This is a genomic window from Streptomyces sp. NPDC055400 (assembly GCF_053644375.1).
On the sequence record NZ_JBSHLM010000018.1, the window covers coordinates 55,649 to 164,341 of the forward strand.

Consider the following 108,693-nt stretch of genomic DNA (forward strand, 5'->3'; position numbering starts at 1 on the left):
CACGAACGCCGCCACCGCCAGCAGGCTGTAGTTGCGGCCCGCCCACGCGAGTCGGCGGGGTCTGAGCGGGGAGGCGGCGGGAGAGTTCACTGAGGGACTATCGCCGCAGCAGGGGCGACTTGCCAAACGAGATTCTTCCGGCGGGAGCCGGTTGATTCTCGAGGAATGGGCTGATGACCGAGAATGCGATCTCCGGCTGGTGGGTCCACCGCAACTGCCGGCGCTGATCGCATCACGCCGCTGACAGCCTCGGGCCTGCCCTTCACCGGGCAGGCCCGACGCGCTGCTTTTGTGCGGCTCAGTCCACGCTGGGGTCGCCCTGGAGGCGGACGGTGCTGAGGATCTTCTGCACCGTGGCGTCCGGGACCTCGTCCTTCACGCCCTTGGCGCCGTAGAACGTCCAGGAGACGAAGTCGCCCTGGGAGTTCTTGAAGGCGAACACGGTGGCCTTGCCGTCCGTGTCGCACTTCCCCTTCTTCGGCACGCCGGACGACGTGGTCGTCGCCACGCTTCCCTTGACGCCGGAGTCGGTCGTGAAGTCCTTCGGCTTACCGATCTTCAGGAGCTTCTTCGAGGAGTCCTTCTGGTCGGTGTAGCCGCCGAACACCCACCACGCCGAGTCGTTGCGCGCGACGTCCTGGGTGTTCTTGGCGCCGTTCTGCCCCTTGGTGCCTGTCGCGGCGAGGGCGCTGTCGTCCTCGGTGCCGTCCTTGTCGTCGTCCGACGTGCACCACTTCTCCTTGAGGAACGCGGGTGCGGACATCGTGATGAGGGGCTTGGCGCCCTCGTCCTTCGCGTCGTCGAAGCCGGTGATGAGGCCGTCCGATTTCACGACCCAGTCGGCCGGTACGTCGAACGCGGTCCCGTACTTGGGGTTCACGACGACCTGCCAGCCCTCAATGGTGGCCTTCGGCGCGTTCGACGGGTCGCGCGGGTTGACGCCGTCACTCGCGTCGGGGCTCGGGTCCTTGGAGGCCGACTTCGTGGGGGACTTGGACGGCTTGGGGTCCGCCTTGTCCTCCTTGTCACCACCGAGGACGAGGAACCCGGTCACACCGGCGGCGACCACCACGGCCGCGGCCGCGACGATCGCGGTGATCTTCGTCTTGTTGCCGCCGCCGTTGCCGCTCGGCGGCTGGGGAGCGCCGAGCGGGACGGTGGGAGCGCCCCACTGTCCGGGAGGCTGCTGCCCCGGCTGCTGCTGGTACGGATTGGGCTGCTGCTGGTAGCCCGGCTGCTGATAGGGGTTGGGCTGCTGCTGGTACCCCGGCTGCTGGTACGGATTCTGGTCCTGCGGGTTCTGCTCGCCCCCGGGCGGCTGCTGTCCTGGCCACATGGCGCACAACAATAGAGGTCCCGTCAGCTGCCGGCACCGTCGCCCTGTACCGGACGTGCAACGGTTCGCCTGCCGCCCCGTCACCGCGCCGCGTGTCAGGAGTCGCTGACGTCCACGAGCCGCACCGTGCTGACGATCTTCCTGACCGTCGCGTCGGGCACCTCGCCCTTGACGCCCGTGGGCCCGAAGAACGACCAGGACGCGAAGTCGCCGTCGGCGTCCTTGAAGGCGAACACGGCGGCCTTGCCGTCGGAGGAGCACTTGCCGTGCTTCTTCTGCTCGACGCCCGTCGAAGAGGCGGTCACCAGGCTGCCGGTGAGGCCGGACGCGGTGGTGTACGACTCCGCCGGCTTCGTGGTGACGCTCTTCTTGTCGGGCTGCGAGTACGCGCCGTAGACCCACATCGTGGCGTCCTTGGTGGCGGCGTCCTCGGTGCTCTTGGCGCCGTTGTTGCCCCGCGACCCGGTCGCGCCGAGGGAGGACTCCTCCTCGTTGCCGTCCTTGTCGTCGTCGGACACGCACCACTTCTCGTCGAGGAACGCCGGGTTGCTCATGGCGATGAGCGGCTTCTCCTGCGGGTCGCCTTCCTTGGAGACCCAGTTGACCCAGCCGTTCGACTTCACCAGCCAGGTGGAGGGAACGTCGAACGCCATGCCGTGGTCGGCGTTCACCACGGTCTTCCAGCCGTCCACGGTGGGCTCGACACCGCCGCCCGCGCGCGGGTTGCCGGTCGCGCTCGGCGCGGCTGCCGAGGACTTCGTGGGACCGGGCCCGGCGTTGTCGTCCTTCTTGTCCTTGTCGCCGCCGAGGACGATGACCCCGGTGACCACGGACGCGACGACGACCGCGGCGGCGGCCACGACGGCGATGAGAGCCGCCCGTCCGCGCTTGGGGGGTTCGGGCGACGGCTGGGGTGAACCGGCGGGAATCGTGGGCGCGTTCCAGACCTGCTGCCCGGACGGCTGGGGATACGGGTTCGGCTGCTGGTACGGATTCGGTTGGCGGCCCTGCGGGTTCTGCTCGCCCCCGGGACCCTGCTCTCCTGGCCACATGGCGAGCAACGATAGAGCCACCGCCGGGCCGAGGATGGCCAAGGTCGCTACTCGTGGGTAACATCACGCCACATGAGCGCTGAACAGATGTCGATCGGCGAGATGCTCGCCGCCACCGTGCCGATGGCCCGGACCCTGAACCTCGAATTCCTCGAGACCACCCCGGAGAAGGCCGTCGTGGCCCTGCCGGACCAGAGCGAGTACCACAACCACGTCGGCGGCCCGCACGCCGGAGCGATGTTCACGCTCGGCGAGTCCGCGAGCGGCGCGATCGTCCTCGCCGCCTTCGGGGACCAGCTGTCGCGGGCGGTGCCGCTCGCGGTGCGCGCCGACATCGCGTACAAGAAGCTCGCCATGGGTCCCGTCACGGCGACGGCCACGCTCGGCCGCCCGGCCGCCGACGTGGTCGCCGAGCTCGACGCGGGGAAGCGCCCCGAGTTCCCGGTGGCGGTCGCGATCCAGCGCGCCGACGGTGCGGTGACGGGGGAGATGAGCGTCGTCTGGACCCTGCGCCCCAACGGCTGAGCCGAACATTTCCGTTACCTCCGAACGGGTAGGCTGCCTGGCGTGCGCACCCGGGGGAGCGCGCGCCGGGCACACGCCCACCGACACGGGAGGAATCGGCGTTGCACGTCCAGGAGTGGCTCGACACGGTACCGGCGGTCGCCATCTATGCCCTGGTGGCCGGGGTCATCGGCCTCGAGAGCCTGGGCATCCCGCTGCCGGGAGAGATCGTCCTGGTCTCGGCGGCGCTGCTGTCCTCCCAGCACGGTGACGTCAACCCGATCGTCCTGGGCGCCTGCGCCAGCGCGGGAGCCGTCATCGGCGACTCCATCGGATACGCCATCGGCCGCAAGGGCGGACGCCCCCTGCTGGCCTGGCTGGGCAAGAAGTTCCCGCGCCACTTCGGCGAGGCCCATGTCGCGACCGCCGAGCGCTCCTTCGAGAAGTGGGGCATGTGGGCGGTCTTCTTCGGCCGCTTCGTCGCCCTGCTGCGCATCTTCGCGGGCCCGCTCGCGGGTGTGCTGCACATGCCGTACTGGAAGTTCCTCATCGCGAACTTCCTCGGCGGTGTCATCTGGGCCGGCGGCACGACCGCCGTCATCTACTACATCGGCGTGGTCGCCGAGGACTGGCTCAAGCGGTTCTCGTACTACGGGCTCGGCGCGGCCGTGCTGATCGGCGTGGCCTCCATGCTGATCGTCAGGCGCAAGGCGAAGAAGGCGGCGGCCGAGGCGGAGCCGGTCCCGGCCGCCGACTGACCGGGCCGGTCAGCTGTCCTCGTGCGCCGCGCGGTGGGCCTTCGCCAGCTCCACGTAGAGCGTGCCGTTCAGGGTGATGCCCGCCCGCTCCTCCTCGGTCAGCGGGCGCTTCACCTTGGCGGGGACGCCGGCTACGAGTGAGCCCGGGGGGACCTGCATTCCCTGCGGGACGAGGGCTTGGGCGGCGACCAGGGAACCGGCGCCGATCACCGCGCCGTTGAGGACCGTGGCGCCCATGCCGACGAGGCAGTCGTCCTCGACGGTGCAGCCGTGCAGGACCGCGTTGTGCCCGACGGAGACCCGCTCGCCGACCGTCACCGGGAAGCCGGGGTCGACATGCACCGTGCAGTTGTCCTGGATGTTGCTGTCGGCGCCGAGCACGATCGGGCCGCAGTCCGCGCGCAGCACCGCGCCGTACCAGACACTCGCCCCGGCGTTCAGGGTGACCTCGCCGATCACGACCGAGGTCGGCGCGGCGAACGCCTCCGCATCAAGCTCCGGATCCTTGCCGCCGATCCCGGTGATGAGTGCCTGCTGGCCCATCGCTCTGTCTCCTCTTCGGTCTTCCGCACAGCCCGTGTCGCGCCAGAGCGAACCGTACGGGACGGCCCCGAGCGGGTGCCGCGTGGGGCGAAGATCACAGGCCAGGGCTCTGCGCGGTGGCACACGGCTGAGTAACGTGAGGCTGTGCCGAAGAACTGGAACGCGTTCTCATCCCGCGACTTCACCGGACGCCTGGCCCATCGCGCGGTGCAGGCGGGCTGGCGCCTGGCGCAGCGCGCGGGCGCGGTGACCGCGGCACATCCCGGCCGCTACCGGTTCGGGTCCCTCGGTCACGGCACCAAGCTGGCCTTCCCGCAGGGCACGGTCTTCGGCGAGCCCTGGATCCACCTCGGCGCGCACTGCATCATCGCTGAACAGGTCACCCTCACCGCGGGCCTGATGCCCGGCCTCGACCTCGGTTCCGAGCCGATCCTGCGCCTGGGCGACGGCGTCGTCCTCGGCCGCGGCAGCCATGTCATCGCCGACACGACGGTGACCATCGGCAGCGACTGCTACTTCGGGCCGTACGTCTACGTGACCTCGACCAACCACTCGTACGACGACCCGCACCAGCCCATCGGCAAGCAGTGGCCGCGCATGGAGCCGGTGGAGATCGGGCCCGGCTGCTGGATCGGCACCGGCGCGGTGATCCTGCCCGGCGCGCGGATCGGCCGGAACGTCGTGGTCGCCGCCGGTGCCGTCGTGCGCGGCGAGGTGCCGGACCACGCCGTGGTGGCCGGCGCGCCCGCCCGGGTCGTCCGGAGCTGGGACGAGGAGAACGGGTGGCAGCCGCCGCTGCGCACACCCGCCCCCGCCCCGATCCCCGAAGGCGTCACCCCCGAACAGCTCCTCGCGCTCGCCGACCTGGAAGAGCTCGAAGAGGGCGTACAACAGCCGGGCGCGAGCGCCTGAGACAGGCCCTGGTGACCTGAGTCGGAGATTCGGTGGCAGTATGCGGCGACGCAGGCACTGGGCCCTTTCGTCCGGATCAGGTCCTAACCTGTCGCCAGCAGCACCGTGCCCACCAGTGCGAGGCCCGCCCCCGCGGCCTGTACTCCGCGCAGCCGCTCGCCGAGGAAACCGCGCGCGGCCAGCGCCGTCACCACGGGGTAGAGCGAGGCGAGTACGGCGGCCACGGTGACCGGGCCCCGCTGTGCGGCCATCGCGTACGTGCCGTTGGCCGCGACGTCGGCGAGGCCCACGAACGCCAGCGCCGGGAGCGCCGACCGGACGACCTTCATTCTGCCGTCCTCGGGAAGCGCCCGGCCGCCGCGCCGCACGGACACGTACAGGGCCGTGCCGCCCGCCGCCACATTCGTCACCCGCTGCACGAAGAGCGCCAGGAAGAGTCCCGTCACGGTGGTCGAGGCCTCCGCGATCAGGGCCATCACCGCGCCGAAGCCGAACGCCGCGAGCAGCGTGAGCAGGACGGCCTGGCGCTGCACGGGCGCGCCCCTGAACTGCGGACCGCCGGCCAGGACGACCCCGGTGACGGCCACGCCGATGCCCGCGAACTGGAGCAGCCCCGGACGCTCCCCGAGCACCAGGCCGACGGCCACGGGGACGGTGACGCCGAGCGAGCCGAGCGGCGAGACGACGCCCATCGGGCCGAGGGCGAGGGCCTTGTAGAAGGCGAGCATGGCGACCGGGCCGACGAGACCGGCCGCGACCGCGAACCACAGCTGCGGACCCGCTTCGCTCCAGGCGCCGGTCGCGGCCACGATCGCGCCGAGTACCGCGACGGCGATGCCCTGCGAGACCACCACGACCGTGAGCGCGGGCGTTCGCCGGGTGAGGAGCCCTCCGCCGAAGTCGGCCAGGCCCCACAGGAGGCTGGTGGCCAGGGCGAAGAGTGCTGTCATGGTCTGCCTCGCAGTACAGTGTGGTGAACATCGGTGAATGCTTTGTTGCACCACAGGTTAGTTCAATGAATTGAACTCTGTCATCCATAATATTGGACGGAATGTGTCGGACCTCGATCTGCTGACCCAGTCCCTCGGCCGCAACGTCAAGCGCTGGCGCACCGAGCGGGGCTTCACCCTGGACGGTCTCGCCACCCGCGCCGGAGTCAGCCGCGGCATGCTCATCCAGATCGAGCAGGCCCGCACCAACCCCAGCATCGGCACCGTCGTCAAGATCGGTGACGCGCTCGGCATCAGCATCACCACCCTGCTCGACTACGAACAGGGCCCGAAGGTCCGCATCGTCCCGCCCGAGCAGGCCGTGCGCCTGTGGAGCACGGAAGGCGGCAGCTACAACCGCCTGCTCGCCGGGACCGAGGCCCCCGGCCCCCTGGAGATGTGGGACTGGCGCCTGGAGCCGGGCGACGGCAGCGGCTCCGACCCCCACCCCGCGGGCACCGTCGAGCTGCTCCATGTGACGGCCGGGGAGCTGACCCTGGTCGTGGACGGCGCCGAGTACCGCGTGCCCGCCGGATCCAGCGTCTCGTTCGAGGCCGACTCCTCGCACACGTACCGCAACGACGGCACCGAGGTGATGGAGATGACCATGGCCGTATCGGTGCCGCCCGTACGCTGAGACGCCCGACTCGCCCGCTCCGGACGGCTGTTAGCGTGCCGACATGCGCGCACCCATCGGAAATTTCGACCACGTCCGCCCCGCTCCCGAAGCGCTCGACCTGCTCACGGACCCGGTGGCCGACGCCGTACGCAACTGGCACGGCACGGTCCCGGCGGAGCAGCTGATCCACGTCGACACCGAGCCCGAGTGGGCGGACACGGCCACGTTCGTCGAGCACTACGGCCCCGAGCTGCTCCAGGACTCCGCGAACTGCGTCGTCGTCGCGGGCAAGCGCGGCGGTGAGACGACGCTCGCCGCCTGCCTGGTCCTCTCCGGAACCCGCGTCGACGTCAATGGCGTCGTGCGGCGTCAACTGGGCGCCCGTAAGGCGTCGTTCGCCCCGATGGAGACGGCCACCGGGGCCACCGGCATGGAGTACGGCGGCATCACCCCGGTCGGGCTTCCCGCCGACTGGCCGCTCCTCGTGGACGCGGCGGTCGTCGACCGGCCGCACGTCCTGGTCGGCAGCGGAACGCGCCGCGGCAAGCTCATCGTGCCCGGCAAGGCGTTCCTCGACCTGCCCGGCGCGGTCGTCCTCGAAGGGCTCGGCGTGAACTGATCCGCCCGCCGGTGAACGAACCCGGAGGCCGCCGCGTCTGAGGAGCGGTTCCGCGCAGAGGCGCGGGGCAGGGGCTCGGAAGCGGATGGGGCGAGGAATGAGAATCCGGACGGCGGTCGTGCTGGTGGCGGCGTTGGTGTCGCTGGTCTCCGTGGCGGCCTGCGATACGGGCACACCGGTCCCCGAGGACCTGGTGGTGACCGGATCCTCGCCGGCCGCCCCCTACCGCGGTCCGCTCAAGGCGAAGGCGCCCGACATCGACGGTGACGACGACAACGTCCAGGGCGGGGGTGCCTCCGTCCGCGCCCTCGAATGCGTGGGCAAGCCGTACCAGGGCGGCGGCGGGGACGACGGCTGGGGCGCGTCGGACGGCGCGGACTCGCCGGACCAGGCCCTGAGCGCCCTCGTGGCCGACGAGTTCTCCCGGTCCCTGCCGCGCCGTGGCTATCGCGTCGAGCGCGAGGCGGGCCGCCGCGTCCTTTACTCGTACGACGTCGGGGGTCGCACCCGCGTCGCCGTGATCGTCGCCAAGGACCTGCCGCGCAGGCCGGGCTGGGGTCTGGAGACGTACGCCCAGTGCGACCCGTCCGAATTCGCCCGACGGGACCGTGCGCACCTCGACATCCGGGTGTGGGCGGACCGTACGGGGCGACCGGCCCCCGCGTCCGAGATCTTCAGCACGGCCGGCCCCGAGCACTGCGACTGGCAGTCGGCGGAGTTCCTCCACCTCGGCGACCGGCAGTACCTGCGGGACCCCGAACACTCGCTGCCCCGCGAACTCCTGCACTCCTCGTACGGGCCGAAGACGCGGCTGCCCGAGGGGGCCACGGACACCGGATACCGCGACGGCCGGCGCCAACTGTGGCTCTCCGCCGACAAGTCGGACGCGTATGTGCGCACCGGGAGCGCTGTGGAGCGGTGGCCGGGAGCGATCGAGCCGATCGCGTGCAAGTGAGTACGGGGACGCTCGGGCTGGAGCGCTTCAGCGCAGGCGCGGGATCTCGATCGCCGGGCACGTGTCCATGACCATGGCGAGGCCCGCCTCGCGCGTGCGGTCGTACGCCGCCTCGTCGATCACGCCGAGCTGGAACCAGACCGCTTCCGCGCCGATCGCGCGGGCCTCGTCGGCCACCTGGCCCGCGAGGTGGGAGTTGACGAAGACGTCGACCACGTCGACCTTGAACGGGATCTCGTCGAGGGACGCGTAGCCCTGTTCGCCGTGGACCGTCTCGGCCTTCGGGTGGACCGGGACGACACGCTTGCCGAAGCGCTGGAGGACCTCGGCGACGCCGTACGCGGCGCGCGCCCTGTTCGAGGAGAGGCCCACGACCGCCCAGGTGTCACCGAGCTCCGTGAGGATCCTGCGGACCGTCTCCTGATCGCCGTACATGCGCTGCCTCCTGAGGTCGACGGGCGTTCTTCGTGCTCAACAGGGCGGTGCCCTGCGGGATTCCCCCGGGACGGGGTCACAGGAACGTGGCCGCGTGCAGGATGCGGATCATGGTCACCGCCGAGTTCGCCGACGACATCGCCGACGCGGCTGTGCCCACGGCCGCCGCCCAGGCCGCGAGACCGATCCCCGTGCCGACCGGTGGCCAGCGGTGCGCCGTAGGGGCCGGGCGCAGGAGGGCCGCGACCCGGCGGGGAACCGGGCCGGGCGCCGCGAGGCCCGCAAGGGTGGGGGCCGGCGCGGCGCGCGGGACGAGGGCGGCCTTGCCGATCGCGCGGGCCACCGCGCGTCGGTCGTGCACGGAGCGCGCCGCGTCCTCGTCGGCCCACCGCTCCGTCGAGTACGCCACCGCCGTGCGCAGCGGCAGCAGGAACGGATTGGCCCGCGCCGCCAACTGCGCCACCAGCAGATGGCGATGGTGCCGGGCGGCCAGATGGGCCCGCTCGTGCGCGAACAGCGCCCTGCGCTCAGGCCCGGTGAGGACGGCGAGCAGCCCGGTCGTGACCACCACCCGGTCGCGGTCGCCACCGGGCAGCGCGTACGCGTACGGCTCCGTGTCCGGCACGACCGCGACGCCCGGCGCGCGAAGGCCGGCGAGCGCCCGCCTGGCCCGGCGCCGCACCAAGTGGTGCCGGACGACGACCCGCGTACAGACCACGAGCACGGCGGCGAGGGCGGGGATCGCGGCCCTGCCCGCCACCTCGTCGTGCGGCACGGCCGCCCGCACTTCGGGGTCCGACCAGCCGTCGGGGAGCGGATTCCCGGGCAGTTGGGCCGTGCCGACGACCATGAGAAGCGCCAGGCACAGCGTGCTGCACGAGGCCATCACTCCCGTGACGGCCGTCAGGAGACGGGTCGCGGTGCGCGGGTGGAGATGCAGCTCGGCCAGGCGCGCCACGGGCCACGCCGTCAGCGGCAGCACCAGCGGCAGGAAGACGAAGACGCCCATCGCCCGGCTCAGCCTTCGCCGGGGCCGGGGGCCGCGTCCGGCCGTTCCGCCTGTTCGAGGAGGTCCCGCAGGAGTTGTTCGTCGCCCGGCGGCAGCGCGGTGACGAAGCGTGCGAGGACCGCCTCGCGGTTCGTCTCGCCGTCGAGCACCTTGCGCATCCGCAGGGCGGCGAGCCCCGCCCCGTCGGCGGCCGGTGTCCACACGAAGGAGCGGCCGTCGCGGGCGCGGGTCACCGCGCTCTTCGCGAGGAGGCGCGTCAGGATCGTCACCACGGTCGTGTAGGCGAGGTCGCCGCCGATCCGCTCCTGGACCCACGCCGCCGGCACGGGGCCCGGAGCTTCGCACAGCGCCGTGAGGACCTGGGCCTCCAGCTCGCCCTGGCCCCGGCGCCGCGGCCGCCGGCCCTCGTGTCCGTCCCGCGTCATGTCCCTCGCCCTCCGTCCCGGCCGTCGCCCGCACGTGGGCGCCACATCCTATTCCGGAGTGCCGCGCGCGCAGGTCAGCCCACGTGGACGCGGGGCCGCAGGGCGGGGTCGGGCTCGGCGCGGCGCAGCACCTCGCGGGTGACCGGCGCGACCTCGCCGTCGCCGAACACCAGGAAGCGCAGCAGATGGCTGACGGGGTGGCCCTCGGTCCAGTTGAAGTACGCGTGCGGCACCTCGCCCGTGCGGGTCCGCAGGCTCATCAGGACGGCCGCGATGGTGTTCGGCACGCCCGCGCCCTGGACGCGCAGGCGGCGTACGCCGTGCTTCTCGTCGCCACGGACCTCCACCGGCGCGGTGAAGTCCGACGAGTCGTGGACGAAGACCTCCAGGAACAGGACGGGCCGCCCGTCCGGGATGTGGGTCTGCTCGCGCTGGCTGTACTCCTTGGCGCGGTACTCGGCCTTCGAGTGTTCGTCGGGCTCGTTCGCGATGATCCGCAGCGGGCCGTGGCCCGCGGCCTCGTCGATGATCCGCGCCGCCGTCGCGTCGAACGTGACGTCGCCCGCCCGCAGTTCGAACGCGCGGTGCACGCGCGACGCGAACGAGGTGAGAAGGATGCCGACGATGAAGAGGAGGGCGATCTTGATGCCGTCGGGCCGCTCGATGACGTTCGTGACGAGCGTGTACCCGAATACGGCGGTGATCGCCCCGAAGCCGATGGTCGCGGCCCGGCGCCCGCGCGAGCGCACCGCGACCGTCGAGGCGAACGACGCCGACAGCATCAGGACCAGGACACCGGTCGCGTACGCGCCGCTCTGGTCGTCGACGTTCGCGTTGAACCAGAGCGTGATGAAGACCGCGATCGCCATGAAGAGGAGCACCAGCGGGCGGACGGCGCGCGTCCACTCCGGGGCCATGCCGTAGCGCGGCAGATAGCGCGGCACGAGGTTGAGGAGCCCCGCGAGTGCGGAGGCGCCGGCGAACCACAGGATGGCGATGGTGGAGACGTCGTACACGGTGCCGAAGCCCTCGCCCAGGTAATGGTGCGCGAGGAACGCGAGGGCGCGGCCGTTGGCCGGGCCGCCGCTCTGATACGCGGACTGGGGGATGAGGATCGTCGTCGCGAGGCTGGAGAGCAGCAGGAAACCGCTCATGATCAGCGCGGCCGTGGTGAGCAGCTTGCGGGTGTCCCGCACCCGTCCCGCGGGCCGCGCGTACGTGTCCGTGGCGTCGCCGCGTACCTGGGGCATCACGGCGACGCCCGTCTCGAAGCCGGACATGCCGAGCGCCAGCTTCGGGAAGACGAGGAGCGCCACGCCGATCATCGCGACCGGCGAGGAGTGCGCGGCGGTCATGGCGTCCCACCAGTTGCCGATCTTCACCGGCTCGGTCAGGACGTGCCAGGCGGCGGTCATGAGGACGACGACGTTCAGTAGGAGATAGAGGGCGACGAGCACGACCGCCACCCGTATCGCCTCACGGAATCCCTTGAGGAACACCGCGCCGAGGCCCGCCACCAGGAACAGCGTGATCCAGGTGTTCGCGCCGTCGAGCGAGGCGGGCGCGAAGGGGTTCTCGACGACGTGTGCCGCGGCGTCGGCCGCCGACAGCGTGATCGTGATCATGAAGTCCGTGGCGGCGAACCCGAGCAGCACGAGGACGAACAGCTTCCCCGCCCACCACGGAAGGAGCCGTTCCAGCATCGCGATGGAACCCTCGCCGTGCGGGGACTCCTTGGCGACGCGGCGGTAGACCGGCAGCGCGCCGCCGAGCGTGAGCGCGATCAGGACCAGGGTGGCCAGCGGGGAGAGCAGACCCGCGGCGAGGGCGGCGATGCCCGGCTGGTAGCCGAGGGTCGAGAAGTAGTCCACGCCCGTGAGGCACATCACCCGCCACCAGGTGTGCCCCTTGTGCTCGGCCGGCGGCGTGCCGTGCGGTCCCGGATGCCGGGCCGTCGTCTCGCTCAGACCTTCGAGGAGCCAGGACCGCCATCGTGGGGACGGCGGCCGGACGGCCGTGCTTTCGGCGCGTTCGGCCTGCGTGCCGGTCATGGGCGGAACTGCTTTCTGTCGTGCCGGTACGGACCATGAGGGTGCATCCGCGCAGGAAGCCGCAGGAAGCGGCAGGACGGAACGCCCCGCGACCGCTGCGACGACGAGCGAGTATTCACCACCGCGTGACCCGGTCGACGGGCGGGGGCGAGCGAACCCCGGCACGCGGCATACGCTGGCCGGATGCAGGACGAGTACCGCACCGTGGCCCGTGAGGGCGTGCACGAGACCGAGATCAACCGCTCCCGGTTCCTGTGCGCGCTCGCGCCCGCGGCCACCGAGCGCGAGGCCCAGGACTTCGTCGCGCGCATCCGCAAGGAGCACCCCACCGCGTCCCACAACTGCTACGCGTACGTCATCGGCGCCGACGCCTCCGTGCAGAAGGCGAGCGACGACGGCGAACCGGGCGGCACGGCGGGCGTCCCCATGCTCCAGATGCTCACGCGCCGCGAGATGCGGTACGTCGTCGCCGTCGTGACCCGCTACTACGGAGGCGTGAAACTCGGCGCGGGCGGCCTCATCCGCGCCTACGGAGGAGCGGTCGGCGAGGCGCTCGACGCGCTGGGCACCCTCACCCGCCGCCGCTTCCGGCTCGCCACCGTCACCGTCGACCACCAGCGCGCCGGCAAGGTGCAGAACGATCTGCGGTCCACGGGACGTGAGGTGCGTGACGTCCATTACGGGGAGGCGGTGACGATCGAGATCGGTCTGCCGGACGCCGACGTGGACGCGTTCCGCGCGTGGCTGGCCGATGTCACCGCCGGCACCGCGGAGTTCGAGCCCGGGGGAGAGGCGTACGGGGACGCGTGACCGGCACCGGCGGGCGGGACGCGTGCGCGGCGGAGCAGGTGCCGATACGCCAGTAGCCGCCCGTGATGTCCGACCCGCCCGTTAGTCTCGGGGATCATGAGGCTGCTGCACACTTCCGACTGGCATCTCGGCCGGGCGTTCCACCGGGTGAACATGCTCGGCGCCCAGGCCGAGTTCATCGGTCACCTGGTCGCGACGGTCCGTGAGCGGGACGTCGACGCGGTGGTCGTGTCGGGCGACGTGTACGACCGCGCGGTGCCGCCTCTCGCCGCGGTCGAGCTGTTCGACGACGCCCTGCACCGCCTCGCCGAGCAAGGCATCCCCACGGTGATGATCTCCGGGAACCACGACTCGGCGCGCCGTCTCGGTGTCGGCGCCGGGCTCATCGGCCGCGCCGGCATCCACCTGCGCACCGACCCCGGCGCCTGCGCGATCCCCGTCCTGATCCCCGACGCCACGGGTGACGTGGCCTTCTACGGACTGCCCTATCTCGAACCGGCGCTGGTGAAGGACGAGTTCGCGGTGTCGAAGCCGGGCCACGAGACCGTCCTGGCCGCCGCCATGGACCGGGTGCGGGCCGATCTCGCCGAGCGCCCGGCAGGCACCCGGTCCGTCGTCCTCGCGCACGCCTTCGTCACCGGCGGCGAGGCCAGCGACAGCGAGCGCGACATCACTGTCGGCGGAGTCGCCGCCGTCCCCGCCGGCGTCTTCGACGGCGTCGACTATGTGGCGCTCGGCCATCTGCACGGCAGCCAGGTCATCTCCGATTGCGTGCGCTACTCCGGCTCGCCGCTCCCGTACTCCTTCTCCGAGGCCGACCACCGCAAGAGCATGTGGCTCGTCGACCTGGACGCGGACGGCTTCGCGGCCGCCGAGCGCGTCGACTGCCCGGTCCCCAGACCGCTCGCCCGGATCCGCGGGGACCTCGCGGACCTGCTCGCGCGCCCGGACCTCGCCCCGCACGAGGAGGCGTGGGTCGAGGCCACGCTCACCGACCCGGTCAGGCCCGACGACCCCATGGCCCGGCTCACCGAGCGCTTCCCGCACACCCTCAGCCTCGCCTTCGACCCGCAGCGCGCCCCCGAGGACCCCGACGTCTCGTACGCGCAGCGGCTCAAGGGGCGCGACGACCAGCAGATCGCGGAGGACTTCGTTTCCCACGTGCGCGGCGCCGGACCCGACGAGCGCGAGCGCGCCGTCCTGCGTGAGGCGCTCGACGCCGTACGCATCGACGACACCCGGCGCGAGGTCGCCCGATGAGGCTCCACCGGCTGCGGATCACCGCCTTCGGACCCTTCGGCGCAAGCCAGGAAGTCGACTTCGACGCTCTGTCGTCGGCGGGCCTCTTCCTGCTCCACGGCCCGACGGGCGCCGGGAAGACCTCCGTCCTCGACGCCGTCTGCTACGCCCTGTACGGCTCGGTGCCCGGCGCCCGGCAGGGCGGCGGCCAGGGCACGTCCCTGCGCAGCGACCACGCCGCGATCGGTACGCGCACCGAGGTCGCCCTCGACCTCACCGTCGCGGGCCGCCGCCTGGAGCTGACCCGGCAGCCCCCGTGGGAGCGCCCCAAGAAGCGTGGCACGGGCACCACCACGGACAAGGCCCAGAGCTGGCTGCGCGAGTACGACGCCACGGCGGGCACCTGGAAGGACCTCAGCCGCTCCCACCAGGAGATCGGCGAGGAGATCAGCCAGCTCCTCGGCATGAGCAAGGAACAGTTCTGCCAGGTCGTCCTGCTGCCGCAGGGGGACTTCGCGCGGTTCCTGCGGGCCGACGCCGAAGCCCGCGGCAAGCTCCTCGGCAGGCTCTTCGACACCCGGCGCTTCGCCGCGGCCGAGCAGCGGCTCGCCGAGCGGCGCCGCGCCGCCGAGAGCGAAGTGCGGGCGGCGGATGCCGAGTTGCTGGCCGACGCCCACCGTATGCAGCAGGCCGCGGGGAACATCGTCGAACTGCCCGCCACCGACGCCGCGCCCGGCGACCCCGGGCTCGCCGACTCCGTCCTCACCTGGGCCGCCGTCGCCCGCTCCACCACCCGCGAGCGGCTCACCGCCCTGCACCTCGCGCTGACCGCCGCCGACGCGGCCCGCACCGAGGCGCAGCGCGACCTGGCCGGCGTACAGGAAGTGCAGCGGCTGCAGCGGCGGTTCGATGAGGCGCGGGAGCGGGCCGCTCGGCTCGACGAGCGTGCCGACGAGCACCGGCGGGTCCAGGAGCGCATGGCGTGGGGTCGCAAGGCCGAGGCCGTCGCCCCCGCACTCGCGCTGCGCGAGGCCGCGGAAACCGAACACCGCAGGGCCACGAGCGAGGACATACGCGCGCGTGCCGCGCTGCCCGAGTCGTACGACGGCGCCGGCGCGGCGGGCCTCGCCGCCGCCGCGCGGAAGGCGGCCGAGGAGCTGGGCGGCCTGGAGTCCGCCCGGCGCGCCGAGCTGCGCCTGACGGAACTCGCCGGGCAGCGCCACGCACTCGACCGCGAGGAGCGCGCCGACGACGAGCTGCTCCAGGACGCGGCGAGCTGGCTCGACGGCTGGGACAGCGCCCGGGCCGCGCTCCAGGAAGCCGTCGAGTCCGCGCAGGACGCCGCGACGCGCGCCGAGCACCTGGCGGGTCAACTGGAGCCCGCGCGGCAGAAGCTGGAGGCCGCCCGGCGCCGCGACCGGCTCACCGGCGAGGCCGCCGACGCCCGGACCCGCACCCTGCGCGCCCGTGAGGACGCCGCGAAAGCCCATGAGCACTGGCTCGGCCTCAAGGAACAGCGGCTGAACGGGATCGCGGCCGAGCTGGCCGCGCAGCTCGTCCCCGGCGAGAGCTGCGCGGTGTGCGGGTCCACCGACCACCCCGACCCCATGCGCAAGACCGCGGAGCACGTGGGCCGCGACGCCGAGGAGTCCGCCCTCGCCGCGTACCGCCGCGCGGACGACGCGCGCACCGCGCAGGAGAGCCGGCTCGCCGCAGTGCGCGAGTCACTCGCCGCCGCGACGGCCGCCGCCGGAGAGGCATCCGCCCTGGAACTCGCCGATGCTGCCGACGAGTTGCGCGCGCGACACGCCGAGGCGCGCGGCCTCGCCTCCGGGCTGCACGCCGCGCGTGAGGCCCTCGGTCAGGCCGAGGGCGAGCACGACCGCAGACTCGCCGCGCAGCAGGAAGCCGCACGTCGCGCCGTCGCCCGCGCCACCTTGCGCGAGAGCGTCGACCGCGAACAGGGCGTCCTGGAGCGCGAGTTGGCGCAGGCGCGTGGGGCGGAGGCCAGTGTCGGCGCGCGCGCCGCGCAGCTGGAGCGCCTGGCGGCGCAGCTCACGGCCGCCGCGGATGCGGCCCGCGCCGCCGACGACTGTGCCAAGCGGCTCAAGGACGCCGACGCGCGACTCGCCGACGCGGCGTTCCGCGCCGGGTTCGACACGCCGGAGGCGGCCGGCGCCGCCCTCCTGGACGACGCCCAGCATCGGGAGCTGCAGCACAGGCTCGACGCCCGCCAGTCCGAGGAGGCCGCGGTGCGCGCCGTGCTCGCCGAGGACGACACCGCGGCAGCGGCCCGGCAGGCGCCCGCCGATGTGACCGCGGCGCGGAATGCCGTCGAGGCGGCCGACCGACGGGTGCGCGAGGCGGCCTCCGCGCGCGACGACGCGGCCCGCCGCTGCACCGAGATCGACCGGCTCTCGGCCCGCTGCGCCACGGCAGTACGACGGCTCGCGCCGCTGCGCGCCGCGTACGACCGCGTGGCGCGCATGGCAGGCCTCGCCGCCGGGACGTCCGCGGACAACGAGCGCAAGATGCGCCTGGAGTCCTATGTGCTCGCGGCCCGGCTCGAACAGGTCGCGGCAGCCGCGACCGCGCGGCTGGCCCGCATGTCGTCGGGCCGCTACACGCTCGTGCACTCCGACGGCCGTTCCGGGCGCGGCCGTTCGGGCCTCGGCCTGCATGTCGTCGACGCGTGGACGGGGCGCGAACGGGACACGGCGACACTCTCCGGCGGCGAGACGTTCTTCGCGTCGCTCGCCTTGGCCCTCGGCCTCGCGGACGTCGTCACGGACGAGGCGGGCGGCGTCCGCCTCGACACCCTCTTCATCGACGAGGGCTTCGGCAGCCTCGACGACCAGACCCTGGACGAGGTGCTCGACGTCCTGGACTCCCTGCGCGAGCGGGACCGCAGCGTCGGCATCGTCAGCCACGTCGCCGACCTGCGGCGCCGGGTGCACGCGCAGCTGGAGATCGTGAAGGGGCGGTCGGGTTCGGTCGTACGGCAGCAGATCTGAGCCCGGCCGTGGCTGGGCCGCCACGGGTCAGTGGCCGAGCGGCCGCCGGGGAAGCGGGGACGAGTAGACCACGCTGGTCGTCACCGAGCCGAGCGCGCCGATCCTGCCGGAGACCTCCTCAAGGTGCTTCATCGAGCGCGCCGCGACCTTGATCACGAAGCAGTCGTCGCCGGTGACGTGGTGCGCCTCAAGGATCTCCGGCGTCACCTCGACGAGATCGTGGAACGGCTTGTAGTGCCCGTTCGGATAGCGCAGCCGTACGAACGCCAGGATGGGCAGGCCGATCCGCTCGGGGACGACCACCGCCGCGTACCCCGCGATCACCCCGGCCTCCTCGAGGCGCTTCACCCGCTCGGTGACGGCGCTCGCGGACATGGAGACGGCCCGCGCGAGCTCGGCGTAGCTCGCCCGGCCCTCGCGCTGGAGGACGTCGAGGATGCGCCAGTCGGTGGCGTCGGGGGTGTACGGGGATTCACCGGTCATGCGGCAGGAATAGCAGGGACATCCCCGGCAGATCAAGGGCGATGCCGGGGATCGCCACTTCAGGAAGATCGTCAGGGACCGTAGATTTCTGGTCGAGGGCGGCACGGTCGTGCGGCCCGCAGAGATCCGCCCGGGAGGCCGACATCATGACCGCGACCACCACCGTCACCCCCAGCTCCGTACTCCGGGTGCCCCCGGCGTCCCCCGCCGCGGCCGCCGCATACTTCGGCGCGAGCCTCGCCTTCCACGCCGACGTGTCCGACGTCGCCTCGGCGCTCGCCGCGGGCGGGGACCCGGGCTTCGTCGTCATCGACACCCGCTCCACCGCCTCGTGGGACCAGGGGCACGTACCCGGCGCCGTCCACCTGCCCACCGCGCTCATCGCCGAGCAGGCCGAACGGCTCCTCGACAAGTCCGTGCCTGTCGTCACGTACTGCTGGGGCCCGGGCTGCAACGGCGCCACGCGCGCCGCTTTCGCCCTCGCCGAACTCGGCTTCAAGGTCAAGGAGATGCTCGGCGGCTTCGAGTACTGGGCGCGGGAGGGCTTCGCGTACGAGACATGGGAGGGGACCGCGCAGCGCGACGCCGACCCGCTGACGGCGCCGGTGGACTCGGACGACTGCGGCTGCTGAGCGAGCGCCGGGAACGTGGAGGTGCGGGCGGCAGCCGCCAAGTGCCGCCGCCCGCAGTCGAGTTACAGCTGGGACAGCTCGTCCACCAGGTCGTCGAGGCCCAGCGACCCCTGCGAGAGAGCCGCCATGTGCCAGGCCTTCGCGTCGAACGCGTCCCCGTGCCTCGCCTGCGCGTTGGCGCGGCCGAGCAGCCACGCGCGCTCGCCCAGCTTGTAGCCGATCGCCTGCCCGGGGATGGACAGATAGCGGGTCAGCTCGCTCTCCACGAAGTCCGCGGGCCGGCTGCTGTGCGCGCCGAAGAACTCCTGCGCGAGGGCGGGCGTCCACCGCTCGCCCGGGTGGAACGGCGAGTCCGCCGGGATCTCCAGCTCCAGATGCATGCCGATGTCGACGATGACGCGGGTCGCGCGCATCATCTGCGCGTCGAGATATCCGAGCCGCCGCTCGGCGTCCGTGAGGAAGCCCAGCTCGTCCATCAGACGCTCCGCGTACAGGGCCCACCCCTCGGCGTTGGCGCTCACCATGCCGACGCTCGCCTGGTAGCGGGAGAGGCTGTCCGCGACGTGCGTCCACTGCGCGATCTGGAGATGGTGACCGGGCACGCCCTCGTGGTACCAGGTGGAGACCAGGTCGTAGACGGGGAACCGGGTCTGGCCCATCGTCGGCAGCCACGTGCGACCCGGCCGCGTGAAGTCCTCCGACGGCGCGGTGTAGTAGGGCGCCGCGGCGCTGCCCGCCGGGGCGATCCTGGACTCCACCTTCCGTACCCGCTCCGCGAGTTCGAAGTGTGTGCCGTCGAGGGCCTCGATCGCCTCGTCCATCACGTCCTGGAGCCAGCGCTGCACCTCCTCCACGCCCTCGATGTGGGTGCCGTGCTCGTCGAGGTGCGCGAGCGCCACCCACGGCGTCGCGGCGCCGGGCAGGATCTTCTCCGCCTCGGTCCTCATCTCGCCGAGCAGGCGGTGGTACTCCGCCCAGCCGTACGCGTACGCCTCGTCGAGGTCGAGGTCCGTGCCGTTGTAGTAGCGCGACCAGCGGGCGTACCGCTCGCGCCCCACCGTGTCGGGCGAGCCCTCGATCGCGGGCGCGTACACGTCGCGCATCCAGTCGCGCAGCTCGACCACCGCGGCCGTCGCGGCGCTGCCGGCCTCGTCGAGCTCGGCGCGCAGCGCGTCGGGCCCGTCCGCGGTGAAGTCCTCGAACCAGCCGCGCTCTTCGCCCGCCCACTCGGTGAGCTGCTCGATGAACGTGGCGGTCGGCCGCGGTCCGCCGTGGAGCTTCTTCTCCAGGCCCAGGGCCAGGGTCTCGCGGTACCCGGCGAGCGCACCGGGCACGGCGCGCAGCCGCTGTGCGACGGCCGCCCAGTCCGCGTCCGTCGCGGTCGGCGTGAGGGTGAACACCTCCCGCATGTTGTGGACGGGCCCGCCCAGATTGGTGACGGCCCGCAGGTTCTCCTCGGCGTCGTGCACGGCGAGTTCGGCCGTGAGCCGCTCCCGCAGGAGCCGGCCGCAGCGGCGCTCGGCCGCGCTGTCGGCCCCGGGCCTGCGCTCGGCCTCGTCGAGCCGCGCGAGGGTCGCCCGCGCGAGACCGGCGAGGGCCTCCTGACCGGCGGGTGAGAGGTCGGGCAGCTTGCTGTGGCTCTCGGGCACGCCGAGGTAGGTGCCGGTGACGGGGTCGAGGGCGATGAGCTCGTCGACGTAGGAGTCGGCGACTTCGCGCGGGAGCGGTCCGGTGACGGCTGCTGCTGTGGCTGACGAATCTGACATGCCGCCATCGTCGTACGGGGCGGGGGGCCGCGTCATCAAGATTCACCGACGGCGTCGGCGGACGGGGGCAGCAGCGGGCCGCACTCCCACTGCTGGAAGATCAGCCGCGTCTCGACGCGCGCCACCTCGCGGTGCGCCGTGAACTCGTCGAGCACCAGCCGCTGGAGGTCGGCGGGGTCGCGCACGGCGACCTGCACCAAGTAGTCGTCGGGGCCCGTCAGATGGAAGACCGACCGGGCTTCCGGCAGTGCCCGGATCCGCTCCACGAACGGGCCGACCAGCTCGCGCCGGTGCGGCCGCACCTGCACCGAGAGCAACGCCTGGAGCCCGCGGCCCAGCTTCGCCGGGTCGAGGCGCAGCTGATGCCCGAGGATCACGCCGGACCGGCGCAGCCGGGTCACGCGGTCGAGGCACGTGGACGGCGCGACGCCGACCTCCGCGGCGAGGTCCCGGTAGGTGATGCGGGCATCGTTCTGGAGGAGGCGCAGTATGTGCAGATCAACCGGATCAAGTACGACAGAATCAGCCATCGGCCGAACGTAGCACGGGGTTTGTCCGCCGAACCCCGGCCGTTGTTCAGGCTTTCGCCCATGGACAACGACCTGTACGCAGGGATGCGCCCGGGCCCCGCCCACCGGCGCGCCCTGGCCACCGAAGCCGTGCACGCCGGCCGCGACGACCTCGCGGGACTCGGTCTGCACGCCCCGCCCATAGACCTGTCCACCACCTACCCGTCGTACGACAGCCGCGGCGAGGCCGCCCGCATCGACGCGTTCGCGGCGGACGGCGTCCTCGACGAGGGCCCGCCGGTGTACGCCCGGCTCGGCAACCCGACCGTCGGCCGCTTCGAGACCGCCCTCGCCCGGCTCGAAGGGACCGAGAGCGCGGTCGCCTTCGCGAGCGGCATGGCGGCCCTGACCGCGGTGCTGCTCGTACGCAACGGCGCCGGGCTGCGCCATGTCGTCGCCGTCCGGCCGCTGTACGGATGCAGCGACCACCTCCTCACCGCGGGGGCGCTCGGCACGGAGGTGACCTGGGTGGACCCGGCGGGCATCGCGGACGCGATCCGGCCCGACACCGGGCTCGTGATGGTGGAGTCACCCGCCAATCCGACGCTCGCCGAGCTCGATCTGCGGGCCGTGGCCCACTCGTGCGGAACGGTGCCGCTCCTCGCCGACAACACCTTCGCCACACCGGTGCTCCAGCGGCCCGTCGAGCACGGCGCGCGGCTGGTGCTGCACAGCGCGACCAAGTTCCTCGGCGGGCACGGGGACGTCATGGGCGGGGTCGTGGCCTGCGACGAGGCGTTCGCCCGGCAGCTGCGCCAGGTGCGGTTCGCGACGGGCGGCGTGCTGCATCCGCTCGCCGGATATCTGCTCCTGCGCGGCCTCGCGACGCTGCCGGTGCGCGTCCGGGCGGCGTCGGCGACGGCGGCCGAACTGGCGGCGCGCCTGTCCGGGGACCCGCGTGTCGCGCGGGTGCACTACCCGCGGATCGGCGGCGCGATGGTCGCCTTCGAGACCGTGGGCGACCCGCACGAGGTGATCCGTTCGGTCCGCCTGGTCACGCCCGCCGTCAGCCTCGGCAGCGTCGACTCGCTCATCCAGCACCCGGCGTCCATCAGTCACCGCATCGTCGACGCGGGCGACCGCAGGTCGGCGGGCGTGAGTGACCGGCTGCTGCGGCTTTCGGTGGGACTCGAGGACGTCGAGGACCTGTGGGCGGACCTGGACCGGGCGTTGGGGGAGCCGGGCGCTGTTACGGGGCGTGCGGCCGAGGTGCGCCTGCGGGTGCCGGAGTGACGTAGAGGAGCTTGCCCGGACCGGAGAGAAGCAGGAGGGGACCGGTCCGGGCCGGAGAGAAGCAGGAGGGGACCGGTCCGGCCGGAGAGAAGCAGGAGGGGACCGGTCCGGGCCGGAGAGAAGCAGGAGGGGACCGGTCCGGGCCGGCTCGCGCGGAGCCGGTCCCGGCCGGAGCGGACCTCAGTGCCGGTCGGCCTGCTCGTACGCCGCGCGGGGCCCCTCGTACGGCAGCCGCGACCTGACCGGCGTCGCCTCCAAGCGCGCTGTGATCACCAGCGTGCCCTCCTCGATCTGGTAGTCGAGGGGCAGTCCGAGGCCGCGCATCGCCGCGACCATCCCGGTGTTGGACGCCTGCGTGACGGCGTACACGCTCTCGCAGCCCGCCTCGATCGCCATCGCGACCAGGCGGCCGAGCAGCTCGGTGCCGATGCCGCGGCGCTGCCAGTCGTCCTCGACGAGCAGCGCGATCTCCGTCTCGTCGCCGTCCCACAACAGATGTCCGAGGGCGACGATGCGGCCCGAGGTGGTCTGCGCGGCGAGCGTGCGGCCGAAGCGGGGGCTGAGCAGGTGGTTGAGGTAGCGGTCCGCGTCGCCGACGGGCCCGTGGTAGCGCTTGCTCAGGGTCGCGCGGGAGCAGCGCTCCTGCATGGCCTTGGCCGCCTCCACGTCGTTCGAGTCGGCCCGGCGCACGGTGATCGCGTTCCCCTCGCGGAGCGTCAGGACGTCCTGGCTGCGGGGGATGCGCGGGCCGAGCCGTGCGTCGAGCTCGACCAGGGCGCGGGCGCGCGCGAACTCGGTGGGCGTGAACGGCAGATACGGCCGCTCCACGGTGATCACGCCGCCTTCCGGGGCCCGGAGCCGTATCACGGTCCCTTCGAGTGCCCCCTCCACGGGCGCGCTCTCGGTCCTCCGGCCGCTCATCGTCGTGGCCGGGAGCGACCTGATGGTGCACCGGCCGAGCAACTGGCGCAGGGCGAGCGGGAGTTCGGCCGCGTCCAGGGCCGTGCGCGTGGCGAGACCGAGGATGCGGGTGGGCGCGTCCACGAGGTCGTGGGCGTCGGCCCGCTCGATCCAGGTGCCGGAGCCGCCGGCCAGGGACACGACCCGGGTGAGTCCGGCGGCGGGCAGGTCCTGCGGCGCGCGCAGCAGGAACTCGTCCACGGTGCCCTCGCCCAGCGGATGCGTCTGGAGGCTCAGGATGTCGACCCGCAGCGGGGTGAGCGCCGTGCACAGTGCCGCGAGCGACCCCGGCTCGTCACGGACCGTCGTCCGCATGCGCCACAGCGCGGTGGCCGTGGCCTCGTTCGTCGCCGGCTGGCCGTCGCCCGCGGGGACCTCTGTGTCGGGCCGTTCCGACCGCCCGGCGCGCTCCGTGGGGAGCCGCCGGGCGTCGGTATCGCCTGTCGGGGGTGCGTGGTTGTGGCGGCGTGCCCACCATGTGTGGAATCCGGCCGTGGCGAGGAGCGCGACCGCCGAGATGGCGAGCAGCGCGGGGCCGTCGGGGCCGTGACCGACGACGTTCGCCACGGCGTCCGCGACGGCCACGGCCGTGAACAGGGCGGCGAGCTCGACGACGTCGCGCCGCCAGTGGTGGACGGGGCGGCCGTTCTTGGCCCGCCTCACATCAGACATGTCTAGACTCATGTAGCCACTGTGAAGGAACGGTGTTGCGTGATCACGAACGCTTTGTGACCGATGGGTAAAGAATGCTTATGTCCCCTTTGGCTGCTTTGGCCCTCTACTGGCCGACCCGCCCCGGCTGAAGCACCTTGGAGAACAGCACGTCGCCGCCCTGCTGCCGCAGCCGTACCGTCAGCTCGCCGCTGCCGCCGTCGATGTCGACCTCGCCGAAGTACTGCGGGGTCTCCATCGGCGACGTGTTGGCCCGGTCCGGCGCCTTGACGAAGCTCTGCTCGGGACCGAAGGTGGCGTCCAGCTTCACCGCCGGGAAACCGCCCGCCGCCAGCGGGCCCGAGACGAACTCCCAGAACGGCTCGAAGTCCTGGAACGCGGCGCGCGAGGGGTCGTAGTGCTGGGCCGACGTGTAGTGCACGTCCGCGGTGAGCCACAGCGTTCCCGTGATCCGGTCGTGCTTGATGTGCCGCAGCAGCTCGGCGATCTGCAGCTCCCGGCCGAGCGGAGCTCCCGGATCGCCCTGCGCGACGGCCTCGAAGTTCACCGCGCCGTCGGCCACGACCAGGCCGAGCGGCATGTCGGAGGCGATCACCTTCCAGACGGCCCGCGACCGGGACAGCTCACGCTTCAGCCACGCCAGCTGCCGCGCGCCGAGGATCCCGGTCGCGTCGTCGGGCTGCCGGCCCGGGGAGTTGGCGTTGCGGTACGAGCGCATGTCGAGCACGAACACGTCGAGCAGGGGGCCGTGCCGCAGGACCCGGTACACACGGCCCTCGTCGTCGCCCGGCGGCAGCGTGGAGACGGGGAAGTACTCGCTGAACGCCCGCAGGGACCGCGCGGCGAGGACGTTCGTGTCCTTCTCCGTGTAGCGGGCGTCGTCAAGGATCTGGCCCGGATACCAGTTGTTGTGCACCTCGTGGTCGTCCCACTGGACGATCGACGGCACCTGCGCGTTGAAGCGGCGCACGTTCTCGTCGAGGAGGTTGTAGCGGAACGCGCCGCGGAACTCGGCCAGCGTCTCGGCGACCTTGGACTTCTCCTCGGTCGTGACGTTCCGCCACACCCGGCCGTCCGGCAGCGTGACGCTGGGCAGGATCGGGCCGTCGGCGTAGATGTTGTCACCGCTGCACAGGAAGAAGTCCGGGTTCAGGGCGCGCATGTCCTCGTACACGCGGTAGCCGCCGATGTCCGGGTTGATGCCCCAGCCCTGGCCCGCGATGTCGCCCGACCACAGGAAGCGCACCCCGTCGCGGCGGCCCACGGGGGTGGTGCGGAAGGTGCCGGTGACGGGTTCGCCCGTGCGGCGGGGGTCGTCGGGGTCGGCGAGCACCACGCGGTAGTGGATCTGCTCGCCCGGCGGCAGGCCGCGCAGGCGCGTGGTGCCCGTGAAGTCCGTGCCCGCGCCGATCAGCGGCCCGTGCCACCTGGTGGACCGGCGGAACGACTCCGTCGCGGAGGTCTCCACGATCATGCGGGCGGGCCGGTCGGAGCGCGTCCAGATCAGCCCCGAGTGCGCGCCGACGTCCCCTGCCTGAACACCCCACGCCGCCTTCGGGCGACCCGACAGCGCGAAGGCCGGGGCTGCGGCCGGGCCCACGACGGGCAGCGCCAGGGCGGCCGAAGCGGCGAGCGAGCCGCGCAGCACCCCGCGGCGGCCGGGCAGAGAACTCGGCGGACGGTGTGACATGAATACGCCTCCAGAAACGGGTTCCGACAGTGCGGTGCCACCACTGCGTGGGCGCCGCGGCGAAGCCACACCTACGGGCTCACCACGGCGCACACGCGAACCCCAAGTGAACAACTGCCCCTGGGGATCCGGGAACCCGGCGCGCTGCGCCGCCTCACCTGCCCCACGCCGCGGCTCACGCGCGCGTGGCCCCCTCGCGAGCCGCGCGCGCCAGGAGACGTACGCCGTCCGCGATCCGGGCCGGCGGCAGATGCGCGTACCCAAGGACCAGCCGCACTCCGCCGTCGCCGCTGTCCGAGGTGCCGTAGTGGCTCAGCGGGCGCACGGTGACCCCGGCCGCCGCGGCCCGTTCGAGGAGCGCCTCCTGTGACCCGTAGCGCCCGGGGAGGCAGGCGATGACATGCAGCCCGGCGGCGATCCCCGTCACCTGAGTGCCCGGCAGATGTTCTTGGAGCGCGGCCACGAGGGTGTCGCGCCGCTCCCGATAGGCGCGCTGGCAGCGCCTCAACTGGCGGTCGTAGTCGCCGCGCTCGATGAAACGGGCCAGGAGCGCCTGGTCGAGGGCGGGGTTGCCGAGGTCCATGTAGCGCTTGCGCTCGACGACCTCGTCGGTCAGACCCGCGGGCACCACCACCCAGCCGAGCCGCAGCCCGGGGGCGAGCGACTTGCTCACCGAGCCCGTGTACGCGACATGCTCCGGGTCGAGCCCCTGGAGCGCCCCTACGGGAGCGCGGTCGTATCGGAAGTCACCGTCGTAGTCGTCCTCGATGACGAGGCCGTCCACCGACCGTGCCCAGTCGAGGAGTTGAGTGCGGCGCGCCGGTGCGTAGGCGATGCCGGAGGGGAACTGGTGGGACGGCGTGGTCACCGCGGAGCGCACCCCCGCGTCCCGCAGCGGCCCGAGTGCCAGCCCCTCGCCGTCCAGGGACAGCGGGGTCGTGCCGACACCGGCCGAGGCGAACAGCGCACCGAGATCGGGGCTCCCCGGGTCCTCGACGCCCACGGACCGCTCCCCGCGCGCGTGCAGCACGAACCCCAGCAATGTCACCGCCTGTGCCACTCCGGAGCAGACGATGATCCGCTCCGGATCGGCGACCACACCCCGCCGCCGCGCGAGGAGTTCCGCCAGCGCGGTACGCAGCCGGGGGATGCCCCGCGGATCCGGGTAGCCCAGCATGTGGTGCGGCAGTTCGGCCAGCACGCCGCGCTGCGCCGCCGCCCACGCCGCCCGCGGGAACAGCGACAGATCGGGGCTGCCCGCCACGAAGTCGGCGCGCGTGCCCGGCGGGCGGGGCGCCAGGTCCCGCACACCGGCCGCCGCCGCGGCGCGCACCGCCCCGCCCACCCAAGTACCCGCCCCGCGCCCGCTGCGCAGATACCCCTCGGCGGTCAGCTGCTCGTACGCCTCGGTGATCAGCCCGCGCGAGACGCCCAGATCCGCCGCGAGATCGCGGCTCGACGGCATCCGCGTCCCGGGCGCGAGCCGCCCCGACCTGACGGCGTCCCGCAGCGCGGCCTGGAGACCGCGTCCACGCGCGCGTGCGGGTGCCGATGCGGCGGTGAGTAGTAACTCCCAGGCGGCGGACGATGGTTGGCCGCCACCGTCCGCCGCACGCGGATTGGTCCCCGATGGCGTCATGAACGTGGACCTTAATCCGGGCCGCCGCTCTGCCTAGCGTCAGGGCCATGAACGCGCACCCGATCCGAGGGGCCCTCCCGGCCGCCCTCGCCTGCGTCCTCGTGGGCGCCTCCTTCACCGCCAACAGCGTCCTGGGCGACTACCCGTACGCCGGCGGCCAGTTCCTCCGCTACGCCCTCGCCTGCGTGCTTCTGCTGCCGCTCCTCCGCCGCGGCGGCACGGCGCCGCTGCGCCGCCTCACCGGCCGCCGATGGGGGCGCCTCGCACTGCTCGCGGCCGTCGGGATGGTCGGTTTCAACCTCGCGGTGCTCGCCGCCGAGCGCAGCGCCGAACCAGCTGTCCCAGGTGTCTTCGTCGGATGCGCCCCGGTCGTCGTGGCCGTGCTCGTACCCCTGCTCGCGGGCCGTCGGCCCCAACGGGTCGTCCTCTACGGGGCGTTGCTGGTCGCCGTCGGCGCGTTCACCGTCCAGGGCTGGGGGCGCACGGACACGGCCGGCCTCCTGTTCTCCGTGGGAGCCCTCGTCGGGGAGGTCGGTTTCGCCGTCCTCGCGGTGCCGGTGCTGCGGGTTCTCGGCCCGAAACTGCTGTCCTGCACGGTCTGCGGGGTCGCGGCCCTGGAATCGGCCGCGGCCGGCGTGGTGCTCGACGGGGCGGACATGCTCCGCGTGCCCGACGCCACCGAGGCGACGGCGCTGCTGTGGCAGGCCGCCGTCGTGACAGTGATCGGCTTCGTGTGCTGGTACATCGGCATGCAGCGCATCGGCGCCGAGCGCGCCACCCTGTTCTCCGGCCTCATCCCCGTGGCGGCGGCGTGCACCGCGCCACTTGTCGGCACCGGGACGTACGGCGCCGCGCAGGCCGTCGGCAGCGCGCTCGTCGGCGCCGGAGTGGCGCTGGGCTCCGGCGTGTTCGGCGCGCGGTCAGCGACTGGTGTCCAGGATGACGCGGGAGACGAGCGCCGGGTCGTCGCTCATGGGGACGTGACCGCAGCCGGGCAGCCGCACGAGGCGGGCTCCCGGAACGGCGTGCTTGGCCCTGATGCCCTGGCGGCGCAGCAGCAGCCGGTCGCGGGTGCCCCAGGCGACGGTCACCGGGATGTCCGGCACGTCGTCCGTGAACTGCACGTCCAGGCCCGCGGCGAGGGTCTGCGCGAACCCGGGGGCGTGGCGCAGGGCCAGGGTCTCCGCGACGACCGCATCGGGTGAACGGCGGCCGGGGCGGGCGTAGATGGTGCTCGTCAGGGCCGTCCGGCCCGCAGCCGACCGGGACAGCCGCTCGATCGCGGGAACGGGCAGCGCCCGCGCCCCCTGCCGCATCGCGCGCAGCGTGCCGAACGCGTAACGGCGCTCGGCCTGCGACCAGAACCCGCCGGGCGACAGTGCGGTGACCGACCGTACGAGCTTCTCGCGGCCGAGCTCCAGGGCAAGCAGACCGCCGAGGGAGTTGCCCGCCACGTGCGGCCGCTCGACGCCGAGGGCCGCGCAGAGCGAGCCGAGCGTCGCCGTCACCGTCGGCAGGTCGTAGGAGACGCCGTCGGGCAGCGCGGGAGAGGCGCCGAAGCCCGGCAGATCGATGGCGATCACGTCGCGTTCGGCGGCCAGGACCGGGATCACGGGGGCCCAGGCCTGCCAGTGGTGGCCGATCCCGTGCAGGAGAAGCAGGGGCTCCCCGGTGCCCACGCGTTCGTACGCGACGGTCACCTCGCGGGGGCCGTCGGGGGTTTCGATACTGAAGGACACCTCTGTGGCCATGTCGCTCCCTGTCCCCGACGCCGGCGCGACGGTTCCTTAGACTGCTTGTCAGCAACAATTACCGCTCAGTAGCGTCCAGTTCAAGGGGGGACGGGGGAGCGAAGCCCGGCGCGGAGCCGTCTGTGGTCACCGACGCACCGATTCCACCTGGACACATGGCGCCGCGTCCGTTGGGATGTATGGGTGGCAACCGACACCGTGATTGAGGTCTTCGAAGAACACCGGCCGGTCCTGATGGGGGTCGCCTATCGCATGCTGGGCCGCGTGGCCGACGCCGAGGACGTCGTCCAGGACGCCTGGCTGCGCTGGGCGCAGGCCGACCGCGACGAGGTGCGCGAACCGCGCGCCTACCTCGTCCGCGTCGCCACCCGCCTGGCCATCGACCGGCTGCGGCAGGCGCAGACCCGGCGCGAGGCGTACGTGGGTCCCTGGCTGCCGGAGCCGCTGGTCACCGACTTCGGGCCGACCGTGCCCGACACCGCGGAGGCGGCCGTACTCGCCGAGTCCGTGTCGCTCGCCGTCCTCGTCGTCCTGGAGTCCCTCTCGCCGCTGGAGCGCGCCGTGTTCGTGCTCCGCGAGGCGTTCGGATTCCCGTTCGCCGAGATCGCCACCACGCTCGAACGCAGCGAGTCCGCCGTGCGCCAGCTCGCGGGACGTGCCCGCAAGCACGTGGACGAGCGCCGGCCGCGCTTCGACGTCGACCCCGTCGAGCAGCGCGACCTCACCGAGCGCTTCCTCGCGGCCGCGACGGGCGGGGACCTGAAGGGCCTGATGACGATCCTCGCGCCCGACGCGCGTCTCGTCGGCGACAGCGGCGGCAAGTCCAAGGCGCCGCTGCGCGTCATCGAGTCCGCCGACAAGGTGGGCCGCTTCCTGCTCGGGGCCGCCAAGAGCGGCGGCGCCGGATTCACCTTCCGGATCGTGGAGCTCAATGGAGGGCCTGCCGTGCTCGCCCTCGTCGACGGCAAGCCGGACAGCGTCTTCCAGGTCGATGTCGCCGACGGCCGCGTGCAGTGCGTATACATCGTGCGTAACCCGGACAAACTGATGTCGCTCGCCTGACACTCTCGCCGCGGCCCTCTCACCGCCTTCTCCGTGGCCGCCCTTGTGGCACCGAAGCCCCCGCCCCGACAGGGCGGGGGCTCTCGTCGTTTCGCGAACGCGGTGTGAACGCTCTGCGGACCGTCATGAACGCTCTGCGGCACAGCCCCCCGCGGGCCCCGGAGCGGACCGACGATTGGTCTTGACCAAGTCGGAGGGCGGGCCTACCCTCGCAGAGATAGTGCAGGAACCTTTAATAAACAAGGGCGCTAAACACAGCCGGGACACGGCGATTGCGGAGGACAGGGTGGGGACCACGCAGTTGGAAACGGCGCCGGAGCCGAAGTACTGGCACCTCAAGACCGTGCTGACCGAGGCACTCGACTCCGAGTTCGCCGTGGGAGAGATCCTGCCGAACGAGCGGGACCTCGCGGCCCGCTTCGGAGTCGCCCGTGCCACGCTCCGCCAGGCGCTCGAACAGCTCGAACTCGAAGGCAGGCTCCAGCGCCGCCGTGGCGTGGGCACCACCGTCGCGCCGCCCCGTGTGGGCGTGGCGGTCGACTCGACCGACGACCAGGAGTGGCCCGAAGCCGCCGACGGTGACGCCTGGCAGGCCGTCGACAGCGAGCTCGCGGTGCCGCCGCCCGCTGTGGCCCGCATCCTCGGCACCGCGCCCGACGAGCGCGTCCACCGGGTGCGCCGCACGCGCGTGTCGCACGGCCAGCCCGTCGCCGCCGAGCTGCTGTACGTACCGTCGTCGTCCGTGCCCGAACTCTCCGCCATAGACGCCCCGTCGGGGCCCTCCCGCGCGCGCTCCGTGCTGCGTGAGCTGCGGCGGCTCGGGCTCGAGGGGCAGGACCGCGCCGTCGAGCTGGGCTCGGCCCGCGCCGACGACGCGAAGGAGCTCGACCGGCTGCCGGGGGCGCCCGTCCTCGTCGTCACGACCCGGTTCTTCAGCGAGGGCGAGACCGCCGCGGTCTCCGTGGCCACCTACCGAGCCGACACGTGCCGCCTCACCTTCGGCGACTCGGGCGGCGTCGAGATCCACCACGGCCCGGACCGCCGCGCCTCCTGACCCGCGCACGCCGCAGCCCGGGAGCGCGCACCGCAATCCGCGCACGCCGAGCGCGCCGCATTCCGCAAAGGCCCACCGTGATCCTTCACGGTGGGCCTTCGGCGTCTGGCGCGTTCCGGTTAGCGGCGCGCCGTGACCGTGCCCTCGACGGCGAACAACTGCTCTTCGACATGATCCAGCGCGAGCCGCAGCGCCCCGGTCGCGACCGCCGCCTCGCCCAGCACCGACAGGGCCACGCGAGGCGGCCGCAGGCAGTAGCGGGCCAACTCCCGGCGCAGCGGCTCCAGTACGCCGTCCAGGCCGGCCGCCCAGCCGCCCACCACGACCAGCTCCGGATCGAGGGCGAGCACCAGCGCCGCCACGTCGTGCACCAGCCGCTGGAGGAACCGGTCGACGGCCGCGCCCGCCCGCTCGTCGCCCTGGCGCGCGAGAGCGAAGACCTCCGCGACGGCCTGCTCGTCGAGCGGGTGCAGCGGCTCGTCCGTCGTCGAGAGCAGCGTCTCGGGACGCACCTCGCGTCCCAGCAGGTGCAGTGCCCCGATCTCCCCGGCCGCGCCGCCGTACCCGCGGTGCAGCCGGCCGCCGATCAACGCGCCGGCGCCCGGGCTGAGTCCCGCCAGTACGAACACGATGTCGTCGGACTCGGTCGCCGCGCCCTTCCAGTGCTCGGCCACCGCCGCGGCGTTCGCGTCGTTCTCCACCAGGACCGGGCACTTGAAGGAGCGCCGCAGCCGCTCGCCCAGCTGAAGCCCCGTCCACTCAGGAAGGGCGGTGCCGAGGCGCACGGTGCCGTCGGCCTCCACGATGCCGGGGCTGCCCACGCCGACCGCCCGCAGCGAGTTACGGGCGACGCCCGCGCGGCGCAGCAGGTCCGCGACGGCGGTCCGCAGCCGCTCGATCCGCTCGTCGGCCGGAGCGGTCTCGTCGACGTCCTTCGCGGCGGTGCCGAGCACCTTGCCGTCCAGGTCCGACAGGACCGCGGCCACGCGGTGCGGGCCGATCTCCAGACCGAGCAGATGCCCCGCCTCGGCCCGGAAGCGGAACCGGCGCGCGGGCCGCCCCTGACGCCGCGCACCGCTGTCGTCGACGGCCGTCTCCACGACGAGCCCCGCCGTGATGAGCCCTTCGACGACGCCTTCGACCGTGGGCCGGGACAGCCCGGTGACCCGGGTGATCTCGGTGAGCGTCGCGAGATCCGTGGCGCGCAGGGCATGCAGCACCACCGCGGAGTTGATCCGCCGTAGCAGAGAGGGGTCCCCGCCGGTCAGCCGCCCCAACGTCCGTCCTCCCAGCTCGCGCGCGTGTTGGGCGGATCGTACTCGCCGCGGCACACCCCTGCGAGCGCGGGTGCGCTTCTGGGACGGGGGACGCTCAGCCGGGCGAGACGAAACCGGATTCGTAGGCGGCGATGACGGCCTGCGTCCGGTCCCGCGCCCCGAGCTTGGCGAGGACGGCGCTCACATGCGACTTGACCGTCTCCGTGCCCACGACGAGGCGGCCGGCGATCTCTGAGTTGGACAGGCCGCGCGTCATGAGGCGCAGCACGTCCGCCTCCCGCTCCGTGAGCGCCGCGCGGTCCATCGCCTCGCGTGCCGACGTGTTGCCGTACTCGGCCGCGAGGCGCCGCACGGCCGCGGGGAACAGCAGCGAATCGCCCTCGGCCACGAGTCGGACCGCGTTCACGATCTCGGCCGGCCGCGACCGCTTCAGCAGGAACCCGTCGGCGCCCGCCCGCAGCGCCCCGTACACGTACTCGTCGTTCTCGAACGTCGTGATCACGAGGATCTTGGGCGGTTCGGACACACTGCGCAGCACCGCGCGCGTGGCCTCGATGCCGTCCAGGAGAGGCATACGCACATCCATGGCGACCACGTCCGGACGCAGCTGCCGGACGAGCGGGATCACGGCGGCGCCGTCGGCCGCCTCGCCCACGACCTCGATGTCCGGCTGCGCCGAAAGCACGGCGCGCAACCCCGCGCGGACCAGCGGTTCATCGTCGACAAGGAGCACGGTGAGCGGCATCCGGACAGCGTAGGCGAGCAGTCGGGGCTCAGGGGGTGACGGGGATCAGCCGAGCGGCAGCGCGACGTGCACCCGCCACTGCCCCTCGTCGGGACCCGTCCGCGCCCGTCCGCCGAGAAGCGCCGCCCTCTCGCGGATGCCCCGCAAACCACTGCCGGTCCCGCTGCCCCGGCCGTTCACCGGCGCGCCCACCGGAAGCGGATTGCGTACGTCGAGCCACAGGCGGGCGTCGTCGACCGTGACCGCGACCCGGATCGGGACGGTCCCCGAGTGGCGCAGCACGTTCGTCAGCGCCTCCTGAAGGATGCGGTAGCCCTCTCTGGAGACGGGACCGGGCACCGTGTCCAGCGCACCGAGCACCTTCGCGTCGACCTCCGCCCCCGAGGCGCGCGCCGAGTCCAGAAGGCGGTCCGCCTCCGTGAGCGTGGGCCGGCGGCTCGCGGGCTGCCCCGACTCGCGCAGCACCAACAGGACCCGCTCCAGGTCCTCCAGGGCTGCCCTGCCGGTCTCCTCGATGGCGCCCAGCGCGCGGTCGGTGAACGCCGGGTCGGCGGCGGCCCGTGCCGCGCCCGCCTGCACGACGGCGACGGTCAGCGCGTGCCCGATGGAGTCGTGGAGTTCGCGGGCGATGCGATTGCGTTCGAGCAGCTGCTCGGTGCGCTCCTCCAGGGCGGCCAGACGCTCCGCCGCGGACGGCCCGAGCAGGCCGAGGGCGGCCGACGCCATCAGGCGCCCGGCGAGCGCGACCACTCCCACAAGTACCAGCGGCGGCACCGGCACGAGGAACGCGTACGCCCAGCCGTACCCCGGCACGGGGATGAGGGACTCGGCCTCGGCGGGGCCGCCCGACGTTGCGTTCACCAGTTCCAGCGCGAGAGCCATGAGCTGGCCTGTCACGAACGCGATCGCGCAGCCGGCCCACAGACGCAGCACCAGCCACACCGCGGTCCTGCCCCGGTCGCGCCACGACACCGACGGTGCCACGGAGACACCCGTCTCCCCTGGAGCCGAACCGTCCTCCACGCGCGCGTGCGCACCGGGAAACAGCATCAGGCGGGCCTGAAGCCCCTCGGCCCTGCGGACCACGGGGATCACGGCGGCCGCCATGAGCAGCGGGACCGGGATCAACAGAATCAGCGCCCAGTCGCCGTACCCCGGCCGGGTGAGCCCCGGGTACACGGACCCGCACACGAGGGCGATGATCGCGCCGACGAGGAGGTGCAGCCAGCGGGTGTACGTGACCGCGCGGGTCAGCGGCGCGAGGAGGCGGGACATGCCGCCATCGTGCCAGCGGTGCGGGTGCGGACGGCTCCCTCTCACGGGGGAGACGCTCTCCGCGCCCGGGGGAGGACCCGGCGGGGGCGCGGCCGGAAGGCTGGAGCCATGACCAGCATCGACGTCCAAGAGCTCACCAAGGAGTACGGCACGACCCGCGCCGTGGACCGCCTGACGTTCAGCATCGGGCCCGGCCGGGTCACCGGATTCCTCGGCCCGAACGGCGCCGGAAAGTCCACCACCATGCGCCTCGTCCTCGGCCTCGACCGGCCCACGTCGGGCACCGCCACACTCGGGGGCCGTCCCTATGCCACGCTCGGAGAACCCCTGCGCGAGGTCGGCGCCCTCCTGGACGCCCAGGCCGCCCACGGCTCCCGTACCGCCCGCGACCACCTCCGCGCGCTCGCCGCCTCCCACCGCATCCCGGTGCGGCGGGTCGACGAGGTCATGGAGCTCGCCGGGATCGCGGCCGTCGCCGGGCGCCGGATCAAGACGTTCTCGCTGGGCATGCGCCAGCGCCTCGGCATCGCCGCCGCACTCCTCGGCGACCCGCGGGTCGTGATGCTCGACGAGCCGTCGAACGGCCTGGACCCCGAAGGCATCATCTGGATCCGCGAACTGATGCGCGGCCTCGCCCGCGAGGGCCGTACGGTCCTCGTCTCCAGCCACCTCATGAACGAGACCGCCACGTTCGCCGACCATCTCGTCGTCCTCGGGCGGGGCAGGCTGCTCGCCGACACCTCGATGCAGGACTTCATCGACGCGCACAGCGAACGGCGCGTCCGCGTCCGCACCAGCGATCCCGCGAGCCTGCACGCCGCGCTTCGCCGCAAGGGACTCGAAGCCCTGGCCACCGGCGACGGCCGCTGGACCGTCGCAGGGGCGCGCGCGGAGGAGATCGGCGCGCTCGCCGCCACGGACGGCATCCCCGTCCTCGAACTCGCCGACGAATCAGCCTCCTTGGAGGAGGCCTACCTCGCCCTCGCCGCGCACGCCACCGAGTTCGCGTCCGCCGCAATGCCCCTCCAGGAGGCCTGACGATGTCGACCACCGCCGTGCTGCGTTCCGAATGGACCAAGGTGAGATCGGTGCGCGCCAGCGCCGGCTCACTCGTCGCGGTCTTCGCCACGACCGTCGCCATCACCATCCTGGCCTCTGCCACGGTCGGACAGGCCGAGGCGGACAACGAAGGAGCCGACCTTCTCTTCGGAGCCTTCTACGCACTCAACTTCGGCCAGATCGCGGCCATCGCCTTCGGCACGACCGCCGTGTCGTCGGAGTACCTCAACGGCGCCCTGCGCGTGTCCCTCGCCGCAGTCCCCAACAGGAATCTCCTCTACGCCGCGAAGATGACGGTCGTCGGCGTCCTGGCCCTCGTCGCGGGCCAGCTCACCTCGTTCGTCACGTTCCTCTCGGGGCAGGCGTTCATGGGGTCGTACGCCCTCGGGCTCGGCGATCCGGGCGCGCTGCGCGCCTGCGTCGGAGGCGGCCTCTATCTCGCGCTGATGGCCCTGTTCGCGGCCGGTCTCACCGTCGTCCTGCGCAGCGCGGTCGCCGTACTGAGCCTGCTCATCCCGTTCATCCTGATCGTGTCCTTCGTCGTGGGCGACATGGCCGCCTCCGTCGCCGACTTCCTGCCCGACCACGCCGGGCAGCAGGTCCTGCGCCAGGACCCGGCCGGCACGCTCGGGCCGTGGACCGGGCTCGCCGTGACCGCCGCCTGGGCGGCGGCCGCGCTCCTCGCCGGATGGTGGGCGCTGCGCCGCAGGGACGCGTGACGGCAGGGACTCGTAACCGCCGTACGCCCCGCCAAATGTCAGTGGTGGCCGCTTTACTGGACGTCATGAGCACCGCACGGCATCTCGCGACGATCGACCTGCTGCGCTCCCGTGAGTTCCCCGCGGAGCACGGCAGATCGGACGCGGGCTCCGGCGGACCGGGTTACCACATCGCGGAGTTGGCGACGTGCGACGAGCTCCGGGAGCCGGCCCCCGGGGGCGCCGCTCAGGACCAGTGGGTCGCCGACCGGGACGGGCTCTCCTCGGTGCTCACCGAGCGCTGGGGGGAGCCGCAGTGGTTCAGCCTGTGGAGCGTCAGCCTGCGCGCCGTCGAGGGCGGGGAGGACATACCGGAGCCCTGGGCCGCGCTCAGCGCGTATGTTCCGGACGTCCAGTTGTGGCAGGCCGACGGGCGGTGGATCGTGCTGGGCATCCCGCTCGGCGCGGAGGACCTGCCCTTCCGGCTCGTCGCCGCCGTCACGGACGTGGACCCGCCCTGACCCCGCGCCTGGACCCCGTATGCGGGAACTCCCGTGCCACCATGGGATCTTGGCAGCGGATCATGGCACGACCGAGGCGAGGGAGAGCACGTGAGCGAGCAGAGCGGGCAGGAGCCGGGGGAGCGGATCGCGAGCCACATCGCGCACAACGCCCGCGTGTGGAACTACTGGCTCGGCGGCAAGGACCACTACGAGGTGGACGAACGGGTCGGCGCCCAGGTCACGTCCATGTACCCCAGCATCGGCGAAGTGGCGCGCGCCGACCGGGCCTTCCTCGGCCGCGCCGTGACCTACCTCGCCGGCCGGGCAGGCATCCGCCAGTACCTCGACATCGGCACGGGCCTGCCCACCGCGGAGAACACCCACGAGGTCGCCCAGCGCATCGCCCCCGACTCGCGCGTCGTCTACGTCGACAACGACCCGATCGTGCTCACGCACGCCCGCGCGCTCCTCACCAGCACGGACGAGGGCGCCACCAGCTATGTGGACGCGGACGCGCACGACCCGGCGGCCATCCTCCGCGCCGCGTCCGGCACCCTCGACCTGGGCCGGCCGGTCGCGGTCATGATGCTCGGCATCCTGAACTTCATCCTCGACACCGCCGAGGCCACGTCCATCGTGCGCCGCCTCTTGGACGCGGTCCCCTCCGGCAGTTACCTCGTGGTCACGCACCCCACGCTGGAACTGGGCGGGGAGGGAAACGAGGCGGCGATGCGCTTCTGGAACGAGAACGCGACGCCGCCGATCACGGCACGCGGCCGGGCCGACATCGAGGGCTTCCTCGACGGACTCGACGTCCTGGAGCCGGGCCTCGTCTCCTGCGCGCGCTGGCGGACGGACGGCGCCGACGAGGGGCCGCTCGTCGCCCAGTTCGGCGCCGTGGCCCGCAAGCCCTGACGCATGCCCTGACGCAAGCCACCGCGCAACCCGTCACGCGCCGCGTCAGCCGGGAAGCCCCGCGCCGTCGTCCCCCGAGGCGGCGGCGCGCAGCCGCCCGTACTCCTCGGCCATCGTCGCAGCCGTCCAATGCGCGTTCAGACCACTGGGGTTGGGCAACGCCCACACCCGGGTCCCGCCGATCATCCGCTCCTGCGGGCCGATCCTCGCCTTCGGCTCCCCGAAGGCCGACCTGTACGCCGTCACGCCCACGACCGCGAGCCAGCGCGGCCGCAGCCGTTCCACCTTGGCGGTGAGCAGACGGCCGCCGTCGCGGTACTCCCGCGCGCTCAGCTCGTCGGCCCGCGCCGTGGCCCGCGCGACGACGTTCGTGATCCCGAGCCCGTACGACAGGAGTTCCTCCTGCTCTGCGGGGGCGAGCCGGCGGGGCGTGAACCCGGACAGGTGGAGCACCGGCCAGAAACGGTTGCCGGGGCGCGCGAAGTGGTGGCCGGTCGCGGCCGTCATCAGGCCCGGGTTGATCCCGCAGAAAAGCACGGAGAGGCCGCTCGCGACCACATCGGGAACGATGCGGTCACGGGCGGCCTCCAGGTCCGCGGGGGTAAGGGGGGCCCTCCCTGCTCGAGCGGAGCCGAGAGCTTGGGGGCGGGTCAGAGGATCGCTCCGGGCGCGTAACCGGCGGCCTCCGGGTGCTGCTTGACGATCTCCTCGACGCGCGCGACGACGGTGGCGACCTGGTCGCTCGCGGCGCCCGTGAACGACAGCTTGTCGGCCATCAGTTCGTCGAGCCCGGCGCGGTCCAGTGGGATCCGGGAGTCCGCGGCGAGCTTGTCGAGCAGCTCGTTGCGCTCGGCGCCCTGCTCGCGCATGGCCAGCGCCGACGCGACGGCGTTCTCCTTGATGGCCTCGTGGGCCTCCTCGCGGCCGACGCCCGCCCGCACCGACGCCATCAGGACCTTCGTCGTGGCGAGGAAGGGCAGGTAGCGGTCCAGCTCGCGGGCGACGACGGCGGGGAACGCGCCGAACTCGTCGAGCACCGTCAGGAACGTCTCCAGGAGACCGTCGAGCGCGAAGAACGCGTCCGGCAGGGCGACGCGGCGCACCACGGAGCAGGACACGTCGCCCTCGTTCCACTGGTCGCCCGCCAGCTCACCGGTCATCGACGCGTAGCCGCGCAGGATGACCATGAGGCCGTTGACGCGCTCGCAGGAGCGGGTGTTCATCTTGTGCGGCATCGCGGACGAGCCGACCTGGCCCGGCTTGAAGCCCTCGGTGACGAGCTCGTGCCCGGCCATCAGACGGATCGTCTTGGCGGTCGAGGACGGCGCGGCCGCGAGCTGCACGAGCGCCGTGACGACCTCGTAGTCGAGGGAGCGCGGGTAGACCTGCCCCACCGAGGTGAACGCCTGCGAGAAGCCCAGGTGGCCCGCGATGCGCTGCTCGAGCTCGTCGAGCTTCGCCGCGTCGCCGCCGAGCAGGTCCAGCATGTCCTGCGCGGTGCCGACGGGGCCCTTGATGCCGCGCAGCGGGTAGCGGGAGAGCAGCTCCTCGACACGGGCGTACGCGACGAGCAGCTCGTCGGCGGCCGTCGCGAAGCGCTTGCCGAGGGTCGTGGCCTGCGCCGCGACGTTGTGCGAGCGGCCCGCGATCACCAGCTCGCCGTACTCGCCGGCCAGCTTGCCGAGGCGCGCGAGGACGGCGACGGCGCGGTCGCGGACCAGCTCGAGGGAGAGCCGGATCTGGAGCTGCTCGACGTTCTCCGTCAGGTCGCGGGACGTCATGCCCTTGTGGACCTGCTCGTGGCCGGCGAGGGCGTTGAACTCCTCGATGCGGGCCTTCACGTCGTGGCGCGTGACCTTCTCGCGCTCGGCGATGGAGGCCAGGTCGACCTGGTCGAGGACGCGCTCGTAGTCGGCGAGAGCGGCGTCCGGCACCTCGATCCCGAGGTCCTTCTGCGCGCGCAGCACGGCGAGCCAGAGCTGACGCTCCAGCTTCACCTTCTGTTCGGGGGACCAGAGAGTGGCGAGCTCGGCGGAGGCGTAGCGTCCGGCGAGAACATTCGGGATACGGGGCTTTGCAGGCGCAGCAGTCACGTGTACGGATTCTACTGGCGATTCGTGCAGGCCAGCGCCAGGGCCCCGTTCGTCGGAAGCTACGAGGGCGGGGCGCCCGGCGCGCGCCGCCCCCGTCTCGGCAGGTCAGCCCCGCGGAGCCTGGTACGGGAGCAGTTCGGGGCGCTTCGCCGGGCGGCCGTCGCCGGAGGAGCGGCCCGTCAGGCGGCGGCCGATCCAGGGCACCAGGTGCTGCTTGGCGAAGCGGGCGTCGGCGAGGCGGCGCGCGCCCCAGCCAGGCGGCACGGCCGGCGGGAGCACGGCCTGCCAGTCGTCCTCGGGCTCGTGGCCGAGCGACTGCCAGACGGCCTCGGCGACCCGGCGGTGCCCTTCCGGTGTCAGGTGCAGCCGGTCCACGTCCCACATGCGGGGGTCACCGAGGACGGGCGGCCCGTACAGGTCGACGACCACCGCGCCGTGCCGCGCCGCGAGGTCGTCGATGCAGGCGAACAGCTCCTCCATGCGGGGCCGGAAGCGCTCCATCACCGGGCCGTTGCGGCCGGGGCTGCGCATCAGGACGAGCTGCTCACAGGCCGGCGCCAGCTTCTCGACGGCCTCTTCGAGGAGCCCGCGCACCCGGCCCATGTCGACCTTGGGGCGCAGGGTGTCGTTGAGCCCGCCCACCAGCGTGATGACGTCGGCGCCCATCGCGGCCGCGACGTCCACCTGCTCGTCGACGATCTGGCCGATGAGCTTGCCGCGCACGGCGAGGTTCGCGTAGCGGAAGCCGGGAGCGCGGGCCGCCATCCGGCCGGCCAGTACGTCGGCCCAGCCTCGGTAGGAGCCGTCGGGCAGCAGGTCGGACATGCCCTCGGTGAACGAGTCACCGACCGTGACGAGGCTGCTGTAACTGGTGTGGTTGGCATTTTTCTGCATGGCGGAAGCGATGGTAACCCGGGCCCCGCGACACCCGGCGGGGCGCCGTGTGCCCGACGTCGGGCACACGGCGCTCAGATCACGCGGGCTGGCCGAACAGCTCCCGCAGGACGTCCTCCATCGTCACCAGACCCGCGAGCCGCCCGTCCGAGCCGAGGACCGCCGCTACGTGGGTACGGCTGCCGCGCATCGCCGAGAGGACGTCGTCGAGCGGCGTCGTCTCGCGGACGCGCGCGATCGGCCGCATGTCCGGAATCCGGAACGGCAGATCCCGCGGCGACGCGTCCAGGGCGTCCTTCACATGCAGATAGCCCACGATGCGGCGGTTGTCGTCGACCACGGGGAAGCGCGAGAACCCTGTCCGGGCCGACAGCTGCTCGAGCTGCTCCGGCGTGACGCCCACATGCGCGTAGACCACCCCCTCCAGCGGCAGGACGACGTCCCTGACCGGGCGGCGGCCCAGTTCGAGTGCGTCGCGCAGACGCTCCTGGGCGCGGTCGTCGATGAGTCCCGCGTCGCCCGAGTCCTTGACGAGACGGGCCAGCTCGTCGTCCGAGAACGTCGCGGACACCTCGTCCTTGACGTCGACGCGCAATAGCCTGAGCAGCCCGTTCGCGAAGGCGTTGACCGTGAAGATCACCGGGCGGAACGCCCTCGCGAAGGTCACCAGGGGCGGCCCGAGGAGCAGCGCGCTGCGCACCGGCTCGGCGAGCGCGACGTTCTTCGGGATCATCTCGCCGAGCAGCATGTGCAGATACGTGGCCACCGTCAGCGCGATCACGAACGAGATCGGGTGGACCAGGCCGTGCGGCACGCCGACCGCGTCGAACACCGGCTCGAGGAGATGGGCGATGGCGGGTTCGGCGACGATGCCGAGCACCAGGGTGCACAGCGTGATGCCGAGCTGCGCCGCGGCCAGCAGGGCCGACACATGCTGAAGGCCCCACAGGACGCTCTTCGCCCGCCGGTCGCCCTCGTCCGCGTGCGGTTCGATCTGGCTGCGGCGTACGGAGATCATGGCGAACTCGCCGCCCACGAAGAAGGCGTTGACGACCAGTGTCGCCAGACCGATCAGGAGCTGGATCGTGGTCATCGGTCCCCCTCCGGGGCATCGTCGGACGGCCCGGCCAGAGGCGCGTGCAGCAGGACGCGGGCCGCGCGGTGGCCCGCGGCGTCCACGACGTCGAGCCGCCAGCCGGCCACCTCGACGCTGTCGCCGACGGCCGGGATCCGGCCGAGCTCGGTCGCGACCAGGCCGGCGAGCGTCTCGTAGGGGCCGTGGGGGACGCGCAGGCCGACCCGCTGGAGCTGGTCGGTGCGGGCGGCGCCGTCGGCCGAGTAGAGGCCGCGGCCCTCGTCGTCGATGCCGGCCGGCGCGAGGTCCGGCGTTTCGTGCGGATCGTGCTCGTCCCGCACCTCGCCGACGACCTCCTCGACGATGTCCTCGACGGTCGCGACGCCCGCGGTGCCGCCGTACTCGTCGATGACGACGGCCATCGTGCGCTTCCCGGAGAGCCGGTCGAGGAGCCGGTCGACGGTCAGGGTCTCGGGTACGAGGAGCGGCTCGCGCATGAGATCGGACACGGAACGGCGGCCGCGGAGTTCGGCGGGCACGGCCAGGACGTCCTTGATGTGTGCGACGCCGACGACCGAGTCGAGATTGCCGCGGTAGACGGGGAACCGGGACAGTCCCGTGGCCCGCGTCGCGTTCGCCACGTCCTCGCAGGTGGCCTGCGCGTCGAGCGCCACGACCTGGACGCGCGGCGTCATCACGTTCTCGGCGGTCAGGTCCGCGAGGTTCAGGGTCCGCATGAACAGCTCGGCGGTGTCCGCCTCGAGGGCGCCCGCCTTGGCGGAGTGGCGGGCCAGGGCCACCAGTTCCTGCGGTCCGCGCGCGGAGGCCAGCTCCTCGGCGGGCTCGATGCCGAAGCGGCGCACGGCCCGGTTCGCGGTGTTGTTCAGGTGCGTGATGAAGGGGCGGAACGCGGCGCTGAACCAGCGCTGCGGATTCGCGACGTTCTTGGCGACGGCCAGCGGCGACGAGATCGCCCAGTTCTTGGGGACGAGCTCACCTACGACCATCAGGAAGACCGTCGACAGGGCCGTGCCGATGACAAGCGCGACCGAGGTGGCGGCGGAGCGGGAGAGCCCGAGGCTCTCCAGGGGGCCCGCGATCAGCTTGGCGACCGACGGCTGGGCGAGCATGCCGACGACCAGATTGGTCACGGTGATGCCGAGCTGGGCGCCGGAGAGCTGGAAGGTGAGGTTCCGTACGGCCTTGAGGGCACCGGCGGCACCGCGCTCGCCGCGCTCGACCGCACGCTCGAGGCCGGAACGCTCGACCGTGGTGAGGGAGAACTCGGCCGCGACGAACGCACCGCAGGCCAGCGAGAGCAGCACCGCCACGGCGAGCAGGAGCACTTCGGTCATCGGGTCACCTCCGTCCCATGATCGGGCAGGGCGGTGGGTATCGCGCGATGTCGCAGGCGCCGGGTACTGGGAGGCTCGCCCATGGGCGGACGCTCACACCTTTCTTCAGGAGAAGAAGCAGGACAACAAAAGGACAAGTGGAGCAACCATGGTAAAGGATCGGCAAAGCCGGTGCGGCCGGGGCGCCGCCGTCCCAGCTCCGGAGGGTGTCAGTCCGGACCGCGCCTGTCCGGACCGTGCCTGTCCGGAGGTGCCCGTTCGGAAGGTGTCCGTCCGGAGTGTGAGCCCGGTATGGATCAGTCCGTGAGGTGCTTGACCCAGCGGGTCCACTGCGGCTCCGGCGCGTAACCCCCGGCACGCCAGGCCTGCTGCGCGCGCTCGTTGCGGTCCAGGACCATCGCGTCGCCCCGCCGCCCACCGAGCCGTACGAACCGCTCCTCCGCCGCCGCCAGCAGCGCCGACCCCACGCCCTGCCGCCGCGCGTCCGGACGCACCGCGAGGCGGTACAGATGGCAGCGCCACCCGTCGAAGCCGGCGATGACGGTCCCCACCAGCTCCCCGTCGCGCTCGGCGAGCAGCAGCGACTCGGGGTCGCGGGCGACGAGCCGCTCCACGCCCGCGCGGTCGTCACTGATGCTCGTGCCCTCGGCGGCCACCTTCCAGAAGGCGAGGGCGGCATCGAGGTCGTCGGGCGTCGCGGCCCGTATCCGAAGATCACTCATGGGTCCGATCTCATCACCGGGCGGCCGGGCCCGTGCGCCATTTCAGGATGCGGACCGCCTCATCCCTCGCGCAGCTCCTCGATGACCGGACCGAACGCCTCCATGTACGGCTCCAGGACCGTGAGGTACGTGAATCCGTAGCGGTCGCGCTGCGCGCGCACCCGGTCGGCGATCTCGCGGACCGTGCCGACGAGCAGCAGCGGAAGCTCCAGCGCCTCGTCCTCCGTGAACTGCGGGATGTGTTCGAGGACCGGCCGGATCGCGGCCCGCCGGTCGTCGGTCACCGTGACCATCTGGATCAGCAGATTGAGCTCGGCGGGCTCCGTACGGCCCGCGGCGAAACGGTGGTAGGCGGCGACGCGCTCGTCCAGTTCCCCGGGGGAAAGGTGCTCGAGCTTCCCGCTCGGGTCGCCGGGGACGGAGCGCGCCCCGGTGAACGCCGCGATCTGTGCGTGCTCGGCCGTCAGCTTCAGCATCCGGTCGCCGTTGCCGCCGATCAGGAGCGGCGGGCGGGGGCGCTGCACGGGCCGAGGCTGATGCTCGTCCGACCCGAGCAGCCGGTCCAGCTCCTCGACGACGCGCCGCAGCCGGTCCACGCGCTCCCCGGGCGAACCCCACGGCAGCCCGGCCGCTTCGTGCTCCGCCTGTACGTACCCCGCGCCCAGGCCGAGTTCCAGCCTGCCGCCGGTGAGCGCGTCCGTGGTCGCCACCTCTCGGGCGAGGAGCACCGGATTCCAGAAGCCGGCGTTGAGGACGAACGTGCCCACACGCGGGCGCTCGGTCGCCTCTGCGGCGGCGACGAGGGAGGGGAACGGCGAGGGCACGCCCAGGTGGTCGGCGACGAGGATCACGTCGTAGCCGAGTTCCTCGGCCCTGCGGCAGCGCTTGCGCCACGCGTCGCCGGTCGCGGGGGTGACCATGTTGACGCCGAACCGGAACGCGCGACTCATGAACTCTCCTCACTCTCGGGCGAGTTGACCCAGCGGGAGTCGAACTCGGGCGAGATCACGTCGGACGAGTTGAACGGCCGGGAGACCGCATGGCGAGTACATCATTCGTGCGCGACGGCCGCCAGCACGTTCATGCGCGAGGCGCGCAGCGCGGGAAGGAGTGCCGCCGCGAGTCCCACGACGACCGAGCCGACCACGACCGCGACGATCGTCCCCCACGGGATGGCGAGCGCCTCCATGCCCTGGAGGGCCAGGACCTTGTGGATCGCGAGGCCCCACACGACGCCGAGCGCGAGCCCGAGCACCGCGCCGAACACGGCGATCACCACGGACTCCAGGCGGATCATCCTCCGCAGCTGGCGCCGGGAGAGCCCGATGGCGCGGAGCAGACCGATCTCCCGTGTCCGCTCCACGACCGACAGGGCAAGGGTGTTGACGACGCCCAGGACGGCGATCACGATCGCGAGCCCGACCAGCGCGTACACCAGGTACAGCAGCACCGCGATCTGGTCGTGCACGAGCTTCTTGTAGTCGGCCAGGTCGCGCACCTGTACCTGTGGGTACGGATCGAGGGCCTTCTCCAGACGGGCGCGCAGCACGTCCGCGCCGGTGCCGGGGGAGGCGTTCACGTACACCGCCGAGTCCTGGCCGTCGGGCAGGAACTTCTCCAGCGTCCCCATCCCCATGAACAGGCCGCCGGACATGCCGAACCCGTCCCCGCTGCCCTGGTCCGTGAGGGCCGCGACGGCGAGCCGGTCCGTGCGCCCGCCGGGCAGGTCCACCGGCACCACCGTGCCCACGCGCGCGTGGTGCTCCTTGGCGAACTCCGCGTCCATCGCGACCTTCCCGGGCGCGAGCGCGGCCGCCGAGTCGCCCTGGGAGTACGTGACGTGCGCGACGTCGTCGAGCTGTGCCTCATAGCCGGCGGCGGTCGTCTTCACGCGCTTGCCGTCCGGCAGGCGCACCGCGAGCGGCACGAACCGCTGGCGCACCACGAGCCCCGCACCTTCCGTGGCGCGGATCCTGTCGGTCACTTCTTTGGGGAAGGGCATGAAGTTGGCATTCTGGACTGTGAAGTCGGCGCCGAGGGTCTTGTCGATCTGCTCGTCGAACGACTTGCTCATCGACGCGCTCGCCACGGACATGCTCGCCACCAGGGCGAGCCCCACCATCAGTGCGGCAGCCGTGGCCCCGGTGCGCCGCGGGTTGCGCAGCGCGTTGCGCTGGCTCAGCCGTCCCGCCGAGCCGAACACGGCGGGGAAGGCGCCGCCCAGGACGCGGATCACGGGACGTACGAGCAAAGGGCCCGCGATCACGGTGGCCAGCAGCGTCAGGACGATGCCGACGATGAGGAGCAGCGAGGCGCTCGCCGTCTTCGTGGCCGCGGCGCACCCCACGAGTGCGGCCGCCCCCGCCAGGCCGACCACGGTCCCCGCCGCGGCGCGCACCCGCAGCGGCCGCCCCGCACCCGCGATCTCGGCGTCCGCGAGCGCCGCCATGGGGGAGACCCGGGACGCCCGCCGCGACGGCAGATACGCGGCCACGAACGTGACCCCGACCCCGACCGCGAAGGCCGCGACGGGTGTCCCCCAGCCGATCACCATCTCGGTCGACTTCAGGTTCATCCCGAACGCGCTCATGAGCTTGATGAGGCCGAGCGCCAGACCGATGCCCGCCGCCAGGCCGAGCACCGAGCCCACCAGGCCGAGCAGTACCGCCTCCGTCAGGACGGAGCGGCGCACCTGCCGCCGGTCGGCGCCGAGCGCACGGAGCAGTCCCAGCTCGCGGGTGCGCTGCGCGATCAGCATCGAGAACGTGTTCACGATCAGGAAGATCCCGACCAGGACCGCGATCCCGGCGAAGCCGAGCATCACGTACTTGATCACGTCGAGGAAGGAGCCGAGGTCCGCCGCGTCCGATGTCGCCTGTTCGCCGGCGGTCTTCAAGTCGTAGCCGGAGCCCAGCTGTCGGGCGATCCGTTGCTTCAGGGCGGCGTCGCTCACCCCGGGGGCCGCGTCGACGGAGATGCTCGTCGCGCGGTCCGTACTGCCGAGCAGCTTCGCCTGCGCCGTCGCCGTGTCGAGGAAGACGAGCGCGGCGCCGGGGTTGGTGGTGCGGAAGGTCGCGATGCCGACGATCCGCACGGTGAAGGAGCCCGGCCGCGCGAGGACGGTGAGCGAGTCGCCGATGCGGATGTGCTTCTTGTCGGCGGTGTCGGCGTCGAGCAGCGCCTCGCCACTGCCGCGCGGGGCGTGCCCCGAGGTCAGGCGGACCGGACTGCGGTCCGTCACGTACCAGTTGGTGGCGATGGTGGGGGCGCCGCTGGTCGGGCCGACCGATTTGTTCTTGCCGTCCACGACGGTGATGCTCTCGGTGGCGGCGTCGATCCTCGCCGCGGCGACGCCGTCGATGGACCTGATCTGCCGGGCGAGGCGGGCCGGGACGGTCTCGACCGCCCCGGTCGGCACCGACTCGCTGAGGGAGTCCTGCTTCGGATTCACCTGGACGTCGGCAGATGTGGACGCGAACAGCCGGTCGAAGGTGCGGGTCACCGTGTCCGAGAAGACCAGACTGCCCGCCACGAACGCCACCGAGAGGACGATGGCAAGCCCCGACAGGACCAGTCGGCCCTTGTGCGCGAGGAAACTCCTGAGCGTCGCCTTCAGCACAACGGCCTCTCTACGGCTGGGAGTTGTGGGGGTTTCCCCCGGTGAACAGGCGCATGCGCTCCAGGACCGCCTCCGCCGTGGGCTGCGGCATCTCGTCCACGAGGCGGCCGTCACCGAGGAAGAGCACGAGGTCGGAGTGGCCCGCCGCGCCGGGGTCGTGCGTCACCATCACGACGGTCTGCCCGAGGTCGTCCACCGCCTCGCGCAGGAACCCGAGGACCTCCAGGCCCGCGCGCGAGTCCAGGTTCCCAGTCGGCTCGTCCGCGAAGATCAGTTCCGGTCGCGAGGCGAGCGCCCTGGCGCAGGCCACCCGCTGCTGCTGGCCTCCGGAGAGCTGCGCGGGACGGTGCTTGAGCCGGTCGCCGAGGCCCAGCGTGTCGATGACCTGCTTCAGCCACTCCGGGTCCGGGGTGCGGCCCGCGATGTCCATCGGCAGCGTGATGTTCTCCGCCGCGTTCAGCGTCGGAATGAGGTTGAACGACTGGAACATGAAGCCGATCCGGTCGCGCCGCAGCCGCGTCAGCTCCCTGTCGCGCAGGCCCGTGATCTCGGTGTCCCCGAGCCAGACCTGACCCGCGGAGACCGAGTCGAGCCCGGCCAGGCAGTGCATCAGCGTGGACTTGCCCGACCCCGAGGGGCCCATGACCGCGGTGAACCGGCCGCGCGCGATGTCCACGTCGACCGAGTCGAGCGCAAGAACGGCGGTCTCGCCGGACCCGTACGCCTTGGTCAGGCCCCGGGCGCGCGCGGCGACGTCGCCCGCCTCCGCCAGGCCGTAGGGCTGTTCTGCTGCCGCTGTGGACAAGGCCGCCTCCTGGATCCCGCCGTCGTCCTGGCCGTCACGACTCCCGTGTCGCGTACGAGAGTAGTGGGGTGCGTCACACCCGCGGTATCCCTCCGAGGTCGGGCTCCCGATACGCGTGTAAGGGGCACCTTCGCCGTCTCCTTGCCGGTGCTAGCACGTCGGCGCTAGCGTGAAGTCATGGCGAAGACTCAGCTGAACGTACGGGTGGACGAGGACACCGCTCGAGCCGCGCGTGAGCGTGCGCTCGCACGCGGCGTGAGTGTGAACCGGTACATCGAGGAGCTGGTCAGACAGGACGCGGGCGAGCTCGGCCGGACGTTCGTCGAGGCAGCCGCCGACTTCATGAAGCAGTACGAATCCGTGTTCGCCGAGGAATTCGGCGCGGAGCGCGAAGGCCGACGCTGAGCCCTTGAGCGAATCGAAGAACGTGCGTATCGACCTGGCCTGGCTTCTCATGATCGCCGAACAGAAGACCCCCGGAGACCCTCAGGTGACCGACTGGGGCGCGCTCGTCGCCGCCGTCAGCCGGCACGAGGCGGAGATATTCGGGACCGCCGTCTACGACAGCCCGCACGCGCGGGCCGCGGCACTGCTCCAGCTGCTCCTCCACGTCCCGGCCCTCGAACGCTCGAACGCCATGTTCGCGTCGGCCGTCGCGTACGCCTATCTCGTCGCCAGCGGCCTGAAGGTCGCCACGTCGCCCGACCAGGTCAGGGAGCTGGCCCGCCTGGTCAAGGACGGCGGGGCGACCGTGCACGACATCGCGGAGGACCTCCGCAGATGGACCCTGTGAGCCGCCAGGGCCTGTCTTCACCTTCCCGCCTGCCCCGCGGCGCCGTCCAGGGCTACCCGGCGACGCTAGCGGCGAAGGCCCTCGCGTCCCACGTTCCGTCCAGCTCCGGTGCCAGCCAACTCGGCGCGGATGTACGGAAGTCGGGGTGTGCACCTGCCCCTTCGGGAATCGCGCCGAGGAGCTTCGTCCCCGAGACCACAGGGAAGTCGGCGAGATTGCAGCGGGCCGCGAGGCCGGGGCGCACCGGCCAGCTGCCGACGACGACGCCGAGCGGCGTCAGGTCACGGGCGCGCAGTGCCTCCGTCGTCAGGGCCGTCGAGTTGAGCGTGCCGAGCCCCGCCGCCGCGACGACGAGAACCGGCGCTCCGAGCCGCCTGGCGGCGTCCGCGAGGGTGCCCCCGTCCGCGTCGAAGCGCACGAGCAGCCCACCCGCGCCCTCGACCAGGACGAGGTCGTGCTCCGTGGCCAGCTTCGCCGCCGCGTCGGCCACCTCGTGCGGGCGGACCGGGGGGAGGCCGGCGCGCAGCGCGGCCGTCGCCGGCGCCAACGGCTCGGGGTACCGCGCCAGTTCGACGGCCGTCACCCCGCCGCCCACCAGGCGCTTCACCTCGTCCGCGTCCCCGCACTCACCGGGACCGACCCCGGTCTGAGCCGGCTTCAGGACGGCCACCGACCGCCCCGCGGCCAGCGCGGCGGCCGCCACGGCCGCCGTCGTGACCGTCTTGCCGATCTCGGTTCCGGTCCCCGTGACCACCAGTACCGTCATGCTGTTCAGCCCTCCCGCGCCGCCGCGCACACCGCGCGGCCGATCCGTGCCAGATCCTCGTCCCCCGTGATGTACGGGGGCATCGTGTACACGAGGTCGCGGAACGGCCGCAGCCACACGCCCTCGCGCACCGCCGCCCGAGTGGCGGCCGCCATGTCGATCTCGTGGTCCAGCTGTACGACGCCGATCGCGCCGAGCACGCGCACGTCGCGCACCCCGGGCAGCTCCGAGGCCGCGGCGAGCGACTCCCGCAGACCCGACTCGATCCGCTTGACCTCCGTGGCCCAGTCCTGCCCGAGCAGGAGGTCGATCGAGGCACAGGCCACCGCGGCGGCGAGCGGGTTCCCCATGAACGTGGGCCCGTGCGCGAGCACCGGCACCTCGCCGCGCGAGATCCCGTCCGCGACGCGCGCCGTGCACAGCGTCGCCGCCAGCGTCATATAGCCGCCGGTCAGCGCCTTGCCGACACACATCACATCGGGCGTCACCGACGCGTGCTCCGCGGCGAACAGCGCACCGGTCCGCCCGAACCCGGTGGCGATCTCGTCGAACACGAGGAGCACGTCGTGCGCGTCGCAGGCCTCGCGCAGGACCCGCAGATACGCGGGGGAGTGGAACCGCATCCCGCCCGCGCCCTGCACCACGGGTTCCACGATCACGGCCGCCAGCTCATGGGCGTGACGCCCGATCAGCTCGTGCAGATGATCCGCGTAGGCCTCCTCGTACGCGGCCGGCGGGGCGTCGGCGAACACGTGCTGTGGCAGCGCGCCCGACCACAGCTCGTGCATGCCGCCCTCGGGGTCGCAGACCGCCATCGGCTGCCAGGTGTCGCCGTGGTAGCCGCCGCGCCACGTCAGCAGGCGGCGCTTCTCCGGCCGCCCGAGGGAACGCCAGTGCTGGAGGCACATCTTGATCGCGACCTCGACGGACACGGAGCCCGAGTCGGCGAGGAACACATGCTCCAGACCTTCGGGCGACATGTCGACAAGGCGCTTCGCGAGCCCGACGGCGGGCTCGTGCGTGAGCCCGCCGAACATGACATGGCTCATCCGGCCGAGCTGGTCGCGCACCGCCTCGTTGAGCACGGGGTGGTTGTAGCCGTGGATCGCCGACCACCACGACGACATCCCGTCGACCAGCTCGGCACCCTCACCGCTCGCACCGCCCTCGCCGGCGAGCCGGAGCCGTACCCCGGCCGCCGACTCGACGACGAGCGGCTCCTGCCGCCCCGGCATCGGACCGTACGGATGCCAGACGTGCCGCCGGTCGAGGTCGAGCAGCTCCGCCACGGGCAGCCCCGACACCGGCAGTCCCGGCCCCTCAGGCATTGGGCGCGAGATCCGTACCGGCACCCCGGCGGCGTACGGCGACGAGGTCCGTGCGCGCCTCGGGGACCTCGGCGACCGGGGACTGCGCAGCGTCTTCGTGCGAGCCGCAGCCCTCTTCCTCATGGGAGCCGCAGCCCCCGCCGGAACCGCAGGCCGAACCCGCGCCGGAACCGCAGGCCGCCTCGGCCCCGGAACCGCAGGGCCCGCCCCGGTGCTCGGGCAGCGTCACCTGGTCGGTGCCCTCGACCTCGAACCCGGCGTCCGTGATCATGTCCAGGTCCGCCTTGCCCGCCTGGCCCTCACTCGTCAGGTAGTCGCCGAGGAAGATGGAGTTGGCGAGGTGGAGCGCCAGCGGCTGCATCGAGCGCAGGTGCACCTCGCGCCCGCCCGCGATCCGCACCTCCACGTCGGGGCAGACGAAGCGGACCATCGCGAGGATCCGCAGGCAGCGCTGCGGCGTCAGGTTCCACTCCTTGGCGAGGGGCGTGCCCTCGAAGGGGATGAGGAAGTTGACCGGCACCGAGTCCGGGTCGAGTTCGCGCAGGGAGTAGACGACGTCGACCAGGTCCTCGTCGCTCTCGCCCATGCCCGCGATGAGGCCGGAGCAGGCGGACAGACCGGCCGCGTGGGCCTTCTGCACCGTGTCGACGCGGTCCGCATAGGTGTGCGTCGTCGTGATGTCGCCGTACGTGCCCTCGGAGGTGTTGAGGTTGTGGTTGTACGCGTCGGCGCCCGCGCCGCGCAGCCGCTCGGCCTGGCCCTCGGACAGCAGACCGAGGCAGGCGCACACCTCGACGCCCTCGTTCTGCTCCTTGATCGCGCCGATGGTCTCCGACACGCGGTCGACGTCCCGGTCCGTCGGGCCGCGCCCGGACGCCACCAGACAGACCCGCTTCGCGCCGCCCGCGACACCGGCGGCCGCGGCCTTCGACGCCTCGTCGGGCTTCAGCCACGTGTACTTGAGGATCTCCGCCTTGGACCCGAGCCGCTGCGAGCAGTACGAGCAGTCCTCGGGGCACAGGCCCGACTTGAGGTTGACCAGATAGTTGAGTTTCACCCGCCGGCCGAACCACTGCCGCCGCACCTTGCCGGCCGCGGCCACCACATCGAGCAGTTCGTCGTCGGAAGTCGCCAGAACGGCGAGCGCTTCTTCACGGCTCGGCAGCTCGCGCCGCAGCCCCTTGTCCACCAGCGTGTTCAGCAGGTCCATGGCCCGATCCTGACCTACGTCCCCTGCTCAGGCCAAGGAGGCTTCGGACAACTCTGCCGGTTCGGCGTGTGGGTATTGCCACATCCTGGGTGGCTGGCTGTCCCGCTAGTGTCTGTGCACTGCCTACAAAACTGTCTACAAAGCAGCGGCGGGCACGGGACAGCACACCCCACTCGAGAACCGGCCGCGACGCGGCCGTCGGAGGGACTCACATGGCGGGATCGCCGTTCGGCTGGATCGACGAGCAGGAGCGCGTGCGCCGCGGCGCCGGACTCGTCCGCACGCTGCGTCCCCGCCCCGCCGAGACCCCGCTCCTCGATCTCGCGAGCAACGACTACCTCGGTCTCACCCGCCACCCCGAGATCACCAAGGGAGCGGCGGACGCGGCGCTGCGCTGGGGCGGCGGGGCCACCGGCTCGCGGCTCGTCACGGGCACCACGGAGCTGCACACCGAACTCGAGCGCGAACTGGCAGAGTTCTGCGGTTTCGAGGCGGCACTCGTCCTGTCGTCCGGCTACGCGGCCAATCTCGCCGCCGTGACCGCGCTCGCCCCGCACGGCTCCCTGATCGTCTCGGACGCGAGCAATCACGCCTCCCTCATCGACGGCTGCCGGCTCGCCCGCGGTGCCACGCAGGTCGTCCCGCACGCCGACCCGGACGCCGTCCGTAAGGCCCTCGACGCGCATCAGGGGCAGGCGGTCGTCGTCTCCGACTCCGTCTTCTCGGTGGACGGCGACGCCGCTCCACTGGCCGAACTGGCAGGAGCAGCAAGGGAGTCCGGGGCCGGCCTGATCGTCGACGACGCGCACGGGCTCGGGGTGCTCGGCGACGGTGGCAGGGGGGCGCCGCAGGCGGCGGGGCTCTCGGGCGCCGACGACACCGTCGTCACCGTCACGCTGTCCAAGTCGTTCGGCAGCCAGGGCGGCGCCGTCCTCGGTCCCGCCCGGGTGATCGACCATCTCGTCAACACCGCAAGGACGTTCATCTTCGACACGGGCCTCGCGCCCGCGGCGGCCGGCGCCGCACTCGCGGCCCTGCGCCTGCTGCGCCGTGAGCCCGAGCGCGCCGAACGGGCGCGCGCCGTCGCCTCCTCGCTGCACGAACTCCTCACGGCCGAGGGGCTCCAGGCCGTACGGCCGGACGCCGCCGTCGTCTCCGTGCGCGCGCCGTCCCCCGAAGAGGCCGTGCGCTGGGCGGCCGACTGCCGCGAAGCCGGCCTCGCCGTCGGCTGCTTCCGGCCGCCCTCCGTGCCGGACGGCATCTCACGGCTGCGGCTGACCGCCCGCGCCGACCTGACCGACGATCACATCGCCCAGGCCGTACGGGTGATCAGCCGCAACGCTCCCGACTCGGCGTTCACCGCAAGGAGTTGAGGAACCCCTCCCAGGCGGAGGGCGAGAACAGCAGGGCGGGTCCGGCCGTGCGCTTGGAATCGCGCACGGCGAGCAGTCCGGCCGAAGGGCCGCGGTGCAGCGGAGCCGTCTCGACGCAGTTGTTCATTCCGGTGCTTCGGCTGCTTCGCCGCCATGGCGCGTCGTGCAGAGAGGTGCTGGGAACCGCGGCGGATGGTACGTACCGAGGCAGAGCTGACATGGTGCCTCCTTACGTGCGTTCACTGTGCGGAGGGGGGTGTGCTCCGGCGATCCCGGCGATGAAATCCAGCGAATCCCCGGGCGAAAGGGCGTGGATCCGAAGGGTGTCAAAGGCGTCCGTGTACGCCTTGAGGTCTTCTTTCCGCTCGAGGTAGAGGCTACTCGTCAAATGGTCGAGAACTACTACGTCCAGATCAGAAGTGTTCGGAAATGAGAACACAACGAAAGGGCCGGTTAGTCCGACATGCTCCCCTGCCGCGAACGGCAATACCTGTAGCCGCACATGGGGAAGCTTCGCCACGTCGGCGAGATGACGCAGCTGCTCCGCCATCACCCGGGGACCGCCCACCGGCCGCCGCAGCACCGCCTCGTCGAGCACCGCGCTGAGCCGCAGCGGCGACGCCGAACGCAGCACCTCCTGCCGGGCGATCCGCACCTCGACCAGGGCGTCGACCTGCCCGTCCGGCAGCCCGTCGAGCGCGGCCCTGGTCACCGCCCGCGCGTAGTCGGGCGTCTGGAGGAGGCCCGGCACGACGGACGTCTCGACTGTCCTGACCCGGCACGCCTGCGACTCCAGGCTGATGAAGTCCCGGTAGGCGGGCGGCAGAAGACCCCGGTAGGCGTGCCACCAGTGCTGGCCGCCGTCGTCCCCCGACCCGGCCAGCGCGACCAGCAGGTCCCGTATGCCGGGGTCCGTGACCTCGAACGCGTCGAGCAGGAGGCGTACGTCCGACGCCTTCACGCCACTGCGGCCGGTCTCGATACGGCTCACTTTCGACTGGTGCCAGCCGACGAGCCGCGCCGTCTCGCCACTGGTGAGCCCCGCGCGGGCGCGCAGCGCGCGCAGCTCGGCGCCGAGCCTGCGGCGGCGCACCGCCGGACCGTGTTTCATTCTGTCTCCTCGGACCTGCGGCCCGGCTCCTTCCGGCCCGGCGGATCGTGTTCCGAGCCGACGGTAGAGGAAGCCGGCGGTGTACGCCCAAATGCGGTCCACCGGCGCAGAGTTCACCGCTTCGAGCGACAGATATATGCATATCTCGGGGGATCGGCTCCACGGGCGGAGCGGGAGTGGCACTCTGGCGCAAAGCACCAGTCCGGGGGTCGCCTCGAGTCATCCGCCATGTGTCGGATTCAGGCCCCGGCGAAAAAAGGGACGACGTCGCCATGGCAGATCACCAGGAAGCATCCGTCACTCTGCCGAGCGATCCTGCCTCGGTCTCCTCGGCCCGGACATATGTCGGCGACGTACTCGCCGAATGGGGCATGCCGCGCGACGCGGAAACAGCCGACACGGTCCGGCTCATCGTCTCCGAACTCGCCACGAACGCCGTGATGCACACCCGCGGGCAGTCACCGGTCTTCACCGTCGACGTGCAGCTGGAGCGCGACGAACACCTGCGCATCGGCGTCACGGACAGCCACCCGCGCTACCCGAAGCGGCTCCCGGCCGCCGTCCAGCAGGACAACGGGCGCGGCATGGTGATCATCCGCTGTCTGACCGCCGAGTGCGGCGGGAGTCTGTCGGTCAGGCCCACCCCCGAGGGCGGTAAGACCGTGTGGATCGCCCTGCCGTGGACGGTCCCTGTCCAGTCGGTGTGAAGGCCGGCGGTGGTGGCGCGGCTACGGGGACGGGGTGTCCGTCCCCTCCTGCGACCGCGTGAGTGAGCGCCGCACCAGACGCGGCAGCACGCCCCACAGGCCAACACAGACCGCGAACGTGCCCGCGCCGGCCGCGATGCCCGCCGCCCGCCCCGCGGTGACGTCCACGACGAGCAGCACGGACCCGGCCAGGGCGAGCATCAGAACGCCCAGGCCGGCCGCGGCGAGCCGCGAGGACATCTGCACGATCTGCGGCTTGGCGCCCCGCCCGAACAGCGCACGGTGCAGCGCCGCGGGCGCCGTGAACAGCGCGGCGGCGAGCGCGGCGAGCAGCAGCGTCGCGATGTAGGTCGCGCGCTGCACGCCGTCCAGCGCCGGGAACCTCGGAGTGAACGCCAGCGTCAGCAGGAACGCGAAGAGGATCTGCACGCCCGTCTGGGTGACTCTCAGCTCCTGGAGCAGCTCGCCGAAGTTCCGGTCCGCGCGCTCCAGCGGCGTCTCGTGCCGGTCCTGCCCCGAGCTCCTGGGGCCTGAGTTGTGTGGAGCGTCCTCGTCGCCGGCCGGTCGGTCCTCGTCCATACGACCACGAGTACCCCATCGCGCGGTTCCGAGTCGGCCGGAGCGGGAGTGCAGCCGGTGACGCCTGACGGGCCCCCAGGGCCCCCGGGGACCCGTCAGGTGGCGCTACCGCACGCGCCCGTACCAGACGCTCTTCGTCCAGATCCGCTCGAGCCGCACCACGGCACCGGTCTTCGGCGAGTGCCAGATCCTTCCCTTCCCGGCGTAGATGCCGACGTGGTAGACGCCGCGGCCCGAATGGAAGAAGACCAGGTCACCGCGTTTGCGATGGGACGCGGAGACATGGCGGGTCTTGTTGTACTGCTGGGCGGCGGTACGGGGCAGCTTCTTGCCCACCCGCTTGAACGAATAGACCGTCAGTCCCGAGCAGTCGAACCTGTGCGGTCCTGAGGCGCCCCACTGGTAGGGGCTTCCCTTCCTCGAGGCCGCGATCTGGAGGGCCTTCGTCGCGGCCGGCGAGGCCTCCGCTTCGGGCGTGGCTCCTGGGACCAGCAGGCTGCCGCCCGCTACGGCGAGCGTGAGGGCGGAGGCGGTGCCGGCCCGGGTCAGCAGCGACGGGACACGATTGAGCGCAGTCATGCGCAACCCTTCGTCAGCCGCCTGTGAAGGATGACCTGTCGGATTCGGGCTGGCGAAGTTGCCCGGCCGCGAAGTGCGGCTTCACCCCAAGGGCCGGCCCGGAAAACAGCTCCGGCGGCCCGTCGTGCTCGGGTCCTCCACTCCTGCCGATCCACTTCTGTCGACCTGGCATCCGTACGGCGGCAGGACTCGGCGTCCGCACGGACCGCCCCGCCGCGGCGGCGGGGGCTTGTCGTCGGAAGGGATCTTCACGCACAAACGGCGTGAACGCAGAGCCGAATCGGCGTGGTGTGAGTGTCCTCACGAGTGATCCATTCGGGTGGACAGCACACTTTTCGACCTCGGCGCGGAGGTCCCAACGAGCCCCGTACCAGCAGCGGAAGGCGGAATTCTCGATTCCGCGTAGGCGTTCCGCGCAACTTTTCCGGTTCGCATGTGCGAGTACCGGCTACGCCGTATGTGGGTACCTCTTCTGGTCCGTTTCGAACCCGGCCCGGACGGTTCGGGTCGATCGCTTCGGTCTTGAACGGGCCGTCAATCGACCGACTCCGGTGGCACTGTGACCCGTTGTGTCCTCCTTTCTCCGTCCAGGACCCGCAAAGCCCGAGCGAGCGTCGTCGCGTGGAGCTCGGTCTCGCCCCGCTGATGCATGAGCGTCAGGGCGTCCCTGAGCGCCGTCGCCCCGCCGACGAGCGCTTGCGCAGCCCGTAGTCCGCCATATGTGTGGTCGCTCCTGGCCGGGTTGATCCTTCCGAGCAGGTCGACGACTTCCAGATAGCGGTCGAGGAGTTCGCACTCGGCGCGCGTCAGCGCGGGCAGCGGGGGCAGCTCGGGTGGCAGCATCGCCGGGTCACCTGGCGCCGTGGGCCGAACCGGACAGCTTGCGGTTGTCGATGACCCGGTCCACGAGCCCGTACTCCACGGCGTCCCGGGCCTGAAGGATCTTGTCCCGCTCGATGTCGGCGCCGATGCGCTCCCTGCTCTGCCCGGTGTGCCGGGCGAGCAGCTCCTCCAGCTGGGCGCGCATGCGTACCAGTTCGCGGGCCTGGATCTCCAGGTCGGTCGGCTGGCCCTGGGCGGGCTCGGGCAGCCCCGGCTGATGGATCACCACGCGCGCACCGGGCAGCATGGCCCGCTTCCCCGGCGTCCCGGCGGCCAGGAGTACGGCGGCGGCGGAGGCGGCCTGCCCGAGGCACACGGTCTCGACCTCGCAGCTGACGAACTGGATCGTGTCGTAGATCGCCGTCATCGCGCTGAACGAGCCACCCGGGGAGTTGATGTACAGCGAGATGTCCCGGTCCGGCGCGGCGTACTCGAGGTGCATGAACTGCGCCATCACATCGTTCGCGGAGGTGTCGTCGATCGGTGTCCCCAGGAAGACGATCCGCTCCTCCAGAAGCTTGGAGTACGGATCGAGCGTGCGGTGCCCGGCCGAGGTGCGCTCGGTGAACTCGGGCAGGACGTAGCGGGCGGAAGGTCGGTTCATGGCACATGCCTCCGTGAGCGCGGAACTCTGTCGCTGCTTCCGTAAAAAATGTACAGGACGTACGGATGGTGGAGTAGGGCTGAGGCTCCGGGAAACGCGAAGAAGGGGGCCGGCCCGCGCCCGATGCGCGTGACCGACCCCCTTCTCCGTGCTGCTGAGGCGTGGCTACCGGTCGTCGTCGTCCGTCCTGGACAGGCGCAGCGCGAGGTGTTGCAGGAGGTCAGCGCTCTTGATGTCGGTCCTGCCTGAGTCGTGCACCTCGGCGAGCTCGGAGAAGAGGAACGCGAACGCGCCCACCAGGGAGATCGTCACCGGCATCAGCGCCGCGATGGTCGCCTCCGCCGCCTCCTCCACGCTCGATTCCGCCGGGATCTCGATGGAGGGGAACGCCTCTGTCACCAGGCGTCCGAGCTGGGCGTCCTCGGTCGCGACGTCGGGCTCGGCATCCTTGCTGAGCCTGCGCACCATTTCCTGGGTCTCGGTCAGGACGCCGATTGCGCGCAGAATGATCTCGCTCTGTTCCATGCGCGGAGCCTAGGCCGACGGTGCCCCGCCGCGGGCGCTGTTCCGGGCGGGGCTTCGTCGGATCCGCGCAAGCAGCCATGCAGCACGAACAGTTGACACGTCGACGTTACGCGCAGCCACTGACAACGGCGGCGGCCCGAACCGTCCCGCTCGGGCCGCCGTCCCACCTGCGGGTTGCCGTGCGGTCACGGACCGTGTCCGCGTCGGGGGGCCGGTCTAAGCTGGAGGACATGGCCTACGAGATTCCGGTGACGCAAGCCCGCGCTGAGCTGGCCGATCTGATCAACCGCGTCGTGTACGGCGGCGAACGCGTCGTCGTGACCCGGCACGGCAAGCCGCTCGTCGCGCTGGTCTCCGCCGCCGATCTCGAGCGACTCGAGGCCCTGGGGGAGCCGGGGGACGAGCAGGTGATCAGCTCCGTCTCGGGCATCGGCTCGACCTCACCCACCGGCGGCGACCGCCACCGCTTCGGCATCGCCGCGGAGCACCGGGGGCCGGAGGTCAGGTAAGGCGGAGATCCGGCAGATCCCGCAGAGCCCGTAGGGCAGGAAAAGGCCGTGCGCCCCCGTCCGCTACAGCGGGGACGCACGGCTGTCATGAGGGCGCGCGGCGTCAGCCGACCGGCACCGCGTCCCGCGCCGCGGGCGCCCCGGCCCCTTCGCCGGCGCCCCGCTTCTTGCGGAGCCCGCCGAGCAGTATGCAGACGAGCCCGAGCCCTGCCCAGGCCGCCAGCGTGATCGCGGGCGTCATGGCCCGCGCCCCGTCGAAGTACGAGACCGAGCGCAGCAGCGTTCCACCCGCGCCCGGCGGCAGGAACTGGCCGATGCGGCCGACCGGTTCGGGCAGCAGCTGCGGCGCCGATGACACCCCCGAGAACGGGTTGCCGAGCAGCACCATCAGGAGTGAGCCCACCCCGATCCCCGCCGGGCCGAACAGCGCGGAAAGCCCGGCCACGGTGCCGCCCACGGCCAGCGCCGACAGGCCCAACACCCCCGCTTCGGCCCACCAGTTGCCCGTAAGCACCCCGAGCCAGCTGTGCGTGAGCGCCGCCGCCACGACGCCGACGAGCGCGGACGCCATCACGAGCGCACCCGCCGCCCGCCACCCGCGCAGCCCGAGCAGCGTCACCATGGCGCCGCCGGCCACGCCCGCGATCGCCAGCGGCAGCACGCTCGAACTCAGCACCGCCCCGCGCGGATCCGCGGCCGGCGCGGCGACCACGTCGACCGTCGGCACCCGCGTGCCCTTCGGTGCCCCGGCGGTCACGGCCTGCTGGAGCAGCTGCGCCACGACGGGGCTCGCCGCCGTCGCGGTGAGGAGCCGCGGGCCCTGGGCCGTCGCCACCACCGCTCCGTAGACGGTCCGGTCCGCGATCGCAGCGCGCGCAGCCGCCTCATCGGCGTACCGATGAATCTCGAACGCGCCTTTGTGGGACCGCAGTTGCTGCTCGACGGGTGCGGCGGCGGCTGCCGGTCCCGCGACGCCGAGCGGGAGGTCCCGGGGAGCGGTTCTGGCCCCGGGCCAGGCGAACGCCCACAGCGCGAGGGCGACGAGCACCGGCACGAGCAGGGCGACCGCGGCCATCCTGCGCGCCGGAGACGGCGGGGCCGGGGTGGCGGTCGGGCTGGACATGGCTTCCTCCGGGAGGAGCGGGATCTTATAGCGAAGGATCGTTCGTTTTACTGGCGGCCACTGTTCCGGCGTGGCCGTCTCTTGTCAAGAATGAATGTTCGTTTTACTTTGTGACCATGGCTCGTGTATCCCAGGAACACCTGGACGCCCGTCGTCGGCAGATCCTCGACGGTGCGACCGTCTGCTTCGCGCTCAACGGCTTCCATGCCACGTCCATGCAGGACGTGCTGAAGGCGGTCAACCTCTCCGCGGGCGCGGTGTACCGCTACTTCAGCGGCAAGGAGGAGCTGATCGGGGCCATCGTCACCGAGGTGCTCGACGAGATACGGGGTGTCTTCGAGTCGGCCGGCGCCGAGAGTCCGCCCGCGCCGCCGGACGTGCTGGTGGGGAGGGTTCTGAGCAGGATCCTCGGGATGCGGCCGGGGCTCACGCACGAGGGCGTGTCCGTCTTCCCGCGGCTGATGGTCCAGGTGTGGACGGAGACCCTGCGCAACGACGAGCTCTCCCGGGTGATGCGCGAGGGGTACGCCGGCGTACGCACGGCCTGGGTGAAGATCGTCGAGGGGTATCAGGCCGCGGGGATGATGCGCGCCGACATCCCCGCCGACGACGTCGCCCGGGTCATGATCGCCACGGCGCAGGGATTCGCCGCGCAGCAGGCCCTGTTCGGGGAAGTTCACGTCCCTGTCGAAACTTTGCAGAACGGCCTGCGGGCCCTGATGAGTATGAGCGAGGCCAGCTGACAGTCATGGGCAGGTCAAAGGGTGGTTAACCTCGTTGAAACTCCCCCCAATTAGCCTGCACCCCACGTCACCAGGGGCTTTTGTAGCCGGGATGCACAAGATCATATGCATTTCTTGTGTGTTACATCTATACCCGTCGCGGTGGCCGCGGCAGCCGGACCCCGCACGGTCCGGAGTGAAGGACTGTGAGGTGGGAGCCGTGCAACTGACCCCGCACGAGCAGGAGAGACTGCTCATTCATGTGGCCGCCGACGTGGCCGAGAAGCGCCGGGCCCGGGGTCTGAAGCTCAATCATCCCGAGGCGATCGCTCTCGTCACGTCGCACATCCTCGAAGGTGCACGTGACGGCCGGTCCGTGGCCGAACTCATGTCGTCCGGTCGCAAGGTGCTCACGCGCGACGACGTGATGGAGGGCATCCCCGAGATGATCCACGACGTGCAGGTCGAGGCGACCTTCCCCGACGGCACCAAGCTCGTCACCGTCCACGATCCGATCGTCTGACGGGGGGAGTGCGTCCATGATTCCCGGAGAGATCCTCTTCGCGGACGAGCCCGTCGTGTTCAACGAGGGCCGCGAGGTCACCCGTCTGACCGTGCTCAACGCCGCCGACCGGCCCGTCCAGGTCGGCTCCCACTACCACTTCGCCGAGGCCAATCCCGGTCTGGAGTTCGACCGTGCCGCAGCGCACGGTCTGCGACTCAACATCGCCGCGGGGACCGCCGTGCGCTTCGAGCCCGGAATCCCTGTCGACATCGAACTCGTGCCCCTGGCCGGCCGGCGCATCGTGCCCGGTCTGCGGGGCCGGACCGGAGGTGCCCTCGATGGCTGAACTCTCCCGCGCCGCCTACGCCGACCTGTTCGGCCCCACCACCGGCGACCGCATCCGCCTCGCGGACACCGACCTGCTGATCGAGATCGAGGAGGACCGCTCCGGCGGCCCCGGACTCTCCGGTGACGAGTCCGTGTTCGGCGGCGGCAAGGTGATCCGCGAGTCCATGGGCCAGTCACGCGCTACGCGCGCAGACGGCGCCCCCGACACCGTCATCACCGGCGCCGTGATCGTCGACCACTGGGGCATCGTCAAGGCCGACATCGGCATCCGGGACGGCCGGATCACCGCGATCGGCAAGTCCGGCAACCCCGACACGATGGACGGCGTCCACCCCGGCCTCGTCATCGGCCCCGAGACCGAGATCCTCGCCGGCAACGGCAAGATCGTCACCGCGGGCGCCATCGACACCCACATCCACTTCATCTCGCCGACCATCGTCGACGAGGCGCTCGCCTCCGGTGTCACCACGCTGATCGGCGGCGGCACCGGCCCGGCGGAGGGCTCCAAGGCGACCACGATCACCCCTGGTTCGTGGCACCTTGCCCGCATGTTCGAGGCGATGGAGTCGAGCCCCGTCAACATCGGCTTCCTCGGCAAGGGCAACACCACCTCCGCCGAGTCCATGTACGCCCAACTGCGCGGCGGCGCCGTCAGCTTCAAGATCCACGAGGACTGGGGAGCGACCCCCGCCGTCATCGACGCCTGCCTCAACGTCTGTGAGGACACCGGCGCGCAGCTCGCCGTCCACACGGACACCCTGAACGAGGCGGGCTTCGTCGACGCCACCTTCGATGCCGTGGCCGGCCGCACCCTGCACGCCTTCCACGTCGAGGGCGCGGGCGGCGGACACGCTCCTGACATGATCACGGCCGTCTCGCTGCCCAACATGCTGCCGAGCTCGACCAACCCGACGCGGCCGCACACCGTCAACACCGTCGAGGAACACCTCGACATGCTGATGGTCTGCCACCACCTCAACCCGGCCGTCCCCGAGGACCTGGCCTTCGCCGAGTCCCGGATCCGGCCCACCACCATCGCGGCCGAGGACATCCTCCACGACATCGGCGCCATCTCGATCATGTCCTCGGACTCCCAGGCGATGGGCCGCGTCGGCGAGGTCGTCCTGCGGACCTGGCAGACCGCGCACGTCATGAAGCGCCGCCGCGGCCAGCTCCCCGGCGACACGCGCGCCGACAACCTGCGCGCCCGTCGCTATGTCGCCAAGTACACGATCAACGCGGCCGTCGCACAGGGCATCGACCACGAGATCGGCTCCGTCGAGACCGGCAAGCTCGCCGACCTCGTGCTCTGGGACCCCCGGTTCTTCGGCGTCAAGCCACAGCTCGTCATCAAGGGCGGCCAGATCGCGTACGCCCAAATGGGTGACGCCAACGCGTCCATCCCCACGCCGCAGCCCGTCCTGCCCCGCCCCATGTTCGGCGCCCACGGCAGGGCCCCCGCCTCGAACTCGTTCTTCTACGTGACGCAGACCGCCCTCGACGACGGGCTGCCCGAACGCCTCGGCCTCGACAGGAAGTTCGTGCCGATCCGCTCGACGCGGGGACGCACGAAGGCGGACATGCGGGAGAACGACGCGCTGCCGCGGGTCGAGGTCGCCCCCGACAGCTTCGCCGTCACCATCGACGGCGAACTCGTCGAACCCGCGCCCGCCGCCGAACTGCCGCTCGCCCAGCGGTACTTCCTGTTCTGACGGGCCGAGAAGAAGAGATATGACACGAGCCGCACTCCTCGTCCTGGCCGACGGCCGCTTCCCCGCCGGAGGGCACGCCCACTCCGGCGGGGCGGAGGCCGCCGTCAAGGCGGGACGCATCACGGGCGCGGCGAGCCTGGAGGAATTCTGCCGGGGCCGTCTGCACACCACGGGACTGGTGTCGGCGTCCCTGGCGGCCGCCGCCGCGCTCGGCCTCGACCCGGTCGCCCTGGACGAGGCCGCCGACGCCCGTACACCGTCACCCGCCCTGCGCACCGCTGCGCGCAGGCTCGGCAGACAGCTCATGCGCGCGGCGCGCGCGGCCTGGCCGCATCCCGAACTCGACGCGCTCGCCCGGCGGTTCCCCAAAGGGGCCCACCAGCCGGTGGTCCTCGGCCTCACCGCGCGGGCCGCGGGCCTCGGCCCCGTCGACGCCGCCTACTGCTCCGCGTACGAGAGCGTCAGCGGGCCCGCCACCGCGACGGTCAGGTTGCTCAGCCTCGATCCGTTCGACGCGACGGCGGGGCTCGCACGCCTCGCGGACGACATCGACCGCGTCGCGACGGCGGCCGCCGAGGCAGCGGCACGAGCCGTCACCGAAGGGGCGGATGCACTGCCCGCGGCGTCCGCGCCGCTGCTGGAGGTGGGGGCCGAGGCCCACGCGGCCTGGGCTGTGCGCCTGTTCGCGTCCTAGGGCGCGACGCGGCGGACACGCCTTTGGGCGCCCTGCCTCTCCACTGAACGATTGGAGCAACACCATGCACCTCGACCACTCGCACGACGGCCCCGCCGCGGTCAGCGCCGACGCCCGCCGCCGCGACGGCACCCGCCGCGCCCTCCGTATCGGCCTCGGCGGCCCCGTCGGCTCCGGGAAGACGGCCACCGTCGCCGCGCTCTGCCGCGCGCTGCGCGACGAGTTGTCCCTCGCCGTCGTGACGAACGACATCTACACACGTGAGGACGCCGAGTTCCTGCTCCGCGAGGCCGTGCTGCCGCCCGAGCGCATCACCGCCGTGGAGACCGGCGCCTGCCCGCACACCGCCATCCGCGACGACATCTCCGCCAACCTGGAGGCCGTGGAGGACCTGGAGGACGAGGTCGGACCGCTCGACCTGATCCTCGTCGAGTCCGGCGGCGACAACCTCACCGCCACGTTCTCGCGCGGCCTCGTCGACGCGCAGGTCTTCGTCATCGACGTCGCCGGCGGCGACGACATCCCGCGCAAGGGCGGCCCCGGCGTCACCACCGCCGACCTGCTCGTCATCAACAAGACGGACCTCGCCCCGTACGTCGGCTCCGACCTCGCCCGGATGTCCGCCGACGCCAAGGCCCAGCGCGCCGAACTCCCCGTCGTCCTCCAGTCCCTGCGCTCCGCCGACGGTGTGCGCGAGGTCGCCGACTGGGTGCGCGCACAGCTCACCGCGTGGACGGCATGACCGCAGGCGTACGCTCCACGGCCCGCATCACGGCGAGCGACGACGGCCGTGGCGGCACCTGTCTGCCGGTCCTCGACGGAGAGGGCTCCCTGGCCCTGCGCCGCATCCGCTCGACCGGTCCCGACGCGCGCGTCATGCTCGTCGGCGCGATGAGCGGGCCGCTCGGCGGCGACCGCATGAGTGTCGAGGCGCATGCGACGGCCGGTGCCCGCCTGCGCATCGGGTCCGTCGCCGCGACGATCGCCCTGCCCGGCCAGGCCAAGGGCGAGGCGCGCTACGACGTCCGCCTCACGGTCGACGACGGGGCCGAACTGCACTGGATGCCCGAGCAGTTGATCTCCGCGTGCGAGAGCGACCTGAGGGTCACCACGCGGGCCGAACTCACTCCGGGTGCCCGGCTCGTACTGCGTGAGGAACAGGTGCTCGGGCGTACGGGGGAGGACCCGGGCCGACTGACCAGCAGGCTCACGGTCCATCGCGCGGGCCGGCCCCTGTTCGACCAGGAACTGGCCTGCGGCCCGGGCGCGCCCGCCGGCTGGGACGGCCCCGCCGTGCTCGCGGGACACCGGGCGTTCGGCCAACTCATCGTTGTACGGCCCGAGTTCGAGACGGACAAACCGCAGTCCGCGCTGCTCGGCGAGAACGCCGCGCTGACGCCGCTCGCCGGGCCCGCCGTCCTGGTCACGGCCCTCGCGTCCGACGCGCTGCGGCTGCGCGGAACGCTCGACGAGGCCCTGCGCCGCCTGTCCTGAGCGACGGCCCAAGGGGCCCGGCCGGTCCGAACCAAACGACCGTACGGGCCCATTCCGCTCACCGGGACGAGTTATACCGTTTATCGGATTGGTAAAGAACGTCAACTGTCCCTGTTGCCGGGGGCGGTGCAGGCGCAAGGATCCCCGTACTGATCGAGAACCCGATCGAAGTAACGATCGAATCGACGTACGGAGGCCTCAGTTGAGACGGACTCGACTTACCAGTCGAAGCAGCCGGACGGCGGTGATCGGCTCCGCCGGAACCCTGGTGGCGGCGACCCTGATTGCCGGAGCGATGGCGGCGCCGGTGGCGAGCGCGGACTCCCGGACCGGCCAGGACCGTGAGGCCCGCGGTGCGGCCGTCGCGGCGGCCCGTGCCGCCAAGGCCGGCATCGACTGGAAGGACTGCCCCGCCGACTGGGGCATAGCCAAGCCCATCCAGTGCGGCTGGGTGACGGTGCCGCTCGACTACGCGAAGCCGTACGGCAAGCAGATCAAGCTCGCCGTCGACCGCATAGGCTCCACCGGCACCAAGGACGAGCGCCAGGGCGCCCTCGTCTACAACCCGGGCGGCCCCGGCGGCTCCGGCATGCGCTTCCCGACGCGCGTCACCAACAAGAACCCGCTGTGGACCAAGACGTCGAAGGCGTACGACTTCGTGGGCTTCGACCCGCGCGGCGTCGGCCACTCCGCGCCGATCTCCTGCATCGACCCGCAGGAGTTCGTGAAGGCCCCCAAGGCCGACCCGGTCCCCGACTCCGAGGCCGACAAGCTCGGCCAGCGCAAGCTCGCCAAGGAGTACGCGGACGGCTGCGCCCAGCGCAGCGGCGACATGCTGCCGCAGATGACCACGCCGAACACCGCGCGCGACCTCGACGTCATCCGTGCCGCCCTCGGCGAGAAGAAGCTCAACTACCTGGGCGTCTCCTACGGCACGTACCTGGGCGCCGTCTACGGCACGCTCTTCCCGGGCCACGTCCGCCGCATGGTCGTCGACAGCGTCGTCGACCCGTCGCGCGACAACATCTGGTACGAGGCCAACCTCGGCCAGGACGTCGCCTTCCAGGGCCGCTGGAACGACTGGACCTCGTGGGTGGCCAAGAACGACGCCTCCTTCCACCTCGGTGACACGCAGGCCAAGGTCGAGGACCAGTGGCTGAAGCTGCGCGCCGCCGCCAAGAACAACCCCATCGGCGGCGTCGTCGGCCCCGCCGAGCTGATCGCCTTCTTCCAGAGCGCCCCGTACTACGACTCGTCGTGGGTGCCGGTCGCGCAGGTGTGGAGCAAGTACGTCGCCGGCGACACCCAGGCGCTCGTCGACGCCGCGGCCCCCGACATGTCGGACACCGCGGGCAACGCCGCGTCGGAGAACGGCAACGCGGTCTACACCGCCGTCGAGTGCGCCGACGCCAAGTGGCCCACCAGCTGGAACAAGTGGGACCGCGACAACACGCGTCTGCACAAGGACTATCCGTTCATGACGTGGGCGAACGCGTGGATGAACCTGCCGTGCGCCACCTGGCCCACCAAGCAGCAGACCCCCGTGAACGTGAAGACCGGCAAGGGCCTGCCCGCCGTCCTGATCGTCCAGTCCACCCGCGACGCGGCCACCCCCTACAAGGGCGCCGTCGAGCTGCACCAGCGCTTCAAGGGCTCGCGCCTGATCACCGAGAAGGACGCGGGCTCCCACGGTGTCACCGGCCTGACCAACCCGTGCATCAACGACCGGGTCGACACCTACCTGCTCACCGGCAAGACGGACAGCAAGGACGTGACGTGCGCCCCGCACGCCACGCCCAAGCCGTAACCACCGTCCCGCGGTGAACACGTGATGGCCCGGCCTCCCCAAGAGGCCGGGCCGTCATCATGCCGTCGCTGCCGGGCGCTCGATCCGGCCCGGGCTCAGCTCAGCGGCATCCGCGGGAACTTGCGGGCCTTGTCCTTCGCCGCTTCGGCCTCGGCCTTGACGTCGGCCGCGTACTTGTCGACGTACTCCTGGCCGGACAGGCCGAGGATCGCGTAGATGATCTCGTCCGTGACCGCGCGGAGGATCGCCTTCTCGCCGTCCATGCCCGCGTAGCGCGAGAAGTCCAGGGGCTCGCCGAAGCGGATCGTCACGCGGTGGAGGTTCGGGATGACCTGGCCGGGCGGCTGCGCCTCGAACGTGCCGATCATCGCGCAGGGGATCACCGGGACCTGCCCCTTGAGCGCCATCGCGGCCACGCCGACCTTGCCCTTGTAGAGCCGCCCGTCGTGCGAGCGCGTGCCCTCGGGGTAGATGCCGAGCAGCTCGCCCTTGCTGAGCACGCCGAGGCCCTCGCGGATCGCGGCCTGGCCCGCCGCTCTGCCGGAGCGGTCCACGGGGATCTGTCCGGCGCTGCGGAAGAACGCGGCGGTCAGCCGGCCCCTGATGCCGGGCCCCGTGAAGTACTCCGCCTTCGCCAGGAACGTGATGCGCCGCTTCAGGATGGCCGGCATCAGGAAGTGGTCCGAGAACGACAGGTGATTGCCCGCGACGATCGCCGCGCCCGACTCCGGCACATGGTCGAGCCCCTCGATCCGGGGCCGGAACACCAGCCGCAGCAGTGGGCCCAGAATCACGTACTTGAGCAGTCGGTAGAACATGCTGGGCCGCCTTCCCCGTAGATCGAGATGCGTGCGCACAGTAACCAATCGTCGGCCCGCGCGCGAGAGCCCGTTCGGACCTCGCCGGGCCTCCCACCGGGGGACCGCACGGCGCGTCCGCTTTGCGGCCGCCCGGGACGGGGAGTCCCCTGGCCTCCCTTCGTCCCGCACCCTCACCGGAGGTCCCGTGATGCGTCCGCTCGTTCTCGCCGCCGCAGCCCTCACCGCCCTCGCCGCGGCCGGCCCCGCCCGAGCCACCGCCACCGACCCGCCCGCGCCCCAGGGGCTCTTCCTCACCGTCTCCGGGGATCAGGGCTCATGGATGCGCGGTGAGCTGCTGCGCTGCGAGCCGGGGGCGTCCGGGCACCATCCCCACGCGGCAGAGGCGTGCGTCGCACTCGACGGGGCGCAGGGGGATCTGGACGCGCTGAACCCGGACCCGGAAATGTGCACCCAGGTCTACGCCCCGGTCACCGTGACCGCGAACGGGACGTACCGCGGCAAGAAGATCACCTGGCAGAAGACGTTCGCCAACGCCTGCACGATGAACGCGTCGACCGGGTCGGTCTTCCGCTTCTGACGCGCGGGACCCGCTCTCGCGCGGCACCGGGCCACGCGTCAGGTGCTGCGCGACGCGGCCATCCCGAGGGTGAGCAGACCGAGCACGACCCAGCCGAACCACAGCCAGCCGTTGCTCCCGAGCGCCACCGTGTAGGCCGTCACCGCGACGAGGGCGCCGACGGTGAGCACCCCCATCGTCTTCATCGATCCGGGCATGGCCCGCCTCCTCCCGGCAACCCGGACGGCGCAGCGCCCGGACCACGGCTGAACACCATGGTCACCCCTCAGGGGCGCCGGGCGCTACCGGCCGCGCGTGTTCAGTGAGGCGAGATACGCGTTGTACGCGACAAGCTCCTGGTCACCGTCACGGTCAGCGGCCCGGTCCTTGCGGCGCGCCTGCCGGTCCTCGGACTTCTTCCACTGGAAGAGCAGCGCGAGCAGCACGAGCACCGAGGGCACCTCGCTGAACGCCCAGGCGATGCCGCCCGCCGCCGTCTGGTCCGCCAGCGCGTCGATCCCGAGCGAGGCCGGCGGGTGCTCGTACGTGCCGATCATCGGCCCGGACGCCATCATCAGCGCGATGCCGAAGAAGGCGTGGAAGGGCATGCCCGCGAAGAGCTCCAGCATCCGCATCACATAGCCAGGGCGGTGCGGGCCCGGGTCCACGCCCATGATCGGCCAGAAGAAGACCAGGCCGACGGCGAGGAAGTGCACCATCATGCCGATGTGCCCGACCTTCGAACCCATCAGGGTGTCGAAGATCGGCGTGAAGTAGAGCGCGTACAGGCTCGCGATGAACAGCGGGATCGTGAACGCGGGATGCGTGATGATCCGCAGGTACCGGCTGTGCAGCAGCATCAGGAGCAGCTCGCGCGGCCCCCTCGAGCCGCGCCGCGCCACCGGCATCGCCCGCAGCGCGAGCGTGATCGGCGCGCCCATCAGGAGCAGGATGGGCGACAGCATGCTGATCACCATGTGCTGCACCATGTGCACGGAGAACATGACCATGCCGTAGTCGTTCAGCTTGGTGCACATCACCAGCATCACGGTCAGCACGCCGATGACGAACGACAGCGTGCGGCCCACCTGCCAGCTGTCACCGCGCCGCGCGAGCCGCACGACACCCCAGCCGTACAGGCCGAGCGCCACCAGGCACCCGATCAGGAAGAAGGGGTCCGCCGACCATGCGAGGCCTCGCCCCAGCGTGAACGGCGGCAGATCCATGTTCATGCCGTGCCCGCTGTGATCCATCCGCCGGCTCCTGATTGGTACTGGTTGTGGGCTGTCTGTCCGCACCAGAGTAGAACTGCCCCCGGTCGCGGTCGCGACCGGGGGCAGACTCTTCAAGAGCGAACTACAGAACGCACTCCGCCTCGGCGTACCGCTCCTGCGGAACCGTCTTCAGTGTCTCGACGGCCTCGGCGAGCGACACCATCACGATGTCCGTGCCGCGCAGCGCCGTCATCATGCCGAACTCGCCGCGGTGCACGGCCTCGACGGCGTGCCAGCCGAAGCGCGTGGCGAGCACCCGGTCGTACGCGGTGGGGGTGCCGCCGCGCTGCACGTGACCGAGGATCACCGGGCGGGCCTCCTTGCCGAGGCGCTGCTCCAGCTCGCCGGAGAGCCGCGTGGCGATGCCCGCGAAGCGCTCGTGGCCGTACATGTCCTTGACGCCCTCGTCGAACTCCATGGAGCCGGGGGCGGGCTTGGCGCCCTCGGCGGCCACGACGATGGCGAACTTCTTGCCCGCGGAGAACCGCTCGCCGACCTTCGCGGCCAGCTCCTCGATGTCGAAGGGGCGCTCCGGCACGACGATGGCGTGGGCGCCCGCGGCCATGCCCGAGTGCAGCGCGATCCAGCCGGTGTGACGGCCCATGACCTCGACGATCAGGACGCGCTGGTGGGACTCGGCGGTCGTCTTGAGGCGGTCGAGCGCCTCGGTCGCGACGCCGACGGCCGTGTCGAAGCCGAAGGTGACGTCCGTGACGGCGATGTCGTTGTCGATCGTCTTCGGTACGCCGACGATCGGGAGGCCGCCGTCGGACAGGAGGCGGGCCGCCTTGAGCGTGCCCTCTCCGCCGATCGGGATGATCGCGTCAAGACCCAGATCCGTGACGTGGCCCTTGGCCCGCTCCACGCCGTCGCGCAGATGCGCGGGCTGGACACGGGAGGAGCCGAGGATCGTGCCGCCGCGGGCGAGGATGCCGCCCACCGCGTCCAGGTCGAGCTTGCGGTAGTCGCACTCCAGCAGGCCCTTCCAGCCGTCGTGGAAGCCGATGACCTCGTCGCCGTGGTCGACGACGGCACGGTGCACGACCGAACGAATCACGGCGTTCAGGCCGGGGCAGTCTCCGCCGGAGGTGAGGACACCAATACGCATAGCCCGGGAACCTTTGCAAAGTGGGCCGATGACCGGACCACTTTGTCCGGCTGGATCCCCGCCACCCTACCGGCGGGAGGGGGCGGGGCCGCACCTGACGTCCGCCTGCTGGACTGACCCGCTCACTTGTGCGGGACAGCGATCAGGCGGGCTGCTGGGCCGACGCGATCCGCTCGTTGCGCAGCGCCTCGTACCAGCGGTCGTCGACCGGCGGAAGCGCGTTGACGTCGAGGGCCAGCTTCAGGAGCAGGTCCGCGATCAGCGGGTTGCGGGCGAGGACGGGTCCGTGCATGTACGTGCCGAACACGGTGTCGTTGAACGCGCCCTCCGTGCCGTCACCCGTGCCGTTGCCCTTGCCGATCTGCACGCGCGCGAAGGGCCGCGCCGACGGGCCGAGGTGCGTGATGCCCTGGTGGTTCTCGAAGCCCGTCAGCGGGGGGAGCCCCAACTGCGGGTCGATGTCGCCCAGTACGTCGCCGACGCACCGCTCGCCCTCACCACGCGTGGACACCACGTCGAGCAGGCCGAGGCCCTGCTCGCGCTCGCCCAGGTCGTTGATGAACTCGTGGCCGAGGATCTGGTAACCGGCGCAGACCGAGAAGACGATCGCGCCGTTGGCCACGGCGCGCTGGAGACCGCCGTCACGCCGAAGCCGCTCCGCGGCGAGACGCTGCGGCCGGTCCTCACCGCCGCCGATCAGATAGATGTCGCCGGAGGTGGGCACCGGCTGGTCGCTGCGCACGTCGAGCCGGTGCACGTCGAGGCGGCGCTGGCGGGCGCGGCGCTCCACGACGAGGGCGTTGCCCTGGTCGCCGTACGTGCTCAGGAGGTCGGGGTAGACCCAGACCAGACGAAGGCCGTTGTCGCTCATGCTCATGAATCCTCTGCGGGGTCTCAGTTGCCGACGCGGCGGCGGACGTCCTGGAACGCGGTGTAGTTGGCGATCAGCTCGATCCGCCCGGGCGGGGCGGACTGCACCGCCTCGTCGACGCTCTCGCAGACCCGGAAGTCCAGGCCGGCGACCTCGAGGCGCACGGCGAGGTCGAGCCTGCGGTCGCCGATCACGAAGATCGGGTGACCGGCCAGACGCGTGTAGTCGACGTCCCACAGCCAGGAGGTGTCGGTGCCGTCGGCGCCGCGCGCGTTGACCGAAAGGATCACCGGGGTGGGCGGCGGGTCGATCAGGGAAAACGTTTCGAGCCAGCCCGCCGGGTTCTTCGCGAGCAGCAGACGCAGGTCACGGCCGAGGAACTGCACGACGTCGTAGCGTCCCGCGACCGCCTGCACCTGGTACATGCGCTCGAGGGCCACCTGGGGCGGCACGCCGAAGCACGCGGCGACGGCGGCCGACGAGGTCGCGTTCGCCTTGTTGGCGCGGCCGGGGAGCTGGAGGTGGATCGGCCAGGCCGAGCCGTGCGGGTCGAGGACGTAGTCGCCCTGGAGCGCCCAGCTGGGCGTCGGACGGCGGAAGCCGCACTCGCCGCAGTACCAGTCGTCGCCGGGGCGCTGCATCACGCCGCCGCACGACGGGCAGGACCACGCGTCGTCCTTCCACTCCTGGCCGGCGGCGACCCACACCACGTTCGGCGAGGAGGACGAGGCCCAGACGACCAGCGGGTCGTCCGCGTTCGCGATCACGATCGCCTTCGAACCGGCCAGGCCCTCACGCCACTTCTCGGCGAGCATGCGGGTCTCGGCGGCGCGGTCGAGCTGGTCGCGCGAGAGGTTGAGCAGCGCGATCGCCTTGGGGGCGGTGTCGCGGGCGACGCCCGCGAGGTACTTCTCGTCGACCTCGATCACGCCGAACTTCGCGTCCGAGCCGCCGGCGAGTGCCGAGGTGATGCCCGCGGGCATGTTCGCGCCGAGCGCGTTCGACACGACGGGGCCGGCGGCGCGCAGGGCCTCCGCGATCAGCCGCGTGGTGGTGGTCTTGCCGTTCGTCGCCGAGACGAGCACCACGTCCAGATGCTGCGCAAGCCGCCCGAGCAGCTCGGGGTCGAGCCTGAGCGCGACCTTGCCGCCGATCACCGATCCGCTGCCGCGGCCCGCCGCGCGAGACACCGCCGCGGCCGCCTTGCCCGCCGTGACGGCCAGCTTGGCCCGCGGAGTCAGCGGCTCCGAGTTGCCTGACATCGTTCTGGATCCTCCTTGCGTACGGCGCCGCGCCTGCCCCCGGCATCGCTTGGTGGAGTCAGCCTATCGAGATCCACCTTTGAGCCCGAACCGCGGCACCACCCCGGATCCGGGGCTCGCCATGACCGTACCCTTACGGCCATGCGACACGGCTCGATCCCGGGCGCCTCCGGGCGCGTACGACCCCTGACCCTGCTCGGTGATCCCGTGCTGCACACGCCCTGCGAGGAGGTGACGGATTTCGGGCCCTCGCTCGGCCGCCTGGTGGAGGACCTGTTCGCGACGATGTACGCCGCCCAGGGCGTGGGTCTCGCGGCGAACCAGATCGGGGAGTCCGCCCGGGTGTTCGTGTACGACTGCCCCGACGACGAGGACGTCCGTCACCTCGGGCACATCGTGAACCCGCGCCTCGTCGACGCGGACGGGGTGGTCGTGCGCGGCCCGGAGGGCTGTCTGTCGCTGCCGGGCCTGGAGGCGGGCACGCCCCGCTTCGACCATGCCCGCGTCGAGGGCGTGGACCTGCGGGGCGAACCTCTGGTCGTGCACGGCACGGGCTGGTTCGCCCGCTGCCTCCAGCACGAGTGCGACCACCTGGAGGGGCGGGTCTACACGGACCACGTCACGGGGTGGCGCCGCCGCAGGGTCCTGCGGCAGGCGGCGCGGGCCCCGTGGGCGACCGACGCGGCGTCCTGAGACTGCGTGGGCTAGAAGCCCGGCCCGCCCACCTTGTCGCCCGCCGCGGCGAGCCTGCCCCACAGCAGGTCGGCGAGGCTGCGCACCAACTCGCTGCGCGAGCAGGGCCTTTCGCCGAGCCACCAGTCACCCGCGGCGTGCATCATGCCGACGATCCCGTGGCCCCAGACGCGCGCGAGCTGCTGGCTGCCGGGGCCGAGATCGACGCGCTCCTCGATGACCTCGGCGAGCTCCTCGCCCATGCGGCGCAGCAGGGGAGCGGAGTGCTTGCCGACGTAGAAGCCCTGCTCGCCCGGTGCCGCGCTCTCGGACACGCCCTCCGAGGGGTGCATGAGGAACCGGTACACCTGAGGCCGCGCCTCGATCGCCGCGAGATAGGTGTCGAGCGTCGACTCGACCCGCTCACGGCGCTCGGCCGGGGCGTCGAGCGCGGCCCGCAGCGAGGCGAGGAGCGCGTCGGTGTGGCGCTTGGCGAGCGCGGCGTAGAGGCCGCCCTTGTCGCCGAAGTGCCGGTAGAGGATCGGCTTGGTGATGCCCGCCTCGGCCGCGATGGCGTTCATGGACGCACCGGGCCCGTCGCGGAGCACCACGCGGTCCGCGGCCTCCAGCAGCTCGCGCCGCCGGCGCTCGGCAGACGTCTGCTGTTCCGTCCGCTGTGTGGTCTCCATGAGGTTTCTCCCCGCCCGTGCGATGGCCTGACGCACGCGAAACGTAACACTCGACCCCTGGTCGCCAACGAATGGCATCGAACGGGCGCTCGGGAGTTGACAGGGGCTACTGGCGAGTAACACACTGCCGTTACCGCAAGTAACGTATGCAGTGTACGCAGTGCTGGAGGGGCCATGGCCGAGTTCACGATGGATCTGAACGACGAGCAGAAGGAAGTCAGGGACTGGCTCCACGGGTTCGCCGCCGATGTGATCCGTCCCGCGGCCGCCGAGTGGGACGAGCGCGAAGAGACGCCGTGGCCGGTCATCCAGGAAGCCGCCAAGATCGGAATCTACTCCCTGGACTTCTACGCGCAGCAGTTCTTCGACCCGACGGGTCTCGGCATCCCGATGGCCATGGAGGAGCTGTTCTGGGGCGACGCGGGCATAGCCCTGTCGATCGTCGGCACCGGGCTCGCCGCGGTCGGCGTCCTCGCCAACGGCACCGAGGAGCAGATCGGCACCTGGATCCCCCAGATGTACGGCGACGCCAACGATGTCAAGGTCGCCGCCTTCTGCTCGTCCGAGCCGGACGCCGGATCCGACGTCGCCTCCATGCGCACCCGCGCGGTCTACGACGCGGCCAAGGACGAGTGGGTCCTCAACGGCACCAAGACCTGGGCGACCAACGGCGGCATCGCCAACGTCCACGTCGTCGCCGTCGTCGACCCCGAGCTCGGCTCCAAGGGCCACGCCTCCTTCATCGTCCCGCCGAACACGCCGGGTCTGTCCCAGGGCCAGAAGTTCAAGAAGCACGGCATCCGCGCCTCGCACACCGCCGAGGTCGTCCTCGAGGACGTACGCGTCCCCGGCTCCTGCCTGCTCGGGGGCAAGGACAAGCTGGACGAGCGCATGGCGCGCGCCCGCGAGCGCGCCAAGGCCGGTGGCGGCGAGCGCGTGAAGAACGCCGCCATGGCCACGTTCGAGGCGTCCCGCCCGGCCGTCGGCGCGATGGCGGTGGGCACGGCCCGCGCCGCCTACGAGGAGGCCCTGGAGTACGCCAAGACGCGTACGCAGTTCGGCCGCCCGATCATCGACAACCAGGGCGTCGCCTTCCAGCTCGCCGACATGCGCACGCAGATCGACGCGGCGCGGCTCCTGGTGTGGCGCGCCTCCTGGATGGCGACCACGGGCAAGAAGTTCGAGTCGGCCGAGGGCTCCATGTCGAAGCTCTTCGCGAGCGAGACCGCCAAGAAGGTCACCGGCCAGGCCATCCAGATCCTCGGCGGCAACGGCTTCACCCGCGAGTACCCCGTCGAGCGCATGCACCGCGACGCCGCGATCTACACGATCTTCGAGGGCACCAGCGAGATCCAGCGCCTGGTGATCGCCCGCACGCTCTCGGGCCTGCCGGTCCGCTAGCCAAGTCGGCCGGTGCCCTTCGCGCGGCGGAGGGCACCGGCTTCAGCGGTCGTGCCGCGCGGTCACAGCCGGGCGGCGACCTTGCGGGCGATGCGGACGATGTCGCCGGAGGGCCGTGCGGAGTACGCCGGGTGGTTCCGGACCCAGCCGTCCTCAAGGGCGTACCAGTCGACCGGCCGCGGTGTCGTGCCGTCGGCGAGGGCGGTCGCGAGCCCGTCGAAGTAGGTCCGCCAGCGCAGTGTGTAGAGGCCGCCGATGAGCCCGGCCCACTCGCGGTTCGCGTAGTCGTGCAGCCCGCCGTCGTCGGCACCCGAACGCGGACCCCACACCGTCACCAGGGACACGGCGTCGTACTCGAGACGGTCCCGCTCCTCCTCGTCGGCGCCCCACGCGCGCGCGTCGGCGATCCAGCGCCCGAGCAGATGCCGCGGCTGCGTGGCGACGGTCTCCTCCAGCAGCCCGAGCCACGTGAACCACTCACCCGTCAGCTCCTCGAACGCCGCGCGTTCCTTGGCGTCGTACGCGGTCTTGATCCGCGGCAGCAGGATGCGGCTGCGGTGCGAGACCGTCTGCCGGGTGACGTCCATCAGGTCGTAGGCGTACGCGGAGCTGCGGCGCAAGCCCGGTGCCACCGCGATCAGTTCGGGCAGGGCCCGCGCGAACTCCTCGGGGTCGTACCGCAGTGTGCCCGGCGACCAGGACGCGCCGCTGGACACGTCCAGATCGGGCCGGGCGCCGAACAGGCCGTCGTGGCCCTCGCTCCAGCTGTCCGCGCGCGTGGTGCCGTACGCGGTGCGGCGCAGGACGTCCCAGGCGGCCACCGCGTGCGCGTCGTGGCCGCCGTAGCGCTGCGCCGGCCACCGCTCGAACCAGTTCTTCAGCTCGACGGGTCCGTCCGTCCACGGAAGGTCGCTGAAGAGGGCGAACGCGGCCGGATTGTTGTCGGCGCCCTCGGGCATGAGCGCGATGCCGTCCAGGGCGCTGTTCTCCTTGGTGCGCCAACTCTCGTACAGAGAAGCCCAGTCGGGGGTATTGGCGCCCATCGTCGTGTGGCCGCCGAAGTTCCAGATCGAGCCGAACGCGTAGGGCGTGCCCGCCCAGTCCTTGTCGCGGTCGGTCACCGAGGGGAAGCGGTCGGAGAGGCCGTCGACGATGAACATCTTCGAGCGGTCGACCGCGTCGAGGATGTCGCGGCGCGGGTTGGTCTGCCAGCCGAGGACGTTCCAGATCGCGCCGGGGTGGGCGGTGCGCAGCGTCTTCTCGACCGCCTTCGCGGCCTCGCCGACCGGCACGTCACCCGGCTTGCCGCCCTCGTGCAGCAGGTCGAGCTTGTACATGGTGGTGTCGCCGAGCAGTTCGCTCTGCACGCGGTAGAACCTCTCCGCGATCCTGGCGAAGTGCGGGTCGCGGGGGTCGAGCCAGTCGGGGCGCGTGAAGCCGACCCAGTCGCCCTGGGGGACGATGTGCGCGCCCGGGTTCCGCTCGGCGAAGCCGGGCGGGACGGTGCCGAAGTAGCCGGGGAGCACCGGGGTCATGCCGAGCTCGCGGACCCGGCGGACGATGGTGCGGGCGAGCGCCGCGCGCCGGTCGAGGAGACGCCGCGACACGGGGCCGCCGAAGCCGGACATGTTCTGGAGCAGCCACCACGGCTGATGGGCCGGGCCCGCGATCCACTCGCGCATCTCGGCGTCGTCGTAACCGAATTCCTGGAAGGTGCGGTGGTAGACGGTGTCGGCGCCGAGGTACACGAGGACCTCGTTGAATCCGTGCAGCGCGAGGACGTCGAGCTCGCGCTCCCAGTAGTCCCAGCCGTGATACGGGCCTGTGTAGCCGTCGTTGGTGTCGTTGAAGGCGAACCGGTGGGCGACGTTCGCGGCGCGCGTCAGGGGCGTGGCGAGACCGGGAAGTCGCGCCGGCAGCGACTCGGTCTGCTCGCCGCTCCACGAGAAGTGCGCGTGGGCGTGGTGACGGAGGTAGTGGTGGAAGCCGGTCAACTGCACGGCGGGCGTGGTGCCTTCGACGAGTATGCGGCCGCTGGACCCCGACACTCTGAACGCGTCGCCGGTGCCGGCGGTGTGGGGAGCGGTGCGGAAGGTGACCTGGTCGTGGTGGCGCGGCAGCAGCCGGGCCAGGGCGTCGGCGGCCGGGGTACGGGAGGCCGTACGGCTCTCGGCCCAGGCGCAGGAGGCGGACGCGGTGAGCGCGGCGGCGGAGCCGAGGGCGGTGAGCACGGTACGGCGACCGATGTTCATGAAGCACTCCAAGCGCGTGAGTGGACTGGACCACTTGCGCCGGGGATCTTACGGAGGGCGGGGTGGGTTCGGTAGGGCGCGGGAGTAAGCGCTTGCGGGCGCTGGGCTCGCACCCCGGCCGGAGGTCACTCGTCCCCCGCGGCGGCCGAGAGCGCGGCGGCCGGGTCGTGGGTCGCGGGCCCCACGGGGGCCGGCGGCCGGCAGGTGTTCGCCGGACGGGATGGCCGGCGGGGGTGGGTGCAGGTGAGCGCCCACCCCGGCCTGTCGTCGCTTGTCTCCACGGATGGCCGGCCGGGGCAGGTGCACGTGTGTGTCCGCCCCGGCCGACCGTCACTCGTCCCCGGCGGCAGCCGACAGCGCGGCGGCCGGGTCGTGGGCCGCAGGCCCCGCCGGGAGCCAGCGGTCGTGGTTCTTGCGGTACGGCCACCAGCGGCCGTCACGGCCCAGGCGCGCCTGCGCACCCGTGCCGGCGGCCGTCCACCGGTTGCGGGTCACCCGCAACGGCGGGCGCTCCCCGGCGTCCCAGGCCGCTTCGACGGCGGTACGCGCGCGTGCCGCCGTCTCCGCGTCCGGCGTCCACTCGTCCTCCAGGACGGACAGGGCGGCGGTGCCTCCGTGTTCCCACGCCAGCACCGCCGCCGCGAGGCCCTCGCCGTCCCGACCCGACCCCTCTGCGAGCCGGGCCCCGATCCACGCTTCGGGCGCGTCCGCAGCCAGCCGGACAGCATCCTGATCAATCGTCAATTCATCGTCGGGAGCGCGAAGTTCGTGCCCCGGAGACAGTGCGTCCGTCAGCATCCGGTGCGCCTCGGCCGCCGCTCGCGCCCCGAGGAACTCCAGCGCCGCCACATCCGTCCCGGCGGGCGGCTCCGTCTCCGTGTCCAGGGACGGCACGACCGCCGCCTCGGGCGGCACCGGGGGAGCGGGGGGCAGCGGCGGCAGTATGCTCCCGGCCGCGAACGCCTCAGTGGCGTCGACGCCGTCCGCGTCCACCTGCCCCTCGTCGGTCTCCTCGTCCGCGGACCCGGCCGAGGCGGACGCGACGCTGCGCACCTGGAGTTCGTCGAGCAGCACCCGCTCGCCGCGCCCGCGCATCAGCAGCAGTACGAACGGATCCTGGTCGAGGAGGCGGGCCAGCTGGTAGCAGAGCGCCGCCGTGTGGGCACAGTGGTCCCACGCGTCACACCCGCAGCGTGGCTCCAAGTCGCCGATACCGGGCAGCAGTTCCACGCCGGCCGCCGCCGCGTCCTCGACCAGGTGCGGCGGCATCTCACGGTCGAGCAGCGCCGCGATGTGCCCGGCCCGCTCGACCGCCATCCCGAGGAACCGGTCCCACTCCTCCTCACTCAGCCGCTGCAGCAGCACGTCGGCGCGGTACACGGCGCCACCCCGGTCCTTGACGAGCGCGGTGACCCGCCCCGGCCGCACCGAGACGGCCCCCACAGACCCGCCGCGCGCCAGTGCGCGCCCCGCCTTCAGCTGCTGAAGGTCGAGTGCCGTGTCCTCCAGTGCCTTGAGCCAGGTCTGCCCCCACCACGACTGCGCGAAGCCACGCCCCTGGACGGCCGCCAGCGCCGCGAAGACTCGCTCCTCATCCGGTGCGTCGGCCCTGTCGCTGTCGCCTTCGGTGTCGAACAGGTCGTCCTCGTACTCGTGACGGTCCGTCATCGTGCGCCCCCTCGCAGCTCGACCAGATCGGCCAGTTCGGAATCGGTCAGTTCGGTCAGGGCGGCCTCGCCGGAGCCGAGCACCGCGTCGGCCAACTCCCGCTTGCGTACCAGCATGTCCGCGATCCGGTCCTCGATCGTTCCCTCCGCGATGAGCCGGTGGACCTGCACCGGTCTGTTCTGCCCGATCCGGTACGCGCGGTCCGTCGCCTGCGCCTCGACCGCGGGGTTCCACCAGCGGTCGTAGTGCACGACGTGTTCGGCGCGGGTGAGGTTGAGGCCCGTACCGGCGGCCTTCAGCGAGAGCAGGAAGACCGGCACCTCGCCCTCCTGGAAGCGCCCCACCATCGCCTCGCGCACGGCGATGGGCGTGCCGCCGTGGAGGAACTGCGAGGCCACGCCGCGAGCGGCCAGATGCTGCTCGATCAGGCGACCCATCTGCACGTACTGGGTGAAGACCAGCACGCTCGCGTCCTCGGAGAGGATCGTGTCGAGCAGTTCGTCGAGCAGTTCCAGTTTGCCGGAGCGGCCGGGGATGCGCGGCTCGTCCTCCTTGAGGAACTGGGCCGGGTGGTTGCAGATCTGCTTGAGCCCGGTGAGGAGTTTGACGATCAGCCCGCGCCGGGCGATGCCGTCCGCTCCGGAGATCTCGGCGAGCGTCTCGCGCACCACGGCCTCGTAGAGCCCGGTCTGTTCGGTGGTGAGCGGCACGGCGCGGTCGGTCTCGGTCTTCGGCGGAAGCTCGGGCGCGATGCCGGGGTCCGACTTGCGGCGCCTGAGCAGGAAGGGGCGCACGAGTTGGGAGAGGCGCTGGGCGGCGCCGGGGTCCTTGCCCTCCTCGACCGCGCGGGCGTACCGCGTGCGGAACGTGCCGAGCTTTCCGAGCAGCCCCGGGGTCGTCCAGTCGAGGATCGCCCACAGCTCGGACAGGTTGTTCTCCACGGGGGTGCCGGTGAGCGCCACGCGCGCGCGTGCGCCGATGGTCCGCAGCTCCTTCGCGGTCGCCGAGTGCGGGTTCTTGACGTGCTGCGCCTCGTCGGTGACGACCATGCCCCAGTCGACGCCCGCGAGCTGCGCGGCGTCCAGCCGCATCGTGCCGTACGTGGTGAGCACGAATGCACCGGGGTCGAGGTCCTCCAGGCTGCGGCGCCCGCCGTGGAAGCGGCGTACGGGGGTGCCGGGCGCGAACCTCTCGATCTCGCGCTGCCAGTTGCCCATGAGGGACGTGGGGCAGACGACGAGGGTCGGGGCGGCGGTCTCCGGGGCGGTCTGCCGGTGCAGGTGGAGGGCGATCAGCGTGATCGTCTTGCCCAGGCCCATGTCGTCGGCGAGGCAGGCGCCGAGGCCGAGGGAGGTCATCCGGGCCAGCCAGTTCAGGCCGCGCAGCTGGTAGTCGCGCAGGTCGGCGGCCAGCGCGGCGGGCTGTCCGACGGGCGCCATGCCCTCCGGGTCGGCGAGCCGCTCCCGCAACTCCGCAAGCCACCCCGTCGGGTGGACGTCGACGCGGCGGCCGTCGACCTCCGTGGAGCCCGTCAGGACCGCGCCGAGCGCGTCGATCGGCGTGACCTTGCGGTCCTGGTGCTCGCGGGCGCGCCGGGCCTCCTCGGGGTCGATGAGGACCCATTGGTCGCGCAGCCGCACGACGGGCCGGTTGGCTTCGGCGAGCCGGTCGAGCTCCTCCCGGCTCAGCTCCTGGTCGCCCAGCGCGAAGCGCCAGTTGAACGTGAGGAGGGCGTCCGCGGAGAGGAACGACGGGGTGGTCGTCCGGAATCGGTCAGGGTTCTCCCCTCCGGGTGACCCCTCGCCCGGAGGGCCGATGACCGCGCGTGCGCTCAGCCGGCGCGCCAGCTGCCGGGGCCAGTGCACGTCGACACCCGCCGCCGCGAGGGCCCGCGCGCCGGTGCCCAGTAGGTCGGTGATCTCCTCGTCCGCCAGGTCGAGGGCGTCCGGGACGGCCGCCGAGAGCAGCGGCGCGAGGGGCGTCCAGGCACGGGCGGCGCGCCGTAGCGCGAGCAGGGTGTCCATGCGGGCCCGCGGCCCGAAGGCCTTGGCCGAAGCGCCTGACGCCGCCCAGACCTCGGTGGCGTCGGCGACCAGCGCGGGGTCGCTGACGCTGTGCATCTGGAGCACGGCGCGGAAGGCGACGCGCTTCTCGTCCTCGGCTCCCGGTAGGGCCCGGTCGAGGCCCGGCACCTCGACGCGCAGCGAGATCCGCACGCCCGCGTCGTGTCCCGCGGCGACATCGGCGGCCCACGCGCGGTGTTCTGGGACCTGCTGCGGCTCGGTCGCGGCGAAGGCCGGCGCGCCCGCCGCGAGGCTCGCCGCGGGGGAGCGGGGCAGAGCGTCGGCGACGGCGTCGAGGAAGGCGCGCAGCAGCGCCTCGGGCGCCGGGAGGCGGAGGGGCTCCGGTCCGTCCAGGGGTGTCGCGTGGGCCTCGGGCGGCATCGCGGCGGCCAGTTCCCTGACCCGCTCCAGGTCCTCGGCCCGCAACGGGCCCGCCCGCCAGGCGTCGTGATCGGTCGCGGTGAGCCCGGGCAGCAGCAGGCCGCGCGCCGCGAACTGGAGGGCGAGCACGGAGGCGGCGCCCCAGAAGACGGCGGTCGGGTGCGCCTGCGCGGTGGCACGCGCGCGCGTGAGGACCGGCAGCGCGGCGCGTACGGGGAGCAGGACGGCGGGTACGGACGCGCGCTCGGCACCGGCGTCCGTGGGCAGGGCGAGGCTCAGCTCGTCGGGCGTGCCGGCCTCCGTGTACGGGGGCCGGCCGCCGTCGGGGTGCCAGAAGGCGATTCTTCCTTCGCGTGCCGGGTCGCCGGGCACGAAGACCGCGCAGCAGCGGACCAGTTCGGAGATCTCGGGGAGTGTTGCCACGGGGCGCCTGTGGGCAGCGATGACGTATTCCTCAAACTTGACTACCGGGCGGAATCGCCGAGGGTACCCCAAGACTCAGCCCGGCGTGCCGTGTCGCAAGGTGACGCCGGTCACCCCTGCCCGAAAGGGGTGGAGCTAGCCCCCCTCCGGGGGCGGTGCTAACCCCGTGCGCAGTCGGGTGGTGGCGTCATGGTGTCCAAGGCCGCTGATTTCTAGGTTTGTTGAGGTCAGGCCGTCTCGTGAGCAGGGCGTCCGGACAGTACGTCCATCCCCCGCCCTCTCGCCACACCCACCACGCCCATCGCCACGCCCATAGCCGTGCCCATCACAGGCCTATCGCCATGCCCAGAGACCGGAGACTCGCCATGACCCTGGCCGTCGAACCCGTAGTGGACCATTCCTCAGGTGCGAACGGGGCGCAGCCGCAAGGAAGCGAGTTCACGCCGCTGCTGCGCACCGTCAAGAGCCAGGACCTCCTGGAGCGGCGCACCGGCTGGTACGTGCGCAACATCGCTCTGAACGACCTGTCCCTCGCCGCCGTCGGCACGGGCATGGCCCTCATCGGCGGTTCCTGGTGGGTCCTCGCCCTCGCTCCCGTCCTCGCCGTGCTCTGCGCGCGCACCGCCTTCGTGGGCCACGACGCCGGCCACGCGCAGATCACGGGCAACCGCGCCGTGAGCCGGCTCATCGGGCTCATCCACGGCAATCTCCTGCTCGGCATGAGCTACAGCTGGTGGAACGACAAGCACAACCGGCACCACGCCAATCCCAACCACATCGACAAGGACCCCGACGTCGCCGCCGACGTCCTCGTCTTCACGAGCGAGCAGGCCGCGACCCGCTCCGGCTTCCGCCGCTGGCTCACCCGTAACCAGGCCTGGCTGTTCTTCCCCCTGACCCTCCTGGAGGGCCTCGCCCTGAAGCTGTACGGCTTCCAGGACCTGCGCCGCCAGCCCCCGCGCGAACGCGCCGTGGAAGGACTGTTCCTCGTCGCCCACGCCGTCGGCTACGTGACCCTGCTCCTGAGCACCATGCCCCTCGGTCACGCCCTCGCCTTCGCGGCGATCCACCAGGCCCTCTTCGGCCTGCACCTGGGCATGGCCTTCGCGCCGAACCACAAGGGCATGGAGATGCCCGACCCGGACGGCGAGCGCTGGGGCCACCTGCGCCGGCAGGTGCTCACCTCCCGCAACATCAAGGGCGGCGCACTGACCGACTGGTTCCTCGGCGGCCTCAACTACCAGATCGAGCACCACCTCTTCCCGAGCATGCCCCGCCCCCACCTGCGCCTGGCCCAGCCCCTCGTCAAGGCCCACTGCCGCGACCTGGGCATCCCCTTCACGGAGACCGGTCTCGTCGACTCCTACCGGCAGGCCCTGCGCCACATGTACGAGGTCGGGGAGCCGCTGCGCATGGAGTGACCGCCTTCCCGGCGGGCCGTGTGCAGCCCTGAGCCCCGGGTTCCTTGCCCGGGTCTCAGGGCATGCGTCCTGCCCGGGGCTGCGGCCGGGCCGCGCGGGGCTGCGCCGGGCTCAGGGGTGCGTCAGGGTGGAGGCTCAGGGGTGTCTCAGGGTCGTGAACAGGAACCGCCCGGGCCGCGCGTCCGTTTCAGAGAGTAGAGGCGGGGGCCCGCCTCTCATGGCGAGGGCGGTTTGCAGCCCCCGAAGGAGGCGACGGACATGTCGAGGAACGCGAAGATCGCCGCAGGAGGTGTGGCGGCCGGACTGATCCTGTTGATCTGGCTGCCCTGGTGGGCGTCACTCCTGATCGTGCTCGGGGTGCCCACGGCGGCCTATCTGGCGCTTGACCCCTCCCAGCGGCGCAGGCTCCGCCGCGCCTCACGCAGGGAGATCGGCCGCTGACAGCGGTGCTACGGGCGGGTGGCCGCTGCCGCTGCCGAGCAGCTGTTGACGACGTCGCCGCTCGCCGGCCTGGAGATCGTGTGGTCGGCGGGCGGCCGCGCGCCGTCCTCCACCCACGCGGTGAGCAGGTCGAACGCGGACCGGTAGCAGGGCAGCACGGGCCGCAGCCGGTCGGGATAGGTGTCGTAGAGACCATCGGTGTGCGTGCCGCCCTGCACGGTGTACGAGCGGTGCAGGCGGCCGCGCCCCCGGTCGTCGACCATCCGCCCGTACACATCGGCGTCGGCCGCGATCGGAAGCAGGGTGTCCAGGTCGCCCTGGAGCGTGATCAGCGGCTTGCCGATCCGCCCGCTCAGCGCGACCCGTGCGACGGCCCGGTGTACGGAGTCGGGGCGTGCCGCGTAGTCGTAGGAGGCGTCGGACGCGCACGGCGCGAGCAGCTCGACCGTCGTCGAACCCGCCGACGACCCGGGGCACTTGGAGTCGTACGAGGGGTCGAACTCGGCGCGGTAGATCTTCTGCGTGATCCCCCAGTAGGCCTTCTGGTGGTAGGCCCACAGGAATTCGGACCCGCGCGCGAAGCCCACGCGATACAGATCGTCGTCGTCGGCCTTCCCGAGCCCGTAGGCGACGGCGGTCGGCAGTGAGGTGAGCAGGTTCGGGCCGTCGGTGGTCCAGAGGGTGCCCTCCCAGTCGACGCCTCCGTCGTACAGCTCGGGATGGTTCTCCAGCTGCCAGCGCGTCAGATAACCGGCGTTGGAGATCCCGGTCATGTACGTCCGTTGCGGGGCCCGCCCGTAGCGCTGGGCCACGGCCTTCTTCGCCGCTCTGGTGAGTTGAGTGGTCCGGTTGTTCCACTCGACGATCGCGTCGCCGGGGCGCTTCCCGTCGCGGTAGAAGTCGGGTCCGGTGTTGCCCTTGTCGGTCGCCGCGTAGGCGTAACCCTGGGCCAGGACCCGGTCGGAGATCGCCGCGTCCGTCGAGTACTGCTTACGGTTTCCGGGTGAGCCGGTCACCACGAGGCCGCCGTTCCAGTGGTCGGGCAGCCTGATCACGAACTGGGCGTCGTGTTGCCAGCCGTGCGTCGTATTGGTCTCGGAGTCGTCCGGGAAGTACCCGTCGATCTGCGAACCGGGGACGCCGGACGGGTTGCGGGTCCCCTTCGCGGTGAGGCCCGCCTGGTCGGCGGTGTCGGTGTACGGGGTTCCGGCCAGGGCCGCTGTCGTCAAGTCACCCAGGCAGGCGCTCTGTTGAAGGGCGGCACCCGGGACACGCACCCGCTCCTGGTGTGCGCAGTGGGCCCCGCCCCCGCCGCTCTCCGTGGCGGCTCCTGCGGGCACCGGCCCCGAGGCGGCCAGCGCCAGCAGGGCGGTGGCGAAGAGGGGGACTGTTCCGGGCATGCGCATGGGGAGCCTCCGCGACGACGAGGGACCGGCAGGGGTGACGAGCGGGGCCATCGTGCGGGCGGGACGGGGCATCGGGCCATGGGTCGGTGCCACATGGGGGAGGGGGACGGTATGTGGGGCTGGGGGTCTGGGGGCGGCGTGCGCGCGGCGGGTGTACCGCGGCCCGCCGCGGGAGGAGTCAGGAGGGCCGTACGGCCATCTTGTCGAGCGCTTCCAGGAGGCCGGGCAGCTCGGGGCCGCGCCCCACGGGCAGCACCTCACCGGGCTCGTCGTCCAGGAGCACGAACGCGATGTCGTCCGTCCGGGCCACCATCGACCAGCCGGGACCGTCGGCCCGGAGCGTCCTGGCATCCCCGGACGCGAACGCCGACCGGACACGGCCCAGCGGCGGAGGGCTGTCCACGTAGGCGCGCACCTCGGCGAGGACCCGCCGGATGCCGGCGTGCGGGGCGCGGGTGCTCTGCGCCTCGGGCTCGCTTGCCGCGGGAGCGGTGGCGGTGGCGTCGCCGGGATCGGGGGTGGCCGTGCCGTCGGTGCCCGGGCGGTCAGAGCCCGTGCCGCCTGCCCCCTCCGGGGCCTGTGCGCCAGCCGCGCCCTCGGAGCCCTCTGTGCCGCCCGTTACGTCCGTGCCACGCGTGACGTCCGTGCCGTCCGTCAAGAACGCACTGTCGTCGATCTGGTCCCGCCAGGACGCCCACTGGAGGGCGATCTCGTCGGCGCCGAGGCGCCGTTGGGCGGGGCCCCACGTCTCCGTGTTCGGCGGCGTGAGGGACGGACCGTCCATGATCTCGGGGTCGTGCTCCGGGTCGTGCGGGGCGGGGACGCCGGGCGCGGACACGGACAGGGCGAGCGGCCACCCCGGCAGGGCCGAGACCACCGTGCGCTCCTCGGGCGACAACTCGTACTCCATGCCGCAGTCCCAGGATGCGATGGCGACGGCGACGAGGGACACGTCGTCGATGACGACGGTCCAGCGCGCCCCCGCCCCGTCCTGCCCGAGTACGAGCCCGTACCCGTCGGCGAGGGGTGCGAGCCCGAGTGCGGCGCATGCCTCCGGGTAGTCGTCCCCGAGCACGCTGGGGAACTTCGCAGGGGTCAGCAACACCGCCGTCAGTACGTACAGCGCGTCGTCCCCGGCGGCGACCGCGTCGTCCGTCCCGGCCATGCCAGCCTCCCCTGAGCTTCGTCCGTCGGCGCACCCTAACCAGTCGCGGTGGAGATCGTCGAGGGCGTTGAGCTGGAAATTCTCCCCGGGGACCCGGTGTGGCGGCCCGCGGGCGGACCATGCCAAGATCTCGTGCGGACTTCGTGTGCCTTCCGTGGAGAGCCGGCGGGCGTCGTGGGTCAGGTGGCGGCGGGCAGGCCGAGCAGCGTCCGCGCCACGACCTGGGGTGACTCGTCGCGTTCCCGCGCGAGCGCGACGACCGCGCGGCACGCGAGTTCGTTGATGCCGAACGTCAGGGCCTCCGGAGACACCCACGTCGCGGCCTCGGCGAGCCTGTCCTCGTCGTCCTCGACGGACGCCGCGACATAGGTGGCCGCCGCCTCGAAGAGGTTGTGCGGCCGCTTGCGCGGCCGTTCGGCGACGCTCGTGCCGGCCGGCGTCCGTGTGGCCAAGGCCTTGCGGAGTCTGTCGAACATGTACGCCACCTTCCTTCTGCTTCGTGTACGACGGTGCGTCACATCACCAACGTAGAGCTGGAGTTCGAGCGTCAGAAGGGCTCGGAAGGGTTTCGTCTACGGTGCTTGCAAGTCCGCGAGCGTGGAGCGCAGCCAGGCGAGTTCTGCCCGGCTGGTCGCTCGGGCGATGGTGAGGATGCCGCGGCGGAACGGGTCGTCCAACTCCTCGGCGCGCAGCGGACGTTCACCGTCGTAGAAGAAGCTGGCCGGTTCCTCGAGGAACGCCAGCCTGCGCCCGAGCACCGTCGCCTGTGCGGACGGGTCGTCGAGATGTCTCAGGAACGCGAGGACCGTGAACCAGCGGTTCTCGTCGGTGATGTCGGCCCGCCCGGGCTCCGCCAGCCTGCCGCGGAGTTCCTCCCGGCCCGCGGCGGTCAGGCTGAGGACGTGGCGCTGGGCCGCGACCGACCCCGGCTGTGTCTCGCGGGTGAGCAGGCCCGCCTTCTCCAGCCGCTTGATCGCCGGATAGAGCGTGCTCTCGGCGACGGGTCGCACGTGGCCGGTCAGTGCCGTGATCCGTTTGCGCAGCTCGTAACCGTGCAGAGGGGTGTCGTAGAGGAAGCCGAGGATGGCGAGTTCCAGCATGCCCTCATTGTGCCGCACCTCCTCCGAATTCGGTGTACATCGAAATGGCAATACATCGGTCACGATGTATTCTCTACGGAGTGCTCCGTAAGGGCGGGGCTGTGCGGTTGCTGGGGAGAGGGAGTGGGGACGCATGATGAAGCAGGCCCGGTTCGACTCGCGGGAGAGCCACATCCGCTGGGTCGAGGCCGAGGGGGACGGGGCGTCGCGGGTGTACGTCCATGGGCTGGGGTCCGCCTCGACCGTCTACCACGCGCACATAGCCGGCAGGCCCGAACTCGCGGGCCGTCGTTCGCTGTTCGTCGACCTGCCGGGGCACGGCATCAGTGACCGGCCCGCCGACTTCGGGTATGCGCTGGACGACCACGCCGACGCCCTGGCGGCCGCTCTCGACGCGTCCGGCGCGTTTGGCGCCGAGCTCGTCGCGCACAGCATGGGCGGCGCCGTGGCGATCGTCCTCGCCCACCGGCGCCCCGACCTCGTGTCGCGGCTCGTGCTCACCGAAGCCAACCTCGACCCGTACCCTCCCCGCGTGGAGGGCAGCAGCGGAATCGCCTCTTACGGCGAGGACGAGTACGTCACGGGCGGCGGCCACGCGCGCGTGCTCGCCACGATCGGCCCCCTGTGGGCGGCCACCATGCGCCTCGCGGACCCCCTCGCCCTGCACCGCACCGCCGTCGGGCTCGCCCGCGGCACCCGCCCCACCATGCGGCGGATGCTCATGGACCTGGACATCGACCGCCTGTATCTGCAGGGCGCGCGCAGCGGTGAACTCGCGGACCGCGCGGGCCTCGAGGCCGCGGGCGTACGCGTGCGCACCGTGCCCGACGCCGGGCACAACATCATGTTCGACAACGCGGAGGCCTTCGCCGCGGCGGTCGCGGGCGACCACGCCATCGCGTAGCCCGGCATGGGGGCAACGGGCTCAACGCCCCTACGGCGTCAGGCCCGGCGCTCCGCCAGCGCCAGGAAACGGTCGTCCTCATCCACGTACGACGTCATCTGCCAGCCCGAACCGGCAAGCAGCGAGCGGAGGTTCGGCTCGGCGCGCAGGTCCTCCGGGGTGAGTTCGCGGCCCTGCCGGGCGGCCAGTGCCGCCCGCCCGATGGGGTGGAACAGCACGAGGAGTCCGCCCGGGCGCACCACCCTCGCCAACTCGCGCAGATTTTCCTGGGGTTGGGGCAGGTGTGCGACAAGCCCGGAGCCGAAGACGGCGTCGAGCGACTCGGACCGCACCGGCAGGCGCGTCACGTCGGCGAGCAGCAGCGCGCCGGCGCGATCCCGTCCCGCCCGCACGGCGGCCTGAAGCATCGCGGGCGTCAGGTCGACGCCGAGTACGGCTCCCGAAGGCCCCACGGCGTCCCTGAGCGCCGGCAGGGCGCGCCCTGTGCCGCATCCTGCGTCGAGTACCCGGTCGCCCGCGCGGAGCTCCAGCTCGGCGACGGCCGCCTCGAAGCGCGGGCCGTCGTCGGGGAACCGTGTGTCCCAGTGGGCCGCGCGGGCCGAGAAGAACTCCTGTACGTGCGTGTGGTCGTCGCTCATGACTCCATGATCTCTCGCGTGTGGGCGGGGGCGCAGGCGTGTGTGGGGGATCGAAAACTCCGCATGCGACCGATGAGAACCGATGCGAACCGAAACCGCCGTATGCGCGTACGGTGCACATGTTCGAGCCTGACGCGATCGTTCAGGTGCGTCTCTCTGTCATATTCCAGCACCTTTCGAAATGCGCCCCTGTTGTGCGCCCCTGAGAGGTCTAGCGTCCCGGAGCCATGGGACACCTGGACCACGCCACCTTCGGCTGGCTTACCCCCGTGCTGTCATACGTGATGGCCTCCATCGGTGCCGCGCTCGGTCTGCGCTGCACCGTCCGCGCCCTTGGCGCCACCGGCCGTTCGCGGCGCAACTGGCTGATCACGGCGGCGTCCGCGATCGGCACCGGCATCTGGACGATGCACTTCGTGGCGATGCTCGGCTTCGGCATCACCGGTACGGAGATCCGCTACAACGTGCCGCTCACCGTCCTCAGCCTGGTCGTCGCCGTGGCCGTCGTGGGCGTCGGCGTCTTCGCCGTCGGCTACGGCCGCGACCGCAACCGGGCCCTCGCCCTCGGCGGGCTCACCACGGGGCTCGGCGTCGCGAGCATGCACTACCTGGGCATGGCGGCGCTGCGCCTGCACGGCCAGGTGCGCTACGACCCGCTGCTCGTGGGGCTCTCCGTCGCCATTGCCGTCGTCGCCGCGACAGCCGCCCTCTGGGCGGGGCTCAACATCAAGTCGCCCGCCGCTGTCGCGGTCGCCTCCCTCGTCATGGGAGGCGCGGTGACCAGCATGCACTACACCGGAATGATGGCGGTGAGCGTGAAGGTCGCGTCCTCCGCGGCGACCCTGCCCGGGGCCACGGCGATGCAGTTCATCTTCCCCCTCGCCGTCGGCCTCGGGTCCTACCTGTTCCTGACCTCCGCGTTCGTCGCGCTGTCCCCCACCACGGGGGAGCGCGAGGCCTCCGCGTCGGCCCAGCGGCCCGTCGAGAGCGTCGCCCGCTGACAGCGGACCGGAGCCGTCACCCTTCGCACCACGAGCGCACCACGAGCGAGGAGGCCATGCGTACACCCCGTAGGACCCCCATCAACGGCGCGCCGCCCAAGCCCGCGCCCCCGGCGCGCGGACGGCGCGCGCACGCCGGACCGCCCGCGGAAGAGCACCACACAGCGGACGGCCCGTCCGCTCCTGTCGTGCCTCCCACGCGCGCGGGCGGCCGAGGGCTGCGGCCCCGTACCGTCCGCGCCAAGATCGTCTGCCTTCTGATGGTGCCTGTCGTCTCCCTGCTCGCTCTGTGGGCGTACGCGACAGTCACCACCGCCCAGGACGTCGCCCGTATGCGGCAGTTGCAGCGAGTCGACTCCACGGTTCGCGGCCCGGTCGCCGACGCGGTCGCCGCGCTCCAGGCCGAACGCACCGCGGCCGTCGCGTACTCCGCCAAGCCCGCGGCCGACCGCGGTGACGCCCTCAGGACGCGCACCTCGGCGACCGACAAGGCCGTGGCGAAGCTCCGCCTCGGCGACAGCAACACCGTCGCGGACGGTGCCGATCTGCCCGCCCTGGTCGGTGAGCGCCTTTCGGTGTTTGTCTCCGGCGCCGAGAAGCTGCGCTCCGTGCGCAGCGCGGTGCTCGGCCGGCGGACCGGTTGGGAGGGGACGTACGAGCAGTACACGAAGACGATCGACTCGGCGTTCGCCGTCAACGGAGCGGTGACCGGGATCCAGGACGATCGTCTCGGCTCCGACGCGCGCGTGCTGTTCGAGTTCTCACGGTCGGGGGAGATGCTCGCCCGCGAGGACTCCCTGCTCACCGCCGCGCGGCTCGCGGGCTCGCTGGACGGCGCACGGCTGCGGCTGTTCACGGGAGCGGTCGACACCCGCAGGACCCTCGTCGAAGCGGCCGTCGCCGATCTCCCGGCACCGCAACGGACCGCCTGGCGCAGCCTCGTGGAGGGGAGTGCGTACGGCGACGTGCGTGCCGTAGAGGACAAGGCGATCGCCGCTCGGCCCGGTCGCGCGGCGCTCGACGCGGCGCCCGCACTCGCCTGGGACAGCGCGCACACGACCGTGCAGAACCGGTTCCGCTCGATCGAGGCGGACGCGGCGCGCACGGCCGCGGTCCGGGCGGATCCGGTCACCCGCGGACTGCTCACGCCCGCGGGCGCCGCCGTCCTCTTCGGTCTGCTGGCCGTTGCCGCCTCGCTCGTGATCTCCGTACGCATCGGCCGAGGCCTGGTCATCGAACTGATCAGCCTGCGCAACACCGCACTGGAGATCGCCCGGCGCAAACTCCCGCACGCCATGCGGAAACTGCGCGCCGGCGAGGAGATCGACGTCCGTGCGGAAGCGCCGGAAGGCCCTCCCGCCGAGGACGAGACCGGACAGGTCGCCGAGGCGCTCACCACCGTGCACAGGGCGGCCCTGCGCGCCGCCGCCGAACGCGCGGAACTCGCCAGCGGGATCTCCGGTGTCTTCGTCAACCTCGCCCGCCGCAGCCAGGTCCTCGTCCACCGCCAGCTCGGCCTCCTCGACACCATGGAACGCAGGGCGGAGGACCCGAACGAACTCAGCGACCTCTTCCGCCTCGACCACCTCACGACCCGCATGCGGCGCCACGCGGAAAGCCTGATCATCCTCTCCGGAGCCGCCCCGGGCCGCGCCTGGCGCACCCCCGTCTCGCTGACCAACGTCGTCCGCGCGGCCGTCTCCGAAGTCGAGGACTACGCGCGCGTGGAGGTACGGCAACTGCCCGCCGCCTCCGTACAGGGCGCCGCGGTCGCCGACCTCACCCACCTCCTGGCCGAACTCGTCGAGAACGCCGCCCAGTTCTCCCCACCGCACACCAAGGTGCGGGTCAGCGGCGAACCCGTCGGAAACGGCTACGCCCTGGAGATCGAGGACCGCGGCCTGGGCATGGGCAAGGAGACCCTCGCCGAGGCCAACAACCGCATCGCCCACTCCGAAGCGCTCGACCTGTTCGACAGCGACCGGCTCGGGCTCTTCGTGGTCAGCCGGCTCGCCCACCGCCACGGCATCAAGGTGCACCTGCGCACCTCGCCCTATGGCGGCACCACCACGGTCGTTCTGCTGCCCACACCCCTGCTGCACGCCGGAACCCCGGAACGGGCGGACGCCACCCAGGAACACGCGACGGAGCACCACTACGCGCGCGTGCCCGACCCGGAAGCACTGCACATGAACGGCAACTCCGTGCCCGCCCAGGGGCCACGTCCCGCCATCGCCGCCGCTGTACACGCTGTGCCGGACACCGACACGGCTCACGACACCCCAACGCCCCCCGGCGTCACCGCCCTGCGCCTGCACAGGCAGCCCGCGAACAGCGCGGACAACACCGACGACGCATCACCGGACGGACTGCCCAAGCGGGTGCGGCAGGCGAGCCTCGCGCCCCAACTGCGCGAGCGGCCCGAGGAGCAGAACGGCACCGCACAGCGCCAGGAATCCGACGCACGGACGCCCGAAGAGGCACGGCAGCGCATGGCGGCGTTCCGTGACGGCTGGGTCCGGGGCGGCGGCCGCCCACCAGGAGCCGGCTCAGGACCCGTGCCCCGCAGCGACAGCACCGAAGGAGATCCCACATGATCCAGGACCCGACCATGGACGCGGCGCCCCGGTCCGGAGAACTCGACTGGCTCCTCGACGACCTGGTGCAGCGCGTGGCCGAGCTGAGGCACGCGGTCGTCCTGTCCAACGACGGACTCGCCGTCGGCGCGTCGAGCGCTCTCGGCCGCGAGGACGCCGAACACCTGGCCGCCGTCGCCTCCGGCTTCCACAGTCTCGCCAAGGGGGCGGGCCGGCACTTCGGAGCGGGCGGCGTGCGCCAGACCATGGTCGAGATGGACGACGGCTTCCTCTTCGTCGCGGCCGCGGGCGACGGTTCCTGCCTCGCCGTCCTCAGCACGGCCGACGCCGACATCGGCCTCGTCGCGTACGAGATGGCCCGCATGGTCAAGCGGGTCGGCGAACACCTCTACACCCCGCCGCGGTTCGCCGCGCACCCGCCCGCCGCCGGATGACCGGACGGCCACGACGATGAACGATCACGGGCACAGGGACGATCAGGGACGGGGCAGCCCCGACCGGTCGGGCAGCCAGTGGTACGACAACGAGGCCGGGCCCCTGGTCCGCCCGTACGCGATGACCGGCGGGCGCACGTCACCCGGGCCCAGAGGGGTGCGCTTCGACCTGATCGCACTCGTCAAGCTCGACGACGCAGCGCCCGGCAAGGACGACGACACGGCGCTCGGCCCCGAGCACAGGGCGCTCATCGAGCTGTGCCGCACCGAGACGCAGTCGGTCGCCGAACTCGCCGCGGGCACCGACCTCCCCGTAGGGGTGGTCAGGGTGCTCCTGGGCGACCTGCTCGACATGGGCTGCGTCAAGGTCAGCCGGCCCGTGCCGCCCGCACAGCTACCCGACGAAAAGATCTTGAGGGAAGTCATCGATGGCCTCCGAGCACTCTGAAGAGACGAACGCCGACCACGCCGACCACGCCGACCACGCCGACAATTCCGCCCTGGCTCTGAAGATCCTGGTCGCGGGCGGATTCGGGGTGGGAAAGACCACCCTGGTCGGCGCCGTCAGCGAGATCCGGCCCCTGCGCACCGAGGAACTCCTCAGCGAACTCGGCCAGAACGTGGACGACACCGGAGCGGTGGAGCGCAAGACCACGACGACCGTCGCCATGGACTTCGGCCGCATCACCATCCGGTCCGGCCTGTCGCTCTACCTGTTCGGCACGCCCGGGCAGGACCGTTTCTGGTTCCTCTGGGACGAGCTGTCACAGGGCGCGCTGGGCGCCGTCGTCCTGGCGGACACTCGACGGCTCGAGGACAGTTTCCCCGCCGTGGACTACTTCGAGCACCGGCGCATCCCGTTCGTCGTCGCGGTCAACTGCTTCACGAACGCGCGGGCTTACGGTGCCCGCGAGGTGTCGCGCGCCCTCGACCTCGACCGCGGGACACCCGTCGTGCTGTGCGACGCCCGCGACCGCGACTCGGGAAAGGAGGTGCTGATCCGGCTCGTCGAGTACGCCGGGCGGATGCACACCGCCCGGCTTCTCGACTCCGTGAGCTGACGTGCGGCGCCCTCAGTCGGTGAGCCCCGCCAGGGCCACGACCTTCTCGATCCGTACGCGCACCAGGAGCTCGCCGGGCACGCCGTTGCGCTCGCCGAACTCCTGGGCGCGGTCCTCGCCCATGTAACGCCCGCCGATCCTTGTGGCCGAGTCCCGCACCTGCCCCAGGTCCTCGATGAGTTCGGCGCGGCCCTCGATCACCGTGAAGGAGAACGGCGGCCGGTCGTCGTCCACGCACAGGGCCACTCGGTTGTTCCGAGCCAGGTTGCGGCCCTTCACGGTGTCCTTGCCGGTGTTGAACAGGACGTTCTCGCCGTCGAGTACGAACCAGACGGGCGCGATGTGCGGGCTGCCGTCGGGCCGCACGGTGGACAGCTTGGCGGTACGGGTCCCCTCGGAGACGAACGCCCGCCATTCCTCATCGGTCATCTTGTGTGCCATGGGGTCATCCTGCTTGCCGAGATGCCGAGCGTGGGGAAGGCTGGCGAGACAGATCCTCCGGGTAGGGGAGCGATCGGGAATGGGGGAGACGGGATCATGGCGGACAACGAGGGGCTCGGCTGGCTGCTGGACGACCTGACGGAACGTGTCGAACATGTGCGCCACGCTCTCGTTCTGTCCAACGACGGTCTGGTCACCGGGGCGAGCGGCGACCTCAGGCGGGAGGACGCCGAGCATCTGGCCGCCGTGGCGTCCGGCCTGCACAGCCTGGCCAAGGGATCCGGGCGGCACTTCGGTGCGGGCGGGGTCCGGCAGACGATGATCGAGTTCGACGACGCCGTACTTTTCGTGACGGCGGCCGGCGACGGCAGCTGCCTGTGCGTCCTCGGCTCGGCCGAGGCCGACATCGGCCAGGTCGCGTACGAGATGACGCTGCTCGTCAATCGGGTCGGCGAGCACCTCGGCGTGGGAGCCCGTCGAGCAGAAGGCTCTTGACCTGCGCAAACACCGGGCCGTTCGGAGTTATCCACAGGCTCAGCGGCGCGGGCGGGTTTCGGGCTACGGTTTTTCCCGGGAGCGATCACGACTCACGGGGGAGATCAGACATGGGTGGCAACACCATCACGACACCGGCCACGCGGGTACCCGCCGCCTCGCTCGCACAGAGCAGGGCGGCTCGCGAACTGGGGCTGAAACGGGGCGAGTTCGAGCTGGCGGTACGGCTGGGGCGCGTGCGCACCGTACCGGCCGAGGCCGGCGGGCGCCGACGCGTGGCCCGCGACGAGATCGAGCGGGTGCGTGCCACCGCGGGCTTCCCCGAGTCGCTGCGGGAGCAGGTCCGGGCTGTGGGGACCACGGAAGGCGCGGGCCTCATGGACATCACCACGGCCAGGTTCACGCGACTCGCCCGCGCGGGGATACTGACGCCGGTTCGCTTCTACTTGAATCGCTACCAGGCCGTGGTCTGGCTCTATCTCGCCGAGGAACTGAGGGAGTTCGCGGCGGCCGAGGTCAACGCACCGCTGATGACGGGACGCGCACCCGACCGTATGCGCGCCCGCCTCGACGCGGGGATCGACCTGCGGCCCCGGAACTGGCGGTCGCGGCACGCGGGCCACCTGCTCGGGCAGAGCGACGACGCATGGGAGCGCGCCGCAGCGGTCGCGTCCCTCCTCGACCCGGTGACGGTCCAGGAACTCGTCAAGTGCCCTTACGAGCGCGGATATCTGAGCAAACTGCGGCCCGAGTCGACCGGACACGGGGCGCCCGACTCGCCATCGGCGCGCATCGCCGAGCGGATCATGACGGCGGTGGACCCGCACGAGATCAGCTGGCTGAGGGCGAGCCTGCTGCTCAGCCTGGCGGAGGCGCGCCGGTCGCGGCCCGCGCCGCGACCGAGTGCGGGCTTCCCCGCGGTGGCCCCTCCGGCGCCGGATGTGGTGCCGGCGGAACCGTCAAAGGGTACGGGCGAGCAGAGTCCGCCCGACACCGGGCCACCCCGCCCGTCGCGCGGATTGCTCGGGTGGCTCCGCCGCAGAGGAGCCTGAACCGGGCCCGTGGCGGCGGCAGTTCGCCGGCGTGGGGCCTATTCGACGGCGTCGAGATCCTTGGCGTAGTGCTCGATGGCCGGCCGGTACGCGATGAGGTCCGGGTCGCCGCTCGTCTGCGCGAGGACGGTCAGCAGCAGCCGCATCCCGTCGTGCGCGCGTCCCGCGTTGTACAGGGCCATGGCCAGGAACGTCTTGAGGGCGTTGTCCTCCGGAAACTCGGTGACGCCGCCGCTCAGCGTGGCGACCGCCTCCGGGTAGCGGCCAAGAGTGCGGTACGTGCTGCCCAGACCGAGCAGCGCGCCCCTCCGGTCGTCCGGGCTCAGTCCCGAGCCGGCGAGTGCCCGCACGTAGTAGGGGACGGCGTCGCCCTCGAGTCCGAGGGTGTCGTGGACCCAGGCCGTCTGGTACGCGACCTCGGCGTCGTCGGGGAACCGGGCGGACAGCGCGACGAGCCGCTCGCGGGCCTCTTCGCGCAGGCCGTCCTCGCGCAGCCGCACGGCCCGCGCGAGCGACGCGTCCCGGTCGTCGGCGCCGGTCACTCCCCGAGCTTGCGGAAGAGGCCCTCTTGCACCACGGACACGAGGAGATGTCCGTCGGCGTCGTAGATCCGGCCGCGGGCCAGACCCCGGCCGCCCGTCGCGATCGGGGACTCCTGGTCGTACAGGAACCACTCGTCGGCGCGGAAGGGACGGTGGAACCACATGGCGTGGTCGAGCGAAGCCATGTCGAAACCGCGCTGCCCCCACAGCGGTTCCACGGGGATGCGCACGGCATCGAGGAGGGTCATGTCGCTCGCGTACGTGAGGGCGCAGGTGTGTACGAGGGGGTCGTCGCCGAGGGGCCCGACCGCGCGCATCCACACCGCGCTGCGCGGCTCGGCGCTCTCGATGTCCTCCGGGGACCAGCGCAGCCGGTCCACATACCGGATGTCGAAGGGCTGGCGACGCGCCATGAGCTCCAACGCGTCGGGCAGCGTGCCCAGATGGGCACGCACCTCGTCGGCGATCGTCGGCAGGGACTCCGGATCGGGAACCTCGCGCGCCGGCGGCAGCTGGTGCTCGAAGCTCCCGTCCTCGGGCTTGTGGAAGGAGGCGGTCAGATTGAAGATCGTGCGGCCCTGCTGCACGGCGGTGACGCGGCGCGTCGTGAACGACCGGCCGTCGCGGACCCGTTCGACCTGGTACACGATGGGCACGCCGGGGCGGCCCGGACGCAGGAAGTACGCGTGCAGCGAGTGCACGGGCCGGTCGCCCTCAGTGGTGCGGCCCGCGGCGACGAGCGCCTGGCCGGCCACCTGGCCGCCGAAGACCCGCTGCAGGGACTCCTGCGGGCTGCGGCCCCGGAAGATGTTGACCTCGATCTGCTCCAGGTCGAGCAGGTCGACGAGCCGCTCAGCTGGGTTCGTCATGCGTTGTTCTCTCATCTCTGCACCGCGCTCCGCGCGCTGCGTCCGGGGTGCGCGACCGGGTCAGGACCTACAGCTGGCCGACATCCGTGACGCGGATGACCGCACGGCCCTCCGCGTCGGACGCCTCGAGGTCGACCTCGGCGCTGATACCCCAGTCGTGATCGCCGTTCGGATCGGCGAACGTCTGGCGCACCCGCCACAGGCCGTGTGCGGCGTCCTCCTCGATCTGCAGCAGCTTCGGCCCGCGGGCGTCGGGACCGGTGCCGAGATCTTCGTACTCGTCCCAGTACTTGTCCATGGCCTCGCCCCAGGCGTCCGCGTCCCAGCCCGCGTCGGCGTCCAGCTCGCCCAGTTCGTCGACGTTGTCGAGGGCGGCCAGTTCGACCCGGCGGAACATGGCGTTGCGGACGAGCACACGGAACGCGCGCGCGTTCGCCGTGACCGGCTTGACCTGGTCGGCCTTCTCCTGGGCCTCCTCGGCCGTCATGACCTCGGGGTTGGCGAGCTGCTCCCACTCGTCGAGGAGGCTGGAGTCGACCTGGCGGACCATCTCGCCCAGCCAGGCGATCAGGTCTTCGAGGTCCTCGGACTTGAGGTCGTCGGGGACCGTGTGCTCAAGGGTCTTGTACGCGCCGGCGAGGTACCGCAGGACGATGCCCTCGGTGCGGGCGAGCTCGTAGAAGGACACGAACTCCGTGAAGGTCATGGCCCGTTCGTACATGTCGCGGATCACGGACTTCGGCGACAGCGGGTGGTCACCCACCCACGGGTGGCTCCTGCGGTACACGTCGTACGCGTGGTAGAGCAGCTCGTCCAGGGGCTTCGGGTACGTGATGTCCTGGAGCCGCTCCATGCGGTCCTCGTACTCGACGCCGTCGGACTTCATCGCCGCTACAGCCTCACCGCGCGCCTTGTTCTGCTGGGCGGCGAGGATCTGGCGCGGGTCGTCGAGCGTCGACTCCACGACGGACACCATGTCGAGCGCGTACGACGGCGAGTCCTTGTCGAGCAGGTCGAAGGAGGCGAGGGCGAACGTCGACAGCGGCTGGTTGAGCGCGAAGTCCTGCTGGAGATCGACCGTCAGCCGGACGATCCGGCCCGTGGGGTCGGGCTCGTCGAGCTTCTCCACGATGCCGCCGTCGAGGAGCGAGCGGTAGATGGCGATCGCGCGACGGATGTGCCGCAGCTGCTGCTTGCGCGGCTCGTGGTTGTCCTCGAGGAGATGGCGCATGGCGTCGAAGGCGTTGCCGGGGCGGGCGATGACCGCGAGCAGCATCATGTGCGTCACCCGGAAGCGGGACGTCAGCGGCTCCGGAGCCGAGCCGATCAGCTTCTCGAAGGTGTTCTCGGTCCAGGCGACGAAGCCCTCGGGGGCCTTCTTGCGGACCACCTTGCGGCGCTTCTTCGGGTCGTCCCCCGCTTTCGTGAGCGCCTTCTCGTTCTCGATGACGTGCTCGGGCGCCTGCGCCACGACGAGGCCCGCCGTGTCGAAGCCGGCCCGCCCGGCCCGGCCCGCGATCTGGTGGAACTCCCGCGCGCGCAGCGTCCGCACCCGCGTCCCGTCGTACTTCGTCAGAGCGGTGAACAGGACGGTACGGATGGGCACGTTGACCCCCACGCCCAGCGTGTCCGTACCGCAGATGACCTTCAAGAGGCCCGCCTGCGCGAGCTTCTCCACCAGACGCCGGTACTTGGGCAGCATGCCCGCGTGGTGCACGCCGATCCCGTGCCGCACGTAGCGCGACAGGTTGCGGCCGAACTTGGTGGTGAAGCGGAAGTTGCCGATCAGGTCGGCGATCTTCTCCTTCTCCTCGCGCGTGCACATGTTGATGCTCATGAGTGCCTGCGCCCGCTCGACGGCCTGCGCCTGTGTGAAGTGCACGATGTAGACCGGGGCCTGCCGGGTGTCGAGCAGCTCGGTCAGCGTCTCCGTGAGCGGCGTGAGCCGGTACTCGTAGGAAAGCGGAACCGGACGCGTCGCGGAGCTGACCACGGACGTGGGGCGGCCGGTGCGCCGCGTCAGATCCTTCTCGAACATGGCGACGTCGCCGAGCGTCGCCGACATGAGGATGAACTGGGCCTGGGGGAGTTCGAGCAGGGGAATCTGCCAGGCCCAGCCGCGGTCGCCCTCCGCGTAGAAGTGGAACTCGTCCATCACGACCTGGCCGATGTCGGCCCGCGCCCCGTCGCGCAGCGCGATGGACGCGAGGATCTCGGCGGTGCAGCAGATCACAGGGGCGTCGGCGTTGACCGACGCGTCACCCGTGAGCATGCCGACGTTCTCCGTGCCGAAGAGCTTGCACAGCTCGAAGAACTTCTCGGAGACCAGCGCCTTGATCGGTGCCGTGTAGAAGGTGACCTCGTCCCGCGCGAGCGCCGCGAAGTGCGCACCGGCGGCGATCATGCTCTTCCCGGACCCCGTGGGCGTCGAGACGATCACGTTCGCCCCCGACACCACCTCGATCAGCGCCTCCTCCTGGTGGGGATAGAGGGTGATCCCGCGCTCCACAGCCCACGACTCGAAAGCCTCGTAGAGGGCGTCGGGGTCGGCGGTCTGCGGCAGCTGATCGATAAGGGTCACACCCCCATCTTGCCTGCCCTCCGACCCGATCCGGCAATCGGTTGCCTGCACGAAGATCACGAAAGGTACGCTGTGGCGCCGACGGAGCGTCAGGACGTGGTGGCCCGGGTGGGGACAACTGGGCACCGACACAAGTGGAATGGGGCGGAACGCAGCCATGATGGGACCGGCACACTCGCTGTCAGGAGCAGCGGCCTGGCTGGGGGTGGGTGCGGCCGCGGCCGCCGCCGGACACCCCATGCCCTGGCCCGTCCTGCTCGTCGGGGCACTGATCTGCGCGGGCGCGGCCCTCGCCCCCGACCTGGACCACAAGGCGGCCACCATCTCGCGGGCCTTCGGCCCGGTGTCGCGCGGCCTGTGCGAGATCGTCGACAAGCTGTCGTACGCGGTCTACAAGGCGACCCGTATGAAGGGCGACCCGCGCCGTTCCGGCGGACACCGCACCCTCACGCACACCTGGCTGTGGGCGGTCCTCATCGGCGCCGGCGCCTCCGCCGCCGCGATATTCGGCGGGCGCTGGGCGGTCCTCGCCCTCCTCTTCGTCCACATGGTGCTGGCCATCGAGGGCCTGCTGTGGCGGGCGGCACGCGGCTCCAGCAGCGACGTCCTGGTGTGGCTGCTCGCCGGGACCAGCGCCTGGATCCTCGCCGGAGTCCTCGACAAGCCGGGCAACGGGTCGGACTGGCTGTTCACGCAGCCCGGCCAGGAGTACCTGTGGCTGGGCCTGCCGATCGTCCTGGGCGCCCTGGTGCACGACATCGGCGACGCGCTCACGGTCTCCGGCTGCCCGGTCCTGTGGCCCATCCCCATCGGCCGCAAGCGCTGGTACCCGATCGGCCCGCCCAAGATGATGCGCTTCCGAGCGGGCAGCTGGGTCGAGCTCAAGGTGCTGATGCCGGTGTTCATGCTGCTCGGCGGAGTGGGGTGCGCGGCCGCGCTCAACGTCATCTGAGCCGCCGCACACCCCTTTCCCCGCCCGCGCGGTCACCCGTGCCAGGACCGCCACAGCGCCGCGTACGCGCCGTCGGCAGCCACCAGCTGGTCATGGCTGCCGAGCTCCCTGATCCGCCCCTCCTCGACCACGGCGATCACATCCGCGTCGTGCGCGGTGTGCAGCCGGTGGGCGATGGCGACGACCGTGCGGCCGTCCAGGACCCTGCCGAGCGAACGCTCCAGGTTCCTGGCCGCACGGGGATCGAGCAGCGAGGTCGCCTCGTCCAGGACCAGGGTGTGCGGATCGGCGAGGACCAGGCGGGCCAGAGCGATCTGCTGGGCCTGCGCCGGGGTCAGCGCCACCGCGCCCGAGCCGACCTCGGTGTCCAGACCCCCGTCGAGCGCCCGCGCCCAGCCGTCCGCGTCGACCGCGCCAAGGGCCGCCCACAGCTCGGCTTCTTCGGCCCCGGTGCGGGCCAGCCGCAGATTGTCGCGCAGGGAGCCGACGAATACGTGGTGCTCCTGGTTGACCAGCGCCACGTGCGAGCGCACGCGCTCGGCGGGCATCCGGGAGAGCTCGGCGCCCCCCAGCGTGACCTGGCCGGCCCGCGGCGCGTAGATCCCCGCGAGGAGCCGGCCGAGCGTGGACTTGCCCGCTCCGGACGGCCCGACCAGGGCGAGCCGCGTCCCCGGCCGTACGTCGAGCGACACCTCGCGCAGCACGTCGACGCCCGCCCGGTACCCGAAGTGGACGTCGTCGGCCTGCACGTGCCGACCGTCCGGTGCCACCGAGGCGTCGCCCGCGTCCGGCTCGATGTCCCGGACCCCCACGAGCCGGGCCAGCGACACCTGGGCGACCTGGAGCTCGTCGTACCAGCGCAGGATCAGGCCCAGCGGATCGACCAGCATCTGGGCGATCAGCGCGCCCGTGGTCAGCTGCCCGACGCCGATCCAGCCCTGAAGTACGAAGACTCCGCCGATCAGGAGCACCGCGCACAGGACCGTCACATGCGTGGCGTTGATGACCGGGAAGAACACCGACCGCAGATAGAGCGTGTACCGCTCCCACGCCGTCCACTCCCTGACCCGCTGGTCGGACATCCGCACGCGGCGGGCGCCGAGCCGGTGCGCCTCGATGGTGCGCCCGGCATCGACGGTCTCCGCGAGGGCCGCGGCCACCGCGGCGTAGCCGGCGGCCTCCGAGCGGTACGCGGACGGGGCCCGCTTGAAGTACCAGCGGCAGCCGAAGACGAGCAGCGGTACCGCGACGAGGACCGCCGGTGCCAGCGGCGGAGCGGTCACGGCGAGACCGCCGAGGAGCAGCCCCACCCACACGACGCCGATGGACAGCTGGGGAACGGCCTCGCGCATCGCGTTGGCCAACCGGTCGATGTCGGTGGTGATGCGCGAAAGGAGGTCACCGGTACCGGCCCGTTCGAGCACGCCGGGCGGCAGGCCCACCGCGCGCACGAGGAAGTCCTCGCGCAGATCCGCCAGCATCCGCTCGCCGAGCATCGCGCCCCGCAGCCGCACCTGCCGTACGAACACGGCCTGGACGAGGAGCGCGACGACGAACACGGTGATGGTGCTGCCCAGATGCTCCACGCGCAGCCGGTCCGAGCCGTCCGAGACGTCCTGGACCAGGGCGCCGAGCAGATAGGGGCCGACCATAGACGCCACGACGGCGATCGTGTTCACGCCGATGAGCAGCAGAAACGCTCGCCGGTGCCGCTGGTACAGCTCGCGGACGTAGGACCGTACGGTCGCCGGGGCACCGACCGGCAGCGTGTTCGCCGTGGTCGGGGCCGCCGGGTCGAAGGCCGGTGGCGCCAGGCCGATCATGCCGTCTCCTCGATCTCGGTGAGTTCTTCGATGCCCGGGTCGCCGGTGCCGGGTTCGCCGCGCAGAGGGGTGCCGCCGTTCTGGGACAAGGCCGCCGACGCCGCCTCCTCGTCGGTCTCGCGGGTCACGACGGCCCGGTACCGGGGCTCGGTGAGCACCAGCTCCCGGTGCTCACCGACCGCCGCGACCGTGCCCTCGTGGACCAGGACGACCCGATCGGCACGATCGAGCAGCAGCGGGGACGAGGTGAGCACCACGGTCGTCCGCCCACCGCGCAGCGCCCGCAGGCCGTCGGCGATCCTGGCCTCGGTGTGGGAGTCGACGGCGGACGTCGGCTCGTCGAGGACCAGCGCCTCCGGGTCGGTGACCAGGGACCGCGCAAGAGCGAGCCGCTGCCGCTGGCCTCCGGAGAGGGAACGGCCGCGCTCGGTGATCCGCGCGTTCATCGGGTCGTCGTCAAGGGACGCCTGCGCGAGCGCGTCCAGTACGTCGGCGCACTGCGCCGCGGCCAGTGCCTCCGCTGGGCGTACGGATCCCGAGGAGGGGACGTCGAGCAGTTCGGCGAGCGTGCCGGACAGCAGCACGGGGTCCTTGTCCTGGACGAGGACGGCGGTGCGGGCCGTGTCCAGGGGCAGCTCGTCGAGCGGCACCCCGCCGAGCAGCACGGAGGGCAGGGAATCCGGATCCGCACCCGGGTCCGCACCCGGGTCCGCACCCGGATCCGAACCGGTCCCGCTGTCCGCGTCCGTGGGGTGTCCCCCGAGCCGGTCCGCGAGCCGGCCCGCGAGGTCCGGGTCGCCGCACACCACGGCGGTGAGCACGCCCGCGGGGGCCAGCAGCCCCGTCACCGGGTCGTACAGGTCTCCGGCCGGCGCTTCGGCGGTGCGGAGTCCGCCCGGCTCCGTGACCCGTTCGATGGAGAGGACGCGTGCCGCGCGCTGGGCCGAGGGGCGCGAGAAGGAGTACGCCATGGCGATCTCCTCGAAGTGCCGCAGCGGGTAGTTGAGGATCATCACGGCGCTGTACACGGTGACGAGTTCACCGACGGTGATCCGGCCCTGGCGGGCCAGCTCGATGCCGTACCAGACGACCGCGATCAGCAGCAGCCCGGGCAGCAGTACCTGGACCGCGGAGATCAGGGACCACATGCGGGCGCTGCGGACGGCGGCCGTGCGGACCTCCTGCGAGGCGCGGCGGTAGCGGTCGAGGAAGAGTTCCTCGCCACCGATGCCGCGCAGGACACGCAGCCCCGCGACGGTGTCCGAAGCGAGTTCCGTGGCGCGGCCCGCCTTCTCGCGCTGCTGGTCGGCACGGCGGGTGGCGCGGGGGAGGAGCGGGAGGACGGCGAGCGCGAGGACCGGCATGCCGATGGCGACGACGATGCCGAGCGCCGGTTGGTAGAGGACGAGCCCGACGCAGACCACGACGACGGTGAGCGCGGCGGCGGCGAAGCGCGAGAGCGCCTCGACGAACCAGCCGATCTTCTCGACGTCGCCCGTGGAGACGGCGACGACCTCACCGGCGGCGACCCGCCGGGTCAGCGCGGCGCCCAGGGCCGCGGTCCTGCGGGCGAGGAGCTGCTGCACCCGGGCCGCCGCGGTGATCCAGTTCGTGACCGCCGTCCGGTGCAGCATCGTGTCGCCGAGGGCGAGCGCGGCGCCGAGGAGCAGGATCAGCCCGCCCGCGAGGGCGAGCCGTGAGCCGGAGCCGTCGACCACGGACTGCACGGCGAAGCCGACACCGTAGGGAAGGGAGGCCACGGACAGGAAGTGCAGGAGTCCCCAGGAGAGGGACTTGAGCTGGCCGCCGAGCTGGTTCCGGCCGAGCCAGAGCAGGAAACGGGGGCCGGAGCGGGCATCAGGCAGGCCCGGGTCGGGATACGGAAGATCGTGGATCTGCATGACGTCCCAGAGCTCGGAAGGGGGGAGCGAAGTCGGGGGTACGGACGGAACAAACCGTGCAAGGTTCGCGGGATTCAGGCACTGGAGGCAAACGGTTTTCCGCCGTGGGGCAAAGTTTCGGCCCGCGTTCGACGCCGGGGGCAGGGCCGGTCGGGGGCACCTGGTGCGTGGTGCGACCATGGACCGCATGCGTAACGCGGGTGCGGTTCGAACGGCGGTCGCTGCGGCGGCCTGCAGCGTCCTTCTCATGACCCTGTCCGCTTGCGGTGGTTCGAGCGGGGACGACGGGACCGGGCGCAAGGCCGGGTCGGGCTCGGCCGGCACTCGGCAGGACGACCGCCCCGCCGCCGACCTCAAACGCATTCCCGACGTCGGCGACCAGCTCCAGTCAAAGATCCCGCAGAGTGCGGGACAGGTCATCGCGGTCTACGGCGACGGCAAGAACTCCGGTGACTCGACCGTCGTGCTCTACACGAAGTCCGGTTCCACCTGGGACAAAACGCGCAGCTGGCCCGCGCACAACGGCAAGAAGGGCTGGACCACCGACCACCGCGAGGGTGACAAGCGCAGCCCCATAGGGGTGTTCACCCTCACCGACGCGGGCGGGGTGCTCGCCGACCCGGGCGCGAAGCTGCCGTACACGCAGGCCGCGTCGTTCCAGGCCCCGCACTACTGGGCCGAGTCGCACTGGCACGACTTCGACTACGTCATCGCCATCGACTACAACCGCGTGAAGGGCACCGCGCCGAACGACCCGACCCGGCCCGAGGGGCAGACCAAGGGCGGCAGCATCTGGCTCCACATGGACCACGGCAGCGGCACGTCGGCGTGCGTGAGCCTGTCGAAGTCAGGCATGGAGTACCTGCTGCGCACCATCGACCCGAAGCAGCACCCGGTCGTGGTGATGGGCGACAAGGCGTCACTGAAGAGCTGAAGAGCTGACGCGTCGCCCGGCTTTGGGACGGGCTGTTGCGGGGGCCGCGTCCGCCCCGTACAACACCCCTCATGAGAAGACGCGTCATGTCCATGCTGGCCGCGGTGACCCTCGCGGCCGCGGGTCTCGCCGGCCAGGCCACCGCCGCCTCCGCCGAAGCACGTCCCGCCGAGGCCTCCGCCGACAGTCATTCCGCGGCGCCCCAACCCGCCGACCCGCCAACCGAGTTCGGCACCGACTGGCACGACCCGATCACCGCCACACCGCCCGTGGCCAAGCCCGCCGCCAAGTCCTGCCGCGTGACGCTCGCGGAGACCGAGTTCCGTGACTTCACGCCCTACAAGGGCAGTTACACCCCGCCAAAGGGCTGCGGCGACCGGTGGAGCAAGGTCGTCCTGCGCCTCGAAGGCAAGGTCAAGGGGCGGCAGTTCGACCGTCTCGGCTATCTGCACATCGGAGGCGTGGAAGTCCTGCGCACCTCCACCCCCGAGCCCTCGCCCGACGGCATCGCCTGGAATGTGGAAAAGGACGTCACCCGTTACAGCGACACCCTACGGGCCGACCAGCCGGTCGAGATGCTGATAGGCAACGTTGTCGACGACACGTACACCGGCGTCATCGAGGTGAAGACCACCCTCACCTTCTACGCCGCCGAGCCGCATGTGAAGCGGCCGCCCGCCACGGACACCCCCGACCGCGTGCTCACGCTCGACCAGGGCAAACTCACCACCCCGCGCAACAGCGAGCGCATCGTCGCCGAGGTGTACGCCACCGGATCGGGCGGTGGGTGCGAGGAGTTCTGGTACCTGGCGGTGCCGAACGAGGTCCCGTACTCGTGCAAGGCGGACGGCGGCCCGTACCGCGAGGTGCAGATCTCCGTGGACGGTCAACTCGCGGGCATCGCCTCGCCGTTCCCGAACGTCTGGACGGGCGGCTGGTCCAACCCCTTTCTCTGGTACGTGATTCCGGCTCCCGGAGCCTTCGACGTCCGGCCCCTCAGGTACGACCTGACGCCGTTCGCCGGGCTTCTCGACGACGGCCGTCCGCACCAGGTCGACGTCTCCGTCGTGGGAGTCCCGCAGGGCCAGAGCGGCTGGAGTGTCCCGGTCAACGTGCTCGTCTGGCAGGACGGTGGCAGCTCGCACGTCACAGGCGCGCTGACCGGCCACAAGGAGAGCGAGCCGGCCAACTCGACGACGTACACGCCGGGCACGGACGAGTACCGCCTCGACGAGAAGGGCGGGCACAGGCTGACGGTGTCCGGCTATGTGAACACCTCGCACGGCCGCGTCGCCACCACCGTCACCCGCGACCTCACCAGCACGTCCACGCACCGCTGGACCGAGGGCGAGAACAACGACGCGCTGAAGGGGACTTGGACCGATCGTCAGACCGTCGTCTCCGGCCACCACACCCTTCGCACGAACCGGGTCTACACGATGGACGGCGCCACCACGCTCGACGCGGACAACCGGCTGCGGACCGTGATCGACCTCGGTGACCGGGCCGAGACGGGACGGGCCGCGGGCTCGGGCCGCACGGCGTGGACGGTCCTCGACGACGCCTACGCGGGTGACGCCTCGTACACGGCGAACGTTCCGCGTGACCAACGGCACGCGGTGGGCACCAGCCGTGAGCGATACCGTCTGACCAGCCCCGATGGCTGCTACGACCGTGAGCTGGCCACGGCACAGGGTGCGCTGACGGTGGACCGCGGGCACTGCTGAGGGGCACGGCAGCAGGCACGGCCGCAGGCACCGGCGTCGAGGTCTTGGAGCAATATCCAAGATTTACGCCGATGTGACATCGGGGTCTTCTACGGAAGCCGTAGCTCCGACATAGTGACGCTTCGCGGAAGAGAATTTGGAATCCAATTTCCGCATCGCAGAATCCGCACAGTCACTGACGTTGCTCCGGAGGAATGCCCGTGCCGCAGTCCGTACCGTCCCTGCCGCGACGCGCCGCACGCGTACTACGTACCTCGTTGTTCGCGCAGGTCGCCTGCGCACTCGTGATCGGAGTCGTCGTCGGACGGCTGTGGCCCCACGCGGGCACAGCCGTCCAACCGCTCGGCGACGGCTTCGTACGTCTCATCAAGGCGATGATCGCGCCCCTTGTCTTCTGCGTGGTCGTCGCCGGAATCACCAAGGCCGGAGACCTCAAGGCCTTCGGCCGCATCGGGCTCAAGGCCCTCCTGTGGTTCGAGGCGGCGACGACCGTCGCCCTCGTCGTCGGCCTGCTCGCCGGAAACCTGGCCGGCCCCGGCGTCGGCATGAACGTCGACCCGTCCAAGCTGGACGCGTCCGC

General features: G+C 71.9%; 108 protein-coding genes, 1 pseudogene and 1 riboswitch (2 of these 110 only partly in view). Of the genes and pseudogenes, 48 read left to right on the forward strand and 61 right to left on the reverse strand.

Annotation, left to right across the window (positions count from 1 at the left end; translation table 11 throughout):
• From ACWIGU_RS36780 to ACWIGU_RS36790, 3 genes are all read right to left on the reverse strand, one after another.
• Nucleotides 1-90: the 5' portion of an MFS transporter gene (locus tag ACWIGU_RS36780; protein ID WP_454406008.1), read on the reverse strand. The gene continues 1,221 nt to the left of window position 1, outside the view; 90 of the gene's 1,311 nt are visible here — the first part of the coding sequence; its start codon is at nt 88-90; its stop codon lies off the left edge, out of view.
• A gap of 208 nt (nt 91-298) precedes the next feature.
• Nucleotides 299-1,336, reverse strand: a complete 1,038-nt coding sequence (locus ACWIGU_RS36785; protein ID WP_356286640.1) for a hypothetical protein — start codon at nt 1,334-1,336, stop codon at nt 299-301.
• A 95-nt stretch (nt 1,337-1,431) separates the two neighbouring features.
• Complete coding sequence (locus ACWIGU_RS36790; RefSeq protein WP_454406009.1) at nt 1,432-2,388, reverse strand: hypothetical protein; 957 nt, start codon at nt 2,386-2,388, stop codon at nt 1,432-1,434.
• An 87-nt stretch (nt 2,389-2,475) separates the two neighbouring features.
• On the opposite strand from ACWIGU_RS36790, the gene ACWIGU_RS36795 reads away from it, so the two are divergent.
• Complete coding sequence (locus ACWIGU_RS36795; RefSeq protein WP_454406183.1) at nt 2,476-2,913, forward strand: DUF4442 domain-containing protein; 438 nt, start codon at nt 2,476-2,478, stop codon at nt 2,911-2,913.
• A gap of 101 nt (nt 2,914-3,014) precedes the next feature.
• Nucleotides 3,015-3,650 (forward strand): DedA family protein, encoded by a 636-nt coding sequence (locus ACWIGU_RS36800; RefSeq protein ID WP_454406010.1) that lies wholly within the window; start codon nt 3,015-3,017, stop codon nt 3,648-3,650.
• Nucleotides 3,651-3,659: 9 nt separating this feature from the next.
• Here ACWIGU_RS36800 and ACWIGU_RS36805 read toward each other — a convergent pair whose 3' ends face one another.
• Nucleotides 3,660-4,193: a gamma carbonic anhydrase family protein gene (locus tag ACWIGU_RS36805; RefSeq protein ID WP_454406011.1), complete on the reverse strand. Its 534-nt coding sequence runs from the start codon at nt 4,191-4,193 to the stop codon at nt 3,660-3,662.
• Between the two features lie 144 nt (nt 4,194-4,337).
• On the opposite strand from ACWIGU_RS36805, the gene ACWIGU_RS36810 reads away from it, so the two are divergent.
• Complete coding sequence (locus ACWIGU_RS36810; RefSeq protein WP_454406012.1) at nt 4,338-5,105, forward strand: acyltransferase; 768 nt, start codon at nt 4,338-4,340, stop codon at nt 5,103-5,105.
• 83 nt (nt 5,106-5,188) lie between these two features.
• Here the strand turns inward: ACWIGU_RS36810 and ACWIGU_RS36815 are convergent, their stop codons facing one another.
• The gene (locus tag ACWIGU_RS36815; protein ID WP_454406013.1) at nt 5,189-6,055 is read right to left on the reverse strand and encodes an EamA family transporter; all 867 of its coding nucleotides are present in this window, start codon (nt 6,053-6,055) and stop codon (nt 5,189-5,191) included.
• Nucleotides 6,056-6,158: 103 nt separating this feature from the next.
• On the opposite strand from ACWIGU_RS36815, the gene ACWIGU_RS36820 reads away from it, so the two are divergent.
• From ACWIGU_RS36820 to ACWIGU_RS36830, 3 genes are all read left to right on the forward strand, one after another.
• Entirely contained in the window at nt 6,159-6,731 is a 573-nt protein-coding gene (locus ACWIGU_RS36820; RefSeq protein ID WP_356286661.1) for a helix-turn-helix domain-containing protein, read from the forward strand.
• Between the two features lie 43 nt (nt 6,732-6,774).
• Nucleotides 6,775-7,332: a YbaK/EbsC family protein gene (locus tag ACWIGU_RS36825; protein WP_454406014.1), complete on the forward strand. Its 558-nt coding sequence runs from the start codon at nt 6,775-6,777 to the stop codon at nt 7,330-7,332.
• Nucleotides 7,333-7,429: 97 nt separating this feature from the next.
• Complete coding sequence (locus ACWIGU_RS36830; RefSeq protein ID WP_454406015.1) at nt 7,430-8,287, forward strand: hypothetical protein; 858 nt, start codon at nt 7,430-7,432, stop codon at nt 8,285-8,287.
• 27 nt (nt 8,288-8,314) lie between these two features.
• On the opposite strand, the gene ACWIGU_RS36835 is transcribed toward ACWIGU_RS36830, so the two are convergent.
• From ACWIGU_RS36835 to ACWIGU_RS36850, 4 genes are all read right to left on the reverse strand, one after another.
• Nucleotides 8,315-8,722 carry a CoA-binding protein gene (locus tag ACWIGU_RS36835; RefSeq protein WP_454406016.1) on the reverse strand — a complete coding sequence of 136 codons (408 nt, stop codon included), beginning with the start codon at nt 8,720-8,722 and terminating at the stop codon, nt 8,315-8,317.
• A 76-nt stretch (nt 8,723-8,798) separates the two neighbouring features.
• A complete protein-coding gene (locus tag ACWIGU_RS36840) occupies nt 8,799-9,731 on the reverse strand; it encodes a M56 family metallopeptidase (protein WP_454406017.1) in 933 nt (310 codons plus the stop codon).
• 8 nt (nt 9,732-9,739) lie between these two features.
• On the reverse strand, nt 9,740-10,156 hold the full coding sequence (locus ACWIGU_RS36845) for a BlaI/MecI/CopY family transcriptional regulator (RefSeq protein WP_454406018.1): 417 nt from the start codon (nt 10,154-10,156) through the stop codon (nt 9,740-9,742).
• A 74-nt stretch (nt 10,157-10,230) separates the two neighbouring features.
• On the reverse strand, nt 10,231-12,207 hold the full coding sequence (locus ACWIGU_RS36850) for an amino acid transporter (RefSeq protein ID WP_454406020.1): 1,977 nt from the start codon (nt 12,205-12,207) through the stop codon (nt 10,231-10,233).
• Nucleotides 12,208-12,390: 183 nt separating this feature from the next.
• Between ACWIGU_RS36850 and ACWIGU_RS36855 the strand changes: the two genes are divergently transcribed.
• From ACWIGU_RS36855 to ACWIGU_RS36865, 3 genes are all read left to right on the forward strand, one after another.
• Nucleotides 12,391-13,017, forward strand: a complete 627-nt coding sequence (locus tag ACWIGU_RS36855; RefSeq protein ID WP_454406021.1) for a YigZ family protein — start codon at nt 12,391-12,393, stop codon at nt 13,015-13,017.
• A gap of 96 nt (nt 13,018-13,113) precedes the next feature.
• Entirely contained in the window at nt 13,114-14,277 is a 1,164-nt protein-coding gene (locus ACWIGU_RS36860; protein ID WP_454406022.1) for an exonuclease SbcCD subunit D, read from the forward strand.
• Entirely contained in the window at nt 14,274-17,270 is a 2,997-nt protein-coding gene (locus ACWIGU_RS36865; RefSeq protein WP_454406023.1) for an AAA family ATPase, read from the forward strand. The genes ACWIGU_RS36860 and ACWIGU_RS36865 overlap by 4 nt, the downstream gene beginning before the upstream one ends.
• Before the next feature lie 27 nt (nt 17,271-17,297).
• On the opposite strand, the gene ACWIGU_RS36870 is transcribed toward ACWIGU_RS36865, so the two are convergent.
• Both ACWIGU_RS36870 and ACWIGU_RS36875 read right to left on the reverse strand, forming a co-directional pair.
• Entirely contained in the window at nt 17,298-17,753 is a 456-nt protein-coding gene (locus ACWIGU_RS36870) for an Lrp/AsnC family transcriptional regulator (protein WP_116500112.1), read from the reverse strand.
• On the reverse strand, nt 17,743-17,922 hold the full coding sequence (locus ACWIGU_RS36875; RefSeq protein WP_454406024.1) for a hypothetical protein: 180 nt from the start codon (nt 17,920-17,922) through the stop codon (nt 17,743-17,745). Before ACWIGU_RS36875 ends, ACWIGU_RS36870 begins: the two co-directional genes overlap by 11 nt.
• Between ACWIGU_RS36875 and ACWIGU_RS36880 the strand changes: the two genes are divergently transcribed.
• Nucleotides 17,900-18,385 carry a rhodanese-like domain-containing protein gene (locus tag ACWIGU_RS36880; RefSeq protein WP_454406026.1) on the forward strand — a complete coding sequence of 162 codons (486 nt, stop codon included), beginning with the start codon at nt 17,900-17,902 and terminating at the stop codon, nt 18,383-18,385. The genes ACWIGU_RS36875 and ACWIGU_RS36880 overlap by 23 nt on opposite strands.
• A gap of 62 nt (nt 18,386-18,447) precedes the next feature.
• Here the strand turns inward: ACWIGU_RS36880 and ACWIGU_RS36885 are convergent, their stop codons facing one another.
• Complete coding sequence (locus ACWIGU_RS36885; RefSeq protein WP_454406027.1) at nt 18,448-20,151, reverse strand: DUF885 domain-containing protein; 1,704 nt, start codon at nt 20,149-20,151, stop codon at nt 18,448-18,450.
• Nucleotides 20,152-20,186: 35 nt separating this feature from the next.
• Nucleotides 20,187-20,681 (reverse strand): Lrp/AsnC family transcriptional regulator, encoded by a 495-nt coding sequence (locus ACWIGU_RS36890; RefSeq protein WP_454406028.1) that lies wholly within the window; start codon nt 20,679-20,681, stop codon nt 20,187-20,189.
• Between the two features lie 60 nt (nt 20,682-20,741).
• On the opposite strand from ACWIGU_RS36890, the gene ACWIGU_RS36895 reads away from it, so the two are divergent.
• Nucleotides 20,742-21,953, forward strand: a complete 1,212-nt coding sequence (locus ACWIGU_RS36895; protein WP_454406029.1) for a trans-sulfuration enzyme family protein — start codon at nt 20,742-20,744, stop codon at nt 21,951-21,953.
• Nucleotides 21,954-22,133: 180 nt separating this feature from the next.
• Here the strand turns inward: ACWIGU_RS36895 and ACWIGU_RS36900 are convergent, their stop codons facing one another.
• The 3 genes from ACWIGU_RS36900 to pdxR all read right to left on the reverse strand — a co-directional run bounded on the left by ACWIGU_RS36900 (nt 22,134) and on the right by pdxR (nt 26,914).
• Complete coding sequence (locus tag ACWIGU_RS36900; RefSeq protein WP_454406031.1) at nt 22,134-23,585, reverse strand: GNAT family N-acetyltransferase; 1,452 nt, start codon at nt 23,583-23,585, stop codon at nt 22,134-22,136.
• A 106-nt stretch (nt 23,586-23,691) separates the two neighbouring features.
• Entirely contained in the window at nt 23,692-25,275 is a 1,584-nt protein-coding gene (locus tag ACWIGU_RS36905; RefSeq protein WP_454406032.1) for an alkaline phosphatase D family protein, read from the reverse strand.
• A gap of 175 nt (nt 25,276-25,450) precedes the next feature.
• Complete coding sequence (gene pdxR, locus ACWIGU_RS36910; RefSeq protein ID WP_454406033.1) at nt 25,451-26,914, reverse strand: MocR-like pyridoxine biosynthesis transcription factor PdxR; 1,464 nt, start codon at nt 26,912-26,914, stop codon at nt 25,451-25,453.
• A 47-nt stretch (nt 26,915-26,961) separates the two neighbouring features.
• On the opposite strand from pdxR, the pseudogene ACWIGU_RS36915 reads away from it, so the two are divergent.
• Nucleotides 26,962-27,318: pseudogene (locus ACWIGU_RS36915) on the forward strand (EamA family transporter); the annotation flags it as partial.
• Between the two features lie 516 nt (nt 27,319-27,834).
• Here ACWIGU_RS36915 and ACWIGU_RS36920 read toward each other — a convergent pair.
• Entirely contained in the window at nt 27,835-28,665 is an 831-nt protein-coding gene (locus ACWIGU_RS36920; protein ID WP_454406034.1) for an alpha/beta fold hydrolase, read from the reverse strand.
• A 183-nt stretch (nt 28,666-28,848) separates the two neighbouring features.
• On the opposite strand from ACWIGU_RS36920, the gene ACWIGU_RS36925 reads away from it, so the two are divergent.
• Together ACWIGU_RS36925 and ACWIGU_RS36930 are read left to right on the forward strand one after the other, a co-directional pair.
• The gene (locus ACWIGU_RS36925) at nt 28,849-29,727 is read left to right on the forward strand and encodes an RNA polymerase sigma-70 factor (RefSeq protein WP_454406035.1); all 879 of its coding nucleotides are present in this window, start codon (nt 28,849-28,851) and stop codon (nt 29,725-29,727) included.
• A 286-nt stretch (nt 29,728-30,013) separates the two neighbouring features.
• On the forward strand, nt 30,014-30,781 hold the full coding sequence (locus tag ACWIGU_RS36930) for a GntR family transcriptional regulator (protein WP_454406036.1): 768 nt from the start codon (nt 30,014-30,016) through the stop codon (nt 30,779-30,781).
• Nucleotides 30,782-30,900: 119 nt separating this feature from the next.
• Here the strand turns inward: ACWIGU_RS36930 and ACWIGU_RS36935 are convergent, their stop codons facing one another.
• The 3 genes from ACWIGU_RS36935 to ACWIGU_RS36945 all read right to left on the reverse strand — a co-directional run bounded on the left by ACWIGU_RS36935 (nt 30,901) and on the right by ACWIGU_RS36945 (nt 34,078).
• Nucleotides 30,901-32,058, reverse strand: a complete 1,158-nt coding sequence (locus tag ACWIGU_RS36935; RefSeq protein WP_454406037.1) for an ROK family transcriptional regulator — start codon at nt 32,056-32,058, stop codon at nt 30,901-30,903.
• A 94-nt stretch (nt 32,059-32,152) separates the two neighbouring features.
• Nucleotides 32,153-32,803 carry a response regulator transcription factor gene (locus tag ACWIGU_RS36940; protein WP_356280021.1) on the reverse strand — a complete coding sequence of 217 codons (651 nt, stop codon included), beginning with the start codon at nt 32,801-32,803 and terminating at the stop codon, nt 32,153-32,155.
• A 45-nt stretch (nt 32,804-32,848) separates the two neighbouring features.
• Entirely contained in the window at nt 32,849-34,078 is a 1,230-nt protein-coding gene (locus ACWIGU_RS36945; RefSeq protein WP_454406038.1) for a sensor histidine kinase, read from the reverse strand.
• Between the two features lie 108 nt (nt 34,079-34,186).
• On the opposite strand from ACWIGU_RS36945, the gene ACWIGU_RS36950 reads away from it, so the two are divergent.
• The 4 genes from ACWIGU_RS36950 to ACWIGU_RS36965 all read left to right on the forward strand — a co-directional run bounded on the left by ACWIGU_RS36950 (nt 34,187) and on the right by ACWIGU_RS36965 (nt 37,253).
• A complete protein-coding gene (locus ACWIGU_RS36950; protein WP_454406039.1) occupies nt 34,187-35,116 on the forward strand; it encodes an ABC transporter ATP-binding protein in 930 nt (309 codons plus the stop codon).
• 2 nt (nt 35,117-35,118) lie between these two features.
• Nucleotides 35,119-35,856: an ABC transporter permease gene (locus ACWIGU_RS36955; RefSeq protein WP_454406040.1), complete on the forward strand. Its 738-nt coding sequence runs from the start codon at nt 35,119-35,121 to the stop codon at nt 35,854-35,856.
• Between the two features lie 65 nt (nt 35,857-35,921).
• A complete protein-coding gene (locus ACWIGU_RS36960) occupies nt 35,922-36,356 on the forward strand; it encodes a hypothetical protein (protein ID WP_454406041.1) in 435 nt (144 codons plus the stop codon).
• A gap of 90 nt (nt 36,357-36,446) precedes the next feature.
• Nucleotides 36,447-37,253, forward strand: coding sequence for an SAM-dependent methyltransferase (locus tag ACWIGU_RS36965; RefSeq protein ID WP_454406042.1), 807 nt, complete (start codon nt 36,447-36,449; stop codon nt 37,251-37,253).
• 45 nt (nt 37,254-37,298) lie between these two features.
• On the opposite strand, the gene mug is transcribed toward ACWIGU_RS36965, so the two are convergent.
• The 9 genes from mug to ACWIGU_RS37010 all read right to left on the reverse strand — a co-directional run bounded on the left by mug (nt 37,299) and on the right by ACWIGU_RS37010 (nt 47,816).
• A complete protein-coding gene (gene mug / locus ACWIGU_RS36970) occupies nt 37,299-37,811 on the reverse strand; it encodes a G/U mismatch-specific DNA glycosylase (RefSeq protein ID WP_454406044.1) in 513 nt (170 codons plus the stop codon).
• A gap of 92 nt (nt 37,812-37,903) precedes the next feature.
• Complete coding sequence (gene purB, locus ACWIGU_RS36975) at nt 37,904-39,346, reverse strand: adenylosuccinate lyase (protein WP_266566922.1); 1,443 nt, start codon at nt 39,344-39,346, stop codon at nt 37,904-37,906.
• Nucleotides 39,347-39,451: 105 nt separating this feature from the next.
• Nucleotides 39,452-40,240, reverse strand: a complete 789-nt coding sequence (locus ACWIGU_RS36980) for an SGNH/GDSL hydrolase family protein (protein ID WP_454406045.1) — start codon at nt 40,238-40,240, stop codon at nt 39,452-39,454.
• A gap of 79 nt (nt 40,241-40,319) precedes the next feature.
• A complete protein-coding gene (locus ACWIGU_RS36985) occupies nt 40,320-41,333 on the reverse strand; it encodes a hemolysin family protein (protein WP_454406046.1) in 1,014 nt (337 codons plus the stop codon).
• Nucleotides 41,330-42,670, reverse strand: a complete 1,341-nt coding sequence (locus ACWIGU_RS36990; RefSeq protein ID WP_454406047.1) for a hemolysin family protein — start codon at nt 42,668-42,670, stop codon at nt 41,330-41,332. Before ACWIGU_RS36990 ends, ACWIGU_RS36985 begins: the two co-directional genes overlap by 4 nt.
• Before the next feature lie 296 nt (nt 42,671-42,966).
• Entirely contained in the window at nt 42,967-43,392 is a 426-nt protein-coding gene (locus tag ACWIGU_RS36995; RefSeq protein ID WP_454406049.1) for a GNAT family N-acetyltransferase, read from the reverse strand.
• 59 nt (nt 43,393-43,451) lie between these two features.
• On the reverse strand, nt 43,452-44,342 hold the full coding sequence (locus ACWIGU_RS37000; protein ID WP_454406050.1) for an LLM class F420-dependent oxidoreductase: 891 nt from the start codon (nt 44,340-44,342) through the stop codon (nt 43,452-43,454).
• A gap of 101 nt (nt 44,343-44,443) precedes the next feature.
• Nucleotides 44,444-47,011 carry an ABC transporter permease gene (locus tag ACWIGU_RS37005; protein ID WP_454406051.1) on the reverse strand — a complete coding sequence of 856 codons (2,568 nt, stop codon included), beginning with the start codon at nt 47,009-47,011 and terminating at the stop codon, nt 44,444-44,446.
• Nucleotides 47,012-47,021: 10 nt separating this feature from the next.
• Nucleotides 47,022-47,816, reverse strand: coding sequence for an ABC transporter ATP-binding protein (locus ACWIGU_RS37010; protein WP_454406053.1), 795 nt, complete (start codon nt 47,814-47,816; stop codon nt 47,022-47,024).
• A gap of 177 nt (nt 47,817-47,993) precedes the next feature.
• Between ACWIGU_RS37010 and ACWIGU_RS37015 the strand changes: the two genes are divergently transcribed.
• Together ACWIGU_RS37015 and ACWIGU_RS37020 are read left to right on the forward strand one after the other, a co-directional pair.
• Nucleotides 47,994-48,221 carry a toxin-antitoxin system HicB family antitoxin gene (locus ACWIGU_RS37015; protein ID WP_100597555.1) on the forward strand — a complete coding sequence of 76 codons (228 nt, stop codon included), beginning with the start codon at nt 47,994-47,996 and terminating at the stop codon, nt 48,219-48,221.
• A 49-nt stretch (nt 48,222-48,270) separates the two neighbouring features.
• Nucleotides 48,271-48,609 (forward strand): fic family toxin-antitoxin system, toxin component, encoded by a 339-nt coding sequence (locus ACWIGU_RS37020; protein ID WP_356280051.1) that lies wholly within the window; start codon nt 48,271-48,273, stop codon nt 48,607-48,609.
• 52 nt (nt 48,610-48,661) lie between these two features.
• On the opposite strand, the gene bioD is transcribed toward ACWIGU_RS37020, so the two are convergent.
• The 3 genes from bioD to bioB are packed head-to-tail and all read right to left on the reverse strand — an operon-like array spanning nt 48,662 to nt 51,913.
• Nucleotides 48,662-49,375 (reverse strand): dethiobiotin synthase, encoded by a 714-nt coding sequence (bioD, locus tag ACWIGU_RS37025; RefSeq protein WP_454406054.1) that lies wholly within the window; start codon nt 49,373-49,375, stop codon nt 48,662-48,664.
• Nucleotides 49,376-49,380: 5 nt separating this feature from the next.
• Nucleotides 49,381-50,703, reverse strand: coding sequence for an adenosylmethionine--8-amino-7-oxononanoate transaminase (locus ACWIGU_RS37030; RefSeq protein WP_454406055.1), 1,323 nt, complete (start codon nt 50,701-50,703; stop codon nt 49,381-49,383).
• A complete protein-coding gene (bioB, locus tag ACWIGU_RS37035; protein ID WP_454406056.1) occupies nt 50,696-51,913 on the reverse strand; it encodes a biotin synthase BioB in 1,218 nt (405 codons plus the stop codon). The genes ACWIGU_RS37030 and bioB overlap by 8 nt, the downstream gene beginning before the upstream one ends.
• A 212-nt stretch (nt 51,914-52,125) precedes the next feature.
• On the opposite strand from bioB, the gene ACWIGU_RS37040 reads away from it, so the two are divergent.
• A complete protein-coding gene (locus ACWIGU_RS37040; protein WP_454406057.1) occupies nt 52,126-53,286 on the forward strand; it encodes an 8-amino-7-oxononanoate synthase in 1,161 nt (386 codons plus the stop codon).
• On the opposite strand, the gene ACWIGU_RS37045 is transcribed toward ACWIGU_RS37040, so the two are convergent.
• Together ACWIGU_RS37045 and ACWIGU_RS37050 are read right to left on the reverse strand one after the other, a co-directional pair.
• On the reverse strand, nt 53,270-53,506 hold the full coding sequence (locus ACWIGU_RS37045) for a DUF397 domain-containing protein (RefSeq protein WP_266566934.1): 237 nt from the start codon (nt 53,504-53,506) through the stop codon (nt 53,270-53,272). The genes ACWIGU_RS37040 and ACWIGU_RS37045 overlap by 17 nt on opposite strands.
• Nucleotides 53,507-53,515: 9 nt before the next feature.
• The gene (locus ACWIGU_RS37050) at nt 53,516-54,397 is read right to left on the reverse strand and encodes a helix-turn-helix domain-containing protein (RefSeq protein ID WP_454406059.1); all 882 of its coding nucleotides are present in this window, start codon (nt 54,395-54,397) and stop codon (nt 53,516-53,518) included.
• 272 nt (nt 54,398-54,669) lie between these two features.
• Here ACWIGU_RS37050 and ACWIGU_RS37055 point away from each other — a divergent pair, with 272 nt between their 5' ends.
• Nucleotides 54,670-55,104 carry an ATP-binding protein gene (locus tag ACWIGU_RS37055; RefSeq protein WP_383084157.1) on the forward strand — a complete coding sequence of 145 codons (435 nt, stop codon included), beginning with the start codon at nt 54,670-54,672 and terminating at the stop codon, nt 55,102-55,104.
• 21 nt (nt 55,105-55,125) lie between these two features.
• Here the strand turns inward: ACWIGU_RS37055 and ACWIGU_RS37060 are convergent, their stop codons facing one another.
• The 5 genes from ACWIGU_RS37060 to ACWIGU_RS37080 form a co-directional block, all read right to left on the reverse strand.
• Entirely contained in the window at nt 55,126-55,683 is a 558-nt protein-coding gene (locus tag ACWIGU_RS37060) for a DUF6328 family protein (protein ID WP_454406060.1), read from the reverse strand.
• Nucleotides 55,684-55,788: 105 nt separating this feature from the next.
• A complete protein-coding gene (locus ACWIGU_RS37065) occupies nt 55,789-56,262 on the reverse strand; it encodes a C40 family peptidase (RefSeq protein WP_454406061.1) in 474 nt (157 codons plus the stop codon).
• A gap of 3 nt (nt 56,263-56,265) precedes the next feature.
• A riboswitch (cyclic di-AMP (ydaO/yuaA leader) is annotated at nt 56,266-56,443 on the reverse strand.
• A 353-nt stretch (nt 56,444-56,796) separates the two neighbouring features.
• Complete coding sequence (locus ACWIGU_RS37070; protein WP_356279953.1) at nt 56,797-57,105, reverse strand: hypothetical protein; 309 nt, start codon at nt 57,103-57,105, stop codon at nt 56,797-56,799.
• A gap of 7 nt (nt 57,106-57,112) precedes the next feature.
• A complete protein-coding gene (locus tag ACWIGU_RS37075) occupies nt 57,113-57,748 on the reverse strand; it encodes an ATP-dependent Clp protease proteolytic subunit (protein ID WP_454406063.1) in 636 nt (211 codons plus the stop codon).
• A gap of 165 nt (nt 57,749-57,913) precedes the next feature.
• Nucleotides 57,914-58,273: a hypothetical protein gene (locus ACWIGU_RS37080; protein ID WP_454406064.1), complete on the reverse strand. Its 360-nt coding sequence runs from the start codon at nt 58,271-58,273 to the stop codon at nt 57,914-57,916.
• A 230-nt stretch (nt 58,274-58,503) separates the two neighbouring features.
• Here ACWIGU_RS37080 and ACWIGU_RS37085 point away from each other — a divergent pair, with 230 nt between their 5' ends.
• Nucleotides 58,504-58,782, forward strand: coding sequence for a type II toxin-antitoxin system Phd/YefM family antitoxin (locus ACWIGU_RS37085; protein WP_454406065.1), 279 nt, complete (start codon nt 58,504-58,506; stop codon nt 58,780-58,782).
• Nucleotides 58,783-58,885: 103 nt separating this feature from the next.
• Here ACWIGU_RS37085 and ACWIGU_RS37090 read toward each other — a convergent pair whose 3' ends face one another.
• Complete coding sequence (locus ACWIGU_RS37090; protein WP_454406066.1) at nt 58,886-59,905, reverse strand: ABC transporter permease; 1,020 nt, start codon at nt 59,903-59,905, stop codon at nt 58,886-58,888.
• A 116-nt stretch (nt 59,906-60,021) separates the two neighbouring features.
• On the opposite strand from ACWIGU_RS37090, the gene ACWIGU_RS37095 reads away from it, so the two are divergent.
• From ACWIGU_RS37095 to ACWIGU_RS37130, 8 genes are all read left to right on the forward strand, one after another.
• Nucleotides 60,022-60,648 (forward strand): TetR/AcrR family transcriptional regulator, encoded by a 627-nt coding sequence (locus tag ACWIGU_RS37095; protein ID WP_454406068.1) that lies wholly within the window; start codon nt 60,022-60,024, stop codon nt 60,646-60,648.
• Between the two features lie 199 nt (nt 60,649-60,847).
• Nucleotides 60,848-61,150 (forward strand): urease subunit gamma, encoded by a 303-nt coding sequence (locus tag ACWIGU_RS37100; protein WP_356280048.1) that lies wholly within the window; start codon nt 60,848-60,850, stop codon nt 61,148-61,150.
• 16 nt (nt 61,151-61,166) lie between these two features.
• Nucleotides 61,167-61,478, forward strand: a complete 312-nt coding sequence (locus tag ACWIGU_RS37105) for an urease subunit beta (RefSeq protein ID WP_399975483.1) — start codon at nt 61,167-61,169, stop codon at nt 61,476-61,478.
• The gene (locus ACWIGU_RS37110; RefSeq protein ID WP_454406069.1) at nt 61,471-63,192 is read left to right on the forward strand and encodes an urease subunit alpha; all 1,722 of its coding nucleotides are present in this window, start codon (nt 61,471-61,473) and stop codon (nt 63,190-63,192) included. The genes ACWIGU_RS37105 and ACWIGU_RS37110 overlap by 8 nt, the downstream gene beginning before the upstream one ends.
• Nucleotides 63,193-63,211: 19 nt before the next feature.
• The gene (locus ACWIGU_RS37115; RefSeq protein ID WP_454406071.1) at nt 63,212-63,886 is read left to right on the forward strand and encodes an urease accessory protein UreF; all 675 of its coding nucleotides are present in this window, start codon (nt 63,212-63,214) and stop codon (nt 63,884-63,886) included.
• A 64-nt stretch (nt 63,887-63,950) separates the two neighbouring features.
• Entirely contained in the window at nt 63,951-64,628 is a 678-nt protein-coding gene (gene ureG / locus ACWIGU_RS37120; protein WP_454406072.1) for an urease accessory protein UreG, read from the forward strand.
• Complete coding sequence (locus tag ACWIGU_RS37125; RefSeq protein WP_454406074.1) at nt 64,625-65,380, forward strand: urease accessory protein UreD; 756 nt, start codon at nt 64,625-64,627, stop codon at nt 65,378-65,380. The genes ureG and ACWIGU_RS37125 overlap by 4 nt, the downstream gene beginning before the upstream one ends.
• A gap of 295 nt (nt 65,381-65,675) precedes the next feature.
• Nucleotides 65,676-67,187, forward strand: a complete 1,512-nt coding sequence (locus tag ACWIGU_RS37130) for an alpha/beta hydrolase (protein WP_454406184.1) — start codon at nt 65,676-65,678, stop codon at nt 67,185-67,187.
• A gap of 95 nt (nt 67,188-67,282) precedes the next feature.
• On the opposite strand, the gene ACWIGU_RS37135 is transcribed toward ACWIGU_RS37130, so the two are convergent.
• On the reverse strand, nt 67,283-68,005 hold the full coding sequence (locus tag ACWIGU_RS37135) for a lysophospholipid acyltransferase family protein (RefSeq protein ID WP_100597534.1): 723 nt from the start codon (nt 68,003-68,005) through the stop codon (nt 67,283-67,285).
• A gap of 190 nt (nt 68,006-68,195) precedes the next feature.
• Between ACWIGU_RS37135 and ACWIGU_RS37140 the strand changes: the two genes are divergently transcribed.
• Nucleotides 68,196-68,585: an SSI family serine proteinase inhibitor gene (locus ACWIGU_RS37140; protein ID WP_454406076.1), complete on the forward strand. Its 390-nt coding sequence runs from the start codon at nt 68,196-68,198 to the stop codon at nt 68,583-68,585.
• Between the two features lie 38 nt (nt 68,586-68,623).
• On the opposite strand, the gene ACWIGU_RS37145 is transcribed toward ACWIGU_RS37140, so the two are convergent.
• The 5 genes from ACWIGU_RS37145 to ACWIGU_RS37165 form a co-directional block, all read right to left on the reverse strand.
• Complete coding sequence (locus ACWIGU_RS37145) at nt 68,624-68,782, reverse strand: hypothetical protein (protein ID WP_100597532.1); 159 nt, start codon at nt 68,780-68,782, stop codon at nt 68,624-68,626.
• 84 nt (nt 68,783-68,866) lie between these two features.
• A complete protein-coding gene (locus tag ACWIGU_RS37150; RefSeq protein WP_454406077.1) occupies nt 68,867-69,817 on the reverse strand; it encodes a cytochrome c oxidase assembly protein in 951 nt (316 codons plus the stop codon).
• A gap of 103 nt (nt 69,818-69,920) precedes the next feature.
• Nucleotides 69,921-70,946: a 6-phosphofructokinase gene (locus ACWIGU_RS37155; protein WP_454406078.1), complete on the reverse strand. Its 1,026-nt coding sequence runs from the start codon at nt 70,944-70,946 to the stop codon at nt 69,921-69,923.
• A gap of 142 nt (nt 70,947-71,088) precedes the next feature.
• Complete coding sequence (locus tag ACWIGU_RS37160) at nt 71,089-71,817, reverse strand: type 1 glutamine amidotransferase (protein ID WP_100597529.1); 729 nt, start codon at nt 71,815-71,817, stop codon at nt 71,089-71,091.
• A 23-nt stretch (nt 71,818-71,840) separates the two neighbouring features.
• Nucleotides 71,841-73,079: a Mur ligase family protein gene (locus ACWIGU_RS37165; protein WP_227293435.1), complete on the reverse strand. Its 1,239-nt coding sequence runs from the start codon at nt 73,077-73,079 to the stop codon at nt 71,841-71,843.
• 141 nt (nt 73,080-73,220) lie between these two features.
• Between ACWIGU_RS37165 and def the strand changes: the two genes are divergently transcribed.
• Nucleotides 73,221-73,772 (forward strand): peptide deformylase, encoded by a 552-nt coding sequence (gene def, locus ACWIGU_RS37170; RefSeq protein ID WP_356279910.1) that lies wholly within the window; start codon nt 73,221-73,223, stop codon nt 73,770-73,772.
• Between the two features lie 11 nt (nt 73,773-73,783).
• Here def and ACWIGU_RS37175 read toward each other — a convergent pair whose 3' ends face one another.
• The gene (locus ACWIGU_RS37175; protein ID WP_454406079.1) at nt 73,784-74,440 is read right to left on the reverse strand and encodes a TetR family transcriptional regulator; all 657 of its coding nucleotides are present in this window, start codon (nt 74,438-74,440) and stop codon (nt 73,784-73,786) included.
• Between the two features lie 174 nt (nt 74,441-74,614).
• Here ACWIGU_RS37175 and ACWIGU_RS37180 point away from each other — a divergent pair, with 174 nt between their 5' ends.
• The gene (locus tag ACWIGU_RS37180) at nt 74,615-75,841 is read left to right on the forward strand and encodes an acyl-CoA dehydrogenase family protein (protein WP_454406080.1); all 1,227 of its coding nucleotides are present in this window, start codon (nt 74,615-74,617) and stop codon (nt 75,839-75,841) included.
• 62 nt (nt 75,842-75,903) lie between these two features.
• Here the strand turns inward: ACWIGU_RS37180 and ACWIGU_RS37185 are convergent, their stop codons facing one another.
• The 3 genes from ACWIGU_RS37185 to ACWIGU_RS37195 all read right to left on the reverse strand — a co-directional run bounded on the left by ACWIGU_RS37185 (nt 75,904) and on the right by ACWIGU_RS37195 (nt 82,628).
• Complete coding sequence (locus ACWIGU_RS37185; protein WP_454406081.1) at nt 75,904-78,093, reverse strand: alpha-N-acetylglucosaminidase; 2,190 nt, start codon at nt 78,091-78,093, stop codon at nt 75,904-75,906.
• A gap of 330 nt (nt 78,094-78,423) precedes the next feature.
• Nucleotides 78,424-79,761: an SWIM zinc finger family protein gene (locus ACWIGU_RS37190; protein WP_454406082.1), complete on the reverse strand. Its 1,338-nt coding sequence runs from the start codon at nt 79,759-79,761 to the stop codon at nt 78,424-78,426.
• Nucleotides 79,758-82,628 (reverse strand): SNF2-related protein, encoded by a 2,871-nt coding sequence (locus ACWIGU_RS37195; RefSeq protein ID WP_454406083.1) that lies wholly within the window; start codon nt 82,626-82,628, stop codon nt 79,758-79,760. The genes ACWIGU_RS37190 and ACWIGU_RS37195 overlap by 4 nt, the downstream gene beginning before the upstream one ends.
• Nucleotides 82,629-82,993: 365 nt before the next feature.
• On the opposite strand from ACWIGU_RS37195, the gene ACWIGU_RS37200 reads away from it, so the two are divergent.
• Both ACWIGU_RS37200 and ACWIGU_RS37205 read left to right on the forward strand, forming a co-directional pair.
• Nucleotides 82,994-84,049 carry a fatty acid desaturase family protein gene (locus ACWIGU_RS37200; RefSeq protein ID WP_454406084.1) on the forward strand — a complete coding sequence of 352 codons (1,056 nt, stop codon included), beginning with the start codon at nt 82,994-82,996 and terminating at the stop codon, nt 84,047-84,049.
• Between the two features lie 258 nt (nt 84,050-84,307).
• Nucleotides 84,308-84,490 carry a hypothetical protein gene (locus ACWIGU_RS37205; protein WP_100598451.1) on the forward strand — a complete coding sequence of 61 codons (183 nt, stop codon included), beginning with the start codon at nt 84,308-84,310 and terminating at the stop codon, nt 84,488-84,490.
• Nucleotides 84,491-84,498: 8 nt separating this feature from the next.
• Here ACWIGU_RS37205 and ACWIGU_RS37210 read toward each other — a convergent pair whose 3' ends face one another.
• The 4 genes from ACWIGU_RS37210 to ACWIGU_RS37225 form a co-directional block, all read right to left on the reverse strand.
• Nucleotides 84,499-85,896 (reverse strand): tannase/feruloyl esterase family alpha/beta hydrolase, encoded by a 1,398-nt coding sequence (locus ACWIGU_RS37210; protein WP_454406085.1) that lies wholly within the window; start codon nt 85,894-85,896, stop codon nt 84,499-84,501.
• Nucleotides 85,897-86,074: 178 nt separating this feature from the next.
• Nucleotides 86,075-87,061, reverse strand: coding sequence for a hypothetical protein (locus ACWIGU_RS37215; protein WP_454406087.1), 987 nt, complete (start codon nt 87,059-87,061; stop codon nt 86,075-86,077).
• Nucleotides 87,062-87,240: 179 nt separating this feature from the next.
• A complete protein-coding gene (locus tag ACWIGU_RS37220; RefSeq protein WP_356279889.1) occupies nt 87,241-87,537 on the reverse strand; it encodes a hypothetical protein in 297 nt (98 codons plus the stop codon).
• A 96-nt stretch (nt 87,538-87,633) separates the two neighbouring features.
• A complete protein-coding gene (locus tag ACWIGU_RS37225; RefSeq protein ID WP_454406088.1) occupies nt 87,634-88,161 on the reverse strand; it encodes a PadR family transcriptional regulator in 528 nt (175 codons plus the stop codon).
• 136 nt (nt 88,162-88,297) lie between these two features.
• Here ACWIGU_RS37225 and ACWIGU_RS37230 point away from each other — a divergent pair, with 136 nt between their 5' ends.
• Complete coding sequence (locus ACWIGU_RS37230; protein ID WP_454406185.1) at nt 88,298-89,065, forward strand: alpha/beta fold hydrolase; 768 nt, start codon at nt 88,298-88,300, stop codon at nt 89,063-89,065.
• A 38-nt stretch (nt 89,066-89,103) separates the two neighbouring features.
• Here ACWIGU_RS37230 and ACWIGU_RS37235 read toward each other — a convergent pair whose 3' ends face one another.
• The gene (locus ACWIGU_RS37235; protein WP_454406089.1) at nt 89,104-89,703 is read right to left on the reverse strand and encodes a class I SAM-dependent methyltransferase; all 600 of its coding nucleotides are present in this window, start codon (nt 89,701-89,703) and stop codon (nt 89,104-89,106) included.
• 227 nt (nt 89,704-89,930) lie between these two features.
• Here ACWIGU_RS37235 and ACWIGU_RS37240 point away from each other — a divergent pair, with 227 nt between their 5' ends.
• From ACWIGU_RS37240 to ACWIGU_RS37260, 5 genes are read left to right on the forward strand one after another with little or no spacing between them, the layout of a single operon-like run.
• The gene (locus tag ACWIGU_RS37240) at nt 89,931-90,704 is read left to right on the forward strand and encodes an MHYT domain-containing protein (protein WP_454406090.1); all 774 of its coding nucleotides are present in this window, start codon (nt 89,931-89,933) and stop codon (nt 90,702-90,704) included.
• A 56-nt stretch (nt 90,705-90,760) separates the two neighbouring features.
• Nucleotides 90,761-93,301, forward strand: a complete 2,541-nt coding sequence (locus ACWIGU_RS37245; protein WP_454406091.1) for a sensor histidine kinase — start codon at nt 90,761-90,763, stop codon at nt 93,299-93,301.
• Nucleotides 93,298-93,735: a roadblock/LC7 domain-containing protein gene (locus ACWIGU_RS37250; protein WP_100598443.1), complete on the forward strand. Its 438-nt coding sequence runs from the start codon at nt 93,298-93,300 to the stop codon at nt 93,733-93,735. The genes ACWIGU_RS37245 and ACWIGU_RS37250 overlap by 4 nt, the downstream gene beginning before the upstream one ends.
• Before the next feature lie 16 nt (nt 93,736-93,751).
• On the forward strand, nt 93,752-94,183 hold the full coding sequence (locus ACWIGU_RS37255; protein ID WP_100598442.1) for a DUF742 domain-containing protein: 432 nt from the start codon (nt 93,752-93,754) through the stop codon (nt 94,181-94,183).
• Entirely contained in the window at nt 94,164-94,796 is a 633-nt protein-coding gene (locus ACWIGU_RS37260) for a GTP-binding protein (protein WP_454406092.1), read from the forward strand. Before ACWIGU_RS37255 ends, ACWIGU_RS37260 begins: the two co-directional genes overlap by 20 nt.
• Before the next feature lie 12 nt (nt 94,797-94,808).
• Here ACWIGU_RS37260 and ACWIGU_RS37265 read toward each other — a convergent pair whose 3' ends face one another.
• The gene (locus tag ACWIGU_RS37265) at nt 94,809-95,237 is read right to left on the reverse strand and encodes a PPOX class F420-dependent oxidoreductase (RefSeq protein ID WP_454406093.1); all 429 of its coding nucleotides are present in this window, start codon (nt 95,235-95,237) and stop codon (nt 94,809-94,811) included.
• A 96-nt stretch (nt 95,238-95,333) separates the two neighbouring features.
• Between ACWIGU_RS37265 and ACWIGU_RS37270 the strand changes: the two genes are divergently transcribed.
• On the forward strand, nt 95,334-95,732 hold the full coding sequence (locus ACWIGU_RS37270; protein WP_454406095.1) for a roadblock/LC7 domain-containing protein: 399 nt from the start codon (nt 95,334-95,336) through the stop codon (nt 95,730-95,732).
• A gap of 110 nt (nt 95,733-95,842) precedes the next feature.
• Nucleotides 95,843-96,784 (forward strand): DUF6397 family protein, encoded by a 942-nt coding sequence (locus tag ACWIGU_RS37275; RefSeq protein ID WP_454406096.1) that lies wholly within the window; start codon nt 95,843-95,845, stop codon nt 96,782-96,784.
• 38 nt (nt 96,785-96,822) lie between these two features.
• On the opposite strand, the gene ACWIGU_RS37280 is transcribed toward ACWIGU_RS37275, so the two are convergent.
• The 3 genes from ACWIGU_RS37280 to ACWIGU_RS37290 all read right to left on the reverse strand — a co-directional run bounded on the left by ACWIGU_RS37280 (nt 96,823) and on the right by ACWIGU_RS37290 (nt 100,935).
• Nucleotides 96,823-97,326 (reverse strand): tetratricopeptide repeat protein, encoded by a 504-nt coding sequence (locus ACWIGU_RS37280; RefSeq protein ID WP_454406098.1) that lies wholly within the window; start codon nt 97,324-97,326, stop codon nt 96,823-96,825.
• Complete coding sequence (locus ACWIGU_RS37285) at nt 97,323-98,195, reverse strand: acyl-CoA thioesterase (protein ID WP_454406099.1); 873 nt, start codon at nt 98,193-98,195, stop codon at nt 97,323-97,325. The genes ACWIGU_RS37280 and ACWIGU_RS37285 overlap by 4 nt, the downstream gene beginning before the upstream one ends.
• A 67-nt stretch (nt 98,196-98,262) precedes the next feature.
• Nucleotides 98,263-100,935 carry a DEAD/DEAH box helicase gene (locus ACWIGU_RS37290; protein WP_454406100.1) on the reverse strand — a complete coding sequence of 891 codons (2,673 nt, stop codon included), beginning with the start codon at nt 100,933-100,935 and terminating at the stop codon, nt 98,263-98,265.
• On the opposite strand from ACWIGU_RS37290, the gene ACWIGU_RS37295 reads away from it, so the two are divergent.
• Entirely contained in the window at nt 100,934-101,728 is a 795-nt protein-coding gene (locus ACWIGU_RS37295) for a metal-dependent hydrolase (protein WP_454406101.1), read from the forward strand. The two genes, ACWIGU_RS37290 and ACWIGU_RS37295, sit on opposite strands and share 2 nt — an antisense overlap.
• Before the next feature lie 32 nt (nt 101,729-101,760).
• Here the strand turns inward: ACWIGU_RS37295 and ACWIGU_RS37300 are convergent, their stop codons facing one another.
• Nucleotides 101,761-103,551, reverse strand: a complete 1,791-nt coding sequence (locus tag ACWIGU_RS37300) for an ABC transporter ATP-binding protein (protein ID WP_454406102.1) — start codon at nt 103,549-103,551, stop codon at nt 101,761-101,763.
• A complete protein-coding gene (locus ACWIGU_RS37305) occupies nt 103,548-105,452 on the reverse strand; it encodes an ABC transporter transmembrane domain-containing protein (RefSeq protein ID WP_454406104.1) in 1,905 nt (634 codons plus the stop codon). The genes ACWIGU_RS37300 and ACWIGU_RS37305 overlap by 4 nt, the downstream gene beginning before the upstream one ends.
• A 187-nt stretch (nt 105,453-105,639) precedes the next feature.
• On the opposite strand from ACWIGU_RS37305, the gene ACWIGU_RS37310 reads away from it, so the two are divergent.
• The 3 genes from ACWIGU_RS37310 to ACWIGU_RS37320 form a co-directional block, all read left to right on the forward strand.
• Complete coding sequence (locus ACWIGU_RS37310; protein WP_454406186.1) at nt 105,640-106,386, forward strand: L,D-transpeptidase family protein; 747 nt, start codon at nt 105,640-105,642, stop codon at nt 106,384-106,386.
• A gap of 71 nt (nt 106,387-106,457) precedes the next feature.
• Nucleotides 106,458-108,113, forward strand: coding sequence for a peptide-N4-asparagine amidase (locus ACWIGU_RS37315; RefSeq protein WP_454406106.1), 1,656 nt, complete (start codon nt 106,458-106,460; stop codon nt 108,111-108,113).
• A 194-nt stretch (nt 108,114-108,307) separates the two neighbouring features.
• A protein-coding gene (locus ACWIGU_RS37320; RefSeq protein ID WP_454406107.1) for a cation:dicarboxylate symporter family transporter crosses the window boundary here: on the forward strand, nt 108,308-108,693 show its 5' end (the start). 1,006 nt of this gene lie beyond the right edge of the window; the window shows 386 of its 1,392 coding nt (coding positions 1-386); its start codon is at nt 108,308-108,310; its stop codon lies beyond the right edge, outside the window.

Excerpts from the sequence above, each read along its gene's own strand:
- ACWIGU_RS36785 (WP_356286640.1), bottom strand. The coding sequence starts at position 1,336 with ATGTGGCCAGGACAGCAGCCGCCCGGGGGCGAGCAGAACCCGCAGGAC.
- ACWIGU_RS36790 (WP_454406009.1), bottom strand. The coding sequence starts at position 2,388 with ATGTGGCCAGGAGAGCAGGGTCCCGGGGGCGAGCAGAACCCGCAGGGC.
- ACWIGU_RS36795 (WP_454406183.1), top strand. The coding sequence starts at position 2,476 with ATGTCGATCGGCGAGATGCTCGCCGCCACCGTGCCGATGGCCCGGACC.
- ACWIGU_RS36805 (WP_454406011.1), bottom strand. The coding sequence starts at position 4,193 with ATGGGCCAGCAGGCACTCATCACCGGGATCGGCGGCAAGGATCCGGAG.
- ACWIGU_RS36815 (WP_454406013.1), bottom strand. The coding sequence starts at position 6,055 with ATGACAGCACTCTTCGCCCTGGCCACCAGCCTCCTGTGGGGCCTGGCC.
- ACWIGU_RS36825 (WP_454406014.1), top strand. The coding sequence starts at position 6,775 with ATGCGCGCACCCATCGGAAATTTCGACCACGTCCGCCCCGCTCCCGAA.
- ACWIGU_RS36830 (WP_454406015.1), top strand. The coding sequence starts at position 7,430 with ATGAGAATCCGGACGGCGGTCGTGCTGGTGGCGGCGTTGGTGTCGCTG.
- ACWIGU_RS36835 (WP_454406016.1), bottom strand. The coding sequence starts at position 8,722 with ATGTACGGCGATCAGGAGACGGTCCGCAGGATCCTCACGGAGCTCGGT.
- ACWIGU_RS36840 (WP_454406017.1), bottom strand. The coding sequence starts at position 9,731 with ATGGGCGTCTTCGTCTTCCTGCCGCTGGTGCTGCCGCTGACGGCGTGG.
- ACWIGU_RS36845 (WP_454406018.1), bottom strand. The coding sequence starts at position 10,156 with ATGACGCGGGACGGACACGAGGGCCGGCGGCCGCGGCGCCGGGGCCAG.
- ACWIGU_RS36850 (WP_454406020.1), bottom strand. The coding sequence starts at position 12,207 with ATGACCGGCACGCAGGCCGAACGCGCCGAAAGCACGGCCGTCCGGCCG.
- ACWIGU_RS36855 (WP_454406021.1), top strand. The coding sequence starts at position 12,391 with ATGCAGGACGAGTACCGCACCGTGGCCCGTGAGGGCGTGCACGAGACC.
- ACWIGU_RS36860 (WP_454406022.1), top strand. The coding sequence starts at position 13,114 with ATGAGGCTGCTGCACACTTCCGACTGGCATCTCGGCCGGGCGTTCCAC.
- ACWIGU_RS36865 (WP_454406023.1), top strand. The coding sequence starts at position 14,274 with ATGAGGCTCCACCGGCTGCGGATCACCGCCTTCGGACCCTTCGGCGCA.
- ACWIGU_RS36870 (WP_116500112.1), bottom strand. The coding sequence starts at position 17,753 with ATGACCGGTGAATCCCCGTACACCCCCGACGCCACCGACTGGCGCATC.
- ACWIGU_RS36880 (WP_454406026.1), top strand. The coding sequence starts at position 17,900 with ATGACCGCGACCACCACCGTCACCCCCAGCTCCGTACTCCGGGTGCCC.
- ACWIGU_RS36885 (WP_454406027.1), bottom strand. The coding sequence starts at position 20,151 with ATGTCAGATTCGTCAGCCACAGCAGCAGCCGTCACCGGACCGCTCCCG.
- ACWIGU_RS36890 (WP_454406028.1), bottom strand. The coding sequence starts at position 20,681 with ATGGCTGATTCTGTCGTACTTGATCCGGTTGATCTGCACATACTGCGC.
- ACWIGU_RS36895 (WP_454406029.1), top strand. The coding sequence starts at position 20,742 with ATGGACAACGACCTGTACGCAGGGATGCGCCCGGGCCCCGCCCACCGG.
- ACWIGU_RS36900 (WP_454406031.1), bottom strand. The coding sequence starts at position 23,585 with ATGTCTGATGTGAGGCGGGCCAAGAACGGCCGCCCCGTCCACCACTGG.
- ACWIGU_RS36905 (WP_454406032.1), bottom strand. The coding sequence starts at position 25,275 with ATGTCACACCGTCCGCCGAGTTCTCTGCCCGGCCGCCGCGGGGTGCTG.
- pdxR (WP_454406033.1), bottom strand. The coding sequence starts at position 26,914 with ATGACGCCATCGGGGACCAATCCGCGTGCGGCGGACGGTGGCGGCCAA.
- ACWIGU_RS36920 (WP_454406034.1), bottom strand. The coding sequence starts at position 28,665 with ATGGCCACAGAGGTGTCCTTCAGTATCGAAACCCCCGACGGCCCCCGC.
- ACWIGU_RS36940 (WP_356280021.1), bottom strand. The coding sequence starts at position 32,803 with ATGCCGCTCACCGTGCTCCTTGTCGACGATGAACCGCTGGTCCGCGCG.
- ACWIGU_RS36945 (WP_454406038.1), bottom strand. The coding sequence starts at position 34,078 with ATGTCCCGCCTCCTCGCGCCGCTGACCCGCGCGGTCACGTACACCCGC.
- ACWIGU_RS36950 (WP_454406039.1), top strand. The coding sequence starts at position 34,187 with ATGACCAGCATCGACGTCCAAGAGCTCACCAAGGAGTACGGCACGACC.
- ACWIGU_RS36955 (WP_454406040.1), top strand. The coding sequence starts at position 35,119 with ATGTCGACCACCGCCGTGCTGCGTTCCGAATGGACCAAGGTGAGATCG.
- ACWIGU_RS36960 (WP_454406041.1), top strand. The coding sequence starts at position 35,922 with ATGAGCACCGCACGGCATCTCGCGACGATCGACCTGCTGCGCTCCCGT.
- ACWIGU_RS36980 (WP_454406045.1), bottom strand. The coding sequence starts at position 40,240 with ATGCAGAAAAATGCCAACCACACCAGTTACAGCAGCCTCGTCACGGTC.
- ACWIGU_RS36985 (WP_454406046.1), bottom strand. The coding sequence starts at position 41,333 with ATGACCACGATCCAGCTCCTGATCGGTCTGGCGACACTGGTCGTCAAC.
- ACWIGU_RS36990 (WP_454406047.1), bottom strand. The coding sequence starts at position 42,670 with ATGACCGAAGTGCTCCTGCTCGCCGTGGCGGTGCTGCTCTCGCTGGCC.
- ACWIGU_RS36995 (WP_454406049.1), bottom strand. The coding sequence starts at position 43,392 with ATGAGTGATCTTCGGATACGGGCCGCGACGCCCGACGACCTCGATGCC.
- ACWIGU_RS37000 (WP_454406050.1), bottom strand. The coding sequence starts at position 44,342 with ATGAGTCGCGCGTTCCGGTTCGGCGTCAACATGGTCACCCCCGCGACC.
- ACWIGU_RS37015 (WP_100597555.1), top strand. The coding sequence starts at position 47,994 with ATGGCGAAGACTCAGCTGAACGTACGGGTGGACGAGGACACCGCTCGA.
- ACWIGU_RS37020 (WP_356280051.1), top strand. The coding sequence starts at position 48,271 with ATGATCGCCGAACAGAAGACCCCCGGAGACCCTCAGGTGACCGACTGG.
- bioD (WP_454406054.1), bottom strand. The coding sequence starts at position 49,375 with ATGACGGTACTGGTGGTCACGGGGACCGGAACCGAGATCGGCAAGACG.
- ACWIGU_RS37030 (WP_454406055.1), bottom strand. The coding sequence starts at position 50,703 with ATGCCTGAGGGGCCGGGACTGCCGGTGTCGGGGCTGCCCGTGGCGGAG.
- bioB (WP_454406056.1), bottom strand. The coding sequence starts at position 51,913 with ATGGACCTGCTGAACACGCTGGTGGACAAGGGGCTGCGGCGCGAGCTG.
- ACWIGU_RS37040 (WP_454406057.1), top strand. The coding sequence starts at position 52,126 with ATGGCGGGATCGCCGTTCGGCTGGATCGACGAGCAGGAGCGCGTGCGC.
- ACWIGU_RS37045 (WP_266566934.1), bottom strand. The coding sequence starts at position 53,506 with ATGTCAGCTCTGCCTCGGTACGTACCATCCGCCGCGGTTCCCAGCACC.
- ACWIGU_RS37050 (WP_454406059.1), bottom strand. The coding sequence starts at position 54,397 with ATGAAACACGGTCCGGCGGTGCGCCGCCGCAGGCTCGGCGCCGAGCTG.
- ACWIGU_RS37055 (WP_383084157.1), top strand. The coding sequence starts at position 54,670 with ATGGCAGATCACCAGGAAGCATCCGTCACTCTGCCGAGCGATCCTGCC.
- ACWIGU_RS37060 (WP_454406060.1), bottom strand. The coding sequence starts at position 55,683 with ATGGACGAGGACCGACCGGCCGGCGACGAGGACGCTCCACACAACTCA.
- ACWIGU_RS37065 (WP_454406061.1), bottom strand. The coding sequence starts at position 56,262 with ATGACTGCGCTCAATCGTGTCCCGTCGCTGCTGACCCGGGCCGGCACC.
- ACWIGU_RS37070 (WP_356279953.1), bottom strand. The coding sequence starts at position 57,105 with ATGCTGCCACCCGAGCTGCCCCCGCTGCCCGCGCTGACGCGCGCCGAG.
- ACWIGU_RS37075 (WP_454406063.1), bottom strand. The coding sequence starts at position 57,748 with ATGAACCGACCTTCCGCCCGCTACGTCCTGCCCGAGTTCACCGAGCGC.
- ACWIGU_RS37080 (WP_454406064.1), bottom strand. The coding sequence starts at position 58,273 with ATGGAACAGAGCGAGATCATTCTGCGCGCAATCGGCGTCCTGACCGAG.
- ACWIGU_RS37085 (WP_454406065.1), top strand. The coding sequence starts at position 58,504 with ATGGCCTACGAGATTCCGGTGACGCAAGCCCGCGCTGAGCTGGCCGAT.
- ACWIGU_RS37090 (WP_454406066.1), bottom strand. The coding sequence starts at position 59,905 with ATGTCCAGCCCGACCGCCACCCCGGCCCCGCCGTCTCCGGCGCGCAGG.
- ACWIGU_RS37095 (WP_454406068.1), top strand. The coding sequence starts at position 60,022 with ATGGCTCGTGTATCCCAGGAACACCTGGACGCCCGTCGTCGGCAGATC.
- ACWIGU_RS37105 (WP_399975483.1), top strand. The coding sequence starts at position 61,167 with ATGATTCCCGGAGAGATCCTCTTCGCGGACGAGCCCGTCGTGTTCAAC.
- ACWIGU_RS37110 (WP_454406069.1), top strand. The coding sequence starts at position 61,471 with ATGGCTGAACTCTCCCGCGCCGCCTACGCCGACCTGTTCGGCCCCACC.
- ACWIGU_RS37115 (WP_454406071.1), top strand. The coding sequence starts at position 63,212 with ATGACACGAGCCGCACTCCTCGTCCTGGCCGACGGCCGCTTCCCCGCC.
- ureG (WP_454406072.1), top strand. The coding sequence starts at position 63,951 with ATGCACCTCGACCACTCGCACGACGGCCCCGCCGCGGTCAGCGCCGAC.
- ACWIGU_RS37125 (WP_454406074.1), top strand. The coding sequence starts at position 64,625 with ATGACCGCAGGCGTACGCTCCACGGCCCGCATCACGGCGAGCGACGAC.
- ACWIGU_RS37130 (WP_454406184.1), top strand. The coding sequence starts at position 65,676 with ATGGCGGCGCCGGTGGCGAGCGCGGACTCCCGGACCGGCCAGGACCGT.
- ACWIGU_RS37135 (WP_100597534.1), bottom strand. The coding sequence starts at position 68,005 with ATGTTCTACCGACTGCTCAAGTACGTGATTCTGGGCCCACTGCTGCGG.
- ACWIGU_RS37140 (WP_454406076.1), top strand. The coding sequence starts at position 68,196 with ATGCGTCCGCTCGTTCTCGCCGCCGCAGCCCTCACCGCCCTCGCCGCG.
- ACWIGU_RS37145 (WP_100597532.1), bottom strand. The coding sequence starts at position 68,782 with ATGCCCGGATCGATGAAGACGATGGGGGTGCTCACCGTCGGCGCCCTC.
- ACWIGU_RS37150 (WP_454406077.1), bottom strand. The coding sequence starts at position 69,817 with ATGGATCACAGCGGGCACGGCATGAACATGGATCTGCCGCCGTTCACG.
- ACWIGU_RS37155 (WP_454406078.1), bottom strand. The coding sequence starts at position 70,946 with ATGCGTATTGGTGTCCTCACCTCCGGCGGAGACTGCCCCGGCCTGAAC.
- ACWIGU_RS37160 (WP_100597529.1), bottom strand. The coding sequence starts at position 71,817 with ATGAGCGACAACGGCCTTCGTCTGGTCTGGGTCTACCCCGACCTCCTG.
- ACWIGU_RS37165 (WP_227293435.1), bottom strand. The coding sequence starts at position 73,079 with ATGTCAGGCAACTCGGAGCCGCTGACTCCGCGGGCCAAGCTGGCCGTC.
- def (WP_356279910.1), top strand. The coding sequence starts at position 73,221 with ATGCGACACGGCTCGATCCCGGGCGCCTCCGGGCGCGTACGACCCCTG.
- ACWIGU_RS37175 (WP_454406079.1), bottom strand. The coding sequence starts at position 74,440 with ATGGAGACCACACAGCGGACGGAACAGCAGACGTCTGCCGAGCGCCGG.
- ACWIGU_RS37180 (WP_454406080.1), top strand. The coding sequence starts at position 74,615 with ATGGCCGAGTTCACGATGGATCTGAACGACGAGCAGAAGGAAGTCAGG.
- ACWIGU_RS37185 (WP_454406081.1), bottom strand. The coding sequence starts at position 78,093 with ATGAACATCGGTCGCCGTACCGTGCTCACCGCCCTCGGCTCCGCCGCC.
- ACWIGU_RS37190 (WP_454406082.1), bottom strand. The coding sequence starts at position 79,761 with ATGACGGACCGTCACGAGTACGAGGACGACCTGTTCGACACCGAAGGC.
- ACWIGU_RS37200 (WP_454406084.1), top strand. The coding sequence starts at position 82,994 with ATGACCCTGGCCGTCGAACCCGTAGTGGACCATTCCTCAGGTGCGAAC.
- ACWIGU_RS37205 (WP_100598451.1), top strand. The coding sequence starts at position 84,308 with ATGTCGAGGAACGCGAAGATCGCCGCAGGAGGTGTGGCGGCCGGACTG.
- ACWIGU_RS37210 (WP_454406085.1), bottom strand. The coding sequence starts at position 85,896 with ATGCGCATGCCCGGAACAGTCCCCCTCTTCGCCACCGCCCTGCTGGCG.
- ACWIGU_RS37215 (WP_454406087.1), bottom strand. The coding sequence starts at position 87,061 with ATGGCCGGGACGGACGACGCGGTCGCCGCCGGGGACGACGCGCTGTAC.
- ACWIGU_RS37220 (WP_356279889.1), bottom strand. The coding sequence starts at position 87,537 with ATGTTCGACAGACTCCGCAAGGCCTTGGCCACACGGACGCCGGCCGGC.
- ACWIGU_RS37225 (WP_454406088.1), bottom strand. The coding sequence starts at position 88,161 with ATGCTGGAACTCGCCATCCTCGGCTTCCTCTACGACACCCCTCTGCAC.
- ACWIGU_RS37230 (WP_454406185.1), top strand. The coding sequence starts at position 88,298 with ATGAAGCAGGCCCGGTTCGACTCGCGGGAGAGCCACATCCGCTGGGTC.
- ACWIGU_RS37235 (WP_454406089.1), bottom strand. The coding sequence starts at position 89,703 with ATGAGCGACGACCACACGCACGTACAGGAGTTCTTCTCGGCCCGCGCG.
- ACWIGU_RS37240 (WP_454406090.1), top strand. The coding sequence starts at position 89,931 with ATGGGACACCTGGACCACGCCACCTTCGGCTGGCTTACCCCCGTGCTG.
- ACWIGU_RS37245 (WP_454406091.1), top strand. The coding sequence starts at position 90,761 with ATGCGTACACCCCGTAGGACCCCCATCAACGGCGCGCCGCCCAAGCCC.
- ACWIGU_RS37250 (WP_100598443.1), top strand. The coding sequence starts at position 93,298 with ATGATCCAGGACCCGACCATGGACGCGGCGCCCCGGTCCGGAGAACTC.
- ACWIGU_RS37255 (WP_100598442.1), top strand. The coding sequence starts at position 93,752 with ATGAACGATCACGGGCACAGGGACGATCAGGGACGGGGCAGCCCCGAC.
- ACWIGU_RS37260 (WP_454406092.1), top strand. The coding sequence starts at position 94,164 with ATGGCCTCCGAGCACTCTGAAGAGACGAACGCCGACCACGCCGACCAC.
- ACWIGU_RS37265 (WP_454406093.1), bottom strand. The coding sequence starts at position 95,237 with ATGGCACACAAGATGACCGATGAGGAATGGCGGGCGTTCGTCTCCGAG.
- ACWIGU_RS37270 (WP_454406095.1), top strand. The coding sequence starts at position 95,334 with ATGGCGGACAACGAGGGGCTCGGCTGGCTGCTGGACGACCTGACGGAA.
- ACWIGU_RS37275 (WP_454406096.1), top strand. The coding sequence starts at position 95,843 with ATGGGTGGCAACACCATCACGACACCGGCCACGCGGGTACCCGCCGCC.
- ACWIGU_RS37285 (WP_454406099.1), bottom strand. The coding sequence starts at position 98,195 with ATGACGAACCCAGCTGAGCGGCTCGTCGACCTGCTCGACCTGGAGCAG.
- ACWIGU_RS37295 (WP_454406101.1), top strand. The coding sequence starts at position 100,934 with ATGATGGGACCGGCACACTCGCTGTCAGGAGCAGCGGCCTGGCTGGGG.
- ACWIGU_RS37290 (WP_454406100.1), bottom strand. The coding sequence starts at position 100,935 with ATGGCTGCGTTCCGCCCCATTCCACTTGTGTCGGTGCCCAGTTGTCCC.
- ACWIGU_RS37300 (WP_454406102.1), bottom strand. The coding sequence starts at position 103,551 with ATGATCGGCCTGGCGCCACCGGCCTTCGACCCGGCGGCCCCGACCACG.
- ACWIGU_RS37305 (WP_454406104.1), bottom strand. The coding sequence starts at position 105,452 with ATGCAGATCCACGATCTTCCGTATCCCGACCCGGGCCTGCCTGATGCC.
- ACWIGU_RS37310 (WP_454406186.1), top strand. The coding sequence starts at position 105,640 with ATGCGTAACGCGGGTGCGGTTCGAACGGCGGTCGCTGCGGCGGCCTGC.
- ACWIGU_RS37315 (WP_454406106.1), top strand. The coding sequence starts at position 106,458 with ATGAGAAGACGCGTCATGTCCATGCTGGCCGCGGTGACCCTCGCGGCC.